The organism is Rhizobium sp. PvP014 (assembly GCF_017876855.1).
Taxonomy (GTDB): domain Bacteria; phylum Pseudomonadota; class Alphaproteobacteria; order Rhizobiales; family Rhizobiaceae; genus Neorhizobium; species Neorhizobium soli.
Genome location: NZ_JAGIOT010000002.1, coordinates 3,020,890 through 3,129,924, shown reverse-complemented (window position 1 = coordinate 3,129,924; position 109,035 = coordinate 3,020,890). Strand labels below are relative to the sequence as shown.

117 protein-coding genes, 1 tRNA gene and 1 pseudogene (2 of these 119 cut by a window edge) are annotated in these 109,035 nt (G+C 61.0%); 69 read left to right on the top strand and 50 right to left on the bottom strand.

The genetic code is table 11. The features are described from left to right. From J3A65_RS19715 to J3A65_RS19700, 4 genes are all read right to left on the bottom strand, one after another. Positions 1-837, bottom strand: the start of a protein-coding gene (locus J3A65_RS19715; RefSeq protein ID WP_184654168.1) for an ATP-binding protein. Its footprint begins 897 nt before the window's first position; the window shows 837 of its 1,734 coding nt (coding positions 1-837); the start codon lies at positions 835-837; its stop codon lies off the left edge, out of view. 94 nt (positions 838-931) lie between these two features. Continuing rightward, positions 932-1,438, bottom strand: a complete 507-nt coding sequence (lspA, locus tag J3A65_RS19710) for a signal peptidase II (RefSeq protein WP_209902956.1) — start codon at positions 1,436-1,438, stop codon at positions 932-934. Next, a complete protein-coding gene (locus tag J3A65_RS19705; protein WP_209902954.1) occupies positions 1,438-2,295 on the bottom strand; it encodes an RNA methyltransferase in 858 nt (285 codons plus the stop codon). Before J3A65_RS19705 ends, lspA begins: the two co-directional genes overlap by 1 nt. Beyond that, positions 2,292-3,500 carry a class I SAM-dependent methyltransferase gene (locus J3A65_RS19700; protein WP_245341593.1) on the bottom strand — a complete coding sequence of 403 codons (1,209 nt, stop codon included), beginning with the start codon at positions 3,498-3,500 and terminating at the stop codon, positions 2,292-2,294. Before J3A65_RS19700 ends, J3A65_RS19705 begins: the two co-directional genes overlap by 4 nt. 124 nt (positions 3,501-3,624) lie before the next feature. Between J3A65_RS19700 and J3A65_RS19695 the strand changes: the two genes are divergently transcribed. Next, on the top strand, positions 3,625-4,095 hold the full coding sequence (locus J3A65_RS19695; RefSeq protein ID WP_209902951.1) for a carbon monoxide dehydrogenase subunit G: 471 nt from the start codon (positions 3,625-3,627) through the stop codon (positions 4,093-4,095). A 10-nt stretch (positions 4,096-4,105) separates the two neighbouring features. On the opposite strand, the gene J3A65_RS19690 is transcribed toward J3A65_RS19695, so the two are convergent. From J3A65_RS19690 to sppA, 3 genes are all read right to left on the bottom strand, one after another. Continuing rightward, positions 4,106-4,483, bottom strand: a complete 378-nt coding sequence (locus tag J3A65_RS19690; RefSeq protein ID WP_209903631.1) for a lipopolysaccharide assembly protein LapA domain-containing protein — start codon at positions 4,481-4,483, stop codon at positions 4,106-4,108. 117 nt (positions 4,484-4,600) lie between these two features. Continuing rightward, positions 4,601-4,900: an integration host factor subunit beta gene (locus J3A65_RS19685; protein WP_062454023.1), complete on the bottom strand. Its 300-nt coding sequence runs from the start codon at positions 4,898-4,900 to the stop codon at positions 4,601-4,603. Between the two features lie 47 nt (positions 4,901-4,947). Next, positions 4,948-5,904, bottom strand: a complete 957-nt coding sequence (sppA, locus tag J3A65_RS19680) for a signal peptide peptidase SppA (protein ID WP_092663766.1) — start codon at positions 5,902-5,904, stop codon at positions 4,948-4,950. Between the two features lie 213 nt (positions 5,905-6,117). Between sppA and lptC the strand changes: the two genes are divergently transcribed. The 7 genes from lptC (at position 6,118) to J3A65_RS19645 (ending at position 11,629) form a co-directional block, all read left to right on the top strand. Beyond that, the gene (lptC, locus tag J3A65_RS19675) at positions 6,118-6,795 is read left to right on the top strand and encodes an LPS export ABC transporter periplasmic protein LptC (RefSeq protein WP_062578831.1); all 678 of its coding nucleotides are present in this window, start codon (positions 6,118-6,120) and stop codon (positions 6,793-6,795) included. Between the two features lie 12 nt (positions 6,796-6,807). After that, a complete protein-coding gene (locus J3A65_RS19670; protein ID WP_062454026.1) occupies positions 6,808-7,356 on the top strand; it encodes an LptA/OstA family protein in 549 nt (182 codons plus the stop codon). Between the two features lie 57 nt (positions 7,357-7,413). Then, the gene (lptB, locus tag J3A65_RS19665) at positions 7,414-8,175 is read left to right on the top strand and encodes an LPS export ABC transporter ATP-binding protein (protein WP_062454922.1); all 762 of its coding nucleotides are present in this window, start codon (positions 7,414-7,416) and stop codon (positions 8,173-8,175) included. A gap of 167 nt (positions 8,176-8,342) precedes the next feature. Continuing rightward, complete coding sequence (gene rpoN, locus J3A65_RS19660; protein WP_209902949.1) at positions 8,343-9,926, top strand: RNA polymerase factor sigma-54; 1,584 nt, start codon at positions 8,343-8,345, stop codon at positions 9,924-9,926. A gap of 228 nt (positions 9,927-10,154) precedes the next feature. Continuing rightward, a complete protein-coding gene (gene raiA / locus J3A65_RS19655; RefSeq protein ID WP_062454028.1) occupies positions 10,155-10,727 on the top strand; it encodes a ribosome-associated translation inhibitor RaiA in 573 nt (190 codons plus the stop codon). A 61-nt stretch (positions 10,728-10,788) separates the two neighbouring features. Then, positions 10,789-11,253 carry a PTS IIA-like nitrogen regulatory protein PtsN gene (gene ptsN / locus J3A65_RS19650; RefSeq protein WP_062454029.1) on the top strand — a complete coding sequence of 155 codons (465 nt, stop codon included), beginning with the start codon at positions 10,789-10,791 and terminating at the stop codon, positions 11,251-11,253. Positions 11,254-11,392: 139 nt separating this feature from the next. Then, entirely contained in the window at positions 11,393-11,629 is a 237-nt protein-coding gene (locus J3A65_RS19645; protein ID WP_062454030.1) for a hypothetical protein, read from the top strand. Between the two features lie 72 nt (positions 11,630-11,701). Here the strand turns inward: J3A65_RS19645 and grpE are convergent, their stop codons facing one another. Then, a complete protein-coding gene (gene grpE, locus J3A65_RS19640; protein WP_062454031.1) occupies positions 11,702-12,340 on the bottom strand; it encodes a nucleotide exchange factor GrpE in 639 nt (212 codons plus the stop codon). A gap of 89 nt (positions 12,341-12,429) precedes the next feature. Further along, positions 12,430-13,509 (bottom strand): heat-inducible transcriptional repressor HrcA, encoded by a 1,080-nt coding sequence (gene hrcA, locus J3A65_RS19635; RefSeq protein WP_062454032.1) that lies wholly within the window; start codon positions 13,507-13,509, stop codon positions 12,430-12,432. A 133-nt stretch (positions 13,510-13,642) separates the two neighbouring features. On the opposite strand from hrcA, the gene rph reads away from it, so the two are divergent. The 4 genes from rph (at position 13,643) to hemW (ending at position 16,743) form a co-directional block, all read left to right on the top strand. Continuing rightward, positions 13,643-14,362 carry a ribonuclease PH gene (gene rph, locus J3A65_RS19630; RefSeq protein WP_092663772.1) on the top strand — a complete coding sequence of 240 codons (720 nt, stop codon included), beginning with the start codon at positions 13,643-13,645 and terminating at the stop codon, positions 14,360-14,362. Between the two features lie 123 nt (positions 14,363-14,485). Continuing rightward, on the top strand, positions 14,486-14,890 hold the full coding sequence (locus J3A65_RS19625; protein ID WP_209902947.1) for a VOC family protein: 405 nt from the start codon (positions 14,486-14,488) through the stop codon (positions 14,888-14,890). A gap of 8 nt (positions 14,891-14,898) precedes the next feature. After that, the gene (gene rdgB / locus J3A65_RS19620; RefSeq protein WP_209902944.1) at positions 14,899-15,543 is read left to right on the top strand and encodes an RdgB/HAM1 family non-canonical purine NTP pyrophosphatase; all 645 of its coding nucleotides are present in this window, start codon (positions 14,899-14,901) and stop codon (positions 15,541-15,543) included. A 36-nt stretch (positions 15,544-15,579) separates the two neighbouring features. Next, on the top strand, positions 15,580-16,743 hold the full coding sequence (gene hemW, locus J3A65_RS19615) for a radical SAM family heme chaperone HemW (protein ID WP_062454924.1): 1,164 nt from the start codon (positions 15,580-15,582) through the stop codon (positions 16,741-16,743). Here the strand turns inward: hemW and J3A65_RS19610 are convergent, their stop codons facing one another. The 5 genes from J3A65_RS19610 to mutM all read right to left on the bottom strand — a co-directional run bounded on the left by J3A65_RS19610 (position 16,744) and on the right by mutM (position 21,927). After that, complete coding sequence (locus J3A65_RS19610; protein WP_062454036.1) at positions 16,744-17,337, bottom strand: class I SAM-dependent methyltransferase; 594 nt, start codon at positions 17,335-17,337, stop codon at positions 16,744-16,746. 5 nt (positions 17,338-17,342) lie between these two features. Next, complete coding sequence (locus J3A65_RS19605) at positions 17,343-17,960, bottom strand: LysE family transporter (protein ID WP_113167010.1); 618 nt, start codon at positions 17,958-17,960, stop codon at positions 17,343-17,345. Positions 17,961-18,085: 125 nt separating this feature from the next. Continuing rightward, positions 18,086-19,654 (bottom strand): chromosomal replication initiator protein DnaA, encoded by a 1,569-nt coding sequence (dnaA, locus tag J3A65_RS19600; protein ID WP_062454037.1) that lies wholly within the window; start codon positions 19,652-19,654, stop codon positions 18,086-18,088. Between the two features lie 847 nt (positions 19,655-20,501). Beyond that, positions 20,502-20,768: a 30S ribosomal protein S20 gene (gene rpsT / locus J3A65_RS19595; RefSeq protein ID WP_062454038.1), complete on the bottom strand. Its 267-nt coding sequence runs from the start codon at positions 20,766-20,768 to the stop codon at positions 20,502-20,504. Between the two features lie 280 nt (positions 20,769-21,048). Further along, complete coding sequence (gene mutM, locus J3A65_RS19590) at positions 21,049-21,927, bottom strand: bifunctional DNA-formamidopyrimidine glycosylase/DNA-(apurinic or apyrimidinic site) lyase (RefSeq protein WP_062454039.1); 879 nt, start codon at positions 21,925-21,927, stop codon at positions 21,049-21,051. A 127-nt stretch (positions 21,928-22,054) separates the two neighbouring features. Here mutM and ubiE point away from each other — a divergent pair, with 127 nt between their 5' ends. From ubiE to J3A65_RS19565, 5 genes are all read left to right on the top strand, one after another. Then, positions 22,055-22,831 carry a bifunctional demethylmenaquinone methyltransferase/2-methoxy-6-polyprenyl-1,4-benzoquinol methylase UbiE gene (gene ubiE / locus J3A65_RS19585; protein ID WP_062454932.1) on the top strand — a complete coding sequence of 259 codons (777 nt, stop codon included), beginning with the start codon at positions 22,055-22,057 and terminating at the stop codon, positions 22,829-22,831. 4 nt (positions 22,832-22,835) lie between these two features. Next, positions 22,836-24,398, top strand: a complete 1,563-nt coding sequence (gene ubiB / locus J3A65_RS19580) for a 2-polyprenylphenol 6-hydroxylase (protein WP_062454040.1) — start codon at positions 22,836-22,838, stop codon at positions 24,396-24,398. Positions 24,399-24,485: 87 nt separating this feature from the next. Continuing rightward, entirely contained in the window at positions 24,486-26,072 is a 1,587-nt protein-coding gene (locus J3A65_RS19575) for an aromatic amino acid lyase (protein ID WP_209902942.1), read from the top strand. Positions 26,073-26,165: 93 nt separating this feature from the next. Further along, positions 26,166-27,533 (top strand): hypothetical protein, encoded by a 1,368-nt coding sequence (locus tag J3A65_RS19570; RefSeq protein WP_209902940.1) that lies wholly within the window; start codon positions 26,166-26,168, stop codon positions 27,531-27,533. Continuing rightward, positions 27,520-28,305 (top strand): ATP-dependent Clp protease proteolytic subunit, encoded by a 786-nt coding sequence (locus tag J3A65_RS19565; RefSeq protein ID WP_174195502.1) that lies wholly within the window; start codon positions 27,520-27,522, stop codon positions 28,303-28,305. Before J3A65_RS19570 ends, J3A65_RS19565 begins: the two co-directional genes overlap by 14 nt. Here the strand turns inward: J3A65_RS19565 and J3A65_RS19560 are convergent. Then, on the bottom strand, positions 28,302-29,570 hold the full coding sequence (locus J3A65_RS19560) for an MFS transporter (RefSeq protein ID WP_209902938.1): 1,269 nt from the start codon (positions 29,568-29,570) through the stop codon (positions 28,302-28,304). The two genes, J3A65_RS19565 and J3A65_RS19560, sit on opposite strands and share 4 nt — an antisense overlap. Positions 29,571-29,667: 97 nt before the next feature. Here J3A65_RS19560 and J3A65_RS19555 point away from each other — a divergent pair, with 97 nt between their 5' ends. Beyond that, the gene (locus J3A65_RS19555) at positions 29,668-30,540 is read left to right on the top strand and encodes a LysR family transcriptional regulator (protein ID WP_209902936.1); all 873 of its coding nucleotides are present in this window, start codon (positions 29,668-29,670) and stop codon (positions 30,538-30,540) included. 9 nt (positions 30,541-30,549) lie between these two features. Here the strand turns inward: J3A65_RS19555 and J3A65_RS19550 are convergent. Continuing rightward, positions 30,550-30,912 (bottom strand): annotated as a pseudogene (locus J3A65_RS19550) (glyoxalase superfamily protein); the annotation flags it as partial. A gap of 146 nt (positions 30,913-31,058) precedes the next feature. Between J3A65_RS19550 and coaBC the strand changes: the two are divergent. After that, positions 31,059-32,264: a bifunctional phosphopantothenoylcysteine decarboxylase/phosphopantothenate--cysteine ligase CoaBC gene (coaBC, locus tag J3A65_RS19545; RefSeq protein WP_209903629.1), complete on the top strand. Its 1,206-nt coding sequence runs from the start codon at positions 31,059-31,061 to the stop codon at positions 32,262-32,264. A 3-nt stretch (positions 32,265-32,267) separates the two neighbouring features. Here coaBC and J3A65_RS19540 read toward each other — a convergent pair whose 3' ends face one another. After that, the gene (locus J3A65_RS19540) at positions 32,268-33,086 is read right to left on the bottom strand and encodes a class II glutamine amidotransferase (RefSeq protein ID WP_092663792.1); all 819 of its coding nucleotides are present in this window, start codon (positions 33,084-33,086) and stop codon (positions 32,268-32,270) included. 192 nt (positions 33,087-33,278) lie between these two features. Between J3A65_RS19540 and otsB the strand changes: the two genes are divergently transcribed. From otsB to J3A65_RS19520, 4 genes are all read left to right on the top strand, one after another. After that, positions 33,279-34,076 carry a trehalose-phosphatase gene (gene otsB / locus J3A65_RS19535; protein WP_209902933.1) on the top strand — a complete coding sequence of 266 codons (798 nt, stop codon included), beginning with the start codon at positions 33,279-33,281 and terminating at the stop codon, positions 34,074-34,076. A gap of 35 nt (positions 34,077-34,111) precedes the next feature. Further along, entirely contained in the window at positions 34,112-35,491 is a 1,380-nt protein-coding gene (otsA, locus tag J3A65_RS19530) for an alpha,alpha-trehalose-phosphate synthase (UDP-forming) (RefSeq protein WP_209902931.1), read from the top strand. Positions 35,492-35,644: 153 nt separating this feature from the next. Then, positions 35,645-36,583 (top strand): threonine/serine dehydratase, encoded by a 939-nt coding sequence (locus J3A65_RS19525; RefSeq protein WP_062454934.1) that lies wholly within the window; start codon positions 35,645-35,647, stop codon positions 36,581-36,583. Between the two features lie 48 nt (positions 36,584-36,631). Beyond that, positions 36,632-37,216 carry a YigZ family protein gene (locus J3A65_RS19520; RefSeq protein WP_209902929.1) on the top strand — a complete coding sequence of 195 codons (585 nt, stop codon included), beginning with the start codon at positions 36,632-36,634 and terminating at the stop codon, positions 37,214-37,216. A 2-nt stretch (positions 37,217-37,218) separates the two neighbouring features. On the opposite strand, the gene J3A65_RS19515 is transcribed toward J3A65_RS19520, so the two are convergent. Then, positions 37,219-38,799 (bottom strand): peptide chain release factor 3, encoded by a 1,581-nt coding sequence (locus tag J3A65_RS19515; protein ID WP_209902927.1) that lies wholly within the window; start codon positions 38,797-38,799, stop codon positions 37,219-37,221. Positions 38,800-38,889: 90 nt separating this feature from the next. Between J3A65_RS19515 and dut the strand changes: the two genes are divergently transcribed. Next, positions 38,890-39,360: a dUTP diphosphatase gene (gene dut, locus J3A65_RS19510; RefSeq protein ID WP_184654187.1), complete on the top strand. Its 471-nt coding sequence runs from the start codon at positions 38,890-38,892 to the stop codon at positions 39,358-39,360. 36 nt (positions 39,361-39,396) lie between these two features. Here dut and J3A65_RS19505 read toward each other — a convergent pair whose 3' ends face one another. The 4 genes from J3A65_RS19505 to rsmI form a co-directional block, all read right to left on the bottom strand. Next, positions 39,397-40,929 carry a YifB family Mg chelatase-like AAA ATPase gene (locus J3A65_RS19505; RefSeq protein WP_209902924.1) on the bottom strand — a complete coding sequence of 511 codons (1,533 nt, stop codon included), beginning with the start codon at positions 40,927-40,929 and terminating at the stop codon, positions 39,397-39,399. A gap of 173 nt (positions 40,930-41,102) precedes the next feature. Beyond that, positions 41,103-42,053, bottom strand: coding sequence for a glutathione synthase (gene gshB, locus J3A65_RS19500; protein WP_209902922.1), 951 nt, complete (start codon positions 42,051-42,053; stop codon positions 41,103-41,105). Positions 42,054-42,165: 112 nt separating this feature from the next. Further along, a complete protein-coding gene (locus J3A65_RS19495; protein WP_209902920.1) occupies positions 42,166-42,537 on the bottom strand; it encodes a YraN family protein in 372 nt (123 codons plus the stop codon). 9 nt (positions 42,538-42,546) lie between these two features. Continuing rightward, the gene (gene rsmI / locus J3A65_RS19490; RefSeq protein WP_062454056.1) at positions 42,547-43,488 is read right to left on the bottom strand and encodes a 16S rRNA (cytidine(1402)-2'-O)-methyltransferase; all 942 of its coding nucleotides are present in this window, start codon (positions 43,486-43,488) and stop codon (positions 42,547-42,549) included. A 262-nt stretch (positions 43,489-43,750) separates the two neighbouring features. Between rsmI and dnaN the strand changes: the two genes are divergently transcribed. The 4 genes from dnaN to pyrF all read left to right on the top strand — a co-directional run bounded on the left by dnaN (position 43,751) and on the right by pyrF (position 46,891). Beyond that, positions 43,751-44,869, top strand: a complete 1,119-nt coding sequence (gene dnaN, locus J3A65_RS19485) for a DNA polymerase III subunit beta (RefSeq protein WP_062454057.1) — start codon at positions 43,751-43,753, stop codon at positions 44,867-44,869. 123 nt (positions 44,870-44,992) lie between these two features. After that, a complete protein-coding gene (gene pmtA / locus J3A65_RS19480) occupies positions 44,993-45,586 on the top strand; it encodes a phospholipid N-methyltransferase PmtA (protein ID WP_062454058.1) in 594 nt (197 codons plus the stop codon). A 19-nt stretch (positions 45,587-45,605) separates the two neighbouring features. Beyond that, on the top strand, positions 45,606-46,193 hold the full coding sequence (locus J3A65_RS19475; protein WP_209902917.1) for a histidine phosphatase family protein: 588 nt from the start codon (positions 45,606-45,608) through the stop codon (positions 46,191-46,193). Between the two features lie 5 nt (positions 46,194-46,198). Further along, entirely contained in the window at positions 46,199-46,891 is a 693-nt protein-coding gene (gene pyrF, locus J3A65_RS19470) for an orotidine-5'-phosphate decarboxylase (protein WP_113166951.1), read from the top strand. A 24-nt stretch (positions 46,892-46,915) separates the two neighbouring features. Here pyrF and J3A65_RS19465 read toward each other — a convergent pair whose 3' ends face one another. Beyond that, positions 46,916-47,986, bottom strand: a complete 1,071-nt coding sequence (locus tag J3A65_RS19465; RefSeq protein WP_245341592.1) for a right-handed parallel beta-helix repeat-containing protein — start codon at positions 47,984-47,986, stop codon at positions 46,916-46,918. Between the two features lie 57 nt (positions 47,987-48,043). Here J3A65_RS19465 and J3A65_RS19460 point away from each other — a divergent pair, with 57 nt between their 5' ends. The 3 genes from J3A65_RS19460 to J3A65_RS19450 all read left to right on the top strand — a co-directional run bounded on the left by J3A65_RS19460 (position 48,044) and on the right by J3A65_RS19450 (position 49,794). Beyond that, on the top strand, positions 48,044-48,331 hold the full coding sequence (locus J3A65_RS19460; protein ID WP_062454062.1) for a DUF1330 domain-containing protein: 288 nt from the start codon (positions 48,044-48,046) through the stop codon (positions 48,329-48,331). A 113-nt stretch (positions 48,332-48,444) separates the two neighbouring features. Continuing rightward, entirely contained in the window at positions 48,445-49,425 is a 981-nt protein-coding gene (locus tag J3A65_RS19455) for a complex I NDUFA9 subunit family protein (protein WP_209902915.1), read from the top strand. Between the two features lie 216 nt (positions 49,426-49,641). After that, positions 49,642-49,794 carry a hypothetical protein gene (locus tag J3A65_RS19450; RefSeq protein ID WP_092663810.1) on the top strand — a complete coding sequence of 51 codons (153 nt, stop codon included), beginning with the start codon at positions 49,642-49,644 and terminating at the stop codon, positions 49,792-49,794. Positions 49,795-49,864: 70 nt separating this feature from the next. Here the strand turns inward: J3A65_RS19450 and J3A65_RS19445 are convergent, their stop codons facing one another. Next, positions 49,865-50,671 carry an undecaprenyl-diphosphate phosphatase gene (locus J3A65_RS19445; protein WP_092663812.1) on the bottom strand — a complete coding sequence of 269 codons (807 nt, stop codon included), beginning with the start codon at positions 50,669-50,671 and terminating at the stop codon, positions 49,865-49,867. Between the two features lie 162 nt (positions 50,672-50,833). Between J3A65_RS19445 and J3A65_RS19440 the strand changes: the two genes are divergently transcribed. The 14 genes from J3A65_RS19440 to J3A65_RS19375 all read left to right on the top strand — a co-directional run bounded on the left by J3A65_RS19440 (position 50,834) and on the right by J3A65_RS19375 (position 64,969). Beyond that, on the top strand, positions 50,834-51,526 hold the full coding sequence (locus J3A65_RS19440) for a glutathione S-transferase family protein (protein ID WP_062454065.1): 693 nt from the start codon (positions 50,834-50,836) through the stop codon (positions 51,524-51,526). Further along, positions 51,507-52,697, top strand: a complete 1,191-nt coding sequence (gene queG, locus J3A65_RS19435; RefSeq protein WP_209902913.1) for a tRNA epoxyqueuosine(34) reductase QueG — start codon at positions 51,507-51,509, stop codon at positions 52,695-52,697. The genes J3A65_RS19440 and queG overlap by 20 nt, the downstream gene beginning before the upstream one ends. After that, complete coding sequence (locus J3A65_RS19430; protein WP_209902910.1) at positions 52,697-53,569, top strand: SDR family oxidoreductase; 873 nt, start codon at positions 52,697-52,699, stop codon at positions 53,567-53,569. The genes queG and J3A65_RS19430 overlap by 1 nt, the downstream gene beginning before the upstream one ends. Positions 53,570-53,952: 383 nt before the next feature. After that, positions 53,953-54,369, top strand: a complete 417-nt coding sequence (locus J3A65_RS19425; protein WP_062454067.1) for a septal ring lytic transglycosylase RlpA family protein — start codon at positions 53,953-53,955, stop codon at positions 54,367-54,369. A 99-nt stretch (positions 54,370-54,468) separates the two neighbouring features. Further along, complete coding sequence (locus J3A65_RS19420) at positions 54,469-55,758, top strand: RsmB/NOP family class I SAM-dependent RNA methyltransferase (protein WP_209902908.1); 1,290 nt, start codon at positions 54,469-54,471, stop codon at positions 55,756-55,758. A gap of 125 nt (positions 55,759-55,883) precedes the next feature. Further along, positions 55,884-57,155, top strand: coding sequence for an imelysin family protein (locus tag J3A65_RS19415; protein ID WP_209902906.1), 1,272 nt, complete (start codon positions 55,884-55,886; stop codon positions 57,153-57,155). A gap of 29 nt (positions 57,156-57,184) precedes the next feature. Beyond that, complete coding sequence (locus tag J3A65_RS19410) at positions 57,185-58,843, top strand: di-heme oxidoredictase family protein (RefSeq protein ID WP_209902904.1); 1,659 nt, start codon at positions 57,185-57,187, stop codon at positions 58,841-58,843. Further along, on the top strand, positions 58,843-59,949 hold the full coding sequence (locus J3A65_RS19405) for an imelysin family protein (RefSeq protein ID WP_209902902.1): 1,107 nt from the start codon (positions 58,843-58,845) through the stop codon (positions 59,947-59,949). The genes J3A65_RS19410 and J3A65_RS19405 overlap by 1 nt, the downstream gene beginning before the upstream one ends. Positions 59,950-59,952: 3 nt before the next feature. After that, positions 59,953-61,038 (top strand): DUF1513 domain-containing protein, encoded by a 1,086-nt coding sequence (locus tag J3A65_RS19400; protein ID WP_209902900.1) that lies wholly within the window; start codon positions 59,953-59,955, stop codon positions 61,036-61,038. 37 nt (positions 61,039-61,075) lie between these two features. Beyond that, positions 61,076-61,528, top strand: coding sequence for a TspO/MBR family protein (locus J3A65_RS19395; RefSeq protein ID WP_062454072.1), 453 nt, complete (start codon positions 61,076-61,078; stop codon positions 61,526-61,528). A gap of 70 nt (positions 61,529-61,598) precedes the next feature. Further along, on the top strand, positions 61,599-62,048 hold the full coding sequence (locus J3A65_RS19390; protein WP_092663828.1) for a PaaI family thioesterase: 450 nt from the start codon (positions 61,599-61,601) through the stop codon (positions 62,046-62,048). Continuing rightward, positions 62,045-62,683 carry a 5'-methylthioadenosine/S-adenosylhomocysteine nucleosidase gene (locus tag J3A65_RS19385; protein WP_209902898.1) on the top strand — a complete coding sequence of 213 codons (639 nt, stop codon included), beginning with the start codon at positions 62,045-62,047 and terminating at the stop codon, positions 62,681-62,683. Before J3A65_RS19390 ends, J3A65_RS19385 begins: the two co-directional genes overlap by 4 nt. A 40-nt stretch (positions 62,684-62,723) precedes the next feature. After that, the gene (gene guaA, locus J3A65_RS19380; RefSeq protein ID WP_062454075.1) at positions 62,724-64,313 is read left to right on the top strand and encodes a glutamine-hydrolyzing GMP synthase; all 1,590 of its coding nucleotides are present in this window, start codon (positions 62,724-62,726) and stop codon (positions 64,311-64,313) included. 65 nt (positions 64,314-64,378) lie between these two features. Beyond that, entirely contained in the window at positions 64,379-64,969 is a 591-nt protein-coding gene (locus J3A65_RS19375; protein ID WP_209902896.1) for a YqaA family protein, read from the top strand. Between the two features lie 256 nt (positions 64,970-65,225). Here J3A65_RS19375 and J3A65_RS19370 read toward each other — a convergent pair whose 3' ends face one another. Beyond that, a complete protein-coding gene (locus J3A65_RS19370) occupies positions 65,226-65,390 on the bottom strand; it encodes a hypothetical protein (RefSeq protein ID WP_092663836.1) in 165 nt (54 codons plus the stop codon). Positions 65,391-65,560: 170 nt separating this feature from the next. Here J3A65_RS19370 and J3A65_RS19365 point away from each other — a divergent pair, with 170 nt between their 5' ends. The 3 genes from J3A65_RS19365 to J3A65_RS19355 all read left to right on the top strand — a co-directional run bounded on the left by J3A65_RS19365 (position 65,561) and on the right by J3A65_RS19355 (position 67,739). Beyond that, positions 65,561-65,914 carry an ArsC family reductase gene (locus J3A65_RS19365; protein WP_209902893.1) on the top strand — a complete coding sequence of 118 codons (354 nt, stop codon included), beginning with the start codon at positions 65,561-65,563 and terminating at the stop codon, positions 65,912-65,914. Positions 65,915-65,919: 5 nt separating this feature from the next. Next, complete coding sequence (gene ybaK / locus J3A65_RS19360) at positions 65,920-66,393, top strand: Cys-tRNA(Pro) deacylase (protein WP_209902891.1); 474 nt, start codon at positions 65,920-65,922, stop codon at positions 66,391-66,393. Between the two features lie 92 nt (positions 66,394-66,485). Next, on the top strand, positions 66,486-67,739 hold the full coding sequence (locus J3A65_RS19355) for an aminopeptidase (RefSeq protein ID WP_209902889.1): 1,254 nt from the start codon (positions 66,486-66,488) through the stop codon (positions 67,737-67,739). A 43-nt stretch (positions 67,740-67,782) separates the two neighbouring features. On the opposite strand, the gene J3A65_RS19350 is transcribed toward J3A65_RS19355, so the two are convergent. From J3A65_RS19350 to J3A65_RS19340, 3 genes are all read right to left on the bottom strand, one after another. After that, positions 67,783-68,118: a hypothetical protein gene (locus J3A65_RS19350; RefSeq protein ID WP_062578748.1), complete on the bottom strand. Its 336-nt coding sequence runs from the start codon at positions 68,116-68,118 to the stop codon at positions 67,783-67,785. A gap of 123 nt (positions 68,119-68,241) precedes the next feature. Beyond that, positions 68,242-69,855, bottom strand: a complete 1,614-nt coding sequence (gene xseA, locus J3A65_RS19345) for an exodeoxyribonuclease VII large subunit (protein ID WP_209902886.1) — start codon at positions 69,853-69,855, stop codon at positions 68,242-68,244. A gap of 71 nt (positions 69,856-69,926) precedes the next feature. Next, positions 69,927-71,732: a hypothetical protein gene (locus J3A65_RS19340; protein ID WP_209902884.1), complete on the bottom strand. Its 1,806-nt coding sequence runs from the start codon at positions 71,730-71,732 to the stop codon at positions 69,927-69,929. 152 nt (positions 71,733-71,884) lie between these two features. Between J3A65_RS19340 and J3A65_RS19335 the strand changes: the two genes are divergently transcribed. From J3A65_RS19335 to J3A65_RS19320, 4 genes are read left to right on the top strand one after another with little or no spacing between them, the layout of a single operon-like run. Then, positions 71,885-72,886 carry a glycosyltransferase gene (locus J3A65_RS19335; RefSeq protein WP_209902882.1) on the top strand — a complete coding sequence of 334 codons (1,002 nt, stop codon included), beginning with the start codon at positions 71,885-71,887 and terminating at the stop codon, positions 72,884-72,886. Further along, on the top strand, positions 72,883-73,581 hold the full coding sequence (locus J3A65_RS19330; RefSeq protein WP_209902880.1) for a class I SAM-dependent methyltransferase: 699 nt from the start codon (positions 72,883-72,885) through the stop codon (positions 73,579-73,581). The genes J3A65_RS19335 and J3A65_RS19330 overlap by 4 nt, the downstream gene beginning before the upstream one ends. Positions 73,582-73,593: 12 nt before the next feature. Beyond that, positions 73,594-73,956 carry a transporter gene (locus J3A65_RS19325; protein WP_174195466.1) on the top strand — a complete coding sequence of 121 codons (363 nt, stop codon included), beginning with the start codon at positions 73,594-73,596 and terminating at the stop codon, positions 73,954-73,956. Between the two features lie 8 nt (positions 73,957-73,964). After that, a complete protein-coding gene (locus J3A65_RS19320) occupies positions 73,965-74,336 on the top strand; it encodes a hypothetical protein (RefSeq protein ID WP_209902878.1) in 372 nt (123 codons plus the stop codon). On the opposite strand, the gene J3A65_RS19315 is transcribed toward J3A65_RS19320, so the two are convergent. Beyond that, a complete protein-coding gene (locus tag J3A65_RS19315) occupies positions 74,333-75,319 on the bottom strand; it encodes a Gfo/Idh/MocA family oxidoreductase (protein ID WP_174195464.1) in 987 nt (328 codons plus the stop codon). The genes J3A65_RS19320 and J3A65_RS19315 overlap by 4 nt on opposite strands. A 191-nt stretch (positions 75,320-75,510) precedes the next feature. Here J3A65_RS19315 and J3A65_RS19310 point away from each other — a divergent pair, with 191 nt between their 5' ends. From J3A65_RS19310 to J3A65_RS19295, 4 genes are read left to right on the top strand one after another with little or no spacing between them, the layout of a single operon-like run. Beyond that, positions 75,511-76,461 carry an aldo/keto reductase gene (locus tag J3A65_RS19310; protein ID WP_209902876.1) on the top strand — a complete coding sequence of 317 codons (951 nt, stop codon included), beginning with the start codon at positions 75,511-75,513 and terminating at the stop codon, positions 76,459-76,461. Positions 76,462-76,497: 36 nt separating this feature from the next. Next, a complete protein-coding gene (locus J3A65_RS19305) occupies positions 76,498-77,493 on the top strand; it encodes an aldo/keto reductase (RefSeq protein ID WP_209902874.1) in 996 nt (331 codons plus the stop codon). A 54-nt stretch (positions 77,494-77,547) separates the two neighbouring features. Further along, positions 77,548-77,772 (top strand): DUF3072 domain-containing protein, encoded by a 225-nt coding sequence (locus tag J3A65_RS19300; protein WP_209902872.1) that lies wholly within the window; start codon positions 77,548-77,550, stop codon positions 77,770-77,772. A 53-nt stretch (positions 77,773-77,825) separates the two neighbouring features. After that, complete coding sequence (locus tag J3A65_RS19295) at positions 77,826-78,185, top strand: nuclear transport factor 2 family protein (protein ID WP_209902870.1); 360 nt, start codon at positions 77,826-77,828, stop codon at positions 78,183-78,185. Positions 78,186-78,194: 9 nt separating this feature from the next. Here the strand turns inward: J3A65_RS19295 and J3A65_RS19290 are convergent, their stop codons facing one another. The 7 genes from J3A65_RS19290 to infC form a co-directional block, all read right to left on the bottom strand. Then, positions 78,195-78,812, bottom strand: coding sequence for a hypothetical protein (locus tag J3A65_RS19290; RefSeq protein ID WP_209902868.1), 618 nt, complete (start codon positions 78,810-78,812; stop codon positions 78,195-78,197). 223 nt (positions 78,813-79,035) lie between these two features. After that, positions 79,036-81,471, bottom strand: coding sequence for a phenylalanine--tRNA ligase subunit beta (gene pheT / locus J3A65_RS19285; protein ID WP_209902866.1), 2,436 nt, complete (start codon positions 81,469-81,471; stop codon positions 79,036-79,038). Further along, positions 81,468-81,911, bottom strand: a complete 444-nt coding sequence (locus J3A65_RS19280) for a GFA family protein (RefSeq protein WP_245341591.1) — start codon at positions 81,909-81,911, stop codon at positions 81,468-81,470. Before J3A65_RS19280 ends, pheT begins: the two co-directional genes overlap by 4 nt. Positions 81,912-81,939: 28 nt before the next feature. Further along, entirely contained in the window at positions 81,940-83,022 is a 1,083-nt protein-coding gene (pheS, locus tag J3A65_RS19275) for a phenylalanine--tRNA ligase subunit alpha (protein ID WP_113109345.1), read from the bottom strand. Positions 83,023-83,174: 152 nt separating this feature from the next. Next, complete coding sequence (rplT, locus tag J3A65_RS19270; protein WP_062454093.1) at positions 83,175-83,579, bottom strand: 50S ribosomal protein L20; 405 nt, start codon at positions 83,577-83,579, stop codon at positions 83,175-83,177. 42 nt (positions 83,580-83,621) lie between these two features. Then, positions 83,622-83,825: a 50S ribosomal protein L35 gene (gene rpmI / locus J3A65_RS19265; protein WP_046793986.1), complete on the bottom strand. Its 204-nt coding sequence runs from the start codon at positions 83,823-83,825 to the stop codon at positions 83,622-83,624. Positions 83,826-84,022: 197 nt separating this feature from the next. Next, the gene (gene infC, locus J3A65_RS19260; RefSeq protein ID WP_062454094.1) at positions 84,023-84,559 is read right to left on the bottom strand and encodes a translation initiation factor IF-3; all 537 of its coding nucleotides are present in this window, start codon (positions 84,557-84,559) and stop codon (positions 84,023-84,025) included. Positions 84,560-84,778: 219 nt separating this feature from the next. On the opposite strand from infC, the gene J3A65_RS19255 reads away from it, so the two are divergent. Both J3A65_RS19255 and J3A65_RS19250 read left to right on the top strand, forming a co-directional pair. Then, the gene (locus J3A65_RS19255) at positions 84,779-85,579 is read left to right on the top strand and encodes an alpha/beta hydrolase (RefSeq protein ID WP_209902864.1); all 801 of its coding nucleotides are present in this window, start codon (positions 84,779-84,781) and stop codon (positions 85,577-85,579) included. 207 nt (positions 85,580-85,786) lie between these two features. Then, positions 85,787-86,329: a transglutaminase-like cysteine peptidase gene (locus J3A65_RS19250; protein WP_244474020.1), complete on the top strand. Its 543-nt coding sequence runs from the start codon at positions 85,787-85,789 to the stop codon at positions 86,327-86,329. 124 nt (positions 86,330-86,453) lie between these two features. Here J3A65_RS19250 and mbfA read toward each other — a convergent pair whose 3' ends face one another. Beyond that, the gene (gene mbfA / locus J3A65_RS19245; protein WP_209902862.1) at positions 86,454-87,437 is read right to left on the bottom strand and encodes an iron exporter MbfA; all 984 of its coding nucleotides are present in this window, start codon (positions 87,435-87,437) and stop codon (positions 86,454-86,456) included. 254 nt (positions 87,438-87,691) lie between these two features. Here mbfA and J3A65_RS19240 point away from each other — a divergent pair, with 254 nt between their 5' ends. Beyond that, positions 87,692-88,798: a TRAP transporter substrate-binding protein gene (locus J3A65_RS19240; protein WP_062580107.1), complete on the top strand. Its 1,107-nt coding sequence runs from the start codon at positions 87,692-87,694 to the stop codon at positions 88,796-88,798. Between the two features lie 163 nt (positions 88,799-88,961). Further along, on the top strand, positions 88,962-90,062 hold the full coding sequence (locus J3A65_RS19235; RefSeq protein WP_113109343.1) for a TRAP transporter substrate-binding protein: 1,101 nt from the start codon (positions 88,962-88,964) through the stop codon (positions 90,060-90,062). A 93-nt stretch (positions 90,063-90,155) separates the two neighbouring features. Here J3A65_RS19235 and J3A65_RS19230 read toward each other — a convergent pair whose 3' ends face one another. Beyond that, complete coding sequence (locus tag J3A65_RS19230; protein WP_184654217.1) at positions 90,156-90,323, bottom strand: hypothetical protein; 168 nt, start codon at positions 90,321-90,323, stop codon at positions 90,156-90,158. 143 nt (positions 90,324-90,466) lie between these two features. On the opposite strand from J3A65_RS19230, the gene J3A65_RS19225 reads away from it, so the two are divergent. Then, positions 90,467-91,084, top strand: coding sequence for a TetR/AcrR family transcriptional regulator (locus tag J3A65_RS19225; RefSeq protein WP_209902860.1), 618 nt, complete (start codon positions 90,467-90,469; stop codon positions 91,082-91,084). 143 nt (positions 91,085-91,227) lie between these two features. After that, positions 91,228-92,373 (top strand): MFS transporter, encoded by a 1,146-nt coding sequence (locus J3A65_RS19220; RefSeq protein WP_245341717.1) that lies wholly within the window; start codon positions 91,228-91,230, stop codon positions 92,371-92,373. Between the two features lie 40 nt (positions 92,374-92,413). Here the strand turns inward: J3A65_RS19220 and J3A65_RS19215 are convergent, their stop codons facing one another. Continuing rightward, complete coding sequence (locus J3A65_RS19215; protein ID WP_209902856.1) at positions 92,414-92,935, bottom strand: GNAT family N-acetyltransferase; 522 nt, start codon at positions 92,933-92,935, stop codon at positions 92,414-92,416. 16 nt (positions 92,936-92,951) lie between these two features. Then, a complete protein-coding gene (locus J3A65_RS19210; RefSeq protein WP_209903623.1) occupies positions 92,952-93,530 on the bottom strand; it encodes a helix-turn-helix transcriptional regulator in 579 nt (192 codons plus the stop codon). Between the two features lie 172 nt (positions 93,531-93,702). Here J3A65_RS19210 and J3A65_RS19205 point away from each other — a divergent pair, with 172 nt between their 5' ends. From J3A65_RS19205 to J3A65_RS19195, 3 genes are all read left to right on the top strand, one after another. After that, entirely contained in the window at positions 93,703-94,950 is a 1,248-nt protein-coding gene (locus J3A65_RS19205; protein ID WP_209902853.1) for an MFS transporter, read from the top strand. A 72-nt stretch (positions 94,951-95,022) separates the two neighbouring features. Continuing rightward, entirely contained in the window at positions 95,023-96,846 is a 1,824-nt protein-coding gene (lepA, locus tag J3A65_RS19200; protein ID WP_209902851.1) for a translation elongation factor 4, read from the top strand. 220 nt (positions 96,847-97,066) lie between these two features. Continuing rightward, a complete protein-coding gene (locus J3A65_RS19195) occupies positions 97,067-100,012 on the top strand; it encodes a PAS domain-containing protein (RefSeq protein WP_209902849.1) in 2,946 nt (981 codons plus the stop codon). Between the two features lie 52 nt (positions 100,013-100,064). Here J3A65_RS19195 and J3A65_RS19190 read toward each other — a convergent pair whose 3' ends face one another. The 3 genes from J3A65_RS19190 to J3A65_RS19180 all read right to left on the bottom strand — a co-directional run bounded on the left by J3A65_RS19190 (position 100,065) and on the right by J3A65_RS19180 (position 101,081). After that, entirely contained in the window at positions 100,065-100,316 is a 252-nt protein-coding gene (locus J3A65_RS19190; RefSeq protein ID WP_062454106.1) for a hypothetical protein, read from the bottom strand. 156 nt (positions 100,317-100,472) lie between these two features. Further along, positions 100,473-100,766: a hypothetical protein gene (locus J3A65_RS19185; RefSeq protein WP_062454107.1), complete on the bottom strand. Its 294-nt coding sequence runs from the start codon at positions 100,764-100,766 to the stop codon at positions 100,473-100,475. A 126-nt stretch (positions 100,767-100,892) separates the two neighbouring features. Further along, entirely contained in the window at positions 100,893-101,081 is a 189-nt protein-coding gene (locus J3A65_RS19180) for a YegP family protein (protein WP_062454108.1), read from the bottom strand. Positions 101,082-101,131: 50 nt separating this feature from the next. On the opposite strand from J3A65_RS19180, the gene J3A65_RS19175 reads away from it, so the two are divergent. The 3 genes from J3A65_RS19175 to J3A65_RS19165 all read left to right on the top strand — a co-directional run bounded on the left by J3A65_RS19175 (position 101,132) and on the right by J3A65_RS19165 (position 102,546). After that, positions 101,132-102,040, top strand: a complete 909-nt coding sequence (locus J3A65_RS19175) for an NAD(P)-dependent oxidoreductase (protein ID WP_209902847.1) — start codon at positions 101,132-101,134, stop codon at positions 102,038-102,040. A 16-nt stretch (positions 102,041-102,056) separates the two neighbouring features. Next, positions 102,057-102,368 carry a SelT/SelW/SelH family protein gene (locus tag J3A65_RS19170; protein WP_062454110.1) on the top strand — a complete coding sequence of 104 codons (312 nt, stop codon included), beginning with the start codon at positions 102,057-102,059 and terminating at the stop codon, positions 102,366-102,368. A gap of 91 nt (positions 102,369-102,459) precedes the next feature. Further along, a tRNA-Leu gene (locus tag J3A65_RS19165) sits at positions 102,460-102,546 on the top strand. 123 nt (positions 102,547-102,669) lie between these two features. Here the strand turns inward: J3A65_RS19165 and J3A65_RS19160 are convergent. The 4 genes from J3A65_RS19160 to J3A65_RS19145 form a co-directional block, all read right to left on the bottom strand. Then, on the bottom strand, positions 102,670-103,038 hold the full coding sequence (locus tag J3A65_RS19160; RefSeq protein WP_062454111.1) for a hypothetical protein: 369 nt from the start codon (positions 103,036-103,038) through the stop codon (positions 102,670-102,672). A gap of 103 nt (positions 103,039-103,141) precedes the next feature. Then, complete coding sequence (locus J3A65_RS19155) at positions 103,142-103,990, bottom strand: NlpC/P60 family protein (protein ID WP_209902844.1); 849 nt, start codon at positions 103,988-103,990, stop codon at positions 103,142-103,144. A gap of 48 nt (positions 103,991-104,038) precedes the next feature. After that, a complete protein-coding gene (locus tag J3A65_RS19150; protein WP_113166920.1) occupies positions 104,039-104,392 on the bottom strand; it encodes a MarR family winged helix-turn-helix transcriptional regulator in 354 nt (117 codons plus the stop codon). A 73-nt stretch (positions 104,393-104,465) separates the two neighbouring features. Beyond that, the gene (locus tag J3A65_RS19145) at positions 104,466-105,860 is read right to left on the bottom strand and encodes a leucyl aminopeptidase family protein (protein ID WP_209902842.1); all 1,395 of its coding nucleotides are present in this window, start codon (positions 105,858-105,860) and stop codon (positions 104,466-104,468) included. 155 nt (positions 105,861-106,015) lie between these two features. Here J3A65_RS19145 and J3A65_RS19140 point away from each other — a divergent pair, with 155 nt between their 5' ends. Then, complete coding sequence (locus tag J3A65_RS19140) at positions 106,016-106,867, top strand: tetratricopeptide repeat protein (protein WP_162759428.1); 852 nt, start codon at positions 106,016-106,018, stop codon at positions 106,865-106,867. Positions 106,868-106,967: 100 nt separating this feature from the next. On the opposite strand, the gene J3A65_RS19135 is transcribed toward J3A65_RS19140, so the two are convergent. The 3 genes in view from J3A65_RS19135 to J3A65_RS19125 are tightly spaced (at most 48 nt apart) and all read right to left on the bottom strand, a layout consistent with a single transcriptional unit that may run on beyond the window. Then, on the bottom strand, positions 106,968-107,906 hold the full coding sequence (locus J3A65_RS19135; RefSeq protein WP_062454944.1) for a type II secretion system F family protein: 939 nt from the start codon (positions 107,904-107,906) through the stop codon (positions 106,968-106,970). Between the two features lie 48 nt (positions 107,907-107,954). Continuing rightward, positions 107,955-108,968, bottom strand: a complete 1,014-nt coding sequence (locus J3A65_RS19130) for a type II secretion system F family protein (protein ID WP_062578693.1) — start codon at positions 108,966-108,968, stop codon at positions 107,955-107,957. Between the two features lie 35 nt (positions 108,969-109,003). Beyond that, positions 109,004-109,035 carry the 3' end of a CpaF family protein gene (locus J3A65_RS19125; protein ID WP_113109333.1) on the bottom strand. 1,465 nt of this gene lie beyond the right edge of the window, so the window shows 32 of its 1,497 coding nt (coding positions 1,466-1,497); the start codon falls outside the window, past its right edge; it ends in the stop codon at positions 109,004-109,006.

Here is a 109,035-nt window from a genome sequence, read left to right as displayed (position 1 = left end):
GCGGCTGGAGACCGACAGCGAGCCGCCGAATTCGGCCAGGATGCGCGAGGCGATGCCGAGGCCGAGACCTGTGCCGCCGCTGCGCGTTTCCGCTGATCCTGCCTGTTCGAACGCACCGAAGATTCGGGTCTGCTCTTCCTCGGTCATGCCAGGGCCGGTATCGGCAACAGAAATCGCCACGGTCTCGTTCTCGATGAAGGCTCGAACCAGCACGCCGCCTGTGGTCGTGAACTTGACGGCGTTGCCGATGACGTTGAACAGAACCTGGCGAATGCGGGCAGGATCGAAGTCGAGAAGCTCCGGCACGGCGGCGGATACGGTGGCGGCGATCTCGATCCGTTTGCCATGGGCGCGGGGCGCGAGCATTTCCACGACACCTTCGATCAGTTGGCGTAGATCCGCTGCACGGTTGTTGAGACGGAACCGGCCGGCCTCCATCGTGGAATGATCCAGCAGATCTTCGACCAGTTGAGCCAGGGCGTAGCCGGACTGGCGGATACCGCTCAAGTAATTCTGCTGCTCCGCCGTCAGCTTCGTCTGACCCAAGAGGTGGGTCATCCCAAGAATGCCGTTCAGTGGCGTTCGTAGCTCATGGACGACGTTGGCGATCTGCGGAGAGCCCGAGACGTCGGCAGCAATGGCCTGTGGGCGGCGCCATTTGAGGATTTTTGTGAAGAGTGCGCGAAGAGCGCCTGGATGTCTCTGGACGTTCGCCGCGACCGGCTGCTCCGGCGTGCGGGGCACTCCATTCCATGCGGCGTCGTCAGACCCGTCCTTCGGCGCGAGCGACGTGAAGGCCTGTGAGATACGGTTCTGTATTTCGGCGATGTCGCGCATGCGGAAAGACTACCTGAGGTTTCCTTCCGAATTCTTAGAGCAATCCGGTAAAATTATGCCGAACGTCTAATTTCGCATTTTCCGCCGAGAAAAATTACTTCTGCTCATCTACGGATGCGGCTGCCTTCGGTCCGAACAACTCATCGGCAATGACCAGACCTGCGCCGACGGTGATGAAACTGTCCGCGAGATTGAACACGGCAAACGACCAGGTGGCGGTGTAAAACAGGATGTAATCCACCACGTGCCCGTAAACGATGCCATCGATCAGATTGCCGATCGCGCCAGCGATGATCATCGCATAGCCGAGATGGGCAAACGGCCGGTCCTTGGGCGTGCGGCGCCAGAGCCACAGCACGAAGGCGACGATGACAAGGCGCATGCCGATGATGAACTCGCGCTCCATGCCGGACAGAAGCGAGAAGGCTACGCCCATATTATAGGTGCGGTAGAGCGCCAAAAACGGAATGACCGGCACCATCTGCTCCAGCGGCAGCGAATTTTCGACGGCGATCTTGATCGCCTGGTCGAGCAGCACGGCAATGATGATGAAGATGACCGCACTGATGGGTCGAGACAGGAGACCAACGCGGGCGGTCATTATTTATCCTCCAGCGTCAGCAGATGGCGGCGGGCTTCAAACAGCATGACTGCCGTCGCGACCGCGAGATTGAGCGAGTCCGCCCTGCCCTGCTGCGGAATTTTGACTGTGCGATCGGCGGCGCGGGCAAGGCTGTCCGGCAGGCCGGACTGCTCGTTGCCCATCAGGAGAACGACCGGTTTGCGGGTATAGTCCGCCGTGCGATAATCGGTGGCGCCGGCCAGATGGGTGGCGATGACGCTGACGCCCGCTCCCTTTTGCCAGTTCAGGAATTCTTCCGCCGAGCAGCGGATGACCGGCATCGCAAAAATCGAGCCCATCGTGGCGCGCACGGTTTCCAGCGAGAACGGGTCGGTGCTTTCCCCGACCAGAAGCACGGCGGAGGCGCCAGCGGCATCGGCCGTGCGGATGATCGTGCCGAGATTGCCCGGATCGCGGACGCGGTCGAGCGCGACAAATGTCTGGTCGCTCTGCGGCCTCAGATCGGCAAGCCGCGCCCAGCGCTGCTCGAAAATGCCGACCACCATCTGCGGATTGTCGCGGCGCGTGATCGAGGACAGAACCTTTTCGCTGACTTCGAGCACGAGCCCGCCATCTGCCACGGTCTTTGCCGCGACCTGCTCGACCAGCGGCTTGGCCTTGGCAGCCTTGGCATAGACGAGCGTGCGGATTGTCCAGCCCAGTTCCAGCGCATCGATGACCAGTTTCAGCCCTTCCGCCATGAAGGCACCGGCTTCTTCCCGGTGCTTCTTGTCGGTGAGAAGCTTGATGTCCTTGATGATGGGGTTGGCGAGCGAGGTGACTTCTTTTACCTGCCCGACGCGCCGTGGCCCGTTTCTGTGAAAATTATCGCTCATGCGGGTACCCAACGGCTGAAAAGAGAGGTGGAAAGCGCGCGGCCATGGACTTTGCCGTCGAGGCCCGCTTCCCGGATGACGAGTTCGCCCGATTCCACCACGCCATCTGCGCCGCGCATGGTTTCGCGCATCAGTTCATGGATGGAATAGAAGCTGGCGCGGATCGAATAGGCTGTTAGCACCAGGCCGACGGCCTTGGGCGACAGGAGCTGCCGGCAGACATCGAGCATCAGCGGCAAATGATCGAACAGATGCCAGACCTCGCCATTTGGACCGCGGCCGAATTTCGGCGGATCGGTGAGGATGATATCGTAGGTGTTGCCGCGGCGTTCCTCGCGCAGGATAAACTTCATCGCGTCTTCGCAGATCCAGCGGATCGGTGCCTTTTCGAGACGCGACAAGGACTGGTTCTCGCGGCCCCAGCCGATCGCTTTTTTCGACGCATCGACATGGGTGACCTCGGCACCGGCGGCAGCCGCCACCAGCGAGGCGACACCCGTATAGCCGAACAGGTTGAGCACTTTCAGCGTGCGCCCGGCCTTGGCGGCTTCCTCGACGCGTTCCTTCATCCACTCCCAGTGGACGATCTGTTCCGGAAACACGCCGACATGGCGAAATGCGGTGAAGCGGCCGTGGAAATCGATGCCGAGAAGGGCGAGAGGCCAGGTTTCGCCGAGCACCTGCACCGGAAAGCGCCAGCGGCCCATCCCATCTTCATCCGTGTCGCCGGTGAAGATCGCGTCGGCATTTTCCCAGATATCGTCGGCAAGCGTCGGCTGCCACAGGGCCTGAGCTTCCGGGCGCACGACCCGGTAATCGCCGTATTGCTCTAGCTTCAGGCCGCGGCCGGTGTCGATCAGGTGGAAATCACCCGCACCCGACGATTCGAGAATGATCGGCACGCGTTCGGCTGGCAGATCGCCGCTGCGGGCAAGAAGCGGACGTGTTTCGACCGGCGCATGGGGTTGTGCCTGCGGTCTGTCTGGCCGGCGCGACTGGGTGGTTTGGGCTTCGGCCCGACCTTCCGAGCGCGCAGCCTGGGGGCCGATCGACCTGCTGCGGGTTGCGGCAACGGCCGGACGGCTGCCAGCTTCGCTGCGGCGCTTGTCCGGGCTTTTTGCAGGCGACTTGGCCGCGCCCTTGGCTGCTGGCTTCTCCGGGCGCTTGCCGGTCGGCCGCCTTTCCTTGTTCTTCACTGCGATCATCCGCTCGGGTTCTTGTCTTTCGCAGCAGATAGCATCTGTGCCGCGTTCTTCAAAGCCGGCAATAGCGTCAGATCTGTTTTCGCTCGCTTCGACGCCTATCTAATCAGCGAAACGGGAGATCGAGATGGATATCGAAGGGCAGGAACGGATCGCGGCGCCGCGGGATATCGTGTGGCGCGCGCTGAACGATGCCGAAACCATCCGCCAGTGCATTCCCGGTTGCGAGCGGCTGGAGTGGATTTCGGACAACGAACTTGCCGCCAGTATCAAGGTTCGCTTTAGCCTGATCTCGCTCGGCCTTGCCGGCACGATCACGCTTTCGAACATCGATGCGGGAGAAAGCTACACGCTCTCCGCCGAGGGTCAGGGAAGCATTGCGGGCTTTGCCAAGGGCGCGGCTGACGTGCGGCTTGAGGAAGACGGGACTGAGACCGTGCTGCATTACATCGCGCGTGCGCAAACCGGAGGACGGATCTCGCAGCTCGGATCCAAGCTCGTGCGGTCGACAACCGAGAAGCTGGCAGCAAAGTTCTTTGCGGATTTCAACGCAGCGGTCATCGCCAAGACAGCGGAGGCCAGAACCGAGGGGGTCTGACCGCGGGTCGTCATCTGGCTGGAAGCGCAGCGTTGCTGGCCGGGGCGGGAACAACGGCCTGGTTGGCCGGAACGACTGACGGCGACGGCTTGACCGCGGCAGTGTTCTCCTTTTGCAGACGGACGGCCTCGCGCGCTTCGATCCGGGCCTGTCGGCGATGCTTGCCTTGGCTCCACCAGGTCACGAATGAGCCGAGCGCCATGCCGAACAGGACGGCCAGGAACAGCAGCAGAAACAGCGGCGCCGTCAGCGACAGGAGGCTGTCTTCCGGACGGAAGGGATTGAGCGCGAGCGTGACGCTTTGACGGTTGGCGACGGCCAGCACGATCAAAACGATGCCGAGGGGCACAAAGATCACGAGGCTCACGATCCTCTTGAACTTGGTCATGGTTTTCTCCCGGCAAGTGACAATCAAACGATGGATCGCCGTCATCGCTGCCGGCGTCCTGTGCAGAATAGAGGGCGGCGTCATGCTTTCAAGTGTGACGCCCGACCTTCGAGGCGATCAATCATCCTCGTCGGCAAGATCCGGGTTGAGGCGCTCGCGCAATTCCTTGCCCGTTTTGAAGAAGGGCACCCACTTCTCCTCGACAAAGACGCTTTCGCCTGTGCGCGGATTGCGCCCGGAGCGCGACGGACGGTTCTTTACCGAAAAGGCGCCGAAGCCACGCAGCTCGACCCGGTTTCCGCCGGCGAGAGCATCAGTGATCTCGTCGAGGACCGCATTGACGATATTCTCGACGTCACGATGGTAGAGATGCGGATTGCGCGCTGCAACGATCTGCACCAGTTCAGATTTGATCACTTCTGCCCCCTGAAAAAAGTTAGGTGCCCCCTGAAAAAATTAGGCTTTCAGTCGCTTCCAACCTGCCAAACGGAAACCAGACCGTCAAGGAACAACTTGTCGGAGCCGAAGATCCGAAGCGCTGCCGGGGAAAGCTGGTCGCCCAGTCCGGTCATGCGGAAAAACTGCGACACGGCACTGGCGAACCAGAATGAGGACGAGGACTTGCCATCCTTCCATTCCACTTCGGGCAGGCTTTTGGCAACGCCGCGGGTCTCCAGATAGGCGCGGACCTCGTCTTCGCCGCCGAGTTCATCGACCAGCTTGACGGCAAGCGCCTGACGGCCTGTGAAGATCGTACCGTCAGCGAGTTTCAGAACCTCATCGCGCGGCATGTTGCGGCGATCGGCCACGAGATCGACGAACCAAGCGTAGCTGTCCATCACCATATTGCGGATCATCGTCTTGGCTTCTTCGCTGGCAGGATGGAAGGGCGATGGCTCGGCCTTCAGCGGCGCCGACTTGATCTCCTCCAGCGACACGCCGATCTTTTTCAGCGCTTCATCGACCTGAGGGTACTGAAAGATGACGCCGATCGAGCCGGTGATGGAGCTTTCGCCGGCGACGATATGATCGCCAGCAGATGCAATCATGTAGCCGGCGGATGCGGCAAGGGTGCGGACCTGCGAGACGACGGGCTTGGTTTGCGCGATATGGCGGATGGCCTTGAAGATGCGCTCGCCGCCATAGGTCGTTCCGCCCGGAGAATTGATCGAGACGATGAGCGCTTTTGCCTGGCTGCTTTCGGCGATCTTCTCCAATCGCTCCAGCAATTCCCTGTCGTCGAGGATCATGCCTGAGATATCGACGCGGGCGACGTGCGCGACCGCGGAGTTGCCACTGGCGCCGACCGTGACCCGATACAGCGCGAAACCGATGCCGACGAGAAACACGAGGGCCGCAACCCGCCAGAAACTCAGTTTCCGACGCAACTGGCGCCGTTCAGCAATCCCCATCTGATCCATTCTCAATCCTCATAGCGAGCCAGCCCAAATAGGGTCCGGCTTTTTGTTTCAAGCGGGCATATCACGTTTTTATGTTGTCCATTATTGTTTGTTGAACGATAAAAACCATATTGAGGCCGCAGGTGAACAACTAGCGCCGCTTCCGTCGATCTCAACGCGGGCGGCCCAGTCATCTTTACGACAAATCTTGCCGGAAAGGACCGGACGAGCAGAATGCTGCAGCATATCCGCAACCCAGCCCTGGCCGGCGCTTCCCGTGCGATCGGGCAGTCGCCCGACGATATCTATCAGTCGGCACTTGCCCATTCCGCAAGGGTGCGCAAGCTCAAGATATTCCTGCCGATCAGTGCAGCCATCATCTCCGCCGCCTTTATCGGGGTGGCGATCGTGCGCGCCTATCTGCCGGAAAACCTGTCGATCGAAAGCGCGCGCATCGAGAATGGCAAGATCGTCATGGAACGGCCTGCGATTTCCGGCCGCAACAGCGACGGCATCAGCTATTCGATGATTGCCAACCGTGCATTGCAGGATATCCAGAACCCGAACATGATCAGCCTCGAAAACGTCAAGGCCGCCGTGCCGATCAATGATGAGGTCGTTGCCCGTGTCACGGCCGCCGGTGCCGACTTCGATCGTGGCGCCGACAAGCTGGATCTGACCAAACCATTCGACGTTAATTTATCCAACGGGATTACTGCGCGCTTCCAATCCGCCCGCCTCGATATACCGGGTGGATTGATGGATACGCCGGACCCGGTCAAAATCTCCATGGACGCGGGTTCCATTGTTGCGAACTCCCTGAAGATAACGGATAAGGGACACACAATCACCCTGATCGGCAAGGTTCAGGTCGACCTCGACCCTGCCCGCATCCGCAACCAAGGCAAATAGGGCACGGCCGCAATGACGAATCGACTCTTTCGTATCTCTTCCGCCGTGATGGCCACCGGACTCGTGTTCGGCCTTGCCTTCAGCGCGACCGCCCAGACCACCAGCAGCAAGATGGAAGGCTTGAAGCTTTCCAACGATGCGCCGATCCAGATCCAGAGCGACCAGCTGGAAATCAAGGATCAGGAAAAACGTGCCTTTTTCACCGGCAATGTGCAGGTGGTGCAGGGTACGACCACGATGAAGGCCGGCAAGATGACCGTGCTTTACAAAGGTGAAGGCGCTTCGGTGACCTCCGGCAGCACCGACATCGACAAGATCTTTCTCGACGACACCGTTTTCCTCACCTCGGGCACTCAGCAGGCGACCGCCGAAAAGGGCGAGTTCGACATGACCTCGCAGACCTTCGTGCTTTCCGGCAAGCAAGTCGTGCTTTCCGAAGGCGCCAACGTGTTTCGCGGCTGCAAGCTGACCGTGCAGATGGCGACCGGACAGGCGAAGCTCGATTCCTGCGGTGGCCGCGTGGAAATCATGCTCGACCCGAAGTCGCGACCTAAGCAATAGAAATCCAAGCCCTTGAAAATACCTTTCCTCTCCAACCGGTCCGCCGACCGGTCGCCCGTGACCGAACCTTTCATTGCACGCGACAAGGCGCGCTATGAGGGTACGCTGGTGGCGCATGGTCTTTCCAAGACCTATGACACGCGGCGCGTGGTGAACGGCGTATCGCTGGTCGTTCGCAAGGGCGAGGCTGTCGGCCTGCTCGGACCGAACGGCGCCGGCAAGACGACGTGTTTCTACATGATCACTGGGCTTGTGCCTGTCGATGAGGGCATGATTGCCATCAATGGCAACGAGGTGACGCATATGCCGATGTATCGGCGCGCGCGTCTCGGCGTCGGCTACCTGCCGCAGGAAGCCTCGATCTTTCGCGGACTGTCCGTCGAAGACAATATCCGGGCGGTTCTCGAAGTGCACGAACCGAACCGCGACAAGCGCGAAGCGAAGCTCGACGAGTTGCTGGAAGAATTCCACATCAGCCAGTTGCGCAAGTCCGCGGCTGTCGCGTTGTCGGGTGGCGAACGGCGTCGCCTCGAGATCGCCCGCGCGCTGGCGACCGACCCTGCCTTCATGCTGCTGGACGAGCCGTTTGCCGGTGTCGACCCGATTTCCGTTTCCGACATCCAGAACCTGGTTCGCCACTTGACGGCGCGCGGTATCGGGGTACTGATAACGGATCACAACGTCCGCGAAACGCTGGGTCTCATCGATCGCGCCTACATTATTCACGCAGGCGAAGTCCTGACGCATGGCAGGGCCGACGATATCGTCAACAATCCGGATGTTCGTCGTCTTTACCTTGGCGACAAGTTCAGCCTCTGAGGCCAGAAAGAATCCACTTTCCCGCTTCGTGCCGCTTGACCAAATCTATCAAAAAAGCAATTCTTGTGCCAGTTGAAGGATGGCACCGATAATCTCGGTGTCTTCCTCTCGACTATCGTGCGATGACCGCATGATTTTAAGGAGATCACGGGAGTTTCGCGTCCGCCATGGGGTTATCTGCCAGTCTTTTTCTGCGACAGAGCCAATCGCTGGTGATGACACCGCAGCTGATGCAGTCCATTCAGCTGCTGCAGATGACGCATTTTGAACTCAACCAGTTCATCGCCCAGGAAGTCGAGAAAAATCCGCTGCTCGAAATAGCGGCAGGCGACGGCGATGGTGATGCGGATTTAGGCGCGCTTGATCCCCGCGATCTGGAATTTTCCGGTTCGCGCGAGGATGACGGACAGTTCGAAGGCCAATCGGCGGCGCAAGCCGATGTCGGCTCCCTCGACTGGTATGAGAGCGCAACCCGCGACGGCACGGCCAAGCTTGGCGATCACCTCGATGCCAGCCTTGAAAACGTGTTTCCCGACGACGCACCGGCACAGCGGCCGGACGCGCCCGAACTTCTCGGCCAGTGGAAATCGATGCCCGGCGGCGATGCCGGCGAGGACTACGACCTCGACGATTTCGTTGCGGGTCAGGTGACCCTGCGCGATCATCTCGGACAACAGCTGCCTTTCGTGGTGACCACCCCGGGCGACCGGTTGATCGCCCAGGACCTGCTCGACCAGTTGGACGATGCCGGCTATTTCCAGGGCGACATCGAAGAGGTCGCGGCCCGTCTCGGCAAGGCGCCGGAGGCGGTAGAGGCCGTTCTCATTCAGCTGCAAACCTTCGATCCACCCGGGGTATTTTGCCGTAGCCTGAGCGAATGCCTGGCGATCCAGCTGCGCCAGAACGACCGGCTGGACCCGGCCATGGCAGCGCTGATCGATCACCTCGATCTTCTCGCCAAGCGTGACTTTGCGTCTCTGCGCAAGATCTGCGGCGTGGACGACGAAGATCTGATCGACATGATGGCTGAAATCCGCAAGCTCAACCCGAAGCCGGGTGCGGGCTTCGAGGGCGGGTTCTCGCAGTCTATCTCACCTGATGTCGTGGTCCGGCCATCGCTTGATGGTGGATGGAACGTCGAACTCAATCCCGATACCCTGCCGCGCGTTTTGGTCAACCAGACCTATTTCAACACGGTCTCCAAACACTGCCCGAAGAACGGCGAAGATCACAATTTTCTGTCGGACTGCATGCAGACGGCGAACTGGCTCGCCCGCAGCCTCGACCAGCGCGCCAAGACGATCATGAAAGTGGCAAGCGAGATCGTACGCCAGCAGGATGCCTTCCTGCTGCACGGCGTCGATCACCTGCGACCACTCAACCTGAAGACGGTGGCAGAGGCCATCAAGATGCACGAATCCACCGTCAGCCGCGTCACCTCCAACAAGTATGTGCTGACGCCACGCGGCCTGTTCGAACTGAAATACTTCTTCACAGTGTCGATCGGCTCGGCGGAAGAAGGTGGAGACACCCATTCGGCCGAATCGGTGCGGCATCGCATCCGATTGTTGATTTCTCAGGAGCTGCCGAGTGCCGTCCTGTCGGATGACGACATTGTCATCAGCCTCAAACAGGGCGGTGTCGAACTTGCGCGCCGGACGGTGGCGAAATATCGCGAGGCGATGAATATTCCGTCATCGGTGCAACGCAGGCGGGAAAAGCGCGCCATCGCGAAACTGGCAGCGTTCTAGCCTCACATATCGAGGGCAGTCATAGGCGACCCGGTATTCGCCACACGTGCCGCACAGATTGACATTCCGTTAATGGCAGTTTAGAGACCCGCCGCAACCTGACCGGGCGACACGGGATCTAAACCAATTCCCAAACCAATTTGGCCCTGCCATTCGTGAACCGCTTGGATCAAGAGGCCGGTTGGCGTAGACTGGAACATGCAAGTCACGACAATAAGGAGTAACTCCATGAGTGTGCGTGTATCCGGTAAACATATGGAAATCGGCGACTCGTTTCGACAGAAGATCGAGGACCACATCGGCGGTGCAGTGACCAAATACTTCGACGGGGGGTATTCGGGTCAGGTGATCGTCGAGAAGTCCGGCTCGCGTTTTTCGGCAGATTGCAAGGTGCATCTCGATACCGGGATCGTCCTGCATGCGGCCGGAGAAGCGAATGATCCACAGGCAAGTTTCGATGCTGCAGCGGAGCGGATCGAAAAACGCCTTCGTCGCTACAAGCGTCGACTGAAGGACCATCACGCCGGCAATCACGCGAACGGTTTTTCCGAAGTGGCTTACACGGTCATGGACCGGGTACCGGATGAAGAAGACGACGTGCCAGACGATTTCGCACCGACAATCGTTGCGGAAAGCACGAAGCAGTTGATGACCATGTCCGTTGCGACCGCCGTGATGGCGCTCGACATGACGGACGAACCGGTCCTGTTGTTCCGCAGCCCTGGAAAGGAGCTGAACATCGTGTACCGGCGCAATGACGGAAATATCGGTTGGATCGATTCCACCGGTATGAAGAACTAAAAACTCTCGGGAGAGCGCCTTTGGCGCTCTCTTCGCCCTTCGCGGCAAAAGGATGATAAGAATGGCTTTGGCGGATTTGCTGCAGCAAGATGCGATTGTTCCTGCCCTTAAAGTGACCTCCAAGAAGCAGCTTCTTCAGGAACTTGCTGTGAAAGCGGCCAAGCTGACGGGTGTTCCCGAGCGGGAGATCTTCGACGTCATCCTGCAACGGGAGCGGCTGGGGTCGACGGGCGTTGGCCACGGCATTGCCATCCCACATGGCAAGCTCAGCAGCATATCGTCCATCAAGGGCGTGTTCGCCCGCCTGGAATCGCCGATCGATTTCGAAGCGCTTGATGACGAGCCGGTCGATCTTGTGTTCCTGCTGCTCGCCCCAGAGGGCGCCGGCGCCGACCACCTGAAGGCGCTTTCGCGTATTGCCCGCGTATTGCGCGATCAGGATCTCGTCGCCAAGCTTCGCAAGACCGATTCCGCGTCGGCAATCTACGCCTTTCTGAATGCAGAACAGGCAAACCACGCCGCCTGAGGCGGCTCTATACTCCTTTTCTATAGAGTAAAGCCGCCCGTTCGCCCTCGAATGGAGCGGCTAATCTTGTTTTCGAGCCCTCTTTAGAATTGCCTTTTGTCAAATACGCCACATGTCTTTCCCGTTGAAGGAGATAGACATGAATGACGACATACGTGCCAGGATCGCTGCGAATGACAGACTGCTCAAGGCGGTTATCATCCTGCTGGCGATCAAGGATCCCCATCTTCTCGATGAGCTCGATGCAATCTTCAAAATTGCCGATGGTCAGGAGGGACTGATCGGCGATGCGGACAAGAAGACCCGAGCCCATCTCAATTCGGAACTGGCCCTGATCCGTTCCCTGGCGCATGTTTCGCTGGATACGACGCACTGATCCTTACCCGCGGTCGCCAAACGCAAATGGGCGCCCGAGGCGCCCATTTTTCTTGGAAAGGCTCTGAGGAGCTCAGTCCTTCTTGTCTTCAGCCGCCGCTGCTTCAACCTTCGGGCCGCCCTTGGCGACGCCGACCATGGCCGGGCGCAAGACGCGTTCGCCAATAATGAAGCCGGCCTGGACGACCTGCATGACAGTGTTGTTGGGTACGTCCGCATTCGGGATCTCGAACATGGCCTGATGGAAGTTCGGATCGAACTTCTCGCCTTCGGCATCGATCTTCTTGACGCCGTGCCGCTCGAGTGTCGACAGCATGCCACGCTCGGTCATTTCGACGCCTTCAAGCAGGCTCGTCAGCGTCGCATCGGCTCCGGCACGCTTGTCTGCCGGAACAGTGTCGAGCGCGCGGCGCAGATTGTCCGAGACGGCCAGCATGTCGCGGGCAAAGCCCGAGACGGCGTAGGACTTGGCATCCTTCACTTCACGCTCGGTGCGGCGGCGAAGGTTGTCCATTTCTGCGGCAAGCCGCATGAAACGATCGCGCAGATCGGAATTTTCGGCCTTGAGCACATCGATCGGATCGGGCTCCTGCGCGAAGAAGGCTTCCCCTGCGCTCTGATCGGCGGCGTCTTCGAGAGCGGACGCCACGGCTTCCGCCGTGTTTTCGACAGCAGCTGCGTCAGGTCCGTTCTTCTTGGTTTCGTCGGTCATGACGGTCTCCGGTGCGTATTGAAATCTGGAAGGGTGGTTGCGCCCGATATCGAGGTTCGGGGCGAAAAAATCAAGGCCTTGGGAACATCCTAGCGGGATAGCCTTGCAAGCAGCTGCGCCGTGTAATCCACCATCGGCACGATGCGCGAGTAATTCAGCCGGGTTGGGCCGATCACGCCGACCGCGCCGACGATGCGTTCCTCGCCATCACGATAGGGCGCAACGATGAGCGAGGAGCCGGACAGGGAGAACAGTTTGTTTTCCGAACCGATAAAGATCCGCACGCCCGGTCCCTTTTCGGCAAGGTCGAGGATCTCGATCAGGCTGTCCTTCTTTTCGAGATCGTCAAACAGCAGACGCAGCCGATCGAGATCGCTGACGTCAGCCAGACCTTCGAGAAGATTTGCCCGGCCGCGTACGATGAGCTGGCCCGGCTTTCCGTCCTCCTGATCACCAGACCAGAAAGCCAGACCACGCTCCACCAGATCATGCGACAGCGTGTGAAGCTCGCTTGCGACCTGTTCCTTCAGCATTTTCATCTGGCCGCGGAATTCCGGCAGCGTCTGGCCGGCGAGATGCGCGTTGAGGAAATTTGCGGCCTCGCCGAGCTGCGACGAGGTCACGCCTGCGGGCAGGTCGATAATCCGGTTCTCCACCTGATTATGATCGCCAACAAGGACGGCCAGCGCCTTGGTGGGCTCCAGGCGGATGAACTCGACATGTTTGAGGACGGGATCGTTCTTGGCGGTGATGACGATGCCGGCGCCGCGCGAGACGCCAGACAGCATCAGGCTTGCATCGGCCATCAGGTTTTCGAGCGTCTGATCGCGATCCGGCGGACGGATCTGCCGGTCGATGCTGGCGCGGTCTTCTTCCGAGAGATTGCCGACCTGCATGAAGGCATCGACAAAGAACCGCAGCCCTGTCTGAGTCGGCATGCGGCCTGCACTGATATGCGGCGAGTAGATGAGGCCGAGCTCTTCCAGATCGCTCATGACATTGCGCACGGAGGCTGGCGACAGCGACATGGGCAGAAGTCGCGACAGATTGCGCGAACCGACCGGCTCGCCGGATTCCAGATAGCTTTCCACGATGCGGCGAAAGATTTCCCGCGAACGATCATCAAGCACGGAGCCGTTGTCGCGACCCGTCAGTCCCGGAAATACCATTGGCCCCTTTACCATGCTGCTGATCTCATCTCCCAGATATAGTCGCTCACTTGCGCATCCGCAAAAGGGAAATTCTTTGCAAATGACGGCTCCGAGCCTTAGAAGGCGGAAACAATAATCCAGGGAGTGACGGATGCGGCCTTCAGGCAGACAGACAAATCAGATGCGCAAGATCTCGTTCGAGCGCAATTTCTCCAAGCATGCCGAGGGCTCCTGTCTCGTCAAGTTCGGCGATACCCATGTTCTGTGCACCGCAAGCCTTGAAGAAAAGACGCCGCCGTGGCTGCGCAATTCCGGCAAGGGCTGGGTCACCGCCGAATACGGAATGCTGCCGCGCGCCACCGGCGACCGGATGAAGCGCGAGGCTGCGACCGGCAAGCAGGGTGGCCGTACCCAGGAAATCCAGCGCCTGATCGGCCGTTCGCTGCGCGCCGTGGTCGACCTTTCCGCGCTTGGTGAAAAGCAGATCACCATCGACTGCGACGTGATCCAGGCCGATGGCGGCACCCGCACGGCGGCCATCACCGGTGGCTGGCTGGCGCTGTACGATTGCCTGAAATGGATGGACACCCGCTCGATGATCAAGCTCGACAAGGTTCTGAAAGACCATGTCGCGGCGATCTCGTGCGGCATCTTTGCGAGCCAGCCGGTCATAGATCTCGACTACCTCGAGGATTCCGCCGCCGAGACCGACGCGAACTTCGTCATGACGGGTAGCGGCGGCATCGTCGAGATTCAGGGCACGGCCGAGGGTGCTCCCTTCAGCCAGGAGGAATTCCTCAACCTTTTGTCGCTGGCACAGGACGGCACCCGGGAACTGGTAGCTCTGCAGAAGCAGGCGATCGGCGGCTGATTTCAACGCTGGCTGATCCATGAGTTGCGAGGGGCAGTCTTCCTTTCCGGAGAGACTACCTCTCGATCGAACCTCCTCCCCCGCCTTCATGGCGGGGCAGCATCAGACAAGGGAGCCACTGTTTTGATCGACGGCATTCTCGAAACAGCGCTCTATGTCGATGATCTCGATGCGGCGGAAGCCTTTTACGGTGAACTGCTCGGGCTTGAGCGGGTGCTGCGGGCCGGCGATCGCCACGTGTTTTACCGATGCGGACCCGGCATCCTGTTGATCTTCAATCGCGCCGAAACGCTGAAGCCGCCGCCTGATGATGCGCTGCCGGTTCCGCCGCACGGCACGCCAGGACCCGGGCATGTGTGCTTTCGTATGGACGGCCCGGCGATTGACAGAATGGTCGAAAAGCTCAACAAGGCGGGCATCGTGATTGAAAGCGATTTTCGCTGGCCAACCGGCGCCCGATCCCTCTATTTCCGCGACCCGGCCGGCAACAGTCTGGAATGCGCAGAGCCGAGGCTCTGGAATCTATAGGAACCTTCATGCGCAAGCTTGAGACGAAAACGATCGTCGTTGCCAGCCACAATGCCGGCAAGATCCGCGAGATTGCCGAATTGATCGGTCCGTTCGGCTTTTCGGCAAAGTCCGCGGCCGAACTGAAGTTCGAGGAACCGGACGAGACCGGCACGACGTTTGAGGAAAATGCGGCGATCAAGGCGCTTGCCTCTGCCAAGGCCTCGGGCCTGCCCGCCCTTTCCGACGACAGCGGCATTGTCATCGATGCGCTGGACGGCGCTCCCGGTGTCTATACCGCCAACTGGGCCGAGCGCGAGGATGGCACACGCGATTTCGCGATGGCGATGCAGAAGGTGGAAGATGCGCTGCAGAAAAAAGGTGCGACCACGCCCGACAAGCGCAGCTGCCGTTTTGTGAGCGTTCTCTGCCTTGCCTGGCCGGACGGCCACACCGAACTCTTCCGCGGCGATGTCGAAGGCGTTGTCGCCTGGCCGCCGCGTGGTGCTGCCGGTTTCGGTTACGACCCGATCTTCCAGCCGGAAGGCCACGAGACCACGTTTGGCGAAATGACCAGCGAGGAAAAGCACGGCTGGAAGCCTGGCGATGAGCACGCGCTTTCGCACCGGGCCCGCGCGTTCAAGCTGTTCGTCGAAACCTGCCTGGAGGCCTGATCCCCATTGAACGCCGTCGCTCCCCTTTTTCCCGGCATGCTGCTACCCGACACGGGTGAGCCGGGCTTCGGCGTTTACGTGCACTGGCCGTTTTGCGCGGCCAAATGCCCCTATTGCGATTTCAACAGCCATGTCCGCCACCAGCCCGTGGATCAGCTCCGCTACACCGCCGCGTTTCTGAAAGAGATGGAAACGATGCGCAAGATGAGCGGACCGAAGACGGTCACGAGCATCTTTCTGGGCGGCGGTACGCCTTCGCTGATGGATCCTTCAACCGTCGGGGCGATCCTCAACGGGATCGCGCAGCACTGGCATGTGCCTGACGGGATCGAGATCACGATGGAAGCCAACCCTTCCAGCGTCGAGGCGGAACGCTTTCGAGGCTACAGGGCTGCCGGCATCAACCGGGTCTCGATGGGCGTGCAGGCTCTCAACGATACGGATCTCAAATTCCTCGGCCGCCTGCATGACGTGGCAGACGCGCTGAAGGCGATCAAGCTGGCGCGCGAGATCTTTCCGCGCATGTCGTTCGACCTGATCTACGCCCGGCCGAAGCAGACGGTGGAGGCCTGGGAGGCGGAGCTGAAGCAGGCCATTTCCTACGCCGTCGATCACCTTTCCCTCTATCAGCTGACGATCGAGGAAGGCACGCCATTCTACGGCCTCCACAAGGCCGGCAAGCTGATCGTTCCAGATGATGAGCAGTCGGCGCTGCTCTACGAGGCGACGCAGGAGATTACCGCAGCGCATGGCATGCCGGCCTACGAGGTTTCCAACCATGCGAAACCCGGCGCCGAAAGCCGGCACAACCTGACCTACTGGCGCTATGGCGATTATGCCGGCATCGGCCCCGGTGCGCATGGTCGCCTGACGCGGGGACGCGACAAGATCGCCACCGCCACCGAGCGACGTCCGGAGACGTGGCTGGACCAGGTCGAGACACAAGGCCACGGCATGGTCGACCAGGAACTGCTAGGCTTCGACGAGCAGGCGGACGAGTTGCTTCTGATGGGACTGCGCCTGACCGAAGGCGTCGACCTGGCGCGCTGGCAGGAGCTTTCCGGCCGCGATCCGGACCCGGTCCGCGAAGAGCGGCTTCTGGAACACGGCTTTATCGAGCGGCTGGGGAATTCCAGGCTGCGCTGCACGCCGTCCGGCATGCTGATCCTCGATGCTGTCGTTGCCGACCTCGCCTGCTGACTAGGCCTTCACCGCCGTCACATGCAGCCATTCGGTCGGCCGGTCATCATAGCCGCTGCCGTCGTTCGTGCTTATCTCGAGCGATGACCACGTGACGGTCCTGTAGGCCTGTTCGAGCCAGGGCCGCGACGGGTTGTTGTAATAGCGACCTATCGCATCCGTCATCTCTTCCTCGCCGGTCTTATAGCTTGCGTAGAAAATGCCGCCAGGGCGCAGCGCCCGGTGGATGCGGGCAAGGATATCGGCGAGATCATTTCTCGGCGTGTGCAAAAGGCAGGCATTGGCCCAGACGCCACTATAGGCAGCAACGCTGTCGATATCCCCGAAGCGCAGTAGCGCGACTCTACGCCCCAGACGGCGCGAGGCTTGCTCTGCCATTTCCGCAACGCCATCCGTCGGGGTGACGTCAAAGCCGCGTTCAATCATGAAACCGCTGTCGCGGCCATTGCCGCAGCCAAGTTCCAGAACTCGGGCACCCGGAGAGAGGCGGGAGAGAAATGCTTCCAGCCGGATCTCGTTCGCCTTTTCCCGATAACCGGCATAGGCCTTCGCATTGTCGGCGTAGAAGCGGAGGGTCTGATCGTGTTCCGCCATGGCTCTTACTTCTGTGACAGGAGAAGCTTGGTGCCGAAGCCGACGAAGACGGTGGCAACGCCGAGGTCGATCTTCTGCTTGGCCTTGAGATAGGCGCTCGCTACCCGCGGATGGGTGATCAGGCCGACCAGAAACGTATAGTAACAGGCCGAAACCGCGACCATGACAGCGATTGCCGCTAGCCCGTAGAGAAACGGCGTGCCCGCCGGCATGGTAGCGGCAAACAGCGAGGCAACGAAGAGAGCCGATTTCGGGTTGGCGAGGTTGGTCGCAAGCCCCAGTCGGTAAGCCTTCCTCAGCGGTATCTCGCGTTCTGTGGGGGCAAATTCGGGTGTTGTCCGGGCCTTCCGGACGTCCATGAAGACGCGCAGGCCGAGCCATACGAGATAAAGACCGCCGACGATCTTCAGCGCGACATAGGCGAAGGGAGCTGCCTGAAACAGGGCATTGATCCCGAGCCAGCCCGCAAAGCCCCACAGGCATGTTCCGGTAATCGTTCCCATGGCTGCCGTAATGGCAACCTTGCGCGGTGCTGTGAGGCAATAGCGGATCACCAGCAGCGTATTTGGCCCGGGGGTAATGCAGGCGACAGCCCAGATGGTCGCCACGGATAAAAGAAACACGACACGCTCCTCGCACACCAGAAAGATTGGTGTGCGCCAGAAGCCAAATCCCGTCAACGCCCGGACAAACAAAAACCGGCTCTCATCCGATGGGTAAGAGCCGGCTTCGGTCGGTCAGTCGATGATCACAGATTGTTTTCGTTGATCAGGCGCTTCAGAAGCTCGACCTCGTGGCTGAGCTTGCTGTCGCCCGAGATCAGGTCCTCGATCTTGCGAACCGCATGCAGCACGGTCGTATGGTCGCGGCCACCAAACCGACGGCCGATTTCCGGGAAGGAGCGCGGCGTCATGGTTTTCGAGAGGTACATGGCGACCTGGCGCGGCTTGACGATGACGCGGGTGCGGCGGTTGGAGACCAGTTCCTGCCGCGAGACGTTGTAATGGCGTGCCACGACGCGCTGGATATCCTCGATCCGGACGCGCCTCGCTTCCCCGGCGCCGACCAGATGGGCGAGAAGCTCGTCGACGCGCTCGATCGAGAGGTTCGGCTCAAACGAGCGACGGAACAGCAGCTGGTTGAACGCGCCTTCCAGTTCGCGACCGGTGCTGACGACGCTGCGTGCGACGTGATCGAGAATTTCGTGCGGGATATCGAGCGATGGATCATCCTGCTGGGCAGCCGCGAGACGACCTTTGAGCATTTCCATGCGCATATCGTAGTCCGGCGTCTCGACCTCGATGGCCACGCCGCCCTGCAGACGCGAGCGAACCCGCGGATCGAGCGATTCCAGCTCCCAGGGGGCGCGGTCGGCAGCAACCACGACCTGCTTGGCGCTGTCGAGCAGCATGTTGAGCAGATGGCAGAATTCGTTCTGGATCATCTTGCCCTGCAGGAACTGCATGTCGTCGATGATCAACAGATCGATATGGCGCAGGCTGTCCTTGAGCGTCAGGGCATCATTGTCGCGGATCGCGGTTGCGAAACGCCACATGAAGTATTCGGCGGTGAGATAGACCACGCGCGGCATGCGGGGGCTGCCGACGGCGGCGTTGGCGATGGCCTGCAGAAGGTGGGTCTTGCCGAGACCGACACCGGAATGAATAAACAGCGGGTTGAAACGCACGGCACCGGCACCGGCTTCCGCAATCGTCTTGGCAGCGGCAAGCGCCACGCGGTTCGAGGCGCCTTCAACGAACGTGTCGAACGTATAACGGCTGTCGAGTGGCGAACCGAACAACGGGCCGGGCTGCGAGGACTGGCGAACCGGGGTGGACGCGGCCGTCGGGAACGTGGCGATTTTGCCGATCTCACGCGGTGCAGACGGGCGTTGCGACGCGACAGGTGCCGGGGCATCCGAGCCAATGACGCCGTCCTGGACATCCGATACCGGCTTTGCAGCGCGGGTTGCCGTGCGGACCAGGATCTCCACCTTGAGGATCTCGGCATCTTCCGCCTGGAAGATCGACGTGATCAGATCAAGATAACGGTTGTTGATCCAAGACTTCAGAAACGTCGTGGGCACCGTGAGCCTGACGACACTCTTCGAGACGGTGTGAAGCTTAAGTCTTGCAAACCAGCTTGCGTAAACATCCTGGCCGACCTGTGCTTTAAGACGCACACTGAACCGCTCGAAAAGAGCATCATGCTTCATAACTGGTGTTTCCCCTGCCGCCTGTGCGCAAACGGAATCAAACGCCTGTCGTGCATTGCCCCCGTTGCCGGTTGCACGAGCCGATACGTTATTCATTTGCATTATTCGCCGCCTTTTCCATAGGAGCCCGGCGGTTCTGTTTCCCGCCAGGACACATTCTTTTTAACTACGTCCGACAGCCCGTCTCCGCGAGGAAACGATGACTGCCCTTCCCCATCGATTAAAGTTCCAGGCCAACCGCCCGGACCATCAAAGATCGATCCGGATCACCTCGTCTGATCCAGACCTGCGGGAGCCAACCCGCAACTCAGCGCACGCTCCATCCTCGTTATGAAGAGCCGCTGACTTCCCACTGCCTTCTTCCGACTCCCCAGTCGGCCCCGTCACGCATAAGTTCAGCTGTTGCCGGAAAAGCCAATTTCCGGCTTGCAACCATCGGTTAAATAAGGAAACGAGAAAAACATCTCGCCGCAAGCTGCTTAAAGTCCCCGGGCCGCTCGGTGTCGAGCGGTTGTCGGCAGGCTCTAGGAGTGATCTCCATGCCTCTCGCTAAAAGCCATTTAGGCAGGATCAAATGGCAAGATCAATGATGAATTTTACGCAAAATCCGAGCGCGGCCGTTGACTCTCTGGGCGCGATTTGAATGGCCGGAGGGTTGCGGAGAAGAATCCCAGTTGAATCAATGGGATTCAAAATCCATCTATTTCTGATGGTACGATTCAGAGAAAAAATAAAAAAAACCTTGACTCAGAAAGCAGGCGGCGGGTTGGCGGAATTGCCGCCAGACTTGGGCAGACCTCTCATAAGCCTTTGTAATTCATCGGGAAAATCTGTCACGCACCTGACACGTAACCGTTACTGAGCCGGTTAACGAAGTACAAAGGACTGAGAATCACAAAAAGCCCGGTCGACCGACCAGGCTTTTGATGCATGCACGCTAAAGGTGATATTAGGCGGAGAGTGCCTTGACGCGAGCTGCCAGGCGCGAGACCTTGCGGGACGCCGTGTTGCTGTGAAGGACGCCCTTCGTTGCAGCGCGTGCGATTTCCGGCTGAGCTGCCTTCAGAGCAGCAGCAGCGACGGATACGTCACCCGTTGCGATCGCTTCTTCAACCTTGCGGATAAAGCCACGAACGCGCGAGCGGCGGGACTTGTTGACTGCGGTACGGCTAGCGATCTTGCGGGTCGCTTTTTTCGCCGAAGTTGTATTGGCCATATCATGCCTCTCTACGAATTCGAACCAAAACTCCGCCGTTGCCGCGTAGGTCCTGCGACCATCAATCCAGCAATTCGGGAGCAATAGAGGAAGCCGTCGATCAGGCTTTCCCAACTGTGGGCGGGCATATAACCGGTATAGCGCGCCTCGTCAACGCGGATTCGCATGAAGGGTGCCGCTGAATTTGCCGTTTGGCGAAGTCCCGCGTCCTTTTCGCGACCATAACCCCTCCCACTCTCCTTATAGGGACGCGTGTTCAAACATCGCCTGCAACGGCTGATCACTTCTGGCAGCGCGGGCAGTAGAAGGTGGAGCGGCCGGCTTGGGTGATACGAGCAACGGTGCCGCCGCAGCCCGGCGTGCGGCAGGGCTTATCCTCCTGGTCATAGACAGAGAAGGAATGCTGGAAATAGCCAAGCGAGCCGTCCGTCTGGATATGGTCGCGCAGAGACGAGCCGCCGGCTGCAATCGCATCGGCAATGACAGCGCGGATCGCTTCCGTCAGCAGCACCAGCTCCTTCTTCGGCCGGCCCTTGGGCGTGACGATGCTGCCCGCTGCCCTCTTCGGCGACAGGTGCGCGCGCCACAGCGCTTCGCAGACATAGATATTGCCGAGACCGGCGATCACGGTCTGATCGAGCAGCGTGCTCTTCAATGGCTGCGCCTTGCCGGAAAACCGCTTGCCGAGATACTCCGCATCGAGCGCGTTGCCGGTCGGCTCCGGACCGAGTTGCGCAAATGCCGGGTAGAGATCGAGCTCGCTGCGCTTTGCCAGATGCAGGAAGCCGAAACGGCGCGGATCATTATAGATTACCTTCAATGTCTCGTTGCCACGCTCCAGATGAAAGACGACGTGGTCATGCTTCTCGTCCTTGGAGCGCGGATGATGAAATGTGCCAAGCGCCTCTTCCTCGACCCTGAACGAGCCGGACATGCCGAGATGGGCAATGATGGTGAGATCGTCTTCGAGGTCGATCAGCAGGTATTTGGCGCGTCTTCCCAGCGCGATGATCTGCCGGCCTTCGACTGCGGCGACAAGATTTTCCGGGAACGGAAAGCGCAGATCGGTGCGGTTCAGCTGCAGCCTTGCAAGCTTTGCTCCCTCCATGGCCGGAGAAAGGCCGCGACGAACGGTTTCGACCTCTGGCAATTCGGGCATGGTCTACCTAACTTCCTGTTTCAACGATGCCGCCGGTGCTCTATAGACCGGGCGGTAATCCACCACATAGCGTCCGGAAACCGGTTTCGCTATGGTCCGCCTGGATAGAGACACCGAGGAGCTGCCCATGACCGAAGCCCGCACCCGCGCCGAAGGCGGAATGGAAACCTCCTATGGCTTCCGCCAGGTGGCCGATGGGGAAAAGCAGGGCCTCGTCAACGACGTATTCCACAAGGTCGCCAAGCGCTATGACGTGATGAACGACGTCATGTCGGCGGGCATGCACCGGGTGTGGAAGGACGCGATGATTACCGCGCTCAATCCGCGCAAGGATGCGAGCTACCGGACGCTGGATGTGGCGGGCGGCACCGGCGACGTCGCATTCCGCATCGTCGAGGCCTCGGGCCTCAAGGCCCATACGACGGTGCTCGATATCAATGGCTCGATGCTGGCCGTGGGTGCCGAGCGGGCGCAGAAGAAAAAGCTGTCCGGCAATCTCGATTTCATCGAGGCGAATGCAGAATCCCTGCCCTTCGAGGACAATTCCTTCGACGCCTATACGGTCGCCTTCGGGATCCGCAACGTTCCGCGCATCGACGTGGCGCTGTCTGAAGCCTTTCGCGTGCTGAAGCGTGGCGGACGGTTGCTGGTTCTGGAATTTTCGGAAGTCGAACTTCCGCTGCTCGACAAGTTTTACGACGAGTGGTCGTTCCGGGCGATCCCGCGCTTCGGCAAGATGATCACCGGTGATTCCGAGCCCTACCAGTATCTGGTGGAATCGATCCGCAAATTCCCCAACCAGGAAAATTTCGCAGCGATGATCCGGACTGCCGGTTTTTCGCGTGTGAGCTACACCAATTATACCGGCGGGATAGCAGCCCTGCATTCCGGCTGGAAGCTCTGAAGCGATGAGCACGATCGGCGCTTATTTCCGGCTCGCCCGCGTCGGCTGGGTTCTTGTCCGCGAAGGCGTGGTTTCGGCCCTGCCGACACAGGACCTGCCGCCGGCCGTCGGCATTCTCAAATCCATGCTGGAGCCGCTCACCCGTTTTCGGGCGAAGAAGCAGCCACGCAGCGAAAGGCTGACCCGCGCCGTCGGAAGGCTCGGTCCCTCCTATGTGAAGATCGGCCAGTTTCTCGCCACCCGTCCGGATGTCGTCGGTGTTGACTGGGCCGTCGATCTTGCCATGCTGCAGGACCGGATGGCCTTCTTCCCCACGGATGCTGCCAAAACCGCCGTCGAGACCTCGCTTGGCCGCCCGATCAGTGATCTCTACACATCGTTCGAAGAGCCGATTGCAGCCGCCTCGATCGCGCAGGTGCACCCGGCCGAAGTGAACGGCAAAAAGATGGCCGTGAAAGTGGTGCGCCCCGGCGTGCGCCAGCGTTTCGCAAATGACATCGAAGGCATGTATGTGGTTGCCCGCATGCAGGAACGCCTGATGCCCTCCAGCCGCCGGCTTCGCCCGATTGAGGTGACGCGGACGCTGGAACAGACGACCAAGATGGAAATGGACCTGCGCCTGGAGGCTGCAGCCCTTTCCGAGATTGCCGAAAACACGGCGGACGACCCAGGTTTCCGCGTGCCTGAAGTGGACTGGGAACGGACCGGCCGCGACGTCATCACCATGGAGTGGATCGACGGCGCCAAGATGAACGACGTCCCGGCGCTGAGGGCTGCCGGCCACGATCTGGAAAAGCTCGCAGAAGTGCTGATCCAGTCCTTCCTGCGTCACACGCTTCGCGACGGCTTCTTCCATGCCGACATGCATCCCGGCAACCTCTTCGTCGAGCGGGACGGTACGATCGTCGCCGTCGACATGGGGATCACCGGACGGCTGGGCAAAAAGGAACGACGCTTCCTCGCCGAAATCCTCTACGGCTTTATTACCCGCGACTATATGCGTGTCGCCGAGGTGCATTTCGAAGCGGGCTATGTGCCTGCGCATCACGACGTTGCAGCCTTCGCGCAGGCGATCCGGGCGATCGGCGAGCCGATCCACGGTCAGCCCGCCGAAACCATCTCCATGGCCCGGCTGCTGGCGCTGCTGTTCGAAGTGACCGACCTGTTCGAGATGCAGACCCAGCCGCAGTTGATCCTCTTGCAGAAGACCATGGTCGTCGTCGAAGGCGTTTCGCGTATCCTCGACCCGCGTTTCAACATGTGGAAGGCCGCAGAGCCGGTCGTCGGCCAGTGGATCCGCGACAATCTTGGCCCCAAGCGCATCGCATCCGACCTTAAGGACGGGATGAAGGCAGGGCTGAAGCTCGCCGAAGCCTTGCCGGAGATTGCCGCCAAGACGGAAACCCTGCACCGGGAACTCGTTCACATGAGCGAACACGGCCTGCGTTTCGATCCCGAAACGGCAGACGCGATCGGCAAGGCGGAAGCCCGGCACAGCCGCTCCGGCCGCTGGGCACTGTGGATCATCGCGATCTCGCTCGTCGTCATCGCCTTCGCCGTCGTCTGAAAAGGCGCGTTGCGACATCAGATGTCCAGGTTCTGGGATATACCTTGGACGACAGGATGAATTAGTGTGCGGGCAAAAAGGAATGCCATGTCCGCCGCACCCAAAAACCCAGACCGCATCACAATCGAACTCACCGGCCAGCCGATCGGCTTTGCCGAGCTGATCAAGATCGGCCGTGGCGAAGTTACCGTGACAGCCAGTGCCGAAGGGCTTGCCCGTGTCGCTGCGGCGCGGTTGGTGCTGGAGAGCACGATTGCCGAGGGCACGCCCGTCTATGGCGCGACGACTGGCGTTGGTGCGATGAAGGACGTCGCGTGGTCGCCGGAAGAGCTCGACGCTTTCAATATCGGGCTCGTCCGGGCCCATCACTTCGGCACCGGCGAACCGTTTCCGATCTGCGTCGTGCGCAATGCGATGGCGTTGCGCGTCAACACGGCGCTGACGGGCTATGTGGGTTGCTCGACCGAACTGGTTCAGGCCTATCTCGATCTGCTGCAGGCCGACGTCATTCCGGTCGTGCGGCGCACCGGCTCGATCGGCTGCGCCGATATCGGTCTGATGGGGCAGATCGGTGCTGTCCTGACCGGCGTCGGCGAGGCAATGTTCGAGGGACGCCGCCTGCCCGCAGCGGAAGCCTTTGCGGCGGCAGGCATCGCGCCGATGAAAATGGCGCCGCGCGACAGCCTTGCCTCGCTTAGCGTCAATTCCGTCAGCTTTGCGGCCGCCGCCGACGCGACGCGCACGGCGGCCTGCGCCATCCGCACGCTGCTTGCCACCGGCATGGCCGCTTCCGGTGCCATGGGCGGCTCCCGCGATCCGTGGATTGCCGTCACCCATGTGGGCACGCCGCGCGAAGCGATGATCGGAAAATGGCTGTGCAACGCATCCGAAGGCTGGGACTGGCCGAAGGCGACGCAAATCCAGGACCCGTTGAGCCTGCGCATGATCGCGCAGGTGTTCGGCACCGTGTTTGAAAGCGTGCTGACCGCCGGCCACAAGATCCTCGCGGCAACGGGCCGCTCCGACGACAACCCCGTGATCGTCGACGGCCGGGTTCTGACATCAGGCGGTTCACTGCCGCTCGACGTTACGGTGCTCCTGGAATCGGCGTCGCTGACGATGGCGCATGCGGCGCGCAACGCCTTCAACCGCTGCGTTCTTCTTGGAAACGGCCAGCGCCGCGATCTGCCGGTCAATCTGGTTCCGCATGGTGTGATTGCGACGGGCTTCGGGCCGATCATCAAGCTGGCCGGCGAGATCTTTTCGCGCGTGCTGTCGATGACCAACCCGGTTTCGGCGCAGTCGCTGGTGGTGGCCGGCGGCATGGAGGACGAGGCAGCGTTTCTGCCGCTGGTGATCGAGCGGTTCGAGCGACAGGTGCAGGCCCTGCAGAGACTGGCGGCGCTTGAAGCGCTGCTTGCTGCCCAGGCGATGGATATCCACGGCGACGAGCCGGGTGGCGCGGTCAAGCTGATCTACGATGCCGTACGCCGCCATGCAGCCTTCTACACGGTCGATCGGCCGCTTTCGGCGGAGGTTGAGGCGATCGAGGCAGAACTCGCGTCCGAGGCCTTCCTGACAGAGCTGATCGCCATCTCGCCGATCCATGCGATCGACGGTTTCTTTGCGCTTGGTGGCTTCGGCATGCAGGGCGTTCAGCCCACGCAAGCGTGAGCACGGCACGCCTTTATTCCGCCGGGTTCTTCAGACTTTCTTAAAGGAATATAGTCCTTTCGCGTGCCCCAAGTGGCCATTTGGAGTTTGCCCATGGCGCTTGGCGCTTCCCGACGGCTGCAGGACGGCGTTGTTGCCGTCGAAACGATGACGCGCTTTGCGCTGGCAGTGCTGGCGCTGGCATCGGGCGTCTATACCTATCTCGGTGCCCGCACCATTCTCGACGGCTCGCCGACGGCGGTGTTCTTTGCAGCGATCATCTATTCGGTGTCGGTGTCGGTCGGCATCTACGCCTTCTGGTCCTACATGGCGCGGTTCTATCCGCATGTCACCTCGCGAACCGGACGGACCGCGATGCTGGCGGTGATGGCCGCGGGCGCCGTGATGATCATGGCGATGTCGAGCTGGCTCAACGCCGCGGCACTTGCCGGTTCGTCTGCCGTCGAACAGCACCTTTCCGAAACCGTGGAAGCCTATACGGCCGATCTTGACCGCGCGCACCAGAACGCGATTGCGGCGCAGAGCCTGCTGCCGGATATCCAGCGTGCCGGTGAACGGTTCTCGCAGCTTGCCGGTGTCGAGCGCCAGTCCGGCTCGCTGACCGGCACCACCGGCTCCGGCAGCGTGGTGCAGTTGCTCACCCAGATGTCGGCCCAGATGAAATCGCTGGAAGGCAATATCAACGGGTCGCGCGAACAGGTGGCCGATCTTTTCGAACAGGGCCAGAAGCGGCTTGAGGCGATGCGCGGGCTGGTCTCGGCGCCGGGCGATATCGGACCTCGCGCCGACCAGTTCTCGACCGAGGCCGTGGCGCTGACGGGCGTCGTATCCTCGCTGTCGCAGACCTCGATCGCGCCGTCCATCCGTCGTGCGGCAGACGATCTGGCGATCGGCTTTATCGCGCCGGTGCCGGACGGGGCAGCGCCCGACCTCGTCAACCGCCAGAACCAGGTGATGGAGACGGTGAAGGCTTCGGTGAGCGCGCAATCCAAGGCGCTGGCCAAGGCTGCCGACGAAATCCTGTCGCGGCCGACTGTGGGAGAACGGCGCTTCGTGCCGCTTTCGCCGGCAGGCGCCGTTCTGGAATATGCCGGCGACTTTATTCCCGCCTGGGCCGGCGCGATCTCCATCGACCTTCTGCCGGGTGTGATGGTGTTCATCCTGGCCGTCGTGCATGGCGCGATCCGGAGACAGGAGGACCCGCTTCCGTTTGCCGAGCGCATTACCGCTGCCGAGCTTTTGCAGGCGCTCGAAGTCCAGCGCGCCGTCAGTGCCAGCGGCATGAGCGTGGAACAGGCGACCGCCGCCATGGAAAAGCCCGAGACATCGCAGGAGGATGCCCGATTGGCCGAGCTGAAGGCGGACGAGGTGAAGGCCGAAGAGGTTAAGGCCGACGAGAATACCAATATCACCAGTCTCGATCCGAAAACGCGCCGGGACCGCAGCCATGAGGATCGGTGAGGCAATCCGCCGGCTCGACGACGGTGTCATCCTGCGCGGCGTCTTCTATCTCATGCTCGGCATTTCCGGCATTTTCCTGGTGACCGACATTCGCGAGATCGCGACCGCAAAGCCCGAGAGCCCGGGGTACGATCCGATGCGCGAGACGGATCCCGTCCTGCCACCAGCGCTGACCGAGGGGCGACCGGCAGCGCCGCCCGTCGAGCCTTCAAGCCCGGCAGACGTGCTGCGCAAGGCGATGACCTTCAACCTGACAACGGGTGGCATTCTGAAGGCTGAAGGAGCGATCGAGCCGGGTGCTGCCGAGCGCTTTGCGACCGAGATTGAAGCCCGCGGCGAATATGTGAAGACGGTGTCGCTCAACTCCCCCGGCGGCTCGGTGGGCGACGCGATCGCCATGTCGAAGCTGATCCGAGAGAAGAAGCTGGCCACGCTTGTGGTGACCAAGGGGCTCTGTGCTTCCTCCTGCCCGATCGTGTTTGCCGGTGGTGTCACGCGGGTGGCCCAAAAGGATGCGGTGATCGGTGTGCACCAGGTGTTCAACGGCGGCCGCAACAGGCCGAGCGCCGACGAGGCAATGTCCGGCGCACAGGCGACCACGGCGCGCGTCTCGCGGCATCTGGAGGAAATGGGGATCGGCTCCGGCCTGTGGCTGCACGCACTGGAGACCCCGCCGGACCGACTGTACTATCTGACGCCGAAGGAAATGACGGATTTCAAACTGACGACCCCGCCGGCTCCCGCCGTCAACGCGTCCGCCAAGAAGAGCTAGCTTCGCTGCGTGATACTGCGCGACAGCAGTGCTGCCGCGAGGGCGAGCGCCAGCATCGTGCCGGTAAAGGCCGATACGGCCCACCAGCCATCGGCGCTCCAGAAGTGGCCGCCCACCGAGCCGGCGACGCTTGAGCCCAGATAATATCCCAGAAGATAGAGCGAGGACGCGTGGCCCTTGGTGCCTTTTGCCATGCGGCCGACCAAAGCGCTTGCCACCGAATGGGCGATGAAGAAGCCGGAAGTGAGCAGCACGATGCCGAGAATGATCAGCGGCAGCGGTGTGGCGAGTGTGATGACGACGCCTGCAAATGCCAGGACGATACCGGTGAGCATGACGGCGAAATGGCCGAAGCGATCTCCGAGTAGACCGGCGGCCCAGGACGCAACGATGCCGAACAGATAGACCGTGAAGATGAGGCCGAGCTCCGTCTGATCGAGGCTGTAGGGGGCGTCCACAAGCCGGAAGCCGATGTAATTGTAGATGGTGACGAACGCGCCCATCAGCAGGAAGCCGATGGCAAACAGGAGTGCCAGTGCCGGATGGTTCAGGTGACCGAGCCAGGCATCGACATGATAGCGCAGGTTGGATTTGCGCGGCACGAAGTTGCGCGATGGCGGCAGGAGAACGAGAAAGCCGATGGCGGCGACGATGCCGAGCGCGCCCATGCCGACAAGCGCCAGGCGCCAGGAGAAATATTCCGCCAGAACCCCGGTGACGACACGCCCAGCCATGCCGCCAAAGGCGTTGCCGGCGATATAAAGGCCCATCGCGGCGCCGAGCCCTTTCGGATCGACTTCCTCCGACAGATAGGCCATGGCGACCGCCGGAACGCCGCCGAGCAACAGGCCTTCAAGCGCACGAATGATCAGAAGCAGGTTCCAGTTCGGCATGGCGGCGCAGGCGATGGTGCAGATCGAGGCGCCGAGCAGAGACACGAACATCAGGCTGCGGCGGCCGAACCGCTCCGACACGGCGGCGGCGCAAAAGATGGCGAGTGCCAGAAAGCCCGTCGACAGCGACAGGGACAGCGAGCTTGCCGCCGGACTGACGCCGAAGTCACGCGCGAAGATCGGCATGAGCGGCTGGACGCAGTAGAGCAGTGCAAAGGTCGAAAAGCCGGACATGAAGAAGGCCAGACTTGCCCTCCGGTAGGCCGGCGTGCCGCGGACGAGATAGAGCTTCTCCCCCTCCCCCTCTTCTGCAAGAGCTTGACCGTTCAAGGCCGCGGACAAATCGGCGTTCAGGGATGCGGAGGCGGGCATGAGGTATTCGACCTTTCAGGTCCATCAGAGGTAGCCAGTCGCCTTCCATTAATCCAATATATGGCGCAGGCATTCTCGATAGGTTTTACAGATACCGATGGAACTGAGGCATATCCGCTATTTCCTCGCCGTCGCCGAGGAGCAGAATTTCACGCGGGCTGCGGCACGGCTTGGTATCGGCCAGCCGCCGCTCAGCCAGCAGATCCGCGATCTCGAAACCGAGATCGGTGCAGCGCTTTTTCACCGGGTGCCGCATGGTGCGGAATTGACTGCGGCTGGCGAAGCATTTCTGCCCGAGGCGCGGGCCTCGCTTGCGGCAGCAGAGGCTGCGAAACTTTCTGCCCGGCGTGCCGCGCGCGGCGAGACAGGCAAGCTGGCGCTGGGCTTTACCGCGTCTGCCGCCTTCAACCCGGTCGTAACCGGCGCTATCCGCCGCTTCCGGAGCGAGTGGCCGGGCGCTGCGCTGTCGCTTGCGGAAATGAACAGCAACTGGCTGATCGAGAAACTGGAACGCGGTGAGATCGACGCCGCTTTCATCCGTCCAGGCTTGGAAGACCCGAAGGCGGTGCGGCTGAAACGTCTGGCGGACGAGCCGATGCTGATCGCACTGCCGGCGAACCATGAGCTGGCGACCTTACGGACCGTGCCGATCGCAGCGCTTGCAGGAGAGCCCTTCGTGCTGTTTCCGCGCACGGTGGGTCTCAGCCTGTTCGACGATATCCTCAGCGCCTGCCGCGATGCGGGGTTCGAGCTCAACGTCACGCAGGAAGCGCCGCAGATCCCGTCCGTGGTCAATCTGGTTGCCGCAGGGCTGGGCGTCTCGATCGTCCCGGGCTCTATCACGAAGATCGCCATCGAGGGCGTCGTGTACCGGCCGATCGAGGGGCCGGGACCGGTGGCGCGACTGGGCATCGCCGTGATGAAGGCACAGCGTTCCCCGATCGCGCTCAACCTGTTCGAACTGGTCTAGGCTGACCGGTTAGCCTTTGATCTCGCGTTCGCAGAAGGTGATGCGGTTGCTGAACGGATCCGTCACCGAAACCTCCAGACCCCAGGGCGCCTGGTGCAGCCCCGGCCGCATATAGGCGTAGTCCTTGGCATTGAGTTCCCTGTGGAGCGCTGCAGCACCGGTGATGGGGACAAACACGCGGGCACCCGGCGAGGCATCGCCCGCATGTTCCGACAGATGCATCAGCATGCCGCTGCGCGATATCTGGCAATAGAGCGGTGCGTCGGGAGCGAACCGATGCTCCCACTCGACGGTGAAGCTTAAGAACCCGCAATAGAACTCCATCGCCTTGCCGACGTCGAAAATGCGGAAGATCGGGACGGCCGGCTGGATCAGGGTCTGGCTTGAGGCAGGTTCGACCGACTTGAAATCATTCATTGCGACCGCCGTTCATCGGAGTTTCACCACTCTTGCTGCAGGACGATTGCATGTTCAAGAACAAAACCCTAGCTTCCGGTCACTTCGAAAGCGGGCGGGCTATGGGACTCAAAGACAAGCGCATCCTTCTCATCATCTCCGGCGGCATCGCGGCCTACAAGAGCCTCGACCTGATCCGGCGGCTGCGCGAACGCGGGGCCTCGGTGCGGCCGGTCATGACCAGGGCGGCCCAGGAATTCGTGACGCCGCTTGCCGTCGGGGCACTGTCGGGCGGGCATGTCTATACGGAGATCTTTTCGCGCGAGGACGAGCAGGATGTCGGCCATATCCGGCTGGCGCGCGACGCCGACCTCGTGATCGTCGCACCCGCAAGTGCCGACCTGATGGCAAAGATGGCCCACGGAATGGCGGACGACCTGGCAAGCGCCGTGCTTCTGGCGACCGATCTGCCCGTGCTGGTGGCGCCTGCCATGAACCCGAAAATGTGGGCGGCCGCACCGACGAAACGCAATGCCGAGACACTGAAGGCAGACGGCATCCATGTGATCGGGCCGATGGTCGGCGAAATGGCTGAGAGCAACGAGGCAGGCGCCGGCCGGATGGCAGAACCGCTGCAAATCGTTGCCGCGGCGATTGCGCTGCTGGATGCTTCGCCCAAGCCGCTCGCCGGCAAGACGGCGATTGTGACCTCCGGTCCCACCCATGAGTCGATCGACCCGGTGCGCTACATTGCCAACCGCTCGTCCGGCCGTCAGGGCCACGCGATTGCAGCGGCGCTGGCGAAACTCGGTGCCGACGTGACGCTGGTTTCAGGCCCGGTAACGATCCCCGATCCCGCTGGCGTCACGACGCTGCATGTGGAGACGGCCGCCGAGATGCTCGAGGCCGTGACAAGGCGTCTGCCCGCCGATATCGCCGTGATGGTGGCGGCCGTCGCCGACTGGCGGGTGGCAACCTCCGCCGACCAGAAGATCAAGAAAATGCCGGGCGAGGCACCGGCGCCGCTGATGCTGACGGAAAACCCCGACATCCTTAAAACGGTCGGGCATCACGACAAGCGCCCCACGCTTGTCGTCGGTTTCGCTGCCGAGACGCAGAATGTGGAAGAGAACGGGCGATCGAAGCTTCAGCGAAAGGGTGCGGACCTGATCGTCGCAAACGACGTCTCTCCTCAGACCGGCGTCATGGGCGGCATGCGCAATCAGGTGAAGATCATCTCCGAGACCGCTATCGAGGCGTGGCCGGATCTTGGCAAGGACGAGGTTGCGATGCGGCTGGCCGAGCTGATAGCGGCCCGGCTCGCATGAGGATCACGCGGCCTTCGACAGCGCCTGCGGCTGGAAGAGCAACGCCTGCATGCCATCCGGGCAGACCTTGACGGCGCTGCCGTCGGGAATCTCCACCCAGGTATCGGCCTCGTCGTTCAACGGTTCCGACACCAGGCAGTAACCGGTCTTTGATCCATCCGCATCCGACCCCTTGCCCGTCATCGGTGCGGCATAGAGGGTGGGTGGCTTGTGATCCGTGGCATAGCGTACCGCGTAAAGCTGGCGGCCGTTGGAAAAGCAGGCGGTGAAGCGGACGAGTGCCGAGCCGAGCCGTTCCATCGAGATGTCTTCGACGGCGGCGATCGCCTTTTCCATTGCGCCCAAGGGATCGGCATCCATGCCGAACTGCAGCGCCAGCAGGAAGAGAAGCTCGGAATCGGTCGATCCGGTCCGGGCCGAGAACAGTTCGTCCGATAACAGGCTTTCGAGCGGCCGGCGGATCGCTTCGAAGCTCGCGACCTGGCCATTGTGCATGAAGGACCAGTGGCCGTGGACGAAGGGGTGACAGTTGTCGCGCCGTGTTGCGCCCGTCGTTGCGGCGCGGACATGGGCAAGGAACAGCGGCGAGCGGATCTGCCGTGCGATACTGCGCAGATTGCAGTCGGACCAGGCCGGAAGGATGTCCCGGTAGCGGCCGGGCTCAGGCCTGTCGCCATACCAGGCGATGCCGAAACCATCGCCATTGGTGGCGGTCTTTGCGCGTGTGGCACAGTGGGATTGCTCGATCAGGGAATGGGCGGGCGAAGAGACCAGTTCTTCCAGATAAAGCGGTTCACCCCGATAAGCTGCCCAACGACACATCTGTCTTTCTGCTCCACTCTGTCTGCCTGCAACGCACGCAACCGTCGAAAATCAAGCGTCTCGAAATAGGGTTAATGAAACATGAATTACCGGCCCAGATGACAGTTTTGTGGCCCCTTCCCCATCACGTTTTGCAACGCAATGTTGCCTCAGCCTGTTGTCGCGGCGGCTTCAAAGCCTAAATGAAGCTGCATGGTTGATGATACAAAATCGAGCGCGGACGCGCATGCCGGCACATCTGACGGCACCGACATTCTGCACGAAGTGCTGAACCAGCCCGGGAAATGGGCAGTTTTCTTCGATATCGACGGCACGCTGATCGACATCGCGGATACGCCTGATGGTATCGTCGTGCCTGACGATCTGGCCGAGAATCTGACCCGGCTTTCCGCGAAACTGAGCGGCGCCGTGGCGCTGGTGACGGGTCGGGCTCTGCCCTACGCCGATCAGCTCTTCAAGCCGCATGTCTTTCCGATTGCCGGCCTGCACGGGGCGGAAAGACGATCGATGTCGGGAGCGATCGAGCGGGTAACGCCAGGTCCTGATTTCGAGGCGCTGAAGGTGGATCTTGCCAAGGAAGCAACAGCCTGGCCGGGCGTTCTTGTCGAGGACAAGGGTCTCGCCGTGGCTGCCCACTACCGACAGGCGCCGACATTCAAGGGGCAAGTCGAGGCGGCGATGGAACGCTACCGCGAGCGGGCAGGATCCGACTTTACGCTGCAGCGGGGCAAGATGGTGGTGGAAATCCGCCCTGCCCGCGCCAGCAAGGGCGATGCGCTACGGGCTTTTCTCAGCGAAGAGCCATTTGCCGGCCGGTTGCCGATCGCGATCGGTGACGATGTAACTGATGAAGCGATGTTCAGGGTTGCCAACAAGCTGGGCGGCCACTCGATCCGGATTTCCGATATCGCGGCCGACACCGTCGCGTCGGCAACATTGGGATCGGCGGCCGAACTGCGCGCGCTGATCGCCAAGCTTGCCGCCGCCTGAACTGATTTGAGAATGCATTTTCGAAAGGAAATATCGTGAGCCGTCTAGTGGTCGTATCGAACCGCGTCACCGTTCCGGACGAGACCGGTGCGGCACCTGCCGGCGGCCTTGCCGTAGCCCTGCAGGCAGCCCTTGAGGAACGCGGCGGCATCTGGATGGGTTGGTCTGGCAATTCCAGCGGCAACGAGGAACCCGGCCCGCTCGAGATGCAGGAGCATGGCGCGATCACCTATGCGCTGACCGATCTTACCGACACCGACGTCGAGGAATATTACCACGGCTTTGCCAACCGGGTGCTCTGGCCGATATGCCACTACCGGATGGACTTGGCCGAATACGGTCGCAAGGAAATGGCCGGCTATTTCCGGGTGAACCGCTTCTTTGCGCAGAAGCTTGCGCCGCTTCTCAAGGAAGACGACATCATCTGGGTGCATGACTACCACCTGATCCCGCTGGCAGCCGAACTTCGCCAGATGGGCTTCAAGAACAAGATCGGCTTCTTCCTGCATATTCCGTGGCCGCCGGCGGACGTGCTGTTCACCATGCCGGTTCATGAGCAGATCATGCGCGGTCTTTCGCAGTATGACCTGGTCGGTTTCCAGACGGATTTCGATCTGGACAATTTCGGCGGCGGGCTGGTGCGCGAAGGGATCGGCGAGCGGATCGACGGCGGCAAGAAGTTCTCGACCTTCGGGCGCACCTTCAAGGGCGGCGCTTACTCGATTTCGATCGAGACCGAGATCTTTTCCAAATTCGCGATCAAGGCCGAAAAGAACGCGATGGTGCGCAAGGCGCGCCAGAGCGTCGAGGGCAAGGACCTCATCATCGGCGTCGACCGCCTGGATTATTCCAAGGGCATTACCCAGCGTATCGACGCCTTCGAGCAGTTTGTCGCCACCAACCCGGATCACCACAACAAGGTGACCTATCTGCAGATCACGCCGAAATCGCGCTCGGAAGTGCCGGAGTACGAGCAGATGCAGCGCATGGTGGCCGAACAGGCGGGCCGCGTGAACGGGGCGATCGGCACCGTCGACTGGGTGCCGATCCGCTATATCAACAGATCGGTACCGCGCCCGGTGCTTGCCGGTCTTTACCGGCTGGCGAAGATCGGCCTGGTAACGCCGCTGCGCGACGGGATGAACCTTGTTGCCAAGGAATATGTGGCGGCGCAGGATCCGGAAGATCCGGGCGTGCTGGTGCTTTCACGCTTTGCCGGAGCGGCCCGCGAGCTGCGCGGCGCGCTTCTGGTCAACCCTTACGACATCGAGGGAACGGCGCATGCCATCGCGCGTGGGCTCAGCATGCCGCTCGACGAGCGCAAGCAGCGCTGGCAGATGATGATGGACCACCTGCTGACCTACGACATCAATCGCTGGTGCGACGACTTCCTCAAGGACCTTATCGAGGACTGAGTATCCGCTGGAGCCGCCCCGCAATGCCGGGCGGCTTCAACTTACCTCGAGCGAGGCGGATTGACCGGCCGCCGCCAATGCGCTGAATAGATCCCATTGCCTTTTCATCATTTCGCGACCTGCGGATTGATGCCAATTCATTTCGAGGTCTTCATGCCGGTCGCAGTCACAGCAGAACATATTGCCGAAGCCGAAACCCTGATCCGTCCGCATATCCGCCGCACCCCGACGATGCGGGTAGACATGCAGGATTTCGGGGCCGAACCATGCCAAGTCGATCTCAAGCTCGAGCAGTTGCAGCATTCCGGTTCGTTCAAGGTCCGCGGCGCCTTTACCAATCTTCTTGGCCGCGAGGTGCAGGCGGCGGGTGTGGTTGCGGCATCCGGCGGCAATCACGGGGCAGCGGTTGCCTATGCGGCCCGCAAACTCGGTGTGCCCGCGCATATCTTTGTGCCAAGCGTCGCCTCCAAGGCGAAGATAGATCTTATCCGCTCCTACGGCGCAGAGCTCGTGATCGGCGGCGACCGCTATGCGGATGCGCTTGCTGCCAGCGAGAAGTATGTCGCGCAGTCCGGGGCGATGGCCGTGCATGCGTTCGACCAGGCGGAAACGCTGGCGGGACAAGGTACGCTCGGCAAGGAAATCGAGGAAGACCTGCCGCATATCACGACGTTGCTGGTGGCTGTCGGCGGCGGCGGACTGATCGGCGGTATCGCATCCTGGATGCGCGGCCGGGTGAAGATCGTCGCCGTCGAATCCGACCGCGCGCCGACGCTTTACGACGCCTTTAAGGCAGGCCGCCCCGTGGATGCGCCGGCGGGCGGTATCGCGGCCGATTCGCTTGCGCCAAGGCAGGTCGGGCAGCTGATGTTTCCGGTGGCCCAGGCATTCATCGAGCCGCCGGTTCTCGTGACCGACGAGGACATTCTGAACGCGCAGAAGGCGCTCTGGTCCGGCGCACGGCTGGTGACCGAGCCGGGTGGTGCGGCAGCGTTTGCGGCTGTCTTGTCGGGCAAATACCGTCCGCAACCGGGTGAGCGCGTTTGCGTGCTGGTGTGCGGATCGAACACGACAGCTGTCGATTTCGGCTGAGGTTCGCCCCACTTCCCTTCGTGATGCGGCAGCGATAATGCTGAGACCATGTTTCAGCTAGAACAGCCGGCCACATTCGAGCAGGTCATCAAAAAGAGCCGGTTTCTGGCGATCGCGCTTCCCGTGTTGAGCGAGGGGGAAGCGAAAGATGTCATTGCTGCGCACAGCGTTGCAGATGCCACCCATAACTGCTGGGCCTGGCGGATTGGATCAGCCTATCGATTTTCCGATGACGGCGAGCCGAGCGGGACAGCGGGCAAGCCGATCCTGGCCGCCATGGACGGCCAGTCGCTGGATAAAGCCGTCGTCATCGTGATCCGCTGGTTCGGCGGCATCCTGCTTGGCAGCGGTGGTCTGGTGCGCGCCTATGGCGGTACGGCGGCCGCCTGTCTGAGGGCGGCCCCGCTTGTCGAAGTGAAGCCGTCTGTGCTGGGTGCCGTCAGCATCGAGTTTTCCGACCTCGCAAGAACGAAGGCCAGGTTGCAGTCGATCGAGGATGTGAAGATCACCGAGGAAGTCTTCACAGGGACAGGTGCCGAGCTGCGGATCCAGATACCGGAAGCCGAGCAGGACATCATCTCAAGGCTGATCTCCGACCTCACCAGCGGCAGGTCGGAGCTATCAGTGGATTGAAATCACGCCGCCTTGGCGACGTGATATTCCTTGATCGCGACCATCTTGATGGCCGGGAAGCGTTCGGACTCGTAGCGCAGCGAAAACGAGTCCTGCGCCAGGAAGACCGGATCGCCGTCGAGGTCGCGGGCGATATCGCCGCGCTTGACGGTCAGGAACTTTTCGAGCTCGGCTGGCTGATCCGACGAGATCCAGCGGCAGACGGAGAAGCGGGACATTTCGAACGAGACCGGCAGCGTATATTCCCCCAACAGCCGCTCTTTGAGAACGTCGAGCTGCAGCGCGCCGACGACGCCGACGATGGCGGGCGATCCGTCTTCCGGGGAAAACAGCTGCACGACACCCTCTTCTGCCATCTGCTGCAAAGCTTCCTTCAGCTTCTTCGCCTTCATCGCATCTTCCAGACGCACGCGGCGTAGGATTTCCGGCGAGAAGTTCGGGACGCCCTGGAAGACGAGATTTTCGCCTTCCGTCAGCGTGTCGCCGATACGAAGCGTGCCGTGGTTGGGGATGCCGACGACGTCGCCGGCAAAGGCGGTATCGGCGATGTGACGCTGGGAGGCGAAGAAGAACTGCGGCGCCGTTAGGCCCATCTGCTTGCCGGTGCGGGCAAGCCTTGCCTTCATGCCACGCTCCAGCTTGCCCGAGCAGATGCGCGCAAAGGCGATACGGTCGCGGTGGTTCGGATCCATGTTGGCCTGGATCTTGAAGACGAAGGCCGTCATCTTGTCTTCGCTTGCATGCACGGTGCGGATATCGGCGACCTGGTCACGCGGCGGCGGAGCAAAATCGGCCAGTGCCGTGATCAGATCCCGGACGCCGAGATTGCGCAGCGCCGAGCCGAAGAAGACCGGCGTCAGGTGACCCTCGAGAAAGGCCTTTCTGTCAAACGGGCGGCAGGCTTCCCGCGCCAGTTCGACTTCCTCGACGAAGGCCGCGCGTTCGTTTTCCGGCAGTCGGTCGGCGACGGCCTGGGGTCCGTTGACCGAGATCGCGTCCTCGCTGTCTGGACCACGCACCCGGTTATCGGCCAGGTGGTAGGTTCCGCAGAAGCTCTTGGAGCGACCGATCGGCCAGGTGATGGGGGCCGTATCCAGCGCCAGCTTTTCCTCGACCTCGTCGAGTACCTCGAAAATGTCGCGGCTTTCGCGGTCCATCTTGTTGATGAAGGTGATGATCGGAATGTCGCGCATGCGGCAGACTTCGAACAGCTTCAGCGTCCGCGGCTCGATGCCCTTGGCGGCATCGATGACCATGATCGCCGCATCCACCGCCGTCAGCGTGCGATAGGTATCGTCCGCGAAGTCTTCGTGGCCGGGCGTATCGAGAATGTTGAAGACCTTGTCGGCATATTCGAACGTCATCACCGACGTCACGACCGAGATGCCGCGTTCGCGTTCGATCTTCATCCAGTCGGACCGCGTCTGGATGCGATCCTTCTTGGCCTTGACCTCACCGGCGAGCTGGATGGCGCCCCCGAACAGAAGCAGCTTTTCCGTCAGCGTTGTCTTGCCCGCGTCCGGATGCGCAATAATCGCGAATGTGCGGCGGCGGGAGACCGCCTCTGCAATGGTTTCGGCCATCTTTTATATCCTGTGAATTGCCGCGGTATCTAGCGACTAAAGCCCGCCATTGCAATTGACCTGCCGCGCTGCGGCGCAAACTAATGGCTAATGACCATTCAAGCCCCCTCCTCACCCGTCCTCAATGTCCTGCGTCTTCCGCACGGGCAGGACCTGGATCTGCCCGCCTACGAGACATCAGGTGCTGCCGGCATGGACCTTCGTGCCGCCGTGACCGATGGCGAGCCGCTGACCATCGCACCCGGCAAGCGCGCCCTGGTGCCGACCGGCCTCGTGTTCGAAATCCCCGCCGGGTTCGAGGTGCAGATCCGCCCACGTTCGGGGCTTGCGTTCAAGAACGGCATCACGTGCCTCAACACGCCCGGCACGATCGACAGCGACTACCGCGGCGAAGTGAAGGTTTTGCTGATCAATCTGGGAGACGAGGATTTCGTCATTGCCCGCGGCATGCGGATCGCACAGATGGTGTTCGCGCCCGTTGTCCAGGCGCAGGTCGTCGAAGTTTCCGAGGCAAGTGCGACGGCACGCGGCGCCGGCGGGTTCGGATCCACCGGCGTCTGACGTCTGCCGGAATCCTGTGACACCGATCTAGGTCAATCAGGCGGATACCGTGGGGCGCTCCCCGGCCATCCGATACGAGATCGCCTCGGCAAGGTGTATTCTCCCGATACCATCCTTCTCGTCGAGATCGGCCAGCGTCCGCGCCACCCGCAAGACCCGATGATAGCCGCGGGCGGAGAATTTGAGCTTTTCTGCCGCGTCGCGCAACAATTGCAGCCCGCCCGGATCGAGCTCGGCGAATTTCTCGATCATGGCGGTGGAACACCGCGCGTTGGTGAGAACCGTGTACTGGCCCTCGCCTTCAAAACGCTCTCTCTGCCTGTCGCGAGCGGCCGCCACCCGCTTTGCCACGCCGGCACTCGGCTCTGCCGGCGCCGGGCGGATTAGATCGCTTGCCGAGACAGCAGGCACATCGATACGGATATCGATGCGGTCCATGAGCGGGCCGGAGATACGCGCCTGATAATCCGAAGCGCAGCGCGGACCTCGGGCGCAGCTATGCCCCGGTTGGCCCGCCATACCGCAACGGCACGGGTTCATGGCGGCAACGAGCTGGATGCTGGCTGGATAGGACACACGGTGATTGGCCCGGGCGATGACGCATTCGCCTGTCTCCAAGGGCTGGCGGAGCGCATCGAGAACCTGGGGCGAGAATTCCGGAAACTCGTCGAGGAAGAGGATGCCGTGATGCGCGAGCGACGCCTCTCCGGGCCTTGCGCGCAGACCGCCGCCGACCAAAGCCGCCATCGTGGCGGAATGATGCGGCATGCGATAAGGCCGCCGATCCGACAGCTTTCCGCCCGAGAGCTGGCCGGCGATCGAGTGGATCATCGAGACTTCGAGCAGTTCGGTGGCCGATAGCGGCGGCAATATCGATGGAAGCCGGGCGGCGAGCATCGATTTTCCCGAACCGGGCGGACCGACCATCAAGAGGTTATGGCCGCCGGCAGCCGCGACTTCGAGCGCGCGTTTGGCGCTTTCCTGGCCCTTGATATCGACAAGGTCAGGCAGATTGGCGGGCGGTGCGCGCACGGCCGGTTGAGGGCGCGACATGACCTGCGTGCCGCGGAAATGGTTGGCAAGCGCGATCAGGCTGCGGGGGGCCAAGATATCGACGCCGGGGCCTGCCCAGGCCGCTTCCGCGCCACTCTCTGCCGGGCAGATCAGCCCCTTTCCGATTGCGCTGGCGCTGATGGCTGCCGGAAGCGCACCGGCGACGGCTGCAAGCGTTCCATCGAGATTCAATTCGCCGATCACGACATAATCGGCGAGCATATCGGCGGGCACGGCACCGAGCGCCGCCATCAGGCCGACGGCGATCGCGAGGTCGAAATGGCTGCCTTCCTTGGGCAGGTCCGCCGGGGCGAGATTGACCGTGACCTTCTTGGGCGGCATGGCGAGGCCGGAGGCGTGCAAGGCTGCCTGCACCCGCTCTCGGCTTTCGGCGACTGCCTTGTCCGGCAGGCCGACGATATGCATGCCGATCTTGCCCGGCCCGATCATGACCTGCACATCGACCGGAATGCCCTCAATGCCCTGAAATGCTACCGTTCTGATACGCGCGACCATTCCGACCCGCCCACTTGCGCAAGCTAAGGTGGGGAAATTCCCGCCTACCGTGCCGCAGGTTGAAAGCTCGCACGGTTGTCGGTGAATTTCAAGAACAGGCAGTGAACAATTTCGCGTATGAGACGAAGACAGCGCGCATCAGGTTGCATAACGAGAACAGATGTGAACGGTTATCAGTTCTGCTTGGCGTCGATTGCGTCCCACATGAGGCTCGCGACGTCAGCACCGCCGAACTTCTTCACTTCGCGGATGCCCGTCGGAGATGTGACGTTGATCTCGGTCATGTAATCGCCGATCACGTCGATGCCGACAAAGATGAAGCCGCGCTCGCGCAGAGCCGGCCCGATGCGGGCGCAGATTTCCTTCTCCCGCGGCGTGATATCGGTCGCCTCGGCACGGCCGCCGACATGCATGTTGGAGCGGCTGTCGGTTTCCGCGGGCACACGGTTGATCGCGCCGACCGGTTCACCGTCAACGAGAAGAATGCGCTTGTCGCCCTTGCGCACCGCCGGAAGGTAGGCCTGGGCGATATAGGGTTCGCCGCGATACATCTGGCCGAACATTTCGAGCAGCGACGTGAAGTTGCGATCGTCGCGGGCGGAGTGAAACACGCCGGCGCCGCCATTGCCGTAAAGCGGCTTCAGGATGATATCGCCGAGCTCTTCGCGGAACTTGGCAATTTCAGCCGGGTCACGGGAGATCAGTGTCGGCGGCATCAGGTCGGCGAATTCGGTGACGAAGATCTTTTCCGGCGAGTTGCGCACCCAGGCCGGATCATTGACCACGAGCGTCTTTGGATGAATGCGCTCCAGAAGATGGGTCGATGTAATGTAGCCCATATCGAAGGGCGGATCCTGGCGAAGCTGCACGACATCCATCGTCGACAGATCGGTCGGCTGCTTTTCGCCAAGGGTAAAGTGATCGCCCTTGATGTCACGCACCTGCAGCGGCTCGAGGGCTGCAAAGATGCGGCCGTCGCGCATCGTCAGGCGGTCGGGCGTATAGTGGAACAGCTCGTAACCGCGCGATTGCGCTTCGAGCGCCATGGCGAATGTGGAATCGCCGGCAATGTTGATGCCGGAAATGTGGTCCATCTGAAATGCGACCGTGCGAATTTTCGCCATGACTTCAGCCCCCTAGGATTGGCCCGCCTGATGTAGGACGACGAACCCCGAAAGGCAACCGTGGCCGGGATATTCCGACAGGGCCGCGGCAAGGCCTATGCTGAGGACGGCCCTAGAACGCATCCTGGAAATGGCGCGGAAACCTTCCCGGCAGGACGGCGATGATATCGTATCGCTGAGATAACCCGGACGCATCCTTGCATTTCGACAGCCAGAGATCGCTCGCGGCCCGGATCCGTTTCTGCGATGCATAGGAGACGGCGTCGAGCGCCTGCATCTCGGATTGTCTCGCCTTCACCTCGACGAACACCACGAGATCGCGCTTGCGGGCGATGAGATCGATCTCGCCCAGTTTCGTGCGGTGGCGGAGGGCGAGGATGCGGTAGCCTTTCAGCAGGAGATAGGCAGCGGCGACATATTCCGAGACATGGCCGCGGCGCTCTGCCTTGCGACGTCTGGCGCCGATCTCATCCCGTTGTGCCATCGCGATCCATCAGGTCCCGTTCTTTATGGCGATCAGACGCTGATAGAGATCCTTGCGCGGCAGGCCTGTGATCCGCGCCGCTTCAGTCGCAGCCTTTGCGGTCGGATGCGTTTTGGAAAGGTCCTGCAGGATGGCATCGACCTCAACCTCGCACGGCGCCTCTTCGGGTGCTGGAGGTTCAATCAGAAGGACGATCTCGCCCTTGACGTTGTGGCCGTCTCCATAGTGCGCGGCAAGCTCGGCCAGTGTGCCCCGGCGAAACTCCTCGTAGGTCTTGGTGAGTTCCCGGCAGACGCAGGCAAGCCGGCTGCCGCCCAGGACATCGGCTGCAGAAACGAGCGTGTGGGCGATGCGATGGGGAGATTCAAACAGGATCAGCGTTGCCGGGATCTTTGAAAGTTCGCCAAGCCGGTCGCGGCGGGCTTTGTCCTTGGAAGACAGGAACCCGACGAACAGGAAAGCATCTGACGGCATGCCCGAGCCGACGAGGGCCGCAAGCGGGGCAGACGCGCCGGGGATGGGCACGACCCGATAACCGGCATCGATCGCCATCTGGCCGAGGCGATAGCCGGGATCCGACACGAGCGGCGTGCCGGCATCGGAGACCAGCGCCACGGACTTGCCGGCTTCGAGCGCCGCAATCAGCTTCGGCCCGGCCTCGTTGGCGTTGTGCTCGTGATAAGAATAGGGTCGGTTGACGATGCCGTAGCGATCGAGGAGCACGCGGGTCACCCTTGTGTCCTCGCAGGCCAGCACATCGGCGCCGGACAGGGTTTCGAGCGCGCGCAGCGTGATATCGCCGAGATTGCCGATCGGGGTGGCGACGAGATAGAGCGCCGGCTCGATGGGGCGGGAAGCGATGAACGTATTGCCGACGCGATAGCCACGCTGTCCCTTGATGGGTTCGGCGGCGATTTCGGTGGATTGCTCTGAAGATTGGTCGAGGGTCATCGCCTGTTATGGTCGAGGCCGCAGACTTCGGCAAGCAGAGGCCGGCGATGTTTTGCGCGTCCGGTTTCGCCGCGTTGCGTTTTCTGTGTGCAAGTGCGGTATGAACAAGCAATTCAAATGGCGCAGGGTCCGTTCTGCTCTTGCTTTCGCATCCGAATGTCTGCCATTTTGCCCGTCCACATGTTCCGGCTGCGCAATGGCCGGCAGAGAATATCAGGTGGTCCGGCCAGCCGGATCGCCACGGTCGAAAGCGATAGTGTCCATGCGTATTACTCTTGAGCGCTCCAATCTCTTGAAGTCGCTGAATCACGTGCACCGCGTCGTGGAACGGCGCAACACGATTCCGATCCTGTCCAACATCCTGCTGCGCGCGTCCGACGCGAGCCTGGATATGAAGGCGACGGACCTTGATCTGGAAGTGACGGAATCGACACCGGCCATGGTGGAACAGTCCGGCGCCACGACCGTGCCGGCGCATCTGCTTTATGAAATCGTCCGCAAGCTGCCGGACGGATCGGAAGTGCTGCTCGCCACCAGCGCCGACGGCGCGACCATGACCGTGCAGTCCGGCCGTTCGAAATTTTCGCTGCAGTGCCTGCCGGAAACGGATTTCCCGGATCTGACGGCCGGCAGCTTCAGCCATACGTTCAAGATGAAGGCGACCGATCTCAAGATGCTGATCGACCGCACCCAGTTTGCGATCTCGACCGAGGAGACCCGCTATTATCTGAACGGCATCTTCTTCCACACGATCGAGGCCGGTGGCGACCTGAAGCTGCGCGCTGTTGCAACCGACGGCCATCGTCTCGCCCGCGCAGACCTGAAGGCGCCTTCGGGCTCTGAAGGCATGCCCGGCATCATCGTGCCGCGCAAGACCGTGGGCGAGTTGCAGAAGCTGGTCGACGATCCGGAAGCCTTCGTGACGGTGGAAGTTTCGGATGCCAAAATCCGCCTCTCGATCGGCGGCATCGTCATGACATCGAAGCTAATCGACGGCACATTCCCCGATTACCAGCGCGTCATCCCGACGGGCAACGACAAGGAAATGCGCGTCGACTGCCAGAGCTTTACCAAGGCTGTGGACCGCGTCTCCACGATCTCTTCCGAGCGCGGACGTGCCGTGAAGCTGTCGCTGTCCGAAGGGCAGCTGATGCTGACGGTCAACAACCCGGATTCCGGCAGCGCCACGGAAGAAGTGGCTGTCGGCTACGAATACGACGCGATGGAAATCGGCTTCAACGCCAAGTACCTGCTCGATATCACCGCCCAGCTTTCCGGCGACGACGCGATCTTCATGCTGGCGGATGCGGGGTCACCGACACTGGTGCGCGATACGGCGGGCGACGATGCGCTCTATGTGCTGATGCCGATGCGCGTATAGCATCTTACCAGGCGGCTCGGTTAACCCCAGCCGCCTTTTTTGTGCCGTATTCCGCCTGCGACATTTCATCTTGTGTTTGCGGCAAAACGGTTCACATTGGATGAAACTGGAGGGGACGACCTGATGGAACTGCGTTTGAAGGAACGGCTTGGCCGGAAATTTGACGAGGAAATCCGTTTCTTCAAAGGATGGATCGACGGTCCGAAACAGGTCGGAGCCATCATCCCGACATCGTCAGTCACCGCCAAGCGGATGGCGAGCATCATCGACACAAGTTCCGGCCTGCCTGTTCTTGAGCTTGGACCAGGCACCGGCGTCATCACCAAGGCGATCCTGAAAACCGGCATCGAGCCTCAGAACCTTGTTTCGATCGAGTATTCGACCGATTTCTACCAGCATCTGATGAAGACATTCGAAGGCGTGCATTTCATCAATGGCGACGCGTTCGATCTGGATCGCACGCTCGACACCCTGAAACACCAGAAATTCGACTGCGTGATCTGCGCCATTCCGATGCTGAGCTTTCCAATGGAACGCCGCATCGAACTTCTGGAAGATCTTCTCGACCGCGTCCCGCCGGGACGCCCGGTGATGCAGATCACCTACAGCCCGGTTTCGCCTATTATCGCCAAGCCAGAGCGCTACAAGATCAAGCACTATGACTTCGTGGTGCGCAACATTCCGCCGGCGCAGCTATGGACATATACGCGAGCTTAGCGTCCGGACCTTCTCCGACATGACATTTGGGATTTACATCACGCATCCGCAGGTCCGGATCGACCCCAACGTGCCGGTGCCGCAATGGGGCCTGTCCGACACGGGTCGCCTGCGCGCCGAACAGGCGGCGACATCCGGCTGGGTATCCAAGCTCGGGCGCATCGTCTCGAGCGACGAGACAAAGGCAATCGAGACCGCCGACATCCTGGCTGCGGCCGTCGGTCTCAAGACGGAAATCATCGGGGAACTGCACGAGAACGATCGCTCGGCGACAGGCTTTCTGGCGCCGCCTGATTTCGAGGCGGCAGCCGACTGGTTTTTCGCCAACCCGACCGAGAGCTTCAAAGGCTGGGAGCGCGCCGCGGATGCGCAGGCGCGGATCGTGTCTGTGGTCGAATCCATTCTGGCGGGCCACGATCCCGCGGTGCCGATCGCCTTTGTCGGTCATGGCGGCGTCGGCACGCTCCTGAAATGTCACCTGAAACGATCGGCCATATCCCGCACGGAAGATCAGCCGGGTGGCGGTGGCAATCTGTTCCGCTTCACCCTTGCGGATCGCGCCGTCACATGCGACTGGACCCCGATCGAAACATGGAAGGGAGACTGACAGACATGCAAGCGCGTGACAGGCTGATTGTGGGCCTTGATATCCCGACCGTGTCCGAAGCGGAAAAGATGGTGGCAACGCTTGGCGACACCGTCTCTTTCTACAAGATCGGCTACCAGCTGGCCTTTGCCGGTGGGTTGGAGTTTGCCCGCGAGCTTGCAGAGGATGGCAAGCAGATCTTTCTCGACATGAAACTGCTCGATATCGACAACACGGTCGCCAAAGCTGTCGAGAACATCGCCAAGATGGGCATGACCATGTTGACGCTGCATGCCTATCCGAAGGCAATGCGCGCCGCGGTCGAAGCAGCAAAGGGCTCCGATCTCCGCCTGCTCGGCGTTACCGTGCTGACCTCGATGGATGCGGCCGATATGATCGAAGCCGGCTATGCGCAGACACCGGGCGAGCTGGTGGCACGCCGCGCCGAACAGGCGCGTGCGGCCGGCATGGGCGGCATCGTCTGCTCGGCCGAGGAATCGGCCGCCGTCAGAGCGATCGTCGGAGCCGACATGGCGGTGGTCACCCCCGGCATCCGTCCGACCGGCTCCGATGCCGGCGACCAGAAACGTGTCGTGACACCTTTCGATGCCCTGAAGTCAGGCTCCAGCCACCTTGTCGTTGCCCGCCCGATCGTCCAGGCAGCCGACCCGAAGGCGGCCGCGCAGGCTATCCTCGCGGAGATGCAGGCGGCGCTCTGACCTGCAGACGGCGCTTGATCCGGATCAGCGGTTGTCCGAGACGACATTGTTCGCGTCGCTGTTGAGGACGAAGGTGGCGACGCCGCCCGACAGGCGGTTGCCGGTGACCCGGTTGTTCTGCGCGTAATCGAGCGGGCTGGCTCCGCTGCCAAACGACGCCGTTGGCCGTGTCATGCAATATTTGCGCACGCCTTGCCGGCTGCCGAGCCAGACCGCCGGCATGGCAAGCCAGTCCTTGTAGCGGAAGCTGTTGCCGGAGATGACGTTGCGTTGAGGCGCCTGGTGGCGGATCGTGCCACCCTCGCCGCAATTGCGGTACAGAAACACGCCGCCCTTTACCGGGTTCACGAACGTGTTTTTCTCGATGAGATTTTCCGCGGAGCCATCTATTGCGATGATCTCGCGCTGGCTGGCTGATGTTTCGAATGTATTGCCGATGACGCGGTTTCGGGCCGATTCCGCATCCAGATAAATCACGGCCGAGACCGTCTTGCCGGTGAAGCGCGAGTTTTCGACAATGACATTGGTGACGCCGGGCGCGATATAGACCGGCGTGCCGACATTGGCGATGAAGCGGTTTTGTGACAGCACGATATCGCTTGGCGCGATCGACTGCGCTCTTTGCGTATGTCCCGGCGTGAGTGAGGATTCCCTGACCTTCTCGGCCTCTCCGTTGTGACCGAGGCCTTCGATGCGGATATCACCCTTGATCGTGCAGTTGCGGATATGGATGTCGCGGGGCGTGTCCCAGGTGCCATCCTTGCGCTGAACCGAACGGATCACGATCGTGCGGGCCTTGGGCTTGGTGCCATCAAGCGTCGCGCCGTTGCAGTCCATCGTCGTCCCAGACGCGCGACTGCCGGAAAACGCGATCGGCACGGTGATGACGGCATTCTTCTGAAGGGTGAGATCGCAATCGATTTCGATCGGGCGCGTGGCCGCTTCGGCGGGCGAGCGGAGCTGTTCCAGCGTATCGGCGCTGCAGGATGCCGCGCTTGCCGTAGGCGCGCCAAGAAGCATGAACGGCACGAGATAAGGGAGCGCCCAATAGGCGTTGCGCGCTTCAATCCGGCCGCGTGGTCCGGTCTTTATCATGTTGACTCCCCGCCAGATTTGCTCGAATCGAATATGCCCAATCGAGGAGAGGTTATTATGGCAAAAGGTTACTGGATTGCTCGGGTCGATGTTCGCGACGCCGAGCGATACAAGGATTACGTCGCTGCGGCAAAACCGGCGTTTGAGGAATACGGCGCCAATTTCCTTGCTCGTGGCGGCGCGATGACCGAACTGGAGGGCGCTGCCCGCGGTCGCAATGTGGTGATCGAGTTCCCGTCGATGCAGGCTGCAGTCGATTGCTACAACTCGCCGGCATACCAGATCGCTGCAAAAATCCGCCAGGAAGCGGCCGATGCCGAAATGGTTGTGGTCGAGGGCGTCTGATATCGCTCGCTGACAGCGACAACCGGTTGCGGAAACACTTCCACCGTCGCCCGGATTCGGCTAAACAGCATTCCATATTTCGTCGTCCCCTCTTCAGGCTCCCGGAGCTTATCATGACCATCAACAATCTACCGCCTCTCGTCACCGTCTTCGGGGGATCCGGCTTCGTCGGCAGACAGGTGGTGCGCACGCTTGCCAAGCGCGGCTACCGTGTTCGCGTCGCGGTGCGTCGCCCGGATCTCGCCGGCTTTCTTCTGCCCGCCGGCTATGTCGGCCAGATCTCGCTGGTGCAGGCGAACCTGCGCTACCGCGATTCCGTGCTGCGGGCCGTCGAAGGCTCCGCGCATGTGGTCAACTGCATCGGCATCCTGTTTGAGAGCGGACGCAACACGTTCGACGGCGTGCAGGATATCGGCGTAAAGACCTTGGTCGAGGCCGTGAAGGCTGCCGGCGCGAAGCTGACCCATGTTTCGGCAATCGGTGCCGATGTCAATTCCGCTTCGAGCTATGCCCGCAGCAAGGGCCGCGCCGAGGCGACGATCCAGGCTGCACTCCCGGATGCGGTGATCCTGCGTCCTTCCGTGGTTTTCGGTGCCGACGACAGCTTCTTCAACCGGTTTGCCTCGATGGCACGGACGTTCCCGTTCCTGCCGCTGATCGGCGGTGGCCACACCAAGCTGCAGCCGGTCTTCGTGGAAGACGTGGCGGAAACCGTGGGACGTTCCGTCGACGGCGCCATTCCGTCCGGCAAGATCTACGAGCTGGGTGGCGGCGAAGTGATGACGATGCGCGACTGCATGGAAGCGGTCATGCGTGTGACCGCCCGCAAGAAGCCGCTTCTCTCGCTGCCTTTCGGCGTAGCCTCCATGATCGGCAGCGTTGCCTCGATGGTGCCCCTGATCGCCCCGCCGATCACGGCGGACCAGGTGGAACTCCTGAAACGGGACAATGTGGTTTCGGACGCTGCGGAAAAAGAAGGCCGCACGCTTGCCGGTATCGGCATCACGCCGACGCTAGCTACCTCCGTTCTTGCGTCCTACCTCGTGCGTTACCGGCCGCAGGGCCAGTACACGGGCTCCGGCAAGGCCGCCTGATTTCAATATCCTAGATCCTTACCGGATCCTTGACGACGTGCTCTCCGGAGCGCGTCGTTTTTTTTGGGGGCAGGTGCCGAAAGCTCTGTGGCGCAAAGGTCGCAGTTATTGGCCGTCTTGCGTTAACGGGCAGTTTAGCAAAAACGTTTATTGAATATCAGCCACACGGCCCGTAGACCCACACACAGATATTTCCCTTCTGAAAGGCGCATTTGCATGGGCAAACCCATCGCCCTCTTTTTCGTATGTGCAGCACTTGTGATCCTTGCAGGATCGTTCATGGCTCCTGAAACCGGAGCCGCCGGCAAGCTCGATTGCGCGCCTGCTTATGGCGTCGATCCCTGCAGCACTGCATCCATCCGTTACTGAAGCAGTGATTGAACGACCCATATGACAAAGGCGGCCGGTGGCCGCCTTTTCTTTTTTCAGCTTCCGGCCATCAGGCCCCGAGCAGCAGCGCGGTGAGGCCGATGGCGCCGACTGCGATACGCCAGTAGGCGAAAGGCGCGTAGCCGCGGCTCGATATGAAATTGAGAAGCGAGCGCACGACAAACACTGCCGTCACGAAGGCTGCCAGAAAGCCGACCACGATCACGGCGCTGTCGTCGAAGGAGAGGAGCGCACGGTTCTTGACGAGATCGAGCGTGAAGGCGCCGACCATTGTCGGCATCGCGAGGAAGAACGAGAACTCCGCGGCCGAACGCTTGTCCGCGCCAAGCAGAAGCGCGCCGACGATGGTGGCGCCGGAGCGTGACGTACCTGGGATCATCGCGAGGCACTGGCAGAAGCCGATCTTGATCGCCAGCGACAGTGGATAATCCATCACGTCATGGTATTTCGGCTCGAACTTCATGCGATCAACGGCAAGCAGGATAAAGCCACCGACGATCAGCATGACGCAGATCAACATCGGCGTTTCGAACAGGACCGTCTTGATGAAATCATGCGCGATCGCGCCGATCACGGCGGCCGGGAGAAAACCCGCAAGGATGGTCAGAACGAAACGGCGCGACTGGACACTGGTCGGCAGCGAGACGGCGATCGAGATCAGCCTCTGCGCATAGACCAGAAGAATGGCCAGTATGGCGCCGAGCTGGATCAGGACCGCAAACGTATTCCCCGGAGAATTGAAACCGAGAAAATGGCCGGCGAGCAGCACATGTGCGGTGGATGAAACGGGCAAAAATTCCGTGAGCCCCTCGATAATACCGAGTACGAGGGCGCTGATAATGGGCTGATCCACCATTCTTAGTCCTTTGCTATGCGATAGAGGTGGTTTTTAATCGTTTCTTAGCGGTTTGTGGCCCCTGCTTGTACTGGCCCTACCAAATCCATATAGCTGGCATATGTCAGGCGGGCGCCCGAAGCAGCCGCTTTCCTATACATTATAACTGAAGTTTTCTTATCGATGCCCACCCTGTATCATCATCAAATGTCGTCTTCCTCTCGCTTCGTCCGTCTGATCCTCGCCGAATACGGCTTCCAGACGGATCTTGTCGAGGAGCAGCCCTGGGAGAAGCGCCGCGAGTTTCTCACGCTCAACCCGGCGGCGACCCTGCCTGTCTATGTTGACGACAATATGCGCGTTCTGTGCGGTCCGTCGGTTCTGATGGAATTTCTCGACGAGACCCATGGCGTGCTGAAGCGCGACCGCCGGCTGCTTGCCGAAGACCCGTGGCAACGGGCTGAAATACGCCGGCTGACGGAATGGTTCCTGATCAAGATGGAGCAGGACGTGACCCGGCCGCTGACGCGCGAACGGGTCTACAAGCTGCAGATGACCGCGGCTCAGGGCGGCGGCGCACCCGATTCGAAAGTGCTGCGTACATCCCGCGCCAATATTCGCCAGCACATGAAATATCTTGCCTGGCTTGCCGGCTCGCGCCAGTGGCTGGCCGGCGAGCGCCTGAGCTATGCCGACCTTGCTGCCGCCGCTTCGATTTCCGTGCTCGATTATCTCGGCGAAATCGACTGGTCGGAAATCCCGATCGCCAAGGACTGGTACCAGCGGATCAAATCGCGCCCCTCCTTCCGTCCGCTGCTGTCCGAGCGCATCCGCGGCCTCACTCCGGTATCGCATTATGCGGACCTTGATTTCTGAGCCGGACCACGACCTGAGCCTAGAGAAGGTCGACCTTCGGGCCGACCGGCGTCGGCAGAAGCTGACCGCCTTCATTCGCGAGGAAGCCGCAGCCCAGGGCTTCGATCTCTGTCGCATCACAAGGCCCGACAGCATTCCGAAAGCACCGGAACGGCTAACGACATTTCTATCTGACGAGCATCACGGCACGATGGACTGGATGGCGGAGACGCGCGAGCGTCGCGGCGATCCCAAGGCGCTCTGGTCCGAAGTCAGGTCGATCGTGATGTTTGCGATGAATTACGGGCCGGACGAGGATCCGCGCGGCATTGTGGAGAAGCCCGACAAGGCCGCGATTTCCGTCTATGCCCGCAACCGCGACTATCACGACGTGATCAAGGGTCGGCTGAAGGAGATCGCCACACGGTTTGCCGCCCGTGCCGGCGAGGATGTCAAAGTATTCGTCGATACGGCACCGGTGATGGAAAAGCCGCTTGGCGAAGCCGCCGGCATCGGATGGCAGGGCAAGCACACCAATCTGGTCAGCCGCACGCACGGTTCCTGGCTTTTTCTCGGCAGCCTGTTCACGACAGCGGATCTGGCCTTCGACGAGGCTGAGCGGGACTATTGCGGCTCTTGCCGCGCCTGTCTCGACGCTTGCCCGACGGCGGCGTTTCCGGCGCCCTACCGGCTGGATGCGCGGCGCTGCATCTCCTACCTGACGATTGAGCACAAGGGACCGATCGCGCCCGAATTCCGGCCGATGATCGGCAACCGTATCTATGGCTGCGACGATTGCCTTGCGGCATGCCCATGGAACAAGTTCGCGGCCAGCGCGTCTGAAATGAAGCTGAAGGCGCGCGAGGACCTCAAGGAACCGTCGATCGCCTTTCTTCTGACGCTGGACGATCGAGCATTTCGCGCCTTCTTCAGTGGTTCGCCGGTAAAGAGGATTGGTCGTGACCGTTTCGTGCGTAACGTGCTGATCGCCGCCGGCAATTCAGGTGACCGCGGCTTCATCGACCAGTGTCGCAGCCTGTCAGCGGATGCGTCCCCTGTCGTGCGCGGCATGGCGATCTGGGCGCTGAAGCGGCTGATGTCGCAAGGTGAGTTCGCTTTGTTTGCAGATGCGCGCGGGCCGGAGGATGATGCGGAGGTTAAAGACGAATGGACGATGGCAGGAGTGGTTTGATGCGGGTGATGATCTTCGGATGCGGCTATTCCGGCCAGGCGATTGCGGAGGCCTTCATGGCCGAAGGCGCTACGGTTTCCGGCACGGTTCGCAGCGAGGAGAAGGCCGTGGCTCTTCGCGCAAAGGGCATTCGGCCCTTCATCTTCGACGGCAGCGAGTTCGATGGAGCGCTGCCGGGCGAGATGGCCGAGGTGACGCATCTGGTTCAGTCCATCCCACCCGGTCATGAAGGCGATCCGCTCCTGAAGCTGATCGACGGCAAGCTCTCGGCCTTGTTTCCGAAGCTCGAATGGATCGGCTATCTCTCGACCGTCGGTGTCTATGGTGACCATGGCGGTGACTGGGTGACCGAGGAGACGCCGGGAAGCCCCATTCTTGGGCGCTCAATCGAGCGCGTCGATACGGAGGATGCCTGGAGCGAGCAGGCGACCAGTGTCGGCGTGCCATGCGCAGTGCTGCGTCTTTCCGGCATCTACGGGCCCGGCCGCAATGCGTTCGTCAATCTCTCCCGCGGCAGCGCGCGACGCATCATCAAGAAGGGTCAGGTGTTCAACCGGATCCGGGTAGAGGATATCGGGGGCGCCTCGCTGTTTCTCGGGAGCCAGCGGATGGGTGGCCTCTATAATGTCACCGACGACGAGCCATGCCCGCCCCAGGACGTGATCGTCGAGGCTGCCCGGATGATGGGCGTCGAACCGCCGCCCGAACAGGATTTCGACACCGCCGACATGTCGCCGATGGCGCGGTCCTTCTATGGCGCCAACAAGCGCGTCTCGAATGAGAAGATCAGGGCCGCCGGCTTCCAGTTCCGCTTTCCGAACTACCATGTTTCACTCTCGGAATTGTGGTGTTCCGACCGCTGGAGAGGGTGAAATCTCCTCTACTCATCGGTGGGAATTTTCATCCTGAGCCATTATCCCGGTCATAAATTCTTAATCCCTGGGGCGCAGCGCCCCAAAACCGGTCCAAATAAGACAGCAGACCGACTTTAAGAGAAAAAAAATTTTGCCTGTTTTCGTGAACACGAGTCATCCATGGGATCCAGCGGAATGACGTTTCGCTTGGAGACTGATTCTAAAGCTTTTCTTCCGAAAAAGCTTAGCCGGGTGCATTAACAACATCGATCGCAATGTAATCACGAATGTTACAATGCGTAACACTCCGTGATACCGAATCCCACTTTTTCGCCATTTTTGGCCCCGCTTAAGCCGGCTGCACGCCACGTGCAGGGACAAAACGGACGGGGACGACCGACTTGACAACAATTCGACGCTCGACACTCGCGGTTGCCATTGCTGCTTTTGCACTACTCGGCACCGCGCAGGCCAATGCTGCGCCCGGCTGCGGCCACGCATCCTGGTACGCGCTTTCTTCGAAGACCGCTTCTGGCGAGCGGATGAACGCCGCCAAGCTGACCGCCGCACATCGCTCGCTGCCCTTCGGCACCAGGGTTCTCGTGACCAACAAGCGCAACGGCAAAAGCGTCGTCGTGCGCATCAACGATCGCGGCCCATTCATTCGCGGCCGGGTGATCGACGTTTCGAAAGCCGCAGCCAAGGATATCGGCATGGTCTCTTCGGGCACTGCGCAGGTCTGCTACCAGATCGTTGCCGACACCCGCGCTTCCAGCCAGAAGATCTCCGGCAAGGGCATCAAGGACGTCGACGGCTGAGGCACCAGAGCTTTGAACGCCTGACGTGCTGCACTTGCCCTTTCGACCGTTCGCGGTTACGACCCACCCCACACGGGTTCAACCGAGACGGAGAATGACATGCGACTGGGCGGACGAGTAGCCGGAGCAATCGACGTACTGGCGGATATCGAGGCACGCAGACGCCCCGTCGCCGACGCGCTGAAGGACTGGGGCCTCGCGCACCGCTTTGCCGGATCCGGCGACCGCGCCGCAATCGGAAACATCGTCTACGACGCATTGCGCATGCGGCTCAGCCACGCATTCATCATGGATGACGATAGTGCCGTCGCACTGGCCTATGCGGTTCTCCTTCGCCAGTGGGGATATTCTCCGGAAACCCTGACTGCCGATTTTGCCGACGACCGTTTCGCGCCGCCGGTTTTGACCGAAGCGCATGTGGCAGCCTTTTCCTCCCGCAAGCTGGAAGACGCGCCGCTTCACGTCCAGGGCGACATCCCGGACTGGGTTCAACCCTCCTTCGAAGCAAATTTCGGCGACGACTGGCTTGCCGAGGCAAAGGCACTTGCCACCCGACCGACGCTTGATCTGCGCGCCAACACGCTGAAGGCGTCGCGCGACAAGGTGGTCAAGGCGCTGGACCGCGCCGGTGCCAAGCCTGCGCGCATTGCCCGCAACGGCATCCGGATCGCTGCCGGCGAAGGTGCTTCCCGGCTTCCCAATATCACCGCCGAGCTTTCCTTCCAGAAGGGCTGGTTCGAGGTGCAGGACGAGGGCTCGCAGATCGTGGCCGAGCTCGTACAGCCTGCCGAGAACCATCAGGTGCTGGACTATTGCGCCGGTGGCGGCGGCAAGACGCTGGCGATGTCGGCTGCGATGAACAACAAGGGCCAGGTTCACGCCTACGATACCGACCGCAAGCGGCTGGCGCCGATCATCGAGCGCCTGCGTCGGGCCGGCACCCGCAATGTTCAGGTTCACGACGATGCACGCCAGCTTGAAGGTCTCCGGAACAAGCTTGACGCAGTTCTGGTCGATGCGCCCTGCACCGGCACGGGAACGTGGCGCCGTCGCCCCGACACGAAATGGCGGCTGACGCAGAAGAACCTCGACGAGCGCATTGCGCAGCAGCAGGACGCACTTTCCGAAGCATCCGCTTTCGTGAAGCCGGGCGGCGCGCTTCTTTATGTGACCTGTTCGATCCTGCCGGAAGAAAACGACCAGCAGGCTGTCCGTTTCTGCGAGCAAAACCCCGAATTCTCCATTGTGCCGGCAGCCGAACAGTGGGCGAAGATTTTCGGAAGCGACGCGGCCACGCCTCGCTTGAAGGATGCAGCGACTGTCACGCTGTCACCCGCAAGTACCGATACGGACGGATTCTTTTTCTGCCGCATGCAACGCAAGGTTTGAGCGGGACTTGCATTGCGGTTTTACCCTGAAAGAATTCTAAACTAGATCATTTGACACAAGTTTAGATTTGCGCGATGAGCCTTTGAGGCAGCCTCGTTTCAAACGACGCCGCAATGGAGAGGGACATGATCCGCAAAATCGCTTTCGGCGCCGCAGTGGCGCTTCTCGCCGCATCGACGACATTAACGGCAGCGCGCGCCGACACGAAGCCGGCCGCCGTGCTCAAGCATTATTCCGAGCTGGCGCATGCCAAGTTCGAGGATTCGCTGATATCAGCGCAAAGCCTCGAAAAGGCCATCGACGGGCTGATTGCAAGCCCAAGCGAGGAAACGCTGAAGGCGGCGAAAGCAGCCTGGATCGCGGCGCGTGTTCCCTACCAGCAGACCGAAGTCTATCGCTTCGGCAATTCTGCCGTTGACGACTGGGAAGGCAAGGTCAACGCCTGGCCGCTGGATGAAGGCCTGATCGATTACGTCGACCCCTCCTATGGCACCGAAAGCGACGAGAACGCGCTCTATACGGCCAACATCATTGCCAACCCCAAGATCAAGGTGAACGGCAAGACGCTCGACACGACCAAGATCACCACGAAGACCCTTCGCAGCCTGCATGAGGCCGGCGAGATCGAGGCGAATGTGGCGACCGGGTACCATGCGATCGAGTTTCTGCTGTGGGGCCAAGATACCAATGGCACCGGGCCTGGCGCCGGTGCGCGCCCCTATACGGATTACAGCAAGACCGAATGCACCAACGGCAGTTGCGACCGTCGCGCCGCCTACCTGAAAGCTGTGACCGCATTGCTGGTTGCCGATCTGAAGGACATGGTCGTGGCGTGGGGCCCCAAGGGCAAGGCCGCCAGGACCGTCGAGGCCAATGGCAAGAAGGGACTGAGCGCCATCCTGACCGGCATGGGCTCACTCTCCTATGGCGAGCTTGCCGGCGAGCGGATGAAGCTTGGCCTGCTGCTGCACGATCCGGAAGAAGAGCATGACTGCTTCTCCGACAACACCTATGCCTCGCACCTGAACGACGCGATCGGCATCAAGTCGGCCTATACGGGAGAATATACCCGTATCGACGGCACCAAGATGACCGGCGCTTCGCTGTCAGATCTCGTCTTGGCCAAGGACAAGGCGCTGGACGACGAGATGAAGGGCAAGCTGGATGCGACGCTTGCGGCCATGAACGCGATGGCCGACCGTGCCCAGAAGGTCGAGGCCTATGACCAGATGATCGGCGAGAACAATGCCGACGGCAATGCGGTGGTCCAGAAGGCGATCGATGGGCTGATCGACCAGACCAAGACGATCGAGCGCGTCGTTGCGTCGCTCGATCTCGGCAAGGTGGATCTCGAAGGCTCCGACAGCCTGGACAATCCGGAAGCCGTATTTCAGTAAGCCGCTGAAGCGGTTGCCAAGCGATTGCGATGAAACACTTCACCTCGTTCACCCCTCCCCGAACGCGGGAGGGGCATAACCACTCCCCAGGTTGTCGCCAGCACCCGCTGGACGACGGGCTTGCTTGCGGCTGCCTTCTTCCTTCCGGGAAAAGCAGCGGATATCTGTTTCGGCTGGTTTTGCCGCTGCTTTCCGGCGCTCTGTTTCTGATCCCCATCGTCGCCACCGGTGGCGACAGCATTTTTCCGACATCGCGCACCGATCTCAACCCGAAAGACCAGAAGCGGGTGGCGAGCGTGACGCTTGCCACGACGGACTTCTCCAAGCCGGAGCAGTTCGAGCTGATGGCCGGCGGCGGGGCAACCACCAAGGCAAGCGTCAACGGGAATATCTTCTCGCATTTTTCTGCCAACATCACGTTCGAGGAAGAGCAGGAGTTCAAGCTCGGCAATGCGCTGTTCACGAAGCTCTGGGTGTCTTCTCCCTCGTCGACCCAGGCTTCCGACGGGTTGGGGCCGCTGTTTAACGCACGCGCCTGTCAGAGTTGCCACCTGAAGGATGGCCGCGGACATCCGCCCGAAGGTGCCGCCGACGCGACATCGATGTTTCTGCGGCTGGCACGCCCGGCGCGGACCGACGAAGAACGCGCGGCGATCGCCGATTATCGCAAGCTCAACTTTCCGGACGCGGTCTATGGCGAGCAGTTACAGGATCTGGCGGTCCCCGGCCTTCAGGCCGAAGGCAGACTGCAGATCGCCTATCAGGACCTGCCGGTGAAACTTGCCGATGGCGAGGTGGTTACTCTGCGCAAGCCGAGCTATTCGGTTGCTGATCTGGGGTTTGGCCCGATGGAGGGCGATGTCACGCTTTCTCCGCGCGTGGCCCCGCCGATGATCGGCATGGGCCTCATCCAGGCGATCCACGAGGCCGACCTGCTTGCAAACGCCGATCCTGACGACACCGATGGCGATGGTATTTCCGGAAAGGCCGCGCTGGTGCGCGACCACAAGAGCGGCGACCTGAAGATCGGGCGTTTCGGCTTCAAGGCGCAGAACGCCTCCATCCGCGACCAGAGCTCATCGGCTTTCGCCGGCGATATCGGCATCTCGACGCCGGACGATCCGTTCGATCACGGCGACTGCCGGAAGGCGCAAATCGACTGTCTGGCCCTGCCGACCGGTGTGCAGCCGAGGCTCGGTTCGGTGGAAGCGCCGGATCCGGTGCTGCCGCTCGTCACGTTCTATTCGGAAAACCTTGCCGTGCCTGCCCGACGCGATATCGGCGATGCCGGCGTGCTGAAGGGCAAGCAGCTGTTTTATCAGGCGGGCTGTGCGTCCTGCCACATGCCGAAATTCGTGACCCGCCGCGATGCGGGAAACAAGGCGCATGCATTCCAGCTGATCTGGCCCTATTCCGACTTCCTGCTGCACGACATGGGCGAAGGCCTTGCCGATGGCCAGCAGGTGGGCGTGGCGAACGGGCAGGAATGGCGCACCCAACCGCTCTGGGGTATCGGCTTGACACAGACCGTCAATGGGCACACGTTCTTCCTGCATGACGGGCGGGCGCGAAACCTGACCGAGGCAATTCTCTGGCATGGCGGCGAGGCGCAGAAGGCACGTGATGCCTTTGCATGGCTTTCCAAGGATGATCGCGCTTCTCTTCTCACCTTCCTGGAGTCACTCTGATGCGCATGATCTTCGCGGCCGGCCTGGCTCTGCTGCTGTCCACAACAGCGCAGGCACAGGATGCCGACAGCGTGCCGGCAGTCGAGCTTCCGGCAGCTACCGTCACGAAAGTGATGACTGCGGCGGTCAACGGCTTTATCCGGCCGGGCTATGATGCCTTCGAGACGTCTGCGCAGGATGTGGCCGACAAGAGTGCTGCGCTCTGCAAGGCGCCTTCGGTCGCAAATCTCAATGTCGTCAAGACCGCATTCCGCGCGCTCGTCGTGAGCTGGGGTTCGATCGAGATCGTTCGCACCGGTCCGATCATCGAGCAGAACCGGTTCGAGCGGATTTTGTTTTATCCTGACCGGAAGAGCACCGGGCTGAAACAGGTGCAGGCTGTGCTTGCCAAGAAGGACGAGACCGCGACGGACCCGACGACGCTTGCCTCCAAAAGTGTTGCGACGCAGGGTCTCGGGGCACTCGAATATCTGCTTTACGGCACCAAGGCCGATAGCGATCTGCTGCAGGCCGAGAATGCATTTCGCTGCCGCTATGCCGCAGCAGTCGCCCAGAACGTCGCCAATGTGGCCAAGGACGTGGCCGGCATCTGGGACGCACCGGATGGCATCGCCAAAACCTGGGAGCAGCCGGGACCTGACAACCCGGCCTTTCGCACCGGCGGCGAGGCGATAACTGCGTTGCTCGGTATTCTGGTCCATGGCGCGGAGGCCGTGCGCGACCAGCGGATCGAGACATTCTACAAGGGTGCCGGCAAGGCGACGTTTCCGAAACAGGCGCTGTTTTGGCGTTCGCAAAACACCTGGGACAGCCTGCACGGCAATCTCGACGGATTGTCAAAACTGCTCGCCACGTCGGGCATGGTCGAGCTGTTGCAGGAAAAGGACCAGCCGGTCGTCGCGGCAACGCAGGACAGATTGCAGTCCATGATCGCCACGGCCCGCACCGTGATGCCCAATATCGAATTGGCTGTCGAAAACCCCGGCGAACAGGCTAAGCTTCAATCGCTTCTCGACGGCGGCAAGGACGTGATCGCCAAGCTGAACGACGGTTATGGAGGCGCGATTGGGCTTTCCTCCGGCTTCTCGTTTGCAGACGGCGACTAGGCCATGACCTGGCGCGGCGAAACGATCGATCGACGCGGTTTCCTGAAGGCCGCCGGCGTCGCCTTTACCGCGGCGCTTCAACCGGGCTCGCTGATGGCGCTGGAACGGGCGGACGCGGTTTACGCGGCGGGTTTTCGCGCACCCGACGGGTCGTTCGGCATTGCGACCGTGTCGGAGCGCGGCGAGATCATCGACCGTGTGGCTCTGCCCGCGCGCGCGCATGGCATGGCCTTCAGTGCTACGACCGGTCGAACCGTCGCCTTTGCCAGAAGGCCGGGCACGTTCGCCATGGTGTTCGATGCGGCACGCCGGGCGGAGCCTGTCATGATCACCGCGCCGGAGGGGCGACACTTCTACGGGCACGGGCATTTTTCGCCCGACGGCACCAGGCTCTACGCGAGCGAAAACGATTTCGACGGCAATCGCGGCATGATCGGGGTCTATGATGGAAGCGACGGCTTCCGCCGCATCGGCGAATTCGATGCCCATGGTGTCGGGACCCACGATATGACCGTCTCCGACGACGGATCGATGCTGGTCATCGCCAATGGCGGTATCGAGACGCATCCGGATTTCGGCCGCACCAAGCTCAATCTCGACCGCATGGAGCCTTCGCTGGTGCTGTTGGACGCAAGATCCGGCGCGCTGATCCAGAAACACCTGATGCCGCCGACGCTATCCCAGCTCTCCACAAGGCATCTCGACATTGCCGATAGTGGCCGCATCTGGTTTGCCTGCCAGTGGGAAGGTGCGCGCAACGCATTGCCGCCGCTTGCCGGCTGGTTTTCGAAGGGCGAGGACATCGCATTCCTCGACCTGCCCGAACCGACAACGGTCCGGCTTGGCAACTATGTGGGTGCGATTGCCGTCAACCGTCGCGAGGGGCTGGTCGGCCTGACATCGCCGGTCGGCGGTGCGGCGGTGACGCTGGATGCAAGGACGGGCGAGGTGCTCAAGCAAGAGACGGTGCGGGAGGCTGCAGGCGTGGCACCGGCCGCGCACGGCATCGCGGTCTCCACCTATGACGGGCGTTTCAACGAGACCAAAAGCCGGATAGCCTGGGACCAGCACATCGTTCGCATCGGATGATCTTTCCGGCCGCTCAAACCGCTCTATCTGAGGGTACATGCGCAAACCTATTGTCTACGGTCTCTTCATCATCGCGTCGGTCGCCGTCGGCGTGATCAGCGGCGTCAGCAACATTCCCGGCGAATGGTACCAACAGCTGAACAAGCCGTTCTTCAATCCGCCGAACTGGATCTTCGGACCGGTCTGGACGGTTCTTTACGGCATGATCGGCGCAGCGCTTGCCTCTACCTGGTACGACCAGAACAACACTCGAAGGCTGGTCGTGTTTGCGGTGCAGGCCGTCCTGAACCTGCTCTGGTCTCCGGCCTTCTTCGGGATGCAGAACCCGGTTCTCGGCCTCACCATCATCGTGCCTATGCTCGCTTTCATCCTGCTGTTCATCGCCATGAGCTGGCGGCCGAACCGCACGGCCGCGCTGCTGTTCGTGCCCTATGCGCTGTGGGTCGCGTTTGCGACGATGCTCAATATTTCGATCGTCATGCTCAACTGACGAGCCGAGACCAAACCGGCTTGCCGATACCGGCCCGGCATGGCACCTTGCCTCGATCAAAGGGGCAGGCATGAGCATTCTCGAAACAGGCGATTTTCGCGAGCGTATTCGCCAGAGTTTTGACCGGCAGGGCGCGATGGCAATGCTCGATGCGGAGCTCACCCGGGTCGAGCAGGCGATGATCGAGATCGAGCTGCCCTATAGCGAAAAGCTGACCCAACAGCATGGGTTTCTGCATGCCGGCGTGATTTCGGCGGCACTCGATACGGCCTGCACATATGCCGCCTACACGACGATCGCACCTGACGCTTCGATCCTGACGATCGAGTTCAAGGTGAACCTCCTGTCGCCCGGTCGTGGGGAGCGGTTTCTGTTCCGCGGCGAAATCACCAAACCGGGGTCAACGATCATCGTCGCGGACGGGCGTGGTTATGCGATCGGTGACGGGCCGGCAAAACTCATTGCGTCCATGACCGCATCGATGATGGTCATCCGCGGCAGGCAGGATATCGTCGGATGAATTTCGAACTTAAGGCAGTTTCTGGCAGGCAAATCATGTTCGTCATGGCCGTCGATGCCGAATATGGTCCGCATCTCAAAACCCGTATCAAGCCGCTGATGACCGGCGTCGGCCCGGTGGAGGCGGCGATCGTTCTGGCGCGTGCGCTGACACTGCTGGAGGCGGAAAGCCGGTTGCCGGATCTGGTCGTCTCACTCGGGTCCGCCGGCTCGCGCAGTCTCGAGCAGACGGAAGTCTATCAGGTATCCTCCGTTGCCTATCGCGACATGGACGCCTCCCCGCTCGGTTTCGAGAAGGGACGCACACCGTTTCTCGATCACCCGGCAATCGTCCCCATGCCGCTACGCATCCCCGGCATCGCGGAAGCGTCGCTTTCGACGGGCGGCAATATCGTTTCAGGAGCAGCCTACGATCTCGTGGCCGCCGACATGGTGGACATGGAGACATTCGCCGTGCTGCGATGCTGTCAGCTTTTCGGTCTTCCGCTGATCGGCCTGCGGGGCATTTCCGACGGCAAGGCGGAGCTGAAGCATGTCGACAACTGGACGGAATATCTCCATGTCATTGACGAGAAGCTTGCCGCGGTCATCGACCGGCTTGAAAACGCCCTCGAAAGCGGCGATTTGGCGCTCTGACGCAGTTGCACAAAAGCCAGTTTTTCTCTAAAGGCTCGCCATGACCCAGACAACGCCCTTGGTAGCTCATCCCGACAGCATTCTCATCATCGATTTCGGCAGCCAGGTGACGCAGCTGATTGCGCGCCGCGTGCGCGAAGCGGGTGTGTATTGCGAGATCCACCCGTTTCAAAGTGCAGCGGACGCCTTCGACAGGATGGCGCCGAAGGGCGTGATCTTTTCCGGCGGCCCGGCATCGGTCACGACTGAGGGTAGCCCGCGCGCACCGCAGGCTGTGTTCGACAGCGGCGTTCCGATCCTCGGCATCTGCTACGGCCAGCAGACGCTGGCAACCCAGCTCGGCGGCGTCGTCGAGGGTGGCCATGCCGCGGAATTCGGCCGCGCCGACGTCGAGATCAAGAAATCCAGCCCGCTGTTTGATGGTTTCTGGGAACAGGGCGGCCGCTATCCCGTGTGGATGAGCCACGGCGACCGCGTCACGCAGTTGCCAGACGGCTTCGAAGTCATCGCCACATCCGAAAACGCGCCGTTCGCGATCGCTGCCGACGAGAGCCGTCGCTACTACACGACGATGTTCCATCCGGAAGTGGTGCACACGCCTGATGGCGCCAAGCTTCTCTCCAATTTCGTGCACAAAATCGTCGGCCTGAAATCCGACTGGACCATGGCTGCCTACAAGGCCGAGATGATCCGCAAGATCCAGGAACAGGTTGGCACCGAGCGCGTCATCTGCGGCCTGTCCGGCGGCGTTGATTCATCCGTTGCCGCTATCCTGATCCACGAAGCGATCGGCGACCAGCTGACCTGCATCTATGTCGACCATGGCCTGATGCGCCAGGGCGAGACCGAACAGGTCGTCGGCATGTTCCGCGACGCCTATAACATCCCGCTTGTTGCCGTCGATGCATCCGACCTGTTCCTGACGCAGCTGGCCGGCGTTTCCGACCCTGAGGTCAAGCGCAAGACGATCGGCCGCCTGTTCATCGAGGTTTTTGAGGCGGAAGCCGCCAAGATCGCGTCCGACGGCAAGGGCGCTCCACGCTTCCTCGCGCAGGGCACGCTCTATCCCGACGTCATCGAGAGCGTTTCGTTCTCAGGTGGCCCGTCGGTCACCATCAAGAGCCACCACAATGTTGGCGGCCTTCCTGAGCGCATGAACATGCAGTTGGTGGAGCCGCTGCGCGAACTGTTCAAGGACGAAGTCCGCGCACTCGGCCGGGAACTCGGCCTGCCGGAAAGCTTTATCGGCCGCCACCCGTTCCCTGGCCCAGGTCTTGCCATCCGCTGCCCCGGTGGGATTACCCGCGAAAAGCTCGATATCCTGCGCAAGGCGGATGCGATCTATCTCGACGAAATCCGCAAGGCCGGTCTCTACGACACGATCTGGCAGGCATTCGCTGTGCTGCTGCCGGTCCAGACCGTCGGCGTGATGGGCGACTACCGCACCTACGACTTCGTCTGTGCACTGCGCGCGGTCACCTCGGTCGACGGCATGACGGCCGACTTCTACCCCTACGACATGAACTTCCTTGGTCGTGCGGCAACCCGCATCATCAACGAAGTGCGCGGCATCAACCGCGTTGTCTACGACGTGACCAGCAAGCCGCCCGGCACGATCGAGTGGGAATAGGCCTTTAGTGACCGGCCGCATCACCCAGCGGCCTGTCACCTCCCAATCCCTTCCCGGATATCCCTATGCTCCGCAGCCTCTATGACTGGACGATGGCGCTCAGCGCCCGCAAGTCCGCAAGCGTGTGGCTTGCTATCATCGCCTTCGTCGAAAGCTCTGTCTTCCTAGTGCCGGCGGATGTGCTGTTTTTGCCTATGGCGCTCGCGAGACCCGAGCGTGCCTGGCGCTACGCGCTGATCGCCACGACGTTTTCGGTCCTCGGCGGCATTGCGGGCTGGTGGATCGGGTTTTTCGCTTTCGATGCGATCGCCGTGCCGATCCTCGAATTCTGGGGCAAGCTCGATACGTTCAACGAGCTGAAGTCCGGCATCACCTACGAGACGATCCTGCTGATGCTGGTCACTTCAGGCTTTGCGCATCTGCCGCCGATCAAGGTGGTCACGATCCTGTCCGGTGCCGTGCATGTCAACATCTGGCTGTTTATCGCGGCGGCCGTGGTGACCCGCGGTGCCCGCTTCTTTCTCCTGGCATGGCTCCTGCGTCGCCATGGCGAGAGCATCCGGCACTTCATCGAGAAGCGGCTCGGGAAGCTGGCACTGATCGGCGCCGTCGTGCTGATCGCCGTCTATTGCGCCTACAAGATGCTGATGAGCTGAGTTGGCGCGACGCCAGCTGCGGCTACGTTATCAGGCTGCTTGCGCATTCCTGGCCTAGTATCATCAATTCTGCGGGGAAGTTTGTGTCCTGAACGCCTATCGGCTTGCGAAACAAGCCATGCGTTAAGCGGGATGGTGACCTGCTCTGGCTGAAGGTCTCAGCCGGGTCATATCATCAGCGCTCGTGGTGTGGCGATGTGTTACGACACACATGTCCGGCAGGAGCTTTCCCGCCGGGCGGTCTTTGAAAGTATGATTAGCGAACCTTGCGGAAAGCCTGGGGATCGATGCCGAGGATCTCAAGGTCACGGGCGTGCGGACGACGATTGTTTTCGACAGCAGCGGATGCGGAGACGGCAGCGCCGAACAGTGCAAATGCACGACCGAATGCGCCAACGCGGTTCTTGATAGATGCAGACATTTGATCTCTCCTTGTGATGTTCCTAAAATAGGCTGCACATTGTGCCTATACAATCGACAAGCTCACAGAGGAGGCATGCGCCAATCACATGGCACGGACCTCACGGCATCCATGCCTTGCCTAAACCGAGCTGTGGTTGCTATCGATCGTCATCAATGGAAGAGGTTCTCATGGCGATCACCATCTATGGCATCAAGAACTGCGACACGATGAAGAAGGCCCGCGCCTGGCTGGATGAGAAGGGCGTTGCCTACACCTTCCACGACTACAAGGCGCTCGGTATCGACCCCGACCATCTTAACGACTGGACGGGGCGCGCCGGGTGGGAACAGGTGCTAAACCGCGCAGGCACCACGTTCAAGAAACTCCCCGAGACCGACAAGCTGGATCTCGACCGGGAAAAGGCGATCGCGCTGATGGCGGCTCAGCCGTCGATGATCAAGCGGCCGATACTGGAAGCGGATGGAAAATTGGTCGTCGGCTTCAAACCGGAAAACTACGCCGCGACATTCACCGAGACCTGAATTTCATGTCCAAGGCGACCCGCGCAACCGAAGTCCTCGAGAAGGCTGGCGTGAGCTTCACGACGGTCGCTTATGACTATGATCCCAACGCCGAACGCATCGGGCTTCAGGCAGCCGAGGCGATCGGCGAAAATCCTTGCCGTGTCCTGAAGACGTTGATGGCGGAGGTGGACGGCAAGGCGGTCTGCGTTGTCATCCCGTCCGATAGGGAAGTCTCGATGAAGAAGCTTGCGGCGGCCTTCGGCGGCAAGTCTGCGGCCATGATGAAGCCGGCCGATGCGGAACGGATAACCGGTTATCGTGTCGGCGGCATCAGCCCGTTCGGACAGAGGAAGCTCGTCCCGACGGCCATCGAAGCGACTGCTCTCGAAGAGGTCCATGTTTTCATCAATGGTGGCCAGCGAGGGCTTCAGGTTCGTCTTGCCCCAAAAGACGCACAATCGGCATTGAAAGCGATAGCGGCGGCCCTTGTTGCGTGAAGCGAGGGGACTATGATCGTGACCGATCGACTTCAAATTCACCTCAGTTACCCTAAGTCGTGTCAGCAGATATTCCAAGAACAGAGGCCATTATGACAATCGTGCCGAATTTCCAGACCGCCATCGATCCGCAGAAACTCGAAAAGCTTGCCGAAGTGGCGGTCAAGGTTGGCCTTGGGCTGGAGAAGGGCCAGGATCTCGTCATCACAGCGCCGATTGCGGCCTTGCCGCTGGTGCGGTTCCTGACCCGCCACGCCTATAAGGCCGGTGCCGGTCTTGTTACCACGTTCTATTCCGACGAAGAGACGACGCTTGCGCGCTACGAATTCGCGCCCGATGCGAGTTTCGACAAGGCCTCGGACTGGCTCTACGAGGGCATGGCGAAGGCTTACGCCAATGGCGCCGCGCGGCTGGCGATCTCCGGTGACAACCCGATGATGCTCTCCGAACAGGATCCTACCAAGGTGGCGCGGGCCAACAAGGCCAATTCGATGGCCTATAAGCCGGCGCTTGAAAAGATCGCCAATTTCGACATCAACTGGAACATCATTTCCTATCCCAACCCGGCATGGGCGCGGCAGGTGTTCCCGGACGTGGCCGAAGAGGTGGCGGTGCGCAAGCTTGCCGATGCGATCTTCGCCGCCTCCCGCGTCGATCTGGCAGACCCGGTCGCTGCCTGGGCATCGCACAATGCGAACCTCAAGAAGCGCTCCACTTGGCTGAACGGCGAGCGTTTTTCAGCGCTTCATTTCACCGGACCCGGCACGGACCTGACGGTTGGCCTGGCTGATGGCCATGAATGGCATGGCGGGGCGTCCGTCGCGAAAAACGGCATCACCTGCAATCCGAACATTCCGACCGAGGAAGTGTTCACCACCCCCCACGCGCTGAAGGTGGAAGGCTATGTTTCCAGCACCAAGCCGCTGTCGCATCAGGGCACGTTGATCGACGACATCAGAGTGAAGTTCGAAGGCGGCCGGATCGTTGAGGCAAACGCTGCCAAGGGCGGAGAAGTGCTGAGCCGGGTTCTCGATACGGATGCGGGCGCCCGCCGGCTGGGCGAAGTAGCACTGGTGCCGCATTCATCGCCGATTTCGGCAAGCGGCATCCTGTTTTACAACACGCTGTTTGACGAAAACGCGTCGTGCCACATCGCGCTCGGCCAGTGCTACTCGAAATGCTTCCTCGATGGAGCTTCACTGACGCCGGAGCAGATCAGGACGCAAGGCGGAAATTCAAGCCTCATCCACATCGACTGGATGATCGGATCCGACAAGGTGGATATCGACGGCATCAGGGCCGATGGTTCCAAAGTGCCCGTCATGCGCGCCGGCGAATGGGCCTGACGCACGAGACGCGAGGCCCGGATTTGCCGGGCCTTTGCCACTATCAACGGTAATAGACGACCTTGCCGCCATTGGCAGCGGTTTCCACCGACAGGACGTTGTGGATGGCAATGCCGCGGGCTTCGAGCGAGCGCATCAGGCTGCCGTCGGCACTGACTTCCGCCTGGGCACGGCGCATGATCAGTTCGTTGCCGGAACCCGACCACTCGGAATACCCGTCCTTGCGGCTGGTGAGCGAGCCGGACTGGATCGCGATGACGTTATCGTCATAAGCCTTGCCGAAGATGATCTCCGATGCCCTCGTCTGTCCGGCCAGTGCCGGAGTGCCGAAAGCTGCCGCCGAGAGGATCAGCAACGAGGTCGCGAATGCTTTTTTCATGGCCATGGTCTCCGTTTGCAACTGCCGAGGAAACGCGGCTTGCAACGCCGTGTTCCAGAGAGGTCTCTTCGTGGAGAAGATAGGAAGTCTTGGCGGGGATTTGAATGGGTTGCCGCCCAAGGGTTAGAACAGCGTGCCCTGCTTGGCAGGCTGGTCGGCACCTTCCGGTTTCGGCAGCTTCTTTTTCGGCTGAGATGGCCGTGCGGAGGGCGACGGATAGTCAACGGGTGCCTCGCCGCCCGTGACGGCCGAGATACGACCGTCAGCGAATTCCACGGAAATCGCCCGGCCCTCGCCGATGCCAGCGGCCCGTGTCAGGGGGTGGTTGTTCTCATCTCGAATGACCGCAAAACCGCGTTGCAGGACGTTCTTGTAGGAGAGCGACTGCAGGACGCGATCCTGCGCCGAGATGGCCGAACGGCTGCGCGCGAGCGTGTGCGACATAGCGGTATCGGCATGGCGCCCGAACGATACGAGATGTTGACGCTCGCGCTGGATCTGGCCGAGCAGCCGCGCGGGCAGAGATTTCAGCGACGCTTCGAAACGCGACAGACGCCCGCGTTCGCTCAACGCTCTTCTCTCCAGGCAACGATCGGCCCGTAGCAGCCGGTCGTTCAAAGCCTGGCGTTGTTGCTGGAGCCTGCCCGTCAGGAGATCGAGGCGCAGACCGGACGAGACACGCTCGAACGCGCGGCGCTTGACGACCGTCGTGCGCTCCAGCCCGCGGCCGAGGCCAGCCGCGGCTTCATCGAACCGTCGGCGCGGAAGTGCCAGCAGCTGGTCGAGCGACGGAAGCGCGCGGACGAGCGCCCGCAGCGACTGTTTGCGGTGGTCCATCTGGCGCGCTGCACAGCCCCGCAGCCGAGCGGCCAGGCTGGCGAGCTGCGCATCGAGATCCGCCTTCACGGGAACAGCCATTTCGGCGGCGCCTGTCGGCGTCGGTGCGCGAACATCGGCGGCGTGATCGAGGAGCGTCCAGTCGGTCTCGTGGCCCACGGCCGAGATCAGCGGTATCCGGCTTTCGGCTGCAGCGCGCACGACGATCTCGTCGTTGAAGCTCCAGAGATCTTCCAGACTGCCGCCACCGCGGCCGACGATCAGCACATCTGGTCTTCGGATGGCGTCACCTGGCCCGAGCGCGTTGAACCCGCGGATGGCAGCGGCGACTTCCTCGCCGGACCCCTCGCCCTGAACCTTGACGGGCCATAGGACCACATGGACGGGAAAGCGATCGGAAATGCGGTGCAGGATATCGCGGATGACGGCGCCGGTTGGCGAGGTCACCACGCCGATGACACGCGGCAGATAAGGCAGGGGCTGCTTGCGGTCCTGATCGAACAGGCCTTCGGCACCGAGCTTGCGGCGGCGCTCCTCAAGCAGCGCCATGAGCGCGCCGGCGCCTGCCGGCTCGAGGTTTTCGATGACGATCTGATATTTCGACGAGCCTGGAAATGTGGTGATCTTGCCGGTCGCGATCACTTCCATGCCTTCTTCCGGCCGGAACCGCAGGCGCGAGAAGGTGCCCTTCCAGATGACCGCATCAATGCGCGAGCGGTCGTCCTTCAGCGAGAAATAGGCATGACCGGAAGAGTGCGGACCGCGATAACCGGAAATCTCTCCCCTCACCCGCACATGATCGAACGCATTCTCCATCGTGCGCTTGATCGAGCCGGAAAGCTCCGACACGGAAAATTCGGTGAGGTTCGTCGGCGATTCTTGGGCGGTAGTGCTCGTCATGCCCTTTGTTCTAACCGAAGGCTGCGCCGATTTCATCCGTCTTTCCGGATCATCCGACGCTTAATCTCGCCCTAGTCTCTCACGACCCGGTAGATCATGAACCCATCCAGCGGACCGGTGGCCACAGGCTGCAGGTATGGCGGGACGTCACTCCGGGCGAGCGCGGCATAGAGGCCGTCAGGTTTCATCGCGATCAGCCGCTCGGTCTGCGGATCGCTCTTGCAGAAGGTGAGAGCAGTCACTCCGGCACCATCGATAAAGGCCTTGGATTCGGCCGGTTGCGCGAGGCCGATATGCAGTTCGGTCAGCATGCCGCCCTGATTGCGGTGATAGGGCGCGGACAATGCACGATGTCGCGTGAAGCGAATGATCTCCGCGCCGCTGTTGGATGGAGACGCGACGACGCCGACCGGCAGCGTGTTCAGCGCCGCCCATGCCTGCGGCCCGCCGCATTCGCCTTCTTCACCTGCGTTATCGGTGGAGAGGATATTGAGGTCGACGGAGCCGACGCCCTCTTTGATGAGAATGCCGGCCACGCCCCAGACGACCGGGACGGAAGCAAGGACCGTGACGATATAGGCTGCAGCAAGGGATGGATTGTTGCGGTCCGCATTGGCACGGACGCGGATATCGGCAATCAGCAGGGACAGCGGCAGGATGCTGAGAAGGTTGGAGAAGATCGTTCCGCGAACCTGAATGGCAGCAACGGCGAAGGAAACGAGGAGCAGAACGAGAAGCACGACGTGGGTTTCGACCTTGCTGCGGCACGCGATGCGGGCAAGGCAGACGAGGATGGCGAAAAGGCCCACGGCATAGAAGCCGCCGACGAGTTCGGGCGTGTCGCGCATTTCAGCCACGATCGAGCGTGCCTCGGATACGCCGTTCAGCCAGAGTTCGACAAGCAGCGGATCAAGGTTTGCCAGCGGATTGCCGAGGCATTCCGGCGCAATTGCGCGGGCTGCGGCAAGAAGGGCGACGCCGGCGACCGCCAGCATGGCGAAACGCAGCAACCGTTTATCGGGCAAGGGCAGGCTTGCCAGAATGAACAGGCCGGCGCCACCGATTGCCGTCAGCGAATAAAAGCCGAAGGAAAGATTATCGCAGGTGACGACCGCATAGCGATAGGGTGGCACGGTCGCGAAAAAGGCGGCGGAGATCGCAAGCGTGAGGCAGAGGCCGAAGGCCCTGGCGGCCCCGGCGAACGACCTGCCGTGCCAGGCCCATTGCAGCACGACGCAGATGCAGGCGGCCGCGACGAAAGGGACCGTTTCGGCACCGACGGCGATCGCCAGCGCCGCCGCAATGCCGGCGACGGCATAGCTTGACCGGCGATACTGCGGATCGACCAGCATGGCAGTGACCCACATGGCGAGCGCCAGCTGGAAATTGTGGTGATCGAGCGCGCCCGGCTGAAATTTGATGTTGGTGAAGACGAAGATCGCGCCGATGCCGAGCGCCAGATGCAGGGTGACCACGCCGCCGATGCGGCGGCCGGCAAGACCGAGCGGAAGGAATAGCAGGAGGGAGACGAGAAGCGGCCAGACCGTCGCCGCGACACTTTCGGCCAGCGGCATCGCCATGAACAGCGAGAGGGATTTGATCGTTGCTGCAATCGGCAGATCGACCAGCCGCGACCAGTGCATGAGCGTGCCATCGGCAAGGCCGAGCCGGTACTGCATCATGTCGAACCAGCCCTGACCGCCGAGGAGATCGCGCACTTCGACCAGCCGCATGATGTCATCATTGTCGGCGCCGATGAGATCGGTCGCGGTGGGCAGCTTGATGACCATTGCCATGATCGAGACTGCGAGCCAGTAGAGCATCACCACGGGCGCAAGCCTCGACGATATCGCACCGCGCCCGCTAACGACCTGCATGTCTTCCCCGCCTCCGACCTTGATTTCCGGGGCTTTCGCATTTTCGCCCCGAAATATTCCAGCCCGAAACCTAGCCTTAACCTTCCCAAGAAATAGTAAAGCGGTGAAGCGGCGTGTGCCGTCTGCGGTCTTCTTTGTATCGAGTGAAAACCATGACCGATGCCCTGACGGGTGATCTGAAGATCGCCGTTCTTCTGCCCTGCTACAACGAAGCATCGACGATCGAAGCGGTGGTAAATGGCTTCCGGCAGGCCCTGCCGGATGCGCACATCTACGTCTACGACAACAATTCGACCGACGGCACCGCGCTGAAAGCAATGCTGGCCGGCGCCGAGGTGATGCGCGAACGGCGCCAGGGCAAAGGCCATGTGGTGCGCCGCATGTTTGCCGATATCGACGCCGACATCTATCTGATGGCGGATGGTGACGGCACCTATTCCCCGAAAGACGCGGAAGAGCTGATCCGCACCCTGTTGACCGAGCGCGCCGATATGGTTGTCGGCACCCGTCGGGGCGTTCATGCGGATGCGGGGCGCCAGGGCCACGCGACCGGAAACCGGCTGTTCAACATTCTCTACCGGACGATCTTCGGACGCGACTTTACCGATATCTTTTCCGGCTACCGCGCCTTCTCGCGTCGCTTCGTCAAAAGCTTTCCGGCGGTATCAGGCGGGTTCGAGATCGAGACGGAAATGTCGGTGCATGCGTCCCGTCTGAAACTGCCGATATGCGAGATCGAGCTGGATTACGGACGGCGTCCGGAAGGATCGCATTCCAAGCTTTCGACCTTCCGCGATGGCGCGAAGATCCTCTGGATGTTTGCGATGCTGATGAAGGAAACCCGGCCCTTCGCCTTCTTCGGCGTGATCAGCTCTGCCATCATGGCAACCAGCCTCGCCTTCATGGCACCGGTGCTGGTCGAGTATTTCGAGACGGGCCTGGTCGAGCGGATGCCGACCTGGGTCTTCTCGCTGGTGCTGATGCTGATCTCGTTTCTGGTGTTCACGGCCGGGCTCATCCTCGATTCCCTATCGCGGGCACGGTCCGAGCAGTTGCGCATCCACTATATGAGCATGCCGGCTGGCTTGATCGCCACGGCGCCTGCCGTGGCCCCGGTCCAACAACCGAAGCGCCGCCGGAGCCGTGCTGCATGAACAGGGAAACTACCAACCGCATCCGCTTCGTCATTGAGGATCTGCTGCCGCCAATCCTGCGCGACTCGAGGCTTTTTCTCTGGCTCGCCAAGCGCGTCTGGGGCGAGCATATGTCCCATCTCGCCCGGTTCCGGGAACGCGCGCCGTTCCTGACCGCCGAGGAATATGCCGAGCTTTACCGCAACCATCCGCGCGTGCATGCGGGAACCGACAATTCCGCCGCCTGCATCCGACGGATCAACGCCATGGTCGAGGGCACAAGCGTTTGCGATGTGGGTTGCGGCACGGGATCGCTGCTTACCCATATGCGCGCCGCCCATCCGGATCTGCGCCGCCTGGTCGGCGTCGATTTCGTCGTCGACGATGCGGCCGACATCAAGGGTGTCGAGTATGTGGCCGCGAAGATCGAGAGCCTGCCTTTCGCCGACGGCGAGTTCGACACGGTCGTGTGCACGCACGTGATCGAGCACGTCCTCGACTACAAGCAGGCGATTACCGAACTGCGACGCATCGCGAAAAAGCGGTTGATCATTGTCGTCCCGCGCGAGCGGGAATACCGCTACACGTTCAACCCGCATTTCAACTTCTTCCCCTATACCTACGCTTTCCTGCGCGCCGTCCATCCGGTGCCGACGGTCTATGTGTGCGAGGATATCGGCCGCGACATCTTCTACAGCGAAGAGCGGTTAGGCTGAGGAATTCGTCTCATGTTCGCGTCGCTCACCCCCGTCACCTGGATCGGCCTTCTCGGCACGCCACTGCTGATCGCCATGGGCCAGGTTCTGTTCAAGATGACCAGCAATACGGCCGGGGATTTTTCGTTGCGCGGACTTACGGCGCTTGCCGCCAACCCGATCCTGATCGCGGCACTGGCGCTTTACGGCTTCGGCACGATCGTCTGGATCTACGTCCTCAAATCCGTGCCTCTGACGATCGCCTATTCCTTCATGGGGCTGACCTTCTGCTTCGTGCCGCTGCTGGCGCATGTCGTCTTCGGCGAACCGCTGACCCTGCGTTACGGGCTGGGAGCCGGCCTGATCTTTGCCGGCCTCCTGGCGATCAACGGCTGAGGCCGGGCATGCGCACCGGAATCCGCCTCACCCTCCTGCTGCTGGTGCTGATCCTTGCCGATGGAGCGCTGCTGCTGGCCTTGACAAGGGCAGTCGACATGGGAGCGTTTGCGGCACGCCTTCTCTCGCTCGGGCTAGGGATTGCCGGGACGATCTTTTTGAACCGGCTCCTTCCGGCGCCGGTTGCTCTTGCACAGCGGCCTGGCCTTCAACCTTTGTTGGCCGTCGTCGCTCTGCTCAGCTACGGGATCTTCGCAGCGTTGACGATCCGAGCGCAACAGGTCCAACCGCTGGCGCATTTTGGCGCGTCCTGGCTGGGAGCGGTGGCGTTCCTCATCGCCGGACTTTGGCGCATTCGCCGGTGGCGGGAAGAAGACTAGACCGTCTCCCAGCCGTCGGTTTCACCGGCGCGGTAGATCGCGTCGATGAAGCGCTGGTTGAGAAGCGAGTTCTCGAGCGTCACGATGTCTGCCGCCTCGCCCATGGCTGCCTTCGCGAAAGCTTCTGCCTGGCGGCGATACTGGCGGCTGTCGGGGAAGCGGAAGATCTGCGAGACGTTGTGCTTCTGGTTGGTGAGTTCGATCTCTTCGGCGCCCCAGCGGTCGGCATTGAAGGGAGACTTGACCTCGATCGTGCCCTCCGTGCCGTGGAAGACCATGAGCTGGCGGCTCGCCATCTGGGTAGAGATGTAGAAGCTCATTTCGAATGTCTCGAAGGCTGCCTTGACGCTTGCATAGATATCCGTGCCGAAATCCGGGTCGCGCTCCACCTTGGCCTGGACTCGAACCGGTTCTTTACCGGTGACAAAGCGGGTCGCGATCGTCGGATAGACGCCGATATCCGGCAGCGCGCCGCCGCCGAGTTCCGGGATGTTGCGCATGTTGTCAGGATCGCGGTTGAAATAGCTGAAGGCGCCCTGGACATGCTTGAGGTCGCCGATCGCGCCCTCCTTCAGAAGGTCGCGCACTTTGTGCCAGACGGGCGCATAGGTGACCATGAAGGCTTCGGAAATCAGGACGCTGTTGTCATCCCTTGCCGCGATCAGTCGCTCGATCTCGCTCGCCTTCAGTGCGATCGGCTTTTCGCAGAGAACATGCTTGCCGGCCTCGGCCGCCTTGATCGACCATTCCACATGCTGGCTGGTCGGCAGTGGGATATAGACGGCATCGATCGTGTCCGACGCCAGCATCTCGTCATAGGAACCGAACGCATGCGGCACGCCGAACCGGTCCGCAAATGCGCGCGCCTTGGCAATGTCACGGCTGGCAACGGCGCTGACCACGCAGTTTTCGGCGTCTAGCAGTGCGGGAACGACAGCGTCCCGTCCGATTTTCGCCGTCGACAGGATTCCAAAACGCAACATAGCAGTGCCTCCACACATTCACAGACAGTCATTGGGAGGCTAACCTAGGGCCGCTTGGTCGGGCGGGCAACTGTCGTTGTCGGCAGTGCTGAAACCTTGTGCCCGCTTGTCGGTTTGACAGTCGATCCAATCAGCCTAGTTTCATCCTTCAGCACTCATCGCTTCCCCACGTCATCTATCTGGAGACCATCATGGACATGCGCTTGCTCGGCCGTACCGGACTTTCCATCTCGCCCGTCGTTTTCGGCGGCAACGTGTTCGGCTGGACCGCGGACGAAAAGACTTCTTTCGAGATGCTGGACGCGTTCTTCGAGGCCGGCTTCAACACGATCGACACGGCCGATGTCTATTCGGCATGGGCACCGGGCCATCAGGGTGGCGAGAGCGAGACCGTGATCGGAAACTGGCTGAAGCGCGGCACGGTGGCCCGCGACAAGGCTGTCATCGTCACGAAATTCGGTTATCCCACCATGGGCGACGACAAGAAGCTGAAGGCGAAGTGGGTGGTGGAAGCCGTCGAGAAATCCCTGCAGCGGTTGCAGACCGACTATATCGACCTCTACCTTTCGCATTTTCCCGATGACGACACGCCGCATGAGGAGACGCTTGGCGCGCTTGCGAAGCTGAAGGATGCGGGCAAAGTGCGTTCGATCGGCTGCTCTAACTTCAGTGCCGAACAGTTGCAGGCTTCGCTCGACGCTGCGGACAAAAACGGCCTACCCCGTTACGACGTGCTGCAGCCGGAATACAATCTCTACACCCGCAACAAATTCGAAGGCCCGCTTGCGGACCTCTGCATCGCCGAAGACATCGGCGTCATCAGCTACTACGCGCTGGCGGCTGGCTTCCTGACGGGCAAGTATCGCAAGGCTGAAGATGCCGAAGGCAAGACGCGCGGCAACCGCATGCCCGACTATATCAACGACCGGGGCCTGAAGGGGCTTGCAGCACTCGACCAGGTGGCTGCGGAAACCGGCGAAAGCCTAGCCGCGATTTCGATCGCCTGGGTTGCCGCACGGCCGGGCATTACTGCGCCGATCGCCAGCGCCACCAGCCTGAAGCAGCTTGAGGCGATCCTTGCGGCCGGCAGGCTCACGCTTACCGACGCTCAGATGACGCTGCTCAACGAGGCCGGCGCCTGATCGATCCTTCCGTAAAGCCCAACCTGGAGAATTCCCGTGCAGACACGCAAACTTGGAACTGAACTGACGGTCTCGGCGATTGGCCTTGGCTGCATGGGCATGAGCCATGCCTATGGCGGGCAGGATGAGGCGACGTCGATCAGGACATTGCACCGCGCCGTCGAGATCGGCGTCAATTTCTTCGACACGGCCGAAGTCTATGGTCCCTACGTGAATGAGGAGCTGGTCGGCAAGGCGTTGAAACCGTTCCGCGATAAAGTGGTGATCGCCACCAAGTTCGGGTTCAGGATCGATCCCGCTAAAAAGGACTCGAGCGCGATGTCCGGTCTCGACAGCCGGCCGGAGCAGGTGCGCGCAGTTGCCGAAGCCTCGCTGAAACGCCTCGGCATCGACGTGATCGACCTCTTCTACCAGCACCGCGTCGATCCTGACGTGCCGATCGAGGAGACGGTCGGAGCGATGGCCGAGCTGGTGAAACAAGGCAAGGTGCGCGCGCTTGGCCTGTCGGAGGCAAGCCCTGACATCATCCGGCGCGCCCATGCCGTGCACCCGATTGCGGCGTTGCAAAGCGAATACTCTTTGTGGACCCGCGATCCCGAGGGCGATGTGCTCGATACCTGCCGTGAGCTGGGGATCGGCTTCGTGCCGTTCAGCCCGCTCGGCCGCGGGTTCCTGACCGGCAAGATCCAGAACACGTCGGAATTTGGCGAAGGTGATCTGCGCCGCACCATGCCGCGCTTCGAGGCTGAGAATATGGAGGCGAACCTGGCGCTGGTCCGGCTTGTCGAACAGATGGCGTCGGAAAAGGGCATCACGGCGGCGCAGCTTGCTCTTGCTTGGGTACTCGCCAAAGGCGACTTCATCGTGCCCATTCCCGGCGCGCGCAAAATCCCCAATCTGGAGCAGAATGCCGCAGCGGCCGACGTCGTGCTGACCGCCGACGACGTGAAGCGCCTCGACGACATGCTGTCTCCCGACAAGATCGCCGGTGCGCGTTACGGCGGACAGGCGGCATGGACACCGCGCCGCTGATGGAACTTCGTTTCACCGAGAACGTTTAAGGAACATCCAAACGGTGAGGAAACTATGAGCGACATATATAACCCGAAGACTGACCCGGATCCCGCATCGAACACCGAGAAGGACCCGGATGACTGGGTCACCGGTGACGAGCCGATGACCGGCGCCCAGGGCTCCTATCTCAAGACCCTCAGCGAGCAGGCGAAGGATCCCGACGCTTTCGCCGAAGATCTGTCCAAGGCCGAAGCCTCCAAGCGAATCGATGCGCTGCGCGAGAAGATGAAAATGTGAGTGTTGAGCCTTCCCCGGGTTCTGCTATCGTAGAGCCTGGGGAGGGCCTCGTCATGTCCGAAGAGCAGGCAGTGCAGTCGGTCGTGCATCTTTACGTGGACGGGATGACAGTTGCGCACGAAGGCGCGCTCCGCAAAGCGTTTCATCCAAAAGCTTCGATCATCGGTAACTACGACAATGCGGTCGAATGGCTATCGGTGGCCGAATTTGTCGCAGCGGTCGCCTCAGAAGGGCCAGCGCCGGCGGGCACGCAGCCTCTGATCGAGATCCTTGCCCTGGATATCGCCGGCGATACGGCCAGCGTCAAACTCATCGACGAATTTGCCGGCCTCCGGTTCACCGACTACCTTTCTCTTTTGAAGGTGAATGGTCGCTGGGTCATTGTCAGCAAGCTCTACCACCTGCATTCCTGACACCGCTTGCTACCGCCTCACATTCGGAAAGCCCTGGTACCACTCCGAATGGTCGCCGCCATGGTTGGCCATTCCGGCCTTGGTCAGGAGCCCGCGGGGCTGGGCATAGCTCGTGATGCGGCGCACCGGCCGTTCGTGCCACTGGATATTGAAGGCCCAGAGTTTCGGGAAAAAGCAGAGCGAGGCATAGGGAAGGTGATCGTGGATCCACCAGGCGAGCTTTCGCCAGTCGCCCTCCTCGCTGACATTGTCGATCAGCCATGGGACCACGATACAGGCCGTTGCCCCCATGCAGCCATCGGCATCGCGAAGATCCCAGATATGGTCTGCAGACGAGGCGGCATTGGTGGCGCAGTTCAATCCCCGGGCATTGCCGAAGGCATTGACCGCTGCTGCGCGGTAACCGGAGCGCACATGCAGCCGGCCGAATGTCACCTGCAGCGGTTCCAGCAGCTCCTCACAGAGGTGCCGCCCTGCCTCGATCGCGAGATCAGGATCATCAGGGACATTGGCCATGCCATAGACTGCGGCAATCTCGGAAAACAGGAAATCGCGGAAGAAGAAGTTTTCCGACAGTCTCACTCTGCCCAGATCCTCCAGCCCCTTCATGGAATTCGGCTTGCGCATCGGAAGGTCCCCCAACGGTTCGTGTGAAGTTACCACGCCCGTTTCAAACCCAAGAAACCAATACCAAAAGCGAAAAGGCCGCCACTATCCAGGCGGCCTTTGCAGGATTTTCGGCTCTCCTCGGCGATCTGCATGAGGAGAGCTACATCTATGCTCAGGACGTCCGCGCCGCATCCTATGGATATGGCGGCAGGACACAGGAATGGCGGTGCCAGCGCGCCGGTTAGGCGCGCAGCACGCCGCCGGTGACCTTGACGACATTGGCGACGATCTTGGCGGTGAGTGCCTCGAAATCCTCGTCCGTCAGTGTCTTGTCGACCGGCTGGATCAGGATTTCGATCGCGACCGACTTCTTGCCCTCGCCGACCGACGCGCCTTCGAAGACGTCGAAGACGTTGACGCCAGAGATCAGCTTGCGGTCGGCACTGGTTGCGGCCTTGACGATCGCGCCGGCTTCGACAGTCGATTCGACCACGAAGGCGAAGTCGCGCTTGACGGCCTGGAAGGGCGAGAGTTCCAGCGGAGGCTTGGTGCGGGTCGCCTTCTTCTTCGGCTCGGCCATGGCGTCGAGATAGACCTCGAAGCCGCACAGTGCGCCTGACACATCGAGCGCGGACAGCGTCTTCGGATGGAATTCGCCGAACGTGCCGAGCACGATCTTAGGACCCATCTTGATCGTGCCGCAGCGGCCCGGATGATACCAGGCGGGACCACCCTGTTCGACCTGCACGTTCGACATGGGCAAGCCGCAGGCTTCGATCACGGCCAGCGCATCGGCCTTGGCGTCATAGACATCCACCGGCTTGCCGCCGCCCTTGGCACCGTTCGACCAGAGGCGCCCCGCGCCATTGATCGAGGCCGTGCCGCGGCGGATACCGCCGGCAACGCGACGCTGGCCTTCCGGCGTGTCGTTCTCGTAGGTGCCGGAGACTTCGAAGATCGCCACATCGCCCAAACCCTTGTCAGCATTGCGCTGGGCAGCGGTCAACAGACCCGGCAGCAGCGAGGGACGCATATCCGACATATCCGCGGCGATCGGGTTGGCGAGCTTCAGCGACGGCGCGCCGCCACCGAACAGCTTTGCCTGCGCCTCCGGAATGAACGACCAGGTGACCGCTTCCAGCATGCCGCGGGCAGCGAGTGCACGCTTTGCCGTGCGAGTGCGAATCTGCAACGTGGTCAGGATCTTGCCGTTGACGCTGCCGATGCTTTCGAGCGGCTCCGGCTTGATGTGATCGACGCCGTGGATGCGCATGACCTCTTCGACGAGATCGGCCTTGCCATCGACATCCGGACGCCAGGACGGGACCTTGACCGACACTGGTTCGCCTGAACCTTCGACCATGAAGCCGAGGCGATCGAGGATCTGGCGGCTTTCGTCGGACGAGATCTCAAGGCCGGTCAGGCGCTTGACTTCAGTGAAGGGGAAATCGACGACCTTCGGCTCATATGCCGTGTAGCCGACGACCTTTGCTTCGGCCGCGGTGCCTCCGCAGAGTTCCAGCACCAGTTGCGTGGTGCGGTCGAGACCGGGAAGCATATAGTCAGGATCAACGCCGCGTTCGAACCGGTAGCGGGCATCGGTGATGATGCCGAGAGCGCGGCCGGATTTCGCGATGTTGATCGGGTCCCACAGAGCCGATTCGATCAGGACATCGACGGTGTTCTCGTCGCAGCCGGAATGCTCGCCGCCCATGATGCCGCCGATCGATTCGACGCCGTTGTCATCGGCGATGACGACGTTGCTGGGCGTAAGCTTGTACTCGCGGGTATCGAGCGCCAGGATCGTTTCGCCTTCGCTGGCGCGACGAACGACCAGATTGCCCTTGACCTTGGCGGCATCAAAGACGTGCATCGGCCGGCCCTGGTCGAAGGTCATGTAGTTGGTGATGTCGACGAGCGCGTTGATCGGACGCAGGCCGATCGCCTTCAGGCGCGTCTGCATCCAGGCCGGGCTTGCGCCGTTCTTCACGCCGCGCACGAGGCGCAGGCCGAAGCCGGGGCACAGGTTTTCGTCATCGAGATCGATCGACAGGCCGACCGAGGTTTCGCCTTCGAGTTTGAGCTGAGGCTTTGCGCGCGGCTTCAGCGTGCCGAGGCCGGATGCGGCGAGATCACGGGCGATGCCGTAGATCGAAGTGCAATCGGGACGGTTCGGCGTCAGGTTGATCTCGATCATCGGATCGTCGAGGCCGGCATAGGCGGCGAACGAGGTGCCGACCGGCGCATCGTCGGGAAGATCGATGATGCCGTTATGATCTTCCGACATGTTCAGCTCCTTTTCGGAGCACATCATGCCGTGGCTTTCGACGCCGCGGATCTTGCCGATGGCAAGCGTCACATCGATACCCGGCACATAATCGCCCGGACGCGCAAGCGCTCCGACCAGACCGGCGCGGGCATTCGGCGCGCCGCAGACGATCTGCAGCGGCTTGCCGCCGTTGACATCTGGACCGGCATCGACGGACAGAACCTTCAGGCGGTCCGCCTCCGGATGTTTTTCCGCCGACAGGACCTTTGCGATGACGAAAGGCTTGTAGGCTGCCTTGTCATCGACATCCTCGACTTCCAGCCCGATCGCCGTCAGGCGCTCGCAGATCTGCTCGAGATTGGCATCGGTTTCAAGGTGATCCTTGAGCCAGGAAAGCGTGAATTTCATCGGTTTTCTCCTGAAGGTCTCTGCACGGTCATGGTTTCCATCCGTGGCAGGCCGTCATCGACATGGAAGAAAGGAAGCTCTTCGCGCACGTAACCGTGCACGCTGGGCGGATAGTTTTCCGGCGCATCCATGGCGCCAAGCATAAAGTAGATCCGGTCGGCGAGCCGCTCATCGGTATAGGCGATCGGTGCGCCGCAGGTCGCGCAGAAGCTGCGCTTGACGGCTGCTGTGCCGTAGGCCGAGCCGGTCTCGCCTGCGAAAGTCACGTCGCCGGTTTTGAACCCGACAAAGGCAGCGACAGGCGAACCGGTTGCTTTCCGGCAGTCGCTGCAGTGGCAGTAACTGGCGTAGATCGGGTCAGCGCTGACCTCAACGCAGATCGCGCCGCAGCGGCAGCCTCCGCGATGCACCCTCTCCTGTCGCGTCACCATCTCACTCATGGGGCAATCCCGTCCGCAATGGTTCCGGTTACTGGCTCAACCCACCAAACAATGTCGGCATGTCGAGCGGGCGGAAACCGTAGTGGTTCATCCAGCGGACATCGGCATTGAAGAAGTCGCGCAGGTCCGGCATGCCGTATTTCAGCATGGCGATACGATCGAGGCCCATGCCCCAGGCAAAGCCCTGATATTCGTCCGGATCGAGCCCGCCGGCGCGCAGCACGTTTGGATGCACCATGCCGCAGCCGAGGATTTCCATCCAGTCGGTGCCTTCGCCGAACTTCACGATCGGTCCTGAACGGTCGCACTGGATATCGACTTCGAAGGACGGTTCGGTGAACGGGAAGAAGGACGGACGGAAGCGCATCGTCACGGACGGCACTTCGAAGAAAGTCTTGCAGAACTCTTCCAGCACATACCGCAGATTGCCCACATGCGCCTTCTTGTCGACCACGAGGCCTTCGACCTGGTGGAACATCGGCGAATGGGTCGCGTCGGAATCCTGGCGATAGGTCTTGCCGGGAATGATGATGCGGATCGGCGGGTCCTGGGCTTCCATGGTGCGAACCTGGACCGGAGAGGTGTGGGTGCGCAGCACCTTGCGCTCACCCTTTTCATCCGGCTGGAAGAAGAACGTGTCGTGCATTTCGCGGGCGGGGTGGCCTTCCGGGAAATTCAGGGCGGTGAAGTTATAGTAATCGGTCTCGACATCAGAGCCCTCGGCAATCGAGAAGCCCATGTCGGCGAAGATTGCCGTGATTTCGTCGGTGATCTGGCTGATCGGGTGAATACGGCCGCGCTCGGCTGGAGAGGAGCGCACCGGCAGCGACACATCGAGCGTTTCGGCCTTCAGACGCGCGTCGATCGCTGCGTCCTTCAGCATCGTCTTGCGGCTGGTGATCGCCTCGGTGACCTCGGTCTTCAGCGCGTTGATTGCTGCACCGCGGGTCTGGCGTTCTTCGGCAGACATGGCGCCGAGTGTCTTCAGGAGCTCGGAGACGGAGCCTTTCTTGCCAAGCGCGTTGACGCGCACGGCTTCGATCGATGCCTCATCGCTCGCACCTTCGATTTCAGCCAGAAGCGAGGTTTTCAGATTTTCCAGATCGGACATGATGTGTTCCGTTGATGCTCGGACAATGAAGCGGATTTGAATGCGAATGCTGGCAGACAAAACATGAAAGCCGACAAAAGAAAAACCCGCGCCAGCTCACTGCCAGCGCGGGTTCCCCAAAATCTATCAGCTACAAGCTTGGGAAGCGCTGGTTACTTGACCGCGCTTTCAAACTCGTTCTTCGTGCCGGCGTCCTTGAGGTAGGCCAGAGCCGTCTTGGAAGCTTCGACGAGAGCGCCGAATGCTGCAGGCTCATGGATTGCCAGGTCGGACAGAACCTTGCGGTCGACTTCGATGCCAGCCTTGTTGAGGCCGTCGATGAAGCGGCCGTAGGTCAGGCCGGATTCGCGCACAGCGGCGTTGATACGCTGGATCCAGAGAGCGCGGAAGTTGCGCTTCTTGACGCGACGGTCGCGCGTTGCGAACTGACGCGAACGATCGACTGCTGCCTTTGCGGCGCGGATGGTATTCTTGCGGCGGCCGTAGAAGCCCTTGGCTGCCTTGAGTGTCTTGGTGTGCTTGGCGCGGGAAGTTACGCCACGTTTTACGCGTGCCATGTCATGATCTCCTTAAAACTGTTCCAAATCGTCGAATGAGTCTTAGAGACCGTTCGGCAGGTAGTTCTTGATAACCTTCTTGCCGTCAGGCTCAGCGAGGATCATCGTGCCGCGTGCATCGCGGATGAACTTGTTGGAACGCTTGATCATGCCGTGGCGCTTGCCAGCAGCGGCGGCAACGACCTTACCGGTCGCGGTTACCTTGAATCGCTTCTTGGCAGCCGATTTCGTCTTCATCTTGGGCATTTTGCTACTCCATAATTGTATCGGATCCGCAGACGATGCGAATTCCAAGCATTTTGAACTGCCACGGCATGCCCTGCCGGACCGTTCGGACGCGCGCTTATAACCGCAGAGGATCGAAAGCGCAATGGTATAAGAAGAATGGCGTGACAACGCCGATGCCCTGACCTTCCAGAGGCACGGGGCGATTGGCGTGGCGCTTACTTCGGCGCCAGCACCATCATCATCTGGCGGCCTTCGAGCTTGGGCTCGGCTTCCACCTTGGCAATTTCAACAGTGTCTTCTTTGACCTGCAGCAGAAGCTTCATGCCGAGTTCCTGGTGGGCCATTTCGCGGCCACGGAACTTCAGCGTCACCTTTACCTTGTCGCCTTCTTCAAAGAAACGGTTCATCGCCTTCATCTTCACCTCATAGTCATGGGTGTCGATGTTCGGGCGCATCTTGATTTCTTTGATTTCGACGATCTTCTGCTTCTTGCGCGCTTCGGACGCCTTCTTCTGGTTCGCGTATTTCAGCTTACCAAGATCGAGGATCTTGCATACCGGCGGATCGTTGTTCGGCGAGATCTCGACGAGATCGAGTCCGGCGTCCTCGGCCATCTTGAGGGCCTGGTCGGTCGGTATCGCACCGAGATTCAAGCCTTCGGCATCGATAAGCTGGACCTTGGGAACGCGGATTTCCCGGTTTGAGCGCGGGCCTTCCTTGACGGGGGCATCGGCTTTGAATGGTCTGCGAATGGTCGTGTTCTCCTAGATAATTTCAGCACGCAGCAACGACAATTCCTCGCTTGGCTGCAGCCGAAAGCGGAATGTCGTCATCACTGGATAGATGTCAATACCATATACGCGGGGAAAAATCACCTGCTGCAATCGTCTGACAATGTGATTTATAGATGCCCGCCTTTCAGGATGCCTCTGTTTGACGCAATCGGAGGCTGCGACGTCAAGGAGACCCACATGTCAGCGACCGCCCCATCAGACCTTATCCGCATTCCGGTTGGCACCGCAGAGACAATGCGCGAGATCGCAATTCTCGTCAGGCCGGCATCCGCTTCCAATGACAACGCGGCTTTCGTCTGGCTCGGCGGCTACCGATCGGACATGACGGGCACCAAAGCCGTCGAACTCGACGCGCTGGCCGAGACGCTCGGCACCGAGTGCATCCGCTTCGACTATTCCGGCCACGGCGTCTCCGGCGGCGCGTTTCGCGACGGCACGATTTCCCGCTGGCTGGAGGAGGCTCTTGCCGTGCTCGACCACACGAAACCCAAGAGCGTAGTGCTGGTCGGCTCGTCGATGGGCGGCTGGATCGCGCTTCGTGTGGCCCAAGAGCTTAAGAAGCGTGGCGGGTCGCCCAAAGTCGAGGGTATGGTGCTGATTGCCCCCGCCCCCGATTTTACGGGGGAGCTGATCGAGCCGCATCTGACGGAAGAGCAGCGACAGTCGCTTGCTGTCAACGGCTATGTCGAGGAACCCTCCGAATATAGCAGCGAACCTGATATCTACACCCGCGACCTGCTTGAGGATGGAGCACGCAACCGAGTACTGACCGGCATTATCGAAACCGGTTGCCCTGTGCATATCCTTCAGGGAATGAACGACCGCGACGTGCCTTATGAACACGCGCTGAAACTCATGGAATTCCTGCCTGCCGACGACGTGACGCTGACGCTTGTACGTGACGGTGATCACCGCCTTTCCAGGCCTCAGGATATCGAAAAAATGAGGGGTGCAATCATGGGCCTAATAAATAAATGAGTAAATTTTGGGCTGATGCGAGAATGCAGCATTGTTAACCATAAAGCAGTTTTAATGAAGATTAACAAAACCTGAACGATTGACTTGACCCCCATTCGGCCCTTAACTTTTCGTTAGGACTTTAAGGGACGGGTCATGATGAAAGCCTTGCTGGTACGGCGCTTTGCGGTGATCCTTTTGTGCGCGCTGGTGCCTGCGGGCGCCGCAATGCCGGCTCCGCGGTCGATTGCATCGATGGTGACCGGTGACGTGACGTCGCAACCGATCGGCCATTTTGAGTTCTGCCAGCGCCTCCCCGCGGAATGTTCTCTGAAGAGCCGGTCGGCGCCCGCTCCCAAACTCAACGAAGACAGCTGGCAAACGGTTCGCCGGATCAACCTGGAAGTCAACGAGCGCTATATAGCCAAGACCGACATGGATGCTTACGGTCGGGAAGAGTTCTGGACCTATCCGACCATCTTCGCCGACTGCGAGGATTTCGCGTTGCAGAAGCGCAAGGAACTGGCCGAAGCAGGCTTCAGTTATTCCGACCTTCTGATGACGGTCGTGCGCAAGCCGGATGGAGAAGGTCACGCCGTTCTGACGCTTCGCACTGCGGATGGAGATTTCATTCTCGACAATCTTGATAACGATGTCCTGCCCTGGACGGCTACGCATTACACGTTCCTGAAGCGCCAGGCTTCGTTCAACGCAGGGCGTTGGGTCACCATCGAAAATGGCCGCGACCTTCTCGTCGGCGCTCTCCGGTAGAGCCGGCTTGCAGACGACGGGCCGTATCAACCGGTCGAAATGACAAGACCCGCCCTGCTTTGCAGCGGCGGGTCTTCTTTTTTGCTGTCGATGCGCCGGCTGCGGCGAACCGATAACCTGCGCCTTATCCGTTGCCGATCAGGATACCGGCGGCCAGGACCAGCGAGCCGCCGAACACGACCTGGAAGACAGCCTTGAAGAACGGTGTCTCCATGTATCGGTTCTGGATGAAGGCGATCGCCCAGAGTTCGAAGAAGACGATGATCGCCGCAACGATAGTGGCCGTCCAGAAATGCGGAATGAGATAGGGCAGCGTATGGCCAAGCCCGCCGATGGCGGTCATGATGCCTGAGGCAAATCCGCGCTTGATGGGGGAGCCGCGACCGGAAATCTTGCCATCGTCGTGTGCCGCTTCGGTAAAGCCCATCGAGATACCCGCACCGACCGATGCCGACAGACCGATCAGGAAGGTCGACCAAGTATCGCCCGTGGCGAATGCTGCCGCAAAGATCGGCGCCAGTGTCGAAACCGAACCGTCCATAAGGCCGGCAAGCCCGGGCTGGACATAGGTCAGGATAAACTGACGCCGGGCAGACAGGTCTTCTTCCGAACGCGTTTCCTCGGTTACGTGCTTTTCGCCGAGCATCCGGGCGATTTCTTCATGCCCGTCCTCGGCCAAGGCCAGATCGCCCAGGAGCTGCCGCGTCGAGGCATCCGATACCCTTTTGGCGGCCTCGCGATAGAACCGTGCCGCCTGGCGCTCCATCGCTTCCGTCTGTTCGCGGATCTTGTCGAGCGGCAGATTGCGCATCAGCCAGTCGGGCTTGCGGGCGTAAAATCCCTGCACATGCTCTCTGCGGATCAGCGGAATGTTCTCGCCGAAGCGGGAGCGAAACATCTGGATCAGCATGTTCTTGTGCGTCTGCTCGACCTCGGCCATGTCCTCGAACACCCTTGCGGAGCTCGGATATGCCTCTTTCAGGTTCTTCGCGTAGGAGAGATAGATGCGCGCATCCTCCTCTTCCGACGAGATGGCAAGAGCGAGGATTTCCTCTTCGCTCAGCGACAAAAACGCCCGGCGGGACCCGGGCACCAAACGAGTGAACATCGAAGCTCCTTATTAGAATAATTCTAACCTAACTTTTTTGTGTGAAAGTTCAAGTCACTCCCAACCGTGCCCTTCAATCCGTTTGAGAAAAAAAATCGCGCGCAATATTCGCAAACCAATGCTGCAGCGCAGCGCAACTTCCTGCACTTTTTACTTGCCGGTGACGAAATGATCGGATTAAGAGCAGACGCCGGTGAGGACCGGTGAAATGAAGTTACCGGCCGTCAAGGGCCAGTCAGAAAGGCATGACCCGTATGAACCGCAGACATTTCTTTCGGCAGGCAGGGACCGCCGGAATCGGCGCAGTTGCAGCCGGGGCTTTGGCCGCTCCCGCGATCGCGCAGGAAAGCCCCAAGCTCACCTGGAGGATGACATCCTCCTTTACCAAGAACACCGACATCCTCTGGGCCGCATCCACCGATATCGCGCAAAGCGTCAAGGAAGCGACGGACGGCAACTTCACCATCCACACATTCGCGGCCGGCGAAATTGTGCCCGGCCTTCAGGCGGCAGACGCTGTTTCCAACGGCACCGTCGAAATGGCGCATACCTGCTCCTACTATTATATCGGCAAGGATCCGACATTCGCGCTCGGGACGTCGGTGCCCTTCGGTCTTAATGCCCGCCAGACGAACTCCTGGTTCTCGATCGGCGGCGGCAACGACCTGCTCAACGAATTCCTCGGCAACTACAATCTCTATGCGCTGCCGGCCGGCAATACGGGTGCCCAGATGGGTGGCTGGTTCCGCAAGGAGATCAACACGATCGACGACCTGAAGGGTCTGAAGATGCGCATCGCCGGTCTTGCCGGCCAGGTGATGACCAAGCTCGGCGTCACGCCGCAGCAGATCGCCGGCGGCGACGTCTATGCGGCGCTGGAAAAGGGCACGATCGACGCGACCGAATTCGTCGGTCCGTATGACGATCAGAAGCTCGGCTTCGTGAAGGTCGCGAAATACTACTACTATCCGGCATGGTGGGAAGGCGGCCCGGCCGTCCACGCGTTCTTCAACCGCGACAAGTTCAACAGCCTGCCGAAGAGCTACCAGCGCATTTTGAAAGATGCCTGCGCCAACGCCAACATGAACATGCTGGCGCGCTACGATGCGAGCAACGCCAAGGCGCTGCGTCAGCTGGTGTCGGAAGGCGCCGTGCTGAAGGCATTCAACCAGCAGATCCTCGATGCCAGCTATGCGGCGGCGCAGGAAACCTACGCGGAGCTCACGGCCAAGAACGCCGCCTTCAAGAAGATCTACGACAGCCAGCAGGCCTTCAAGAAGGATGCCTATCTCTGGGCGCAGATCGCCGATTACACCTACGACACATTCATGATGATCCAGCAGCGCAACGGCAAGCTCTGATTATCGACACGGACATGCGTTACCCGAAAACCCCGGCTCAACCCGGGGTTTTCTTTTTGCGGCAGGGCGCACGCTGTCGATTCCTCTTGTCGGAGCCGGGAGAAGCGCTTTAAGACCAAGATGGCTTGAACGAGATTTTTCAGACATCTCAGGAGGATATTTCATGGATCGCAGACGTTTCCTGCACAATGCTACCACTGCCGGCATCGGCGCCGCGGCTGCCGCTTTGGCCACGCCGGCGATCGCCCAGGAGCGTCCGAAGATCACCTGGCGGCTGACATCGTCCTTTCCAAAGAGCCTGAACATCATCTTCGATGCGGCGACCCAGATCGCCAACAGCGTCAAGAATTCAACGGACGGCAATTTCACCATCCAGACCTATGGCGCCGGTGAACTGGTGCCGGCTCTGCAGGCCGCCGATGCGGTTGCCAACGGCACGGTCGAGATGGCGCATACATGCTCCTATTATTACATCGGCCAGGATCCAGCCTTTGCGCTCGGTACCGCCATTCCGTTCGGCCTCAATGCCCGCATGACGAATGCCTGGTTCCTGAACGGCGGCAACGACCTGATCAACGAGTTCCTGGCGCCCCGCGGCCTTTATGCGCTGCCGGCCGGCAATAGCGGCACGCAGATGGGCGGCTGGTTCCGCAAGGAGATTAACACGATCGACGACCTGAAGGGTCTGAAGATGCGCATTGCCGGCCTGGCCGGCCAGGTGATGCAGAAGGTCGGCGTGACGCCCCAGCAGATCGCCGGCGGCGATGTCTATGCGGCGCTCGAAAAGGGTACGATCGATGCGACCGAATTCGTCGGTCCGTATGACGATCAGAAGCTCGGCTTCGTCAAGGTCGCCAAATACTACTACTACCCGGCATGGTGGGAAGGCGGCCCGGCCATGCATGCCTTCTTCAACCTGGAAAAATTCAACAGCCTGCCGAAGAGCTACCAGCAGATCCTGACCGATGCCTGCGCGGCAGCCAACATGAGCATGCTTGCCAATTACGACGCCCATAACGCTGTCGCTTTGAAGAAATTGGTTGGCGAAGGCGCGATCCTGAAAGCGTTCAACCGCGACATTCTGGATGTGTGTTTCAAGGCCGCGATGGAAACCTATGCCGAGCTTTCCCAGAAGAGCCCGGCCTTCAAGAAGATCTACGATCACCAGCAGGCGTTCAAGAAGGATTCCTATCTCTGGGCGCAGGTTGCTGAATACAGCTACGACACGTTCATGATGATGCAGCAGCGGGCAGGCACGCTCTAAGCATCCGACCAAACGACGAAAGCCCCGCACGCGACGGGGCTTTCAAAACTTTTTAGAGCTTCGGCCTATCTCTTCAGATGGGCCTGTATGACCTTAGCTACCGGTGTTGGGGCGATTGCTGCCGACATTGGTATTTGTAGACGCGGTCTTCCCGTCGGCGGTCTGTCCGTAATAGGTACCACCGAGGTGGCCGCCGGAACTGGTGTTTTCCACCTGGCGTTCTGCGCGCTTTACGGTCTGTGCTACGTCACTCTTGCTCATAATGTCCTCCAGCTTTTGGGGTTGGTGACGGTGTTTCCAACTCAACTCTCAAAGATCTGTTCCCGAAAAACCGACATCTCCCTTGACGACAACATAATCCGATCCTATTTGGAAACGATCATTTCCTAATTAGGCATTCCACTATGACGATCGAAACCCTCACCGATACTGCTCGAATGGCAGGCCGGCCGCGCGAGTTCGAAATCGAAGCGGCGCTGGACAAAGCGATCGTCGTGTTTTCCGAGCAGGGTTATCACGCGACGTCGATTGCGGACCTCAAGGACGCGATGGGGCTGACGGCCGGAAGCCTCTACAAGGCGTTTAAGGACAAGAAGGCCATCTTTCTCGCGTCCTTCGATCGCTACAAGCAGGTTCGCAACGCAGCCCTTGCGGAGGCAATTTCGGTGGGAGGCAACGGCCGCGAACGGATGCGCCTTGCGCTGCATCACTATGCTAACTCGGCGCATGGCGAACTTGGCCGGCGCGGCTGCCTCGTGGTCGGCGCTGCCGTCGAACTTGCGCTCTTCGATCTCGAAACGGATCTGCGCGTGAAAGTATCGCAAGCCCGGATTGAAGGTCTGTTCGAAAACCTGGTTCGGGAGGGCCAGGCGGACGGATCGATTTCGGATCGGAGCGATCCCGAAGTGACGGCGCAGTTCTTCTACGCCGTGATTCAGGGTCTGCGGATCGCGGGAAAGGCCGGACAGGGCCAGGAACGCGCCATCGCCACCGTGGAAACCGCGCTTAAAATTCTCGACTGACAGCACGTCTCTTTTCTCCCTCCCTTTTCTCCTCCCAAGAGCCCACCATGACATCCCCAGTTCCTTCCCCCGCTCGTCGGGTTTCGCCGGACGTCGAAACGGCGGCCACATCGCCAAGTGCAGCGCCCACCCTCTCCCCGATAATGGCCTTCACTATGGCCGCCGCGGCCGGGCTGATCGCCGCCAACCTTTATTACGCGCAGCCGCTTGCGGGCCCGATTGCCGCATCGATCGGCCTTTCCGAAAGCGCCACCGGCCTGATCGTCACGCTGACGCAGATCGGCTATGGGCTCGGCCTGCTGTTCATGGTGCCACTCGGCGATCTCGTCGAGAACCGCCGGCTGATCATCCTGATGATTGCCGCCACGAGCGTTGCCCTGATCGCGGCCGGGCTCTCGACGACACCGCTTCCGTTCCTCGCGGCATCGCTTGCGATCGGCATCACCTCCACTGCGGTGCAGATGATCGTGCCGTTTGCGGCAAACCTTGCACCGGAGGAGAGCCGCGGCCGGGTCGTTGGAAACGTCATGAGCGGGCTGATGATCGGCATCATGATGGCGCGACCCGTCGCGAGCTTCATTGCAGGATTATCGTCGTGGCATACCGTGTTCTTCCTGTCAGCTGCGGTGATGGTTGCCGTCGGTCTGGTGCTGTCCTTCCGCCTGCCCAGGCGCATGCCGAAGACGACGCTTAGCTATCCCGGCCTGATCGCTTCCATGGGAAGGATCTATACGACGCAGCCGCTTTTGCGCCGACGGTCCTTCTACCAGTTCGCCCAGTTCTTCGCGTTCAGCCTGTTCTGGACGGTGACGCCGCTGCTGCTGGCAGGGCCCGCTTTCCAGCTGGGACAGGGCGCCATCGCCATCTTCGCGCTTGTCGGCGTCGCCGGTGCCGTTGCGTCTCCGATCGCCGGACGGTTGGCCGACCGCGGACTTGGCAGGCCGGCAACCGCCTTCGGCATCCTCGCCGTCGTTGCCGCCTTCCTGATGACGCATATTGCGCCTGAAGGTTCGACCATTGCGCTGATGATGCTGGGTCTGGCCGCCATCGCTCTCGATTTCGGCGTGTCGATGACGCTGGTGATCGGCCAGCGATCAATCTACGGCCTTGATGCAGAGCTGCGCAGCCGTTTGAACGGCCTGTTCATGGCAACCTTCTTTGTCGGCGGAGCACTGGGTTCGGCAATCGGCGCCTGGGCCTATGCGCAAGGCGGCTGGCTTGCCGCATCGGCGATCGGCCTCGCCCTGCCGGCCGCAGCCTTTGCTTATTTCCTCACGGAAAAACGATGACGAGATATGGCCCGCGTGTTTTGCGGGCCACTCATGGCGCTTACCCGATCCGCTTGTAAAACAGCGTCGTGCCGCAGAGGCCGCCTTGCGGCCACAGGGCATAATCCGGAATGACGCCGACGCGTTCCCAGCCGAACCGGGGATAGATGCGTTCCGCGTCGCTGCCGGTTGCGGTGTCCAGCACCAGAAGCGTGCGTCCCTGCCCTGCGGCTTCCGATTCGACGGCCTCCATCAGCTTGCGCGACAGGCCGAGGCCGCGGGCATCGCGGTGGACGAGGAGTTTCATCAGGTCTCCCCGATGCGGCTGGTTCGGTTTCGACGCAAGACCGATCTGGACGGTGCCGACCGCTCGACCCTCGACCTCTGCGACAGCCAGAATGATGGTGCCCTTTTCCACCTCGTCTGCGATGCCGTTCCAGTATGCGGTCGCATCCTGAGGCCCGAATGGCAGCATGAAGCCCAGCGATGCGCCGCCATTGATGCAGTCGGACAGGATGTCACTGAGATCGGGGATCGCCTCGCGGGTGGCGGCGGCATCGAGGATACGGATGGTCGGGGTCATTGTTTGCTCCTGTTGTTCAGCGGCCGCGGTTGAGGATTACCGCGTAGCGGGCGGGGCGATCACTCGGATTGTGGAATTCGAAGGCGTCGCCGATATCCATGAACAGGCAGTCGCCCGGCAAAAGGTGATGGGTCATGTCGGGGAGCACCATGTTCAGTTCTCCCTCGAACAGCCAGACATGCTGGGTCATGACCCGGCTTTCCTCCCGCGGCGGGAAACTGACGCGTGCGCCGGCCGGAAACTCCACCTCGACGATATCGACCGGTGTCGGCATGCCCGGCGGCGAGACGGAGCGGCGCAGATATCCCGTCGTCGGATCGCGCCACAGCCTTTGCTCGGTCTTCTTCGACAGAGGTGATGATGACTGCTCGTCTGGCGCAAAGAAGGTGGAGAGGCTTTGACCCAGTCCTTCGCAGAGCCTTGCCAGCAGCGCCGCTGTCGGGCTTGCCTCTGCCCGTTCAATGCGCGAAATCATGGCCCGACTGACACCGGACCGCAGCGACAGTTCGTCCAGCGTCAGCCCTGCGGAAGCCCGCAGCGCCTTCAGCCTTTCGCCAATTGCCAGTTCGATTTCGCCGTCTGAATTTTCCATTATCAGAGATATAAATTCTCTCTTGATGGAATCAAGCGAATTGCGAAGGCTGGATGAATTTTACAGGTGATGGCGTTTCCGCGATAGCGAATGTCCTATTCGATACGCTATGGATCGTCGACCAAGGCAGCCGCGACGGAAGCGCCGAGGGTCCACTAAAATCAGGATTTTCGACATGAACGGACAAGCGGCTGTCTCGCCCTTTTCAATCGCCAGCATCGTCGTCTCGATGACGATCGCCGCGATCGGAAGCGGCATCATGTTCGCCTATGTGCCGTTCATGCTGACACGATCGGAAGCTCCCTGGGCGGCCGGCGCTGCGGTGACGGCCGTGGCATTCGGCGGCCTCGTCGGTTGCGTGCTGGGCGGACCGCTGATCAAGCGGGTCGGCCATGCGCGGCTGTTTGCCTGCTCGATGGCGATGGTCATCATTGCAGCCGTGCTGATCGCCGCCGACCTTCCCGCCTATATCTGGATTTTTGCACGCGGCATCTATGGCGCCGCTGCCAACGTCAACTTCATCATCGCCCAGAGCTGGCTCAACCACGCCGCCTCCAACGAATGGCGCGGCAAGGCGATGTCGTTCTTCTACATGGCCTATGTTCTGGGCCTTGGATGCGGCAACTGGATTTTCGGCCAGATCCCGACAGACGGCAATCTTGCGCCGCTGGCGGTGGTTTTCTTTACCGCGCTTGCGATCCTGCCGATCGGGCTGACCCGCCTGCCGAACCCGCCGGCACCGGCGCGCGTCAATGTCGATATCAAGATGGCGTGGAAGATCTCGCCGGTCGGTCTGGTCGGCGTGCTTGCCTCGGGCGGTCTTTCGATGGTGGTGCAGGGCTTCCTGCCGATCTATGCCTCCACCAACAACGTGTCGCAGACCGATGTCGCGATGCTGATGTTCGTGATGCAGACGGGGCTTTTGTTCGTGCAGTATCCGCTCGGCATCCTGTCGGACCGGATGGACCGGCGCTATGTGCTTTTGATCACCTGCGTGCTCATCGTGTTTGCCGGCTTCGGAGCGTTTTTCTCCTCCTTCTCGCATCTCTATCTCCTGATGATCATGTTCCTGATCTTCGGGGGTTCTGTCGAGACGGTCTATTCGGTGGCCAACGCCCATGCCAACGACCGCGCCGACCCCGGTGATTTCGTGCCGCTGTCTTCCACGCTTCTCGTGGCATGGTCGACGGCTGCGACGATCGTGCCGCTGGCGGTCACCATGCTGACGCCTATTCTGGGCGGAAAGACCTTTATCGTTGCGGCGATGGCGGTGGCTGTCGTCTATGGCCTGTTCGTGCTGCAGCGCCTGAAAGAACGCGGTCCGGCACCCGAGGCGGAGCGCGAGAGCCACGAAGTGCGCAGCGCCCAGCTTCCCAATGCGGCAGCGCTGACCGAACCCGGAGCCGTAAATCCCGGAAATTAACGCCTTTCATCCTCAACGAAAGGTTATCTTCCCTCTTTGCGGCAGACACGGGCGCTGCTATATGCGCGAGCCATGAGCACCAATTCCCGCACGCCGCTTGACCATATCCGCAATTTCTCGATCGTGGCGCATATCGACCACGGCAAATCGACGCTCGCCGACCGTCTGATCCAGACGACAGGCGGCCTTGCCGAACGCGACATGTCCGAGCAGGTTCTCGATTCGATGGATATCGAGCGCGAGCGCGGCATTACCATCAAGGCCCAGACCGTGCGCCTGCATTACAAGGCGAATAACGGCGAGACCTATGTTCTCAACCTGATCGACACGCCCGGCCACGTCGACTTCGCCTACGAAGTGTCGCGCTCGCTATCGGCATGCGAAGGATCGCTGCTGGTCGTCGATGCCAGCCAAGGCGTCGAGGCGCAGACGCTTGCCAACGTCTATCAGGCGATCGACAACAATCACGAGATCGTCACGGTCCTCAACAAGATCGACCTGCCGGCCGCCGAACCCGACCGCATCCGCGAACAGATCGAGGAAGTGATCGGCATCGATGCCAGCCAAGCCGTGCTGATCTCGGCAAAGACCGGCCTCGGCATTCCCGACGTTCTGGAAGCCATCGTCAACCAGCTGCCACCGCCAAAGAGCGAGATGGGCGACAAGGGTCCGCTGAAGGCGCTGCTCGTCGACAGCTGGTACGACACCTATCTCGGCGTCATGGTTCTCGTGCGCATTCTCGATGGCGTGCTCTCCAAGGGCCAGACCATCCGCATGATGGGCACGGACGCCAAATATCAGGTGGAACGAGTCGGCGTTCTGACGCCGAAGATGCTGGCCGTCGATAGTCTCGGCCCGGGCGAGATCGGTTTCTTTACCGGCTCGATCAAGGAAGTGGCCGATACCCGCGTCGGCGATACCATTACCGAAGACAAGAAGCCGACCGCCAAGGCCCTGCCCGGCTTCAAGCCTGCACAGCCGGTCGTGTTCTGCGGCCTGTTCCCGGTCGATGCAGCCGATTTCGAAGACCTGCGCGCCGCGATGGGCAAGCTGCGCCTCAACGACGCTTCGTTCTCGTTCGAGATGGAATCGTCTGCGGCTCTGGGCTTCGGTTTCCGTTGCGGCTTCCTTGGCCTCCTGCATCTCGAAATCATCCAGGAGCGCCTGGAACGCGAATTCAACCTCGATCTGATCGCAACCGCGCCTTCCGTGGTCTATCAGCTGACCATGACCGACGGTTCCGAGCGCGAGCTGCACAACCCGGCCGACATGCCCGATGTCGTCAAGATCTCGGAAATCCGCGAGCCGTGGATCAAGGCGACGATCCTGACCCCGGACGATTATCTCGGCGGCATCCTGAAGCTTTGCCAGGATCGGCGCGGCATTCAGACGGAGCTCACCTATGTGGGCAAGCGCGCCATGCTGACCTATGAACTGCCGCTCAACGAAGTGGTGTTCGATTTCTACGACCGCCTGAAGTCGATCTCCAAGGGCTATGCCTCGTTCGACTACCACCTGCACGGCTATCAGGAGGGCAACCTCGTGAAGATGTCGATCATGGTGAATGGCGAGCCTGTCGACGCGCTGTCGATGCTGGTGCACCGGACTGCTGCCGAAAAGCGAGGCCGCGACATGTGCGAGAAGCTGAAGGATCTGATCCCCAGGCACATGTTCAAGATCCCGATCCAGGCAGCCATCGGCGGCAACGTGATTGCCCGCGAGACGATTTCTGCGATGCGCAAGGACGTGACGGCGAAGTGCTACGGCGGCGACGCCACCCGCAAGCGCAAGCTGCTCGACAAGCAGAAGGAAGGCAAGAAGCGCATGCGGCAGTTCGGCAAAGTCGACATTCCGCAGGAAGCATTCATTGCAGCGCTGAAGATGAAAGACGATTGATTTGCACAGGGGCTGGTTCGAAAGAACCGGCCCTTTTTACTCGCCGATTGCTCAGTCAGCCGGATCATTTCGGGACAGGAATCAAAAGATCTGGGCCGGACCGCAATAAACGAACAGATCGCGCCGTCCAAAGTTTGATAATCTGCAAAAATTGCTTTGAAAACCGCCGATTGACGGCATATTACCGGCGCCTATTCCATCACACGCATTTGGTGACGTCATGAACTATCAGGTCGTATCCGCGCATTGGCCTATTGGCGGAGGCGAGACCGGCGAGCTCATACGCCAGTTCGATTGGACGAAGACGTCTCTCGGGCTGATCAAAGACTGGCCTTCGCATCTGCGGATCAAGGTCAACTCGATGGTCAATTCGCCGATCCCGCAGGTTTTGATGTGGGGCGACGACCATGTGATGATCTACAATGACGGCTACAAGGAGATTGCCGGGGATTATCATCCACGCGCGCTCGGTGACAAGGTTTCCGCTGTCTGGCCGGAAATCTGGGAATGGAACAAGACAATCCTTGAAGCCGGCTTTCGGGGAGAGGTCCAGTCCTTCCGCGACCAAGTCATGGTGCTGAACCGTCATGGATCGCCTGAGGATGTCGTCTTCGACCTGTTCTACACGCCGATCTACGACGAAACCGGCAAGGTCGACGGTGTCCTGTGCACGGTGCTCGAAAACACCGAGAAGGTGCACGCGCTGAACGCCTTGGCTCAGAGCCAGGAAGAGCTCAGCCGCCTTACCAACGCGCTCCCCATCCTCGTCGGGTTCCTCGACCGCGACCATGTCTATCGCTTCGCCAATGACGGTTATCAGGAGTGGTTCGGACTAGCCGCCAGCGACGTCATTGGCAAGCATGCCGCGGAGGTGATCGGCAACGCCTATTACGCTGCCCGCATACCATTGCTTCAAAAAGCGCTCTCCGGCGAACGGGTGATCACGGACACGGTGATCAAACGTCCTGACGGAGAAGAACGGACAGCCGAAATCCGCTACGTTCCGCGCTTCACCTCCAAGGGTGAGATCGACGGCATCTATGTGCTGATCATCGATATCGAGGACCGCAAACAATCCGAGAACGCACTTCGTCGCAGCAATGAACGGTTCCGGGCCGCGGTCGCGGCCATCCATGGCGTGCTGTGGACCAACACCGCCGACGGCCGGATGCTGGGCGAACAGACGGCCTGGGCCACGCTGACCGGCCAGCGTTTCGACGAATACCAGGACTACGGCTGGGCAGATGCCGTGCATCCCGACGATCGGGAAGGTTCGGTCGCCAGCTGGCAGGCGGCCGTCGCGTCCAAATCCACCTATGTCTGGGAACATCGCGTCCGCCGCCATGACGGCCTCTATCGTACCTTTGCCATCCGCGGCGTGCCGATCATCGGTTCCTCGGGCGACATCGAGGAATGGGTAGGTGTCCATACCGATATCACCGAGCAGCGGGAAGCCGAATCGAACCTGCAGGACCATGCCAGCAACCTGGAACGGCAGGTCCGCCACCGCCTGCGGGCAGAGGAACAGCTGAGACAGCTGAACGAAAGCCTGGAAGCCCGCGTCGAATCGGAGATCGCCGAGAGGCGCCAGGCCGAACGGGCATTGCAGCAGGCGCAGAAGATGGAATCGATCGGTCAGCTGACCGGGGGCGTTGCGCATGACTTCAACAACCTGTTGCAGGTCGTTGCCGGCAATCTTCAGCTCCTGGCCAAGGACATTGTCGGCAATGCACAGGCGGAACGGCGTGTCGGCAATGCGCTTGCCGGCGTCAGCCGCGGTGCAAAGCTTGCCAGCCAGTTGCTGGCTTTCGGCCGCCGGCAGGCGCTGGAGCCACGCGTCATCAACATCAGCCGCTTTATTGCCGGAATGGACGATCTGCTGCGCCGGTCGCTCGGTGAGGCGGTTGAGGTCGAGGTAATTGCCAGCGGCGGGCTCTGGAACACCTATGCCGACCCGACGCAGGTCGAAAACGCGCTTCTGAACCTCGCAATCAACGCACGTGATGCGATGGAGGGGTCCGGCAAGTTGACGGTTGAGGTGGGTAACGCCTTTCTCGACCAGGATTACGCCCGCACCCATGTTGAAGTCACGCCCGGTCAATACGTGATGCTGGCCGTGACGGACACGGGCGCCGGCATGGCGCCAGATATTCTCGATAAAGTGTTCGAGCCGTTCTTTTCCACCAAGCCAGAGGGCAAGGGAACCGGATTGGGACTGTCCATGGTCTACGGCTTCGTCAAGCAGTCCGGCGGGCATGTGAAGATCTACAGCGAGGTGAACGAGGGCACGACCGTGAAGGTCTACCTGCCGCGGTCCGTCGCCGATGAGGACCGCGAAGTGGTCGTCCAGGCCGGCCCGGTCGTCGGCGGCTCGGAAACCGTGCTGGTCGTGGAAGACGACGAGGCGGTACGCAACACCGTTTTCGAGACGCTGACCGATCTCGGCTACCGCGTCCTGACGGCAAAGGATGCACAGGCCGGCCTCAACGTGGTCGAGAGCGGCATTCCAATCGACGTCATCTTTACCGACGTCGTGATGCCGGGCCCTCTGAAGAGCCGCGAAATGGCGCGTCGCGCAAAGGAGCGCCTGCCGCATCTCGCGGTGCTATTCACCTCCGGCTACACTGAAAATTCCATCGTCCACGGCGGCATTCTGGATGCCGGTGTCGAGCTCTTGTCCAAACCCTATACCCGCGAGGCTTTGGCGCGCCGTATTCGCCATGTCATCGCCAACCAGAAGCAGGTGGACCAGGCGACCGCCCCCAGGGCGGAAACAGTCAAGCCCGTTGCCGAAGTTGCCGCCGCGACGCCAAAAACGCTGACGATCCTGCTGGTCGAAGACGACTTTCTGATCCGGGGAAACACGGCCGAGATGCTTGCCGAACTCGGCCATCAGGTAATCGAGGCTGGGACAGGAAAAGAAGCGCTGGTCGAGCTCGAAAGCAATTCGATCGATGTCCTGATCACCGATATCGGCCTGCCGGATACAGTCGGCGGTGATCTGGCGGTGCGTGCCGTGGCGGAAAAGCCCGACCTGACCGTCGTGTTCGCAACGGGAGAGAGCCACAAGCCGGACAACGCGCCACCCGGCTCCCGCCTTCTGCAGAAGCCTTATAACGAGATGGACCTTGCGGCGGTTCTGGCAGGCGTCAACGCGGGTTCGTAGTACGGATCCCCGCATGGCCGGGGCCTGTTGCCTGCATCACGCCCCGGCGCCTTCAATGTTTCGCCGGGAGGAAGGGATGCGGAAGGTCCGCCGGTGTGATCCAGACGCAGCCGTCGAATGCCACTTCCCCATGGTCCAGTTTGCGGCTGGCGATCGTCTCCATCAGGGAGAGCTTTGATCGCACGCTGCCGATTCCGTCATCGTTGAGGACCCGGACCGCCTGGCAGGTGGGGCCATCCCGCATCACGATCAACGTATGATGGCTGTTCTCGACGATTTTGTTTTCGATGGTAACGAGCTTCATGCTCTCTCCTTCGACTGACGGATGGGGTTGAGGCGTCATCGAAGGGTCGGCAAATTTGGTTAACAAAGGGTTAACGACGCGGGGGGCGTCCCCCGCAAACGAAAAACCGCCCGTCCTTGCGGACGAGCGGTTCGATCGATGGTCTTTCCCTGCCTGTTACGGCTGGGTCGTACCGCCCGTTGCCGGTGCAGCAGGAGCCGGTGCGGCCGGAGCAGGTGCTGCTGGCGTTGCCGGAGCAGGTGCTGCCGGTTCCGTGACAGCAGGCGGCGTTGCGGTCGAGGATGTCGTGGCAGGATCGGTGGTCGAGCCACCCATCTGCGACCAGACAAACGCGCCGACGACGATAACTGCCAGAATGGCTACCCAGCCCATCCAGGAAGAGCTTTTGCGCGTCTCCGGGGTGGTGCGAAGGTCAGGGCGGGTGTTATTCGAGTTTGGATCGTAAGCCATGTTTGTTTCCTCCGTTTCAGCAGAGACAATGCGACCACAGGGAATTTGTTCCAAAGATCTGCGGATCGGACATTGTGTCTGCGCTAAAACCTTACGTTGGAATGCGGCAGACGAACGTTCAAACCGTCAAACGGTGGCGGTTGTACCGTCTTCGGTTGTGGCACCAGGCGCATTCTTCTTGATCGATTCGATCGCGTTGATTGCCGACGCCTTCTGCTTGTATCCTTCAGAGATAAACATCGTTTCGCCGTTCGACGCTTTGAAGCGGAAACGGAACTCGCCAGTCTTGTCCTTGTAGACCTGAAACTTGTACAATTTAGCCTCCCTCAGCTGACCCTAAACAAGAAGATGCCACTGGATAAGGGATGGAACAAGAGGGATATGCGCCTGCCATGAAGGAAACGGATTTGAACAAAGAACGGGTGGGTATCGTCGGTCTTGGACGAATGGGAAGCGCCATGGCGACGCGCCTCGCACAACGGGGCTTCGCCGTCATCGGCTGGAGCCGAAGCGACGCTTTTGGTGCGCGGCAGAGGGCTCTCGGCATTGATGCCGTTGAAGACCTTTCCTCCCTAGCAGAGCGTTCCGACGTCATCATTCTTGCCCTGATCGACGATCAGGCAGTGCATGATGTGCTTAACACACTCGCGGCCACGGCCCTTACGGGCAAGCTGATCGTCGATACCAGCACGGTCAGCCCTATGACTCTGCGGAGCCACCAGGAGGCCATCGGTCGATCGGGCGCCGCCCTCCTCGACGCGCCGATCGCCGGCGGCCCGGAGATGCTGCTTCAGGGAAAGGTCGGGCTTTATATCGGCGGCTCGCCTGAAGACCACGAGCGCTTCCGGCCCGTTGCGGAAACGCTTTCCGACCGTGCGCTGCATGTGGGGAAACTCGGAGATGGCGCATCGGCCAAGCTCGTCAACAACATGATGCTGATGGGACTGTGGCAGAATCTCAAGGAGGCACTGCTGCTAGGCAAGAGCGCCGGCCTCTCTTCAGCGAAGATCCTAGAAATCCTTGCGGGAAGCCCGGCTGCGAGCCCGGCGATGAAGAGCAGGCTTCCTGTCATTTCAGGTGAGACGGACACGGTCGGGTTTCCTGTGTCGGGTGCGGTGAAGGATGCGCGGCTGGTGCGCGATTTTGCAGAGGAGCTCGGGATCTCCATCCCTGCGATCTCGGCGTCGCTTGCAAGCTTCGAGGCGGCGCTCGCCGCAGGCTATGGCGCCGCAGACCTTGCGACCATGGTCAAACTGGTTGCCGACGCGGATTAAACAGGAGTTCAGTTGCATGCCCGACAAACCGCATATCACCATTTTATACTGCACCCAGTGCAACTGGCTGCTACGGGCGGGCTGGATGGCGCAGGAACTGCTGCAGACATTCGGTGATTCGCTGGGCGAGGTCGGGCTTATCCCAGGCACCGGCGGAGCATTCGAAATCCGCATCGACGGCGCGTTGATCTGGGAGCGCAAACGCGATGGCGGTTTTCCTGGTCCCAAGGAATTGAAGCAGCGGGTTCGCGATATCCTCGACCCCGACCGGGACCTTGGCCATATCGACCGACACCAAGCCAAAACCGAAGTCGACACCGCAGGTTAGGACGGTTTTCGAAAGTTTTTCGGGGCCTGACATGAAAACTTCAAAAACCCTGTTGACTTGACCCGGTGTCCCTCGTACATCGCTCTCCGTCGCCCAGATGGCGGAATTGGTAGACGCGCCAGCTTCAGGTGCTGGTACCCGAAAGGGTGTGGAGGTTCGAGTCCTCTTCTGGGCACCATTCCCATTTAGAAATATGCAGTTAGCTCGTGTGTGAGATCCTCACACACGGCTTTTCTGCTGTTGAAATTTTCGGATCTCAAGTAGTTCCTGCGGGTGGAATGAACGCGTAAACACCTCCGCTCTACTTCGGAAGATGCCGCGGGTTGATGCCTGGGACCCAGTGCGTATTCGGCATCTGCGTGCCCGTATAGCGAATGCCGTTGTTCGTTTCGCAGTGATACAGCCGCCGCGGCACGTCATCCCAGAAGCGGGCGCCCGGCCCTGACCTCAATTCCGAGACGTAGCCGATATCACTGGTGCACGAATAGGAATCGGGATCCGACTTGACGAGGCTTTCCGTCGGTTTCACGCCGGGCAGGTTCTTGAAGAAGGTCTGGGGCGACTGGGTGAACACGTCGCCTTCCGCAGCCATCGTGTCATCAGGAACAAGGGCCGTTACGACGACCCCCATCAGCATCGCGGCTGGTAAAATCCATGCACCCTTCAGCATTTTTCTGTCCCTGTCGGCACTCTATCACCTTCACGAAATAAGAGGTGCAACGCCACGGTGCCAGCGGATGCGATCCCACATTTGCGTGATCGTTGCGCCCGGATCATGGAAAGCGGCGGTAATCGGTCGGCTGTCCGTAGAGCCAGCCTATCCGCTCCACAGCGGCTTTGAAATTTTCGCGCGCCACAGTCATCGTGTGGCCGTTGGCGTGGAGCAGGGTTTCCGGGTCTTCCATGATTCCGACATGGCCCTTCCAAAAGACGAGATCGCCGCGGCGGAGATCCTCGGCATCGATTCTCCCACCAAAGGCTGCCTGCATGTCGCTGTCACGCGGTACCGGTTTGCCGATCATCGCCATCGACAGCTGGACGAGGCCGGAGCAGTCGATGCCGAAGCCTGTTCGGCCGCCCCAGAGATAGGGCGTTTCCAGGAACCGGAGAGCGACCGCGACATAGTCGTCGCCGGCAACTTCCGAGATCGGCAGGCAGTGGTCGGCAATTACGGCGCCGCCGCCGGCCAGCGTGAAATAGTGGGTGCCGCGGGTTTCGCTTTTGCCGACGATCGTCACGCGGCTGCCCATCGACAGTGCGCGAAGCGGCGGCTTGCGCAATTCCGGGCCTGGATAGACGAAGGTGCGCTGCGTCACGATACGGTGCGTCGCCTGCTCGACGACATCGAGCATCACGTCCGGCAGGTAGCCGACATAGCCATCCTGATCGGCCTGGACCCAGACGAAGCCGTCCTTGCGGTCGAAGACGCGCACGGTTTCGCCGAACAGAAGTTGCGTGTCGATTCCACTTTCCAGATTCGGTGAAGGTCGAAGCGGGGCAACGGGCACGGCGATTTGTGCCGCGACGCCCTGCACAAATCGATCGGAATGGACGCGACCTTCGAGCGCCGCATCGGCAAGGTCGGCACGGTAGGCATGGAGGCGTTTGTCGAGATCGGTCATCTTTGTGTGTTCCAAGGTCAGATCGGAGTTATCAGCAGGTTCGTTGCACTATGCGGCAGCCGTGGGGCGGCTTTCACGGATGATGAGGTCGCCGAGATTTTCGAGGTAGAGGGCGCCGGCAACGGTCCGCTTTATCACGACATTGCGGCGATCGCGCTCGTCCCTCACCCGATCGACCAGACCGAGCGCACCCATCGTATCGAGTGCGCGGGTGATCACCGGCTTGGTGACGTCGAGGGTGGCGGCCAAGCCACGTACCGTGTGGGGCGGCGGCACGAGATAGATATGCAAGAGGATCGACAACTGGCGCAGGGTAAGATCCCGCTCGTCGCGCTTCACCTGTTCCAGCGAAACGCGATGCCAGAGGCCGAGTGCCTGCGTTGCGGTTAAGTCTGCGGCCATCCCGCCTCCAAGATTGCGTGTCGCGTCCATCTTAGGTGCGAGATCTTACCGCTTCGTTTGATGCCCCGCGATCTTACCTCGCCGCCATATCCTTGATGACCTTGTAGAGCGCCCGGATCGCGAATGCTTCGCCGCCGACGGAAGCATGCGGCTTGTCCGCTGCAACCCAGGCATAGATATCAAAATGCACCCAGCTCTTTGCGGCCGTGACGAAGCGTTTGAGAAACAGCGCCGCGGTAATCGCACCGGCCATGCCGCCGGAGGGCGCGTTCGTAATGTCGGCGGCGCGGGACCGGATGTCCTTGTCGTAGCCCATCCACAGCGGGAGTCGCCACATCGGATCCGCCTGCGAGCCTGCTGCTGCCGTAAGTCTGGTGGAAAGATCCTCGTCGTCGGTGAAATAGGGGGCGAGTTCGGTGCCGAGCGCGACGCGTGCAGCACCCGTCAGCGTCGCCATGTCGATCAGCAGGTCCGGCGGGGTCTCGTCCGCATAGGCGAGCGCATCGGCCAGCACGAGCCGGCCTTCCGCATCGGTGTTGTCGATCTGGACGGTGATGCCCTTGCGGCTCTTGTAGATGTCGCCGGGACGGAAGGCGTTGGATGAGATCGAGTTTTCGACGGCGGGGACAAGAACCTGGAGATCGATCGCGAGGCCTGCATCCATGATCATCAACGCAAGACCCATGACATTGGCGGCACCGCCCATGTCCTTCTTCATCAGCGCCATGTTGGCGGCGCCCTTGATGTCGAGACCGCCGGTATCGAAGCACACGCCCTTGCCGACCAGCGTGACCCGCGGATCGCCCTTTTTGCCCCAGCGCATCTCGAGGAGACGCGGCTGCGAGGCGCTGGCGCGACCGACCGTGTGGATGAGCGGAAAGTTCTGTTCCAGCAGATCCTCACCGACGATCGTGGTGACGGTTGCGCCGTAATGTGTGCCGAGCGCCCGGAATGCCGCGTCCAGTTCGTCCGGACCCATCTCGTTGGTGGGTATGTTGACGAGGTCGCGGGCGAGGAACACGCCGGCAAGCTGGCGTTCGAGATCTGCCGGATCCGCAGAGGAACCGACAGCGACGCGAACATCTTTCGGCTTCTCGGTCTTGTAACGGCTGAAGCAATAGCTGCCGAGACCAAATCCGAGCGCGAACTGCTCGGGCGATACGCCCTCGCCTTCCACGTGCCAATCCCCTGGCGGAAGCAGCTTTGACAGCTTTCCCGCGACGAACGGTTGCTCCGACGGGTTCTTGCCCAGTCCGAACAGCGCGCCGGCGACGCCGCCGTTCTTGCCCGGCAGCAAGGTGAATGCGCCGGCTTCGGCCTTGAAGCCTGCAGCCTTCGCCCAGTCGGTGACCGCCGCGTCGAGACGACCGTTCTCCAGATCCGCGGGCGTGACGGCGTGGACGGGCCGGGTCGTAGCGCCCTTCTGGCTGAACAATGCTGGACGGACGGTATGCTGGTATGGGGTCATGGCAACCTTCGCAAGGATCTGGAAACGTTCATTTTAACGGTCTGTTAGGGTTAACAGTTTATTCCTGTCTTTCAAATGTGTTCGCAAAGCGCCGACGACAATCGGCTGCAAGAGCGGACGACGATTGAACGACGCCCCCAACGAGATCGCCATCGATGACTGCATCTGTCGCCACCCCGTCTCGCTCGTCCCGGCTGTTCGCGCTCGCGCCGCTTGCGCAGGCAACCGCGATCGTTCTTCTGGCACTGTCTGTGACGGGGTGTACCACGAGCAAGCGCGACACGCTGACGACGGGCTCGATTCCCCAGAGGATCTCCGCTGCGCCGCTGGATGGCATGAACGCAAGCGAACTCGCTGAAGCGGAACGCTCCATCGGCGCTGCTTATGTCAAGAACCCGAGCAACAAGGATATCGGCCTGCGCTATGCCAACGTTCTCGGCATGACCGGCAAGAACACCCAGGCACTCGCCGTAATGCAGCAGGTGGCGATTGCGCATCCTGCAGACCGCGATGTCCTTTCCGCCTATGGCAAGGCACAGGCAGGTGCCGGCCAGCTCGAACAGGCACTGACAACGATCAACCGCGCGCAGACGCCTGACCATCCCGACTGGCGCCTCTATTCGGCGGAAGGTGCCGTTCTCGATCAGCTCGGCCGCTCGCAGGAAGCTCGCGCGAAATATCGCCAGGCCCTGAACACACGGCCGAACGAGCCGACGGTCATGTCCAACCTCGGCATGTCCTACGTTCTCTCCGGCGATCTGAAGACTGCCGAAAGCTACATGAAGAACGCCTCGCAGCAGCCGGGTGCCGACAGCCGCGTTCGCCAGAACCTGGCGCTTGTCGTCGGTCTGCAGGGCCGCTTCGCAGAGGCAGAGGGCATTGCCCGCCGGGAACTTTCCCAGCAGCAGGCCGATGCCAACGTGACCTACCTGCGCTCCATACTCTCCCAGCAGAACTCCTGGCGCAAACTCGCCGACAGCGACAAGGGCACGACGGCGGTCAACTGATCCAGCCGGTTTCGACAATTCCAGCGAAACAGAACCGCCATTTCCATCGGGATGGCGGTTTTTGCTTTTGAGCCAATGAGGGCGGTTCTCAGGCTGCCGGTCAGAACCGGTCCGAGACCTGGATGCCGGCCGGGCCGAGGATAACGGCGATGAGGACCGGCAGGAAGAACAGGATCATCGGCACCGTCAGCTTCGGAGGAAGTGCCGCGGCCTTCTTTTCTGCATCGTTCATGCGCTCGTCACGGCCTTCCTGAGCCAGAACGCGCAAAGCCTGGGCGATCGGCGTACCATAGCGTTCGGCCTGGATCAGCGCCTGCGCCACCGCCTTGACGATATCGAGCTGGGTGCGGATGCCGAGATTTTCGAGAGCCGTACGCCGATCCTGAAGGAAGGACAGCTCCGCCGTGGTCAGCACCAGCTCTTCTGCCAGTTCGGCGGACTGGGTGCCGATTTCTTCGGCCGCCCGGCGCATGGAGGCTTCGATCGAGATCCCTGACTCGACGCAGATCAGCATTAGGTCGAGCGAATCGGGCCAGGCTCTCTTGATCGAATGCTGCCGCTTTTTCATACGGTTGGAAATATAGATGTTGGGAGCGTAGAAGCCCAGATAGCCGAACCCGATGGCCGCCAGCATGCGGATGGCAATCGGTTTGGATTCCAGATTGCCAAGCACGAAGATCCACACCGCGGCTGCTGCGAGGAAGCAGAACGGCAGGATGAAACGCGCCGCCAGGAACAAGTTGAGGGCGTTCTGGGTGCGCAGACCTGCGGCGCGCAGCTTGTTGACCGTATTGGCGTCCACGAGCGCTTCGCGCAGATTGAACCGGTCGACGATGTGACTGGCCGAACGGTTGTTCTGGGTGCGCAGCGATGCTTTCGACAGATCGTTCATTCTTGCGCGCTCGCGGGCACGGATCGCATCACGCTCGGTCGAGACTGCTTTCATGCGCTTGTCGAGCGTTCCCTTTTCCATGAAGGGGATCGCCAGCGTGTAGCAGGTCGCAAACACTGCGACGGCGACCAGAAGCGCAAACAACATGGCCGGATCGGTTAAAGTGGCGGCGAGATCCTTCACGTGCGGTTCTCCTCAGATCTCGAAGTTGATCATGTTGCGCATCACGAAAATTCCGATACCCATCCAGACTGCGGAGAAGAGCATGATGATATGGCCGCGTGGGTCTGTAAAAAGGATCGATATGTAGTCCGGCGAGGTCAGATAGACGAGCGTCGACACGACGAAGGGCAATGAGCCGATGATCCACGCGGAAGCCTTGGCTTCCATCGACAGCGCCTTCACCTTGGCCTTCATCTTCTTGCGCTCGCGCAGGACGCGCGAAAGATTGCCGATCGCTTCGGAAAGATTGCCGCCAGCCTGGCTCTGGATGGCGATGACGATGGCGAAAAAGTTGACTTCCGAAAGCGGCATCGTCTGCAGCATGCGTGCGCAGGCTTCGGGGATGCTGAGGCCGATCTGCTGGGAGTCCACCACGCGCCGGAACTCGGTCTTGACCGGCTCCTGACCATCCGACGCGATCAGCCGGATGGCATCATTGAGCGGCAGTCCCGACTTGATCGAGCGAACCATGACATCCAGCGAATTGGCGAACTCGTCCAGGAACTTGGCCTGACGGCGTTTGATCAGGAAACCGACGACCCAGCGCGGAAACCCAAGGCTCGCCGCAAACGCGGCACCGGTGGCGCCAAGCAGCGGCAAGCCGGCGATCAACGTCACCAGAAAGACGAAAAGTCCGAACAAGGCGCTGTAGACGTAGAAGCGTGGGACGGTGAGAGACAGACCGGTCTGCGGCAGCCGCGCCTTCAGGCTGCGGTCGCCCATCTTCTTGTTTTTTTCCTGCTGCTGCTTTTCGAGGTCCTTGAGACTGTCCTGGACCGACTTGCGGCGCTTGGAAAGCTCCTGGACCCGATCCCGCGATGCCTTCATGCGGGTCAGGTCGGTTTCCGCACTCTTGACCCGGCTCAACCGCGCATCGGTCTTTTTCTCGACCTCGATGCGGGAAAACAGCAGCGCATAGCAGACCGCACCGGCGGCTACGGCCGCCAGAGCGATGATCAACACAACGGTCATATCCAGTCCGAACATCCGTCGCTCCCCCGAGACCTATCTCTGATCCGCTCTCAAGATTTTACCATTTCCATCGCGTCGAGAG

What these genes read in the sequence shown, in the direction of transcription:
- lspA (WP_209902956.1), bottom strand. Translation starts at nt 1,438, where the DNA reads ATGACCGCCCGCGTTGGTCTCCTGTCTCGACCCATCAGTGCGGTCATC.
- J3A65_RS19705 (WP_209902954.1), bottom strand. Translation starts at nt 2,295, where the DNA reads ATGAGCGATAATTTTCACAGAAACGGGCCACGGCGCGTCGGGCAGGTA.
- J3A65_RS19700 (WP_245341593.1), bottom strand. Translation starts at nt 3,500, where the DNA reads ATGATCGCAGTGAAGAACAAGGAAAGGCGGCCGACCGGCAAGCGCCCG.
- J3A65_RS19695 (WP_209902951.1), top strand. Translation starts at nt 3,625, where the DNA reads ATGGATATCGAAGGGCAGGAACGGATCGCGGCGCCGCGGGATATCGTG.
- J3A65_RS19690 (WP_209903631.1), bottom strand. Translation starts at nt 4,483, where the DNA reads ATGACCAAGTTCAAGAGGATCGTGAGCCTCGTGATCTTTGTGCCCCTC.
- sppA (WP_092663766.1), bottom strand. Translation starts at nt 5,904, where the DNA reads ATGGATCAGATGGGGATTGCTGAACGGCGCCAGTTGCGTCGGAAACTG.
- lptC (WP_062578831.1), top strand. Translation starts at nt 6,118, where the DNA reads ATGCTGCAGCATATCCGCAACCCAGCCCTGGCCGGCGCTTCCCGTGCG.
- J3A65_RS19670 (WP_062454026.1), top strand. Translation starts at nt 6,808, where the DNA reads ATGACGAATCGACTCTTTCGTATCTCTTCCGCCGTGATGGCCACCGGA.
- rpoN (WP_209902949.1), top strand. Translation starts at nt 8,343, where the DNA reads ATGGGGTTATCTGCCAGTCTTTTTCTGCGACAGAGCCAATCGCTGGTG.
- raiA (WP_062454028.1), top strand. Translation starts at nt 10,155, where the DNA reads ATGAGTGTGCGTGTATCCGGTAAACATATGGAAATCGGCGACTCGTTT.
- ptsN (WP_062454029.1), top strand. Translation starts at nt 10,789, where the DNA reads ATGGCTTTGGCGGATTTGCTGCAGCAAGATGCGATTGTTCCTGCCCTT.
- J3A65_RS19645 (WP_062454030.1), top strand. Translation starts at nt 11,393, where the DNA reads ATGAATGACGACATACGTGCCAGGATCGCTGCGAATGACAGACTGCTC.
- grpE (WP_062454031.1), bottom strand. Translation starts at nt 12,340, where the DNA reads ATGACCGACGAAACCAAGAAGAACGGACCTGACGCAGCTGCTGTCGAA.
- hrcA (WP_062454032.1), bottom strand. Translation starts at nt 13,509, where the DNA reads ATGGTATTTCCGGGACTGACGGGTCGCGACAACGGCTCCGTGCTTGAT.
- rph (WP_092663772.1), top strand. Translation starts at nt 13,643, where the DNA reads ATGCGGCCTTCAGGCAGACAGACAAATCAGATGCGCAAGATCTCGTTC.
- rdgB (WP_209902944.1), top strand. Translation starts at nt 14,899, where the DNA reads ATGCGCAAGCTTGAGACGAAAACGATCGTCGTTGCCAGCCACAATGCC.
- hemW (WP_062454924.1), top strand. Translation starts at nt 15,580, where the DNA reads ATGCTGCTACCCGACACGGGTGAGCCGGGCTTCGGCGTTTACGTGCAC.
- J3A65_RS19610 (WP_062454036.1), bottom strand. Translation starts at nt 17,337, where the DNA reads ATGGCGGAACACGATCAGACCCTCCGCTTCTACGCCGACAATGCGAAG.
- dnaA (WP_062454037.1), bottom strand. Translation starts at nt 19,654, where the DNA reads ATGCAAATGAATAACGTATCGGCTCGTGCAACCGGCAACGGGGGCAAT.
- rpsT (WP_062454038.1), bottom strand. Translation starts at nt 20,768, where the DNA reads ATGGCCAATACAACTTCGGCGAAAAAAGCGACCCGCAAGATCGCTAGC.
- mutM (WP_062454039.1), bottom strand. Translation starts at nt 21,927, where the DNA reads ATGCCCGAATTGCCAGAGGTCGAAACCGTTCGTCGCGGCCTTTCTCCG.
- ubiE (WP_062454932.1), top strand. Translation starts at nt 22,055, where the DNA reads ATGACCGAAGCCCGCACCCGCGCCGAAGGCGGAATGGAAACCTCCTAT.
- ubiB (WP_062454040.1), top strand. Translation starts at nt 22,836, where the DNA reads ATGAGCACGATCGGCGCTTATTTCCGGCTCGCCCGCGTCGGCTGGGTT.
- J3A65_RS19575 (WP_209902942.1), top strand. Translation starts at nt 24,486, where the DNA reads ATGTCCGCCGCACCCAAAAACCCAGACCGCATCACAATCGAACTCACC.
- J3A65_RS19570 (WP_209902940.1), top strand. Translation starts at nt 26,166, where the DNA reads ATGGCGCTTGGCGCTTCCCGACGGCTGCAGGACGGCGTTGTTGCCGTC.
- J3A65_RS19565 (WP_174195502.1), top strand. Translation starts at nt 27,520, where the DNA reads ATGAGGATCGGTGAGGCAATCCGCCGGCTCGACGACGGTGTCATCCTG.
- J3A65_RS19560 (WP_209902938.1), bottom strand. Translation starts at nt 29,570, where the DNA reads ATGCCCGCCTCCGCATCCCTGAACGCCGATTTGTCCGCGGCCTTGAAC.
- J3A65_RS19555 (WP_209902936.1), top strand. Translation starts at nt 29,668, where the DNA reads ATGGAACTGAGGCATATCCGCTATTTCCTCGCCGTCGCCGAGGAGCAG.
- coaBC (WP_209903629.1), top strand. Translation starts at nt 31,059, where the DNA reads ATGGGACTCAAAGACAAGCGCATCCTTCTCATCATCTCCGGCGGCATC.
- J3A65_RS19540 (WP_092663792.1), bottom strand. Translation starts at nt 33,086, where the DNA reads ATGTGTCGTTGGGCAGCTTATCGGGGTGAACCGCTTTATCTGGAAGAA.
- otsB (WP_209902933.1), top strand. Translation starts at nt 33,279, where the DNA reads ATGGTTGATGATACAAAATCGAGCGCGGACGCGCATGCCGGCACATCT.
- J3A65_RS19525 (WP_062454934.1), top strand. Translation starts at nt 35,645, where the DNA reads ATGCCGGTCGCAGTCACAGCAGAACATATTGCCGAAGCCGAAACCCTG.
- J3A65_RS19520 (WP_209902929.1), top strand. Translation starts at nt 36,632, where the DNA reads ATGTTTCAGCTAGAACAGCCGGCCACATTCGAGCAGGTCATCAAAAAG.
- J3A65_RS19515 (WP_209902927.1), bottom strand. Translation starts at nt 38,799, where the DNA reads ATGGCCGAAACCATTGCAGAGGCGGTCTCCCGCCGCCGCACATTCGCG.
- dut (WP_184654187.1), top strand. Translation starts at nt 38,890, where the DNA reads ATGACCATTCAAGCCCCCTCCTCACCCGTCCTCAATGTCCTGCGTCTT.
- J3A65_RS19505 (WP_209902924.1), bottom strand. Translation starts at nt 40,929, where the DNA reads ATGGTCGCGCGTATCAGAACGGTAGCATTTCAGGGCATTGAGGGCATT.
- gshB (WP_209902922.1), bottom strand. Translation starts at nt 42,053, where the DNA reads ATGGCGAAAATTCGCACGGTCGCATTTCAGATGGACCACATTTCCGGC.
- J3A65_RS19495 (WP_209902920.1), bottom strand. Translation starts at nt 42,537, where the DNA reads ATGGCACAACGGGATGAGATCGGCGCCAGACGTCGCAAGGCAGAGCGC.
- rsmI (WP_062454056.1), bottom strand. Translation starts at nt 43,488, where the DNA reads ATGACCCTCGACCAATCTTCAGAGCAATCCACCGAAATCGCCGCCGAA.
- dnaN (WP_062454057.1), top strand. Translation starts at nt 43,751, where the DNA reads ATGCGTATTACTCTTGAGCGCTCCAATCTCTTGAAGTCGCTGAATCAC.
- pmtA (WP_062454058.1), top strand. Translation starts at nt 44,993, where the DNA reads ATGGAACTGCGTTTGAAGGAACGGCTTGGCCGGAAATTTGACGAGGAA.
- J3A65_RS19475 (WP_209902917.1), top strand. Translation starts at nt 45,606, where the DNA reads ATGACATTTGGGATTTACATCACGCATCCGCAGGTCCGGATCGACCCC.
- pyrF (WP_113166951.1), top strand. Translation starts at nt 46,199, where the DNA reads ATGCAAGCGCGTGACAGGCTGATTGTGGGCCTTGATATCCCGACCGTG.
- J3A65_RS19465 (WP_245341592.1), bottom strand. Translation starts at nt 47,986, where the DNA reads ATGATAAAGACCGGACCACGCGGCCGGATTGAAGCGCGCAACGCCTAT.
- J3A65_RS19460 (WP_062454062.1), top strand. Translation starts at nt 48,044, where the DNA reads ATGGCAAAAGGTTACTGGATTGCTCGGGTCGATGTTCGCGACGCCGAG.
- J3A65_RS19455 (WP_209902915.1), top strand. Translation starts at nt 48,445, where the DNA reads ATGACCATCAACAATCTACCGCCTCTCGTCACCGTCTTCGGGGGATCC.
- J3A65_RS19450 (WP_092663810.1), top strand. Translation starts at nt 49,642, where the DNA reads ATGGGCAAACCCATCGCCCTCTTTTTCGTATGTGCAGCACTTGTGATC.
- J3A65_RS19445 (WP_092663812.1), bottom strand. Translation starts at nt 50,671, where the DNA reads ATGGTGGATCAGCCCATTATCAGCGCCCTCGTACTCGGTATTATCGAG.
- J3A65_RS19440 (WP_062454065.1), top strand. Translation starts at nt 50,834, where the DNA reads ATGCCCACCCTGTATCATCATCAAATGTCGTCTTCCTCTCGCTTCGTC.
- queG (WP_209902913.1), top strand. Translation starts at nt 51,507, where the DNA reads ATGCGGACCTTGATTTCTGAGCCGGACCACGACCTGAGCCTAGAGAAG.
- J3A65_RS19430 (WP_209902910.1), top strand. Translation starts at nt 52,697, where the DNA reads ATGCGGGTGATGATCTTCGGATGCGGCTATTCCGGCCAGGCGATTGCG.
- J3A65_RS19420 (WP_209902908.1), top strand. Translation starts at nt 54,469, where the DNA reads ATGCGACTGGGCGGACGAGTAGCCGGAGCAATCGACGTACTGGCGGAT.
- J3A65_RS19415 (WP_209902906.1), top strand. Translation starts at nt 55,884, where the DNA reads ATGATCCGCAAAATCGCTTTCGGCGCCGCAGTGGCGCTTCTCGCCGCA.
- J3A65_RS19410 (WP_209902904.1), top strand. Translation starts at nt 57,185, where the DNA reads ATGAAACACTTCACCTCGTTCACCCCTCCCCGAACGCGGGAGGGGCAT.
- J3A65_RS19405 (WP_209902902.1), top strand. Translation starts at nt 58,843, where the DNA reads ATGCGCATGATCTTCGCGGCCGGCCTGGCTCTGCTGCTGTCCACAACA.
- J3A65_RS19400 (WP_209902900.1), top strand. Translation starts at nt 59,953, where the DNA reads ATGACCTGGCGCGGCGAAACGATCGATCGACGCGGTTTCCTGAAGGCC.
- J3A65_RS19395 (WP_062454072.1), top strand. Translation starts at nt 61,076, where the DNA reads ATGCGCAAACCTATTGTCTACGGTCTCTTCATCATCGCGTCGGTCGCC.
- J3A65_RS19390 (WP_092663828.1), top strand. Translation starts at nt 61,599, where the DNA reads ATGAGCATTCTCGAAACAGGCGATTTTCGCGAGCGTATTCGCCAGAGT.
- J3A65_RS19385 (WP_209902898.1), top strand. Translation starts at nt 62,045, where the DNA reads ATGAATTTCGAACTTAAGGCAGTTTCTGGCAGGCAAATCATGTTCGTC.
- guaA (WP_062454075.1), top strand. Translation starts at nt 62,724, where the DNA reads ATGACCCAGACAACGCCCTTGGTAGCTCATCCCGACAGCATTCTCATC.
- J3A65_RS19375 (WP_209902896.1), top strand. Translation starts at nt 64,379, where the DNA reads ATGCTCCGCAGCCTCTATGACTGGACGATGGCGCTCAGCGCCCGCAAG.
- J3A65_RS19370 (WP_092663836.1), bottom strand. Translation starts at nt 65,390, where the DNA reads ATGTCTGCATCTATCAAGAACCGCGTTGGCGCATTCGGTCGTGCATTT.
- J3A65_RS19365 (WP_209902893.1), top strand. Translation starts at nt 65,561, where the DNA reads ATGGCGATCACCATCTATGGCATCAAGAACTGCGACACGATGAAGAAG.
- ybaK (WP_209902891.1), top strand. Translation starts at nt 65,920, where the DNA reads ATGTCCAAGGCGACCCGCGCAACCGAAGTCCTCGAGAAGGCTGGCGTG.
- J3A65_RS19355 (WP_209902889.1), top strand. Translation starts at nt 66,486, where the DNA reads ATGACAATCGTGCCGAATTTCCAGACCGCCATCGATCCGCAGAAACTC.
- J3A65_RS19350 (WP_062578748.1), bottom strand. Translation starts at nt 68,118, where the DNA reads ATGAAAAAAGCATTCGCGACCTCGTTGCTGATCCTCTCGGCGGCAGCT.
- xseA (WP_209902886.1), bottom strand. Translation starts at nt 69,855, where the DNA reads ATGACGAGCACTACCGCCCAAGAATCGCCGACGAACCTCACCGAATTT.
- J3A65_RS19340 (WP_209902884.1), bottom strand. Translation starts at nt 71,732, where the DNA reads ATGCAGGTCGTTAGCGGGCGCGGTGCGATATCGTCGAGGCTTGCGCCC.
- J3A65_RS19335 (WP_209902882.1), top strand. Translation starts at nt 71,885, where the DNA reads ATGACCGATGCCCTGACGGGTGATCTGAAGATCGCCGTTCTTCTGCCC.
- J3A65_RS19330 (WP_209902880.1), top strand. Translation starts at nt 72,883, where the DNA reads ATGAACAGGGAAACTACCAACCGCATCCGCTTCGTCATTGAGGATCTG.
- J3A65_RS19325 (WP_174195466.1), top strand. Translation starts at nt 73,594, where the DNA reads ATGTTCGCGTCGCTCACCCCCGTCACCTGGATCGGCCTTCTCGGCACG.
- J3A65_RS19320 (WP_209902878.1), top strand. Translation starts at nt 73,965, where the DNA reads ATGCGCACCGGAATCCGCCTCACCCTCCTGCTGCTGGTGCTGATCCTT.
- J3A65_RS19315 (WP_174195464.1), bottom strand. Translation starts at nt 75,319, where the DNA reads ATGTTGCGTTTTGGAATCCTGTCGACGGCGAAAATCGGACGGGACGCT.
- J3A65_RS19310 (WP_209902876.1), top strand. Translation starts at nt 75,511, where the DNA reads ATGGACATGCGCTTGCTCGGCCGTACCGGACTTTCCATCTCGCCCGTC.
- J3A65_RS19300 (WP_209902872.1), top strand. Translation starts at nt 77,548, where the DNA reads ATGAGCGACATATATAACCCGAAGACTGACCCGGATCCCGCATCGAAC.
- J3A65_RS19295 (WP_209902870.1), top strand. Translation starts at nt 77,826, where the DNA reads ATGTCCGAAGAGCAGGCAGTGCAGTCGGTCGTGCATCTTTACGTGGAC.
- J3A65_RS19290 (WP_209902868.1), bottom strand. Translation starts at nt 78,812, where the DNA reads ATGCGCAAGCCGAATTCCATGAAGGGGCTGGAGGATCTGGGCAGAGTG.
- pheT (WP_209902866.1), bottom strand. Translation starts at nt 81,471, where the DNA reads ATGAAATTCACGCTTTCCTGGCTCAAGGATCACCTTGAAACCGATGCC.
- J3A65_RS19280 (WP_245341591.1), bottom strand. Translation starts at nt 81,911, where the DNA reads ATGAGTGAGATGGTGACGCGACAGGAGAGGGTGCATCGCGGAGGCTGC.
- pheS (WP_113109345.1), bottom strand. Translation starts at nt 83,022, where the DNA reads ATGTCCGATCTGGAAAATCTGAAAACCTCGCTTCTGGCTGAAATCGAA.
- rplT (WP_062454093.1), bottom strand. Translation starts at nt 83,579, where the DNA reads ATGGCACGCGTAAAACGTGGCGTAACTTCCCGCGCCAAGCACACCAAG.
- rpmI (WP_046793986.1), bottom strand. Translation starts at nt 83,825, where the DNA reads ATGCCCAAGATGAAGACGAAATCGGCTGCCAAGAAGCGATTCAAGGTA.
- J3A65_RS19255 (WP_209902864.1), top strand. Translation starts at nt 84,779, where the DNA reads ATGTCAGCGACCGCCCCATCAGACCTTATCCGCATTCCGGTTGGCACC.
- J3A65_RS19250 (WP_244474020.1), top strand. Translation starts at nt 85,787, where the DNA reads ATGCCGGCTCCGCGGTCGATTGCATCGATGGTGACCGGTGACGTGACG.
- mbfA (WP_209902862.1), bottom strand. Translation starts at nt 87,437, where the DNA reads ATGTTCACTCGTTTGGTGCCCGGGTCCCGCCGGGCGTTTTTGTCGCTG.
- J3A65_RS19240 (WP_062580107.1), top strand. Translation starts at nt 87,692, where the DNA reads ATGAACCGCAGACATTTCTTTCGGCAGGCAGGGACCGCCGGAATCGGC.
- J3A65_RS19235 (WP_113109343.1), top strand. Translation starts at nt 88,962, where the DNA reads ATGGATCGCAGACGTTTCCTGCACAATGCTACCACTGCCGGCATCGGC.
- J3A65_RS19230 (WP_184654217.1), bottom strand. Translation starts at nt 90,323, where the DNA reads ATGAGCAAGAGTGACGTAGCACAGACCGTAAAGCGCGCAGAACGCCAG.
- J3A65_RS19225 (WP_209902860.1), top strand. Translation starts at nt 90,467, where the DNA reads ATGACGATCGAAACCCTCACCGATACTGCTCGAATGGCAGGCCGGCCG.
- J3A65_RS19220 (WP_245341717.1), top strand. Translation starts at nt 91,228, where the DNA reads ATGGCCTTCACTATGGCCGCCGCGGCCGGGCTGATCGCCGCCAACCTT.
- J3A65_RS19215 (WP_209902856.1), bottom strand. Translation starts at nt 92,935, where the DNA reads ATGACCCCGACCATCCGTATCCTCGATGCCGCCGCCACCCGCGAGGCG.
- J3A65_RS19205 (WP_209902853.1), top strand. Translation starts at nt 93,703, where the DNA reads ATGAACGGACAAGCGGCTGTCTCGCCCTTTTCAATCGCCAGCATCGTC.
- lepA (WP_209902851.1), top strand. Translation starts at nt 95,023, where the DNA reads ATGAGCACCAATTCCCGCACGCCGCTTGACCATATCCGCAATTTCTCG.
- J3A65_RS19195 (WP_209902849.1), top strand. Translation starts at nt 97,067, where the DNA reads ATGAACTATCAGGTCGTATCCGCGCATTGGCCTATTGGCGGAGGCGAG.
- J3A65_RS19190 (WP_062454106.1), bottom strand. Translation starts at nt 100,316, where the DNA reads ATGAAGCTCGTTACCATCGAAAACAAAATCGTCGAGAACAGCCATCAT.
- J3A65_RS19185 (WP_062454107.1), bottom strand. Translation starts at nt 100,766, where the DNA reads ATGGCTTACGATCCAAACTCGAATAACACCCGCCCTGACCTTCGCACC.
- J3A65_RS19175 (WP_209902847.1), top strand. Translation starts at nt 101,132, where the DNA reads ATGGAACAAGAGGGATATGCGCCTGCCATGAAGGAAACGGATTTGAAC.
- J3A65_RS19170 (WP_062454110.1), top strand. Translation starts at nt 102,057, where the DNA reads ATGCCCGACAAACCGCATATCACCATTTTATACTGCACCCAGTGCAAC.
- J3A65_RS19160 (WP_062454111.1), bottom strand. Translation starts at nt 103,038, where the DNA reads ATGCTGAAGGGTGCATGGATTTTACCAGCCGCGATGCTGATGGGGGTC.
- J3A65_RS19155 (WP_209902844.1), bottom strand. Translation starts at nt 103,990, where the DNA reads ATGACCGATCTCGACAAACGCCTCCATGCCTACCGTGCCGACCTTGCC.
- J3A65_RS19150 (WP_113166920.1), bottom strand. Translation starts at nt 104,392, where the DNA reads ATGGCCGCAGACTTAACCGCAACGCAGGCACTCGGCCTCTGGCATCGC.
- J3A65_RS19145 (WP_209902842.1), bottom strand. Translation starts at nt 105,860, where the DNA reads ATGACCCCATACCAGCATACCGTCCGTCCAGCATTGTTCAGCCAGAAG.
- J3A65_RS19140 (WP_162759428.1), top strand. Translation starts at nt 106,016, where the DNA reads ATGACTGCATCTGTCGCCACCCCGTCTCGCTCGTCCCGGCTGTTCGCG.
- J3A65_RS19135 (WP_062454944.1), bottom strand. Translation starts at nt 107,906, where the DNA reads ATGTTGTTTGCGCTTCTGGTCGCCGTCGCAGTGTTTGCGACCTGCTAC.
- J3A65_RS19130 (WP_062578693.1), bottom strand. Translation starts at nt 108,968, where the DNA reads ATGTTCGGACTGGATATGACCGTTGTGTTGATCATCGCTCTGGCGGCC.